Genomic DNA, 111,279 nt, shown 5'->3' with positions numbered 1-111,279 from the left:
TCACGCGCCCCACCGACGACGGCACGCCGTGGCCCTTCCGCCGGGTGCTCGACGCCAACGGGCGCCTTTCGCAGGCCTACTTCCGCGAAGCGCGGCTGGCGCCTACGTTTCCTAAGGCAATGGCCACCACCCGCCAAAACGGTAACATTGGGCTGGAACAGTCCTTCGTAACCGCCGACTGGCGCATGCGGGTGCAGGCCTACGCCCCGGCCGGGGCCCCGGCGCGCGTGCAGGAATTCACCATCGACGACATCAAAGCCCTGCCGCGCGTGGACATGACGACGGAGCTGAAGTGCATCGAGGGCTGGAGCATCAAGGTGAACTGGGTGGGGGCCCGGTTCTCCGATTTCCTCGAAAAATACCCGCTGGCCACCGCAGGCGGCCGGGCAGCCCGCTACGTCAGCGTCGTCACGCCCGACGAGAAATACTACGTGGGCCTGGATTTGTCCAACGCCGTGCACCCCCAAACGCTGCTTTGCTACGAGATGAACGGCCAGCCCCTGACGGGGGCCCACGGCGCGCCGCTGCGCCTGGTCACGCCGCTCAAGTACGGCATCAAGCACCTCAAACGCATCGGCACCATTGCGTTTGTGGACGAGCGGCCGGCCGATTTCTGGGCCGAGCAGGGCTACGACTGGGACTCGGGCCACTGATGCCGGCGCCCCTTGCCGCGCCGCCGGGCCCCCAGGGCCCCGGCCAGCCGCCCCACCCCGCCCCAGAGCCCCGGCAGTGGCTGGCCCGCTACGGCCACGAGCTGTACCGCTATGCCCTGGCCCGCGTAGCCGGGGCTGATGCCGCCGAAGAGCTGGTGCAAGCCACCCTGCTCCGGGCCCTGCAAGCGCTGGGCAATTTCCGGGGCGAGGCGTCGGAGCGGACCTGGCTGTTTGCCATTTTGAAGCGGCAAATACTTGATTATTACCGCCGGCAAGCCCGCCGCCCCGAAGTGTCGCTTGCCGAGCTGGCGCCCGAGGGCCCTACGGAAGCCGATTTTTTTGAGGAAGCCAACGGCCACTGGCGCGCCGCCCAGGCCCCCACCAGCTGGCAAACCGCCGACGGGGCCCTGGAGCAGGCGGAGCTGCAAGCCGCCCTGCACCGCTGCCAGGCGCGCCTGCCTGCCCGGCACGGCGCCGTGTTCGCCCTGCGGTTTGTGGAAGAATTACCGGCCGAAGAAATCTGCCGCGCGCTGTCGCTGTCGGCGGCCAACTACTGGGTCATCATCCACCGGGCCAAGCTCCAGTTGCGCCGCTGCCTTGAGCAGCACGGCCTGGGCCGCCGCGCCTAACCCTATTGCTACCACCTGCCATGCTGCGCCTGCTCTCCTGCCGCCACGCCACCCTGCTCATCGAGCAGCGCGCCGACGCGCCCCTGGCCCCGCGCGACCGGCGCAGCCTGTGGCTGCACCTGCGCTACTGCCCCTATTGCCACCGCTACGCCCACCAAACCGTGCTGCTGGTGCTACTGGCCCAGGCCCGGGCCGCCGGCGCCCCGGCCCAGCTGCCCGGCCTGCCCGACGCCGCCCGGCAGCGCATCCGGCAGCAACTGGCGGGCGCCGGCCTCGATGCCCTGTGAGGGAAACCGCCGGTGGGGCCCCAATGGCAATTTACGCTGGTTCAATTATATAAATACTATATTATATAAATACTATATTATATAAATACTATATTCGCCGGCCCGCTATTTTCTACCCCTGGGGGCCCCGGCGGATGCGGCTCATTACGCTAAGTAACTCAACAACCCAGCGCAACTGTTTCGGCACCACTCGTTTCAGCCGTATCATTACCCAGCGGAACGCCTGCCGTAACCCCATCATTTCCTTTCCTTCTCTTCCCCGCCGCATGGACCAGCGCATCATCAACCTGTTCGACGAGTACACGCACGCCCCGCTTACCCGCAAGGACTTTCTGGACCGGCTGGCCAAGCTGGCCGGCGGCACTGCCCTGGCCCTGGCCGCCCTGGCCGTGCTGGAACCCGGCTACGCCCAGGCCGCCACCGTCAGCACATCGGCCGATGACCTCGTGCTGGAGGACGTGACCTGGCCCGGCGACGGGGGCCCCGTGAAGGGCTACCTGGCGCGCCCCAAAGGCAAGAAAAAGCTGGGGGCCGTGGTGGTCATCCACGAAAACCGGGGCCTCACGCCCCACATCAAAGACGTGACGCGCCGCGTGGCCCAGGCCGGCTACCTGGCCCTGGGCGTCGATGCGCTGTCGCCCCTGGGCGGCACGCCCACCGACGAGGACCAAGGCCGCACGCTCATCGGCCAACTCGACGCCGCCAAAAACCTGAACAACTACCTGGCCGCCCTCGCCTACCTCCGCGCCCGGCCCGAGAGCAACGGGCGCACCGGCTGCGTGGGCTTCTGCTGGGGCGGGGGCCTGAGCAACCAGCTGGCCGTGCACGACCCGAAGCTAAACGCCGCCGTGGCCTACTACGGCCAGCAGCCCAAAGCCGAAGACGTGCCCCAAATCAAGGCTGCCCTGATGCTGCACTACGCCGGCCTCGACGAGCGCATCGACGCCGGCATCCCCGCCTACGAAGCCGCGCTCAAGGCCAACCACACGCCTTACGAGCTGTTCGTGTACCCCAACGTGAACCACGCGTTCAACAACGACACGTCCCCCGCCCGCTACAACGCCGAGGCCGCCAAGCTGGCCTGGGAACGCACCCTGAAGCTGTTCAAGGACAAGCTGGCGTAAGCAATTCTACCTGTTTTTTCTGCACAAGGGGCCCCGCTGTTGCCAGCAGCGGGGCCCCTTGTGCTGAAACTGATTTGGCAGAAACTACACCAGCAAGCTTAGAAAATCCTGCTTGCCGTTGAGGTACTCAAAGCCGAAGCCTTCGTCGGCCATGCGCGCCTTGATGCCCTCTACGTCGCGCGGGTTGCTGACCTCGACGCCGATGAAAACGGGGCCTTTTTCTTTGTTGTTCTTCTTGATGTACTGAAACTGGATGATGTCGGTGCCTTCGGCTAGCACGTTGTTCACGAAGCGGCGCAGGGCCCCGGGGACCTGGTTGAAGGTCACCATGAAGTAGTGCTTGAGGCCTTGGTGGCGCTGGGCGCGCTCCTTGATGTCCTCCATCCGGGTGATGTCGTTGTTGGAGCCGCTGACAATGCAGACCACCGTTTTGCCCCGAATCTGGTCGGCGTAGGCGTGCAGGGCCGAGATGGCGAGCGTACCGGCGGGCTCCAGCACCATGCCTTCCTCGTTGTACATCTTCAGCAGGTCTTCGCACACCTGGCCCTCGGGCACGAGGTGCACCTCGTCGAGCAGGGCCTGGCAAATTCCAAACGTCAGCTCGCCGGGGCACTTCACGGCCGCGCCGTCCACGAAGGTGTCGAGGCTGGCCAGCGCCTGCCGCCGTCCGGCCCGAATGGCGTCGTGCATGCTGGGGGCCCCCAGCGGCTGCACCCCGATGAGCCGGGTGTGCGGGCTAAGCTGCCGGAATACGCTCGATAAGCCCGAGGCCAGCCCGCCGCCGCCGATGGGCATGAAACAAAAGTCAATTAGCTTGTGATGAGTCGATTTCAGAATTTCTAGGCCCACCGTGGCTTGGCCCTCCACAACGGCCAAGTCATCAAAGGGATGCACAAACGTGCTGCCGCGCGCGTCGCAAAACACCTGCGCCGCGTGGTAGCAATCATCGAACGTGCGGCCAGTAAGGTGCACCGTCACCATGTCCTTGCCGAAGAGACGCACCTTGTCTACCTTCTGGGCGGGCGTTTGGGCCGGCATGAAAATATCACACGCCAGGTTCAGCAACTGGCAAGCGTAGGCTACGCCCTGGGCGTGGTTGCCGGCGCTGGCGCACACAATCTCACGCCCCGGCACGGTGGTGGGCAGTGTCGCAATCTTATTGTAAGCCCCCCGGATTTTATAGGAGCGCACCACCTGCAAATCCTCCCGCTTCAGCAAAATAGTGGCGTCGTAGGTACGCGAGAGGCCAAGGTTCAGCATCAGGGGCGTCTTGGTAATCACACCTTTGAGGCGGCGCGCGGCAGCCTCCACGTTTTCCAGGGTGACGGCAGTGGCCGCCGGAGCCAGCAGGTCGGGCATCGGGGCAGGAACAATTAATAGCTTAAAAAGGCCGTCACGCTGAACGAAGTAATAAAAAGCGGTTACGCTTCCACGTTCTCAGAGGTGCGCGAGCGCAGCTCGCGCACGGTCGCGCCGGTCTGCCACAATTCCGATTCGCGTACTTCTTTCAATTCGGCTTCCAGCTCGGCGCGGTAGTTAGGCGTCGAGCCGCGCTCGATGGTGCGGCGGGCTTCTTCGCCGCTGGCCACGCTGTCGTACAGGTCGTTGAGCACGGGCAGGGTGGCGTCGCGGAACTTGCCTTTCCAGTCGAGGGCCCCACGCTGAGCCGTTACCGAGCAGTTGCCAAACATCCAGTCCATGCCGTTTTCGCCCACCAGCGGCACAAGGCTCTGGGTCAGCTCCTCCACGGTTTCGTTGAAGGCTTCGGAGGGCGAATGGCCGCGCTGGCGCAGCACCTGGTACTGGGCCTCGATGATACCGGCCAGGGCCCCCATCAGTACGCCGCGCTCACCGGTGAGGTCAGAGTACACTTCCTTCTTAAAGTCGGTTTCGAACAAGTAGCCCGAGCCCACGCCGATGCCCATCGCAATGGCTTTTTCCCAGGCCTTGCCGGTGGCATCCTGGAACACGGCAAACGACGAGTTCAGCCCGCCGCCGGCCACAAACAAGCGGCGCAGGCTGGTGCCGCTGCCCTTAGGAGCCACCAGAATCACGTCGATGTCCTTGGCCGGGATGATGTTGGTCTGCTCATTAAACGTGATGCCAAAGCCATGCGAGAAATACAGCGTTTTGCCCGGCGCAAGGTATTTCTGGAGGGTAGGCCACAGCGCAATCTGGCCCGCATCGGAAAGCAGGTTGCAGATGATGGTGCCCTTGTCGGCGGCCTCCTCAATCGAAAACAACGACTCGCCTGGCACCCAGCCGTCCTTGATGGCGCGGTCCCACGACGGCGTGCCTTCGCGCTGGCCCACGATGACGCGAAAGCCGTTGTCGCGCATGTTCAGCGCTTGGCCGGGGCCCTGCACGCCGTAGCCGATGATGGCGATGGTGTCGTCTTTCAGGAAATCGAGGGCCTTGGCGAGCGGAAATTCGTCGCGGGTGATTACGGTTTCGGGTACGCCGCCGAAATTGATGGTAGCCATTAGGTTGGGGGTTGTTGTAGCGTGGACGCTGCGAGTCCACGCGTGGGTTTAAAAAATGGGTTTCGTTCAAACGCGCGGGCTCGCAAAGCCCGCGCTACATCTCTACATCGTGAAGACCTGTTCGCGGTCGTTCAAAAACTCGTTCTCCGCCACTTCCTCGCTCGGCTCGCGGCGCTCAAACTCCCGGAGCTTGTGGTGGAAACCGTCACTGGCCTTGATGATGGCGATGCGCGCCGAGCGCACAAACTCAATCAGCCCATACGGCTGCAAAGCCTTAATGAGGTTGTCGGTTTCCTCGCGGTGGCCAGTGGTTTCAAACACCGTGTAGTCCTTGCGGATAACCACGGCGCGGGCCCCATTCTCGCGGAGCAAGCGCTCCACGAGCACTTTTTCAGCAATCACGTCGGTGGGCACTTTGTACAGGGCCATTTCCTGCCAAATCACGTCGGCGTTGGTGTTGAAGTACACCTTCAGCACCTCCACTTGCTTCTCAATCTGCTTGGCCAGCTTCTCCACCACTTCCTCCGTTTCCACAATTACGATGTTGAAGCGGTGGATGCCCTCAATCTCAGAGGGCGACACGTTGAGGCTCTCGATGTTGATTTTGCGGCGCGAAAAAATAATGGCAATGCGGTTGAGCAGGCCTACCTGGTTTTCGGTGTACGCCGTGATGTTGTATTCCTGACGGTCGGCGGGCTCGGGACTCATAAGTGTTGGGTTTTAATCAGTAGGGGCCATCATGCTGAGCGTAGCCGAAGCATCTCTACTGCTCAGCTAATTATGTTACTGCCGCGGTAGAGATGCTTCACTGCGTGGACGCCAGATGAGCATGACGTTCTTTTTATATTTAATTCCCTTACCGCAGCCGGATTTCTGCCACGCTGCACCCTTGCGGCACCATCGGGAAGATGTTGTTTTCCTTGGTCACCATCACCTCGAGCAAGAAAGAGCCCGAATGCGCCAGCATCTTTTCCAGCGCCGGGCGCAGGTCGGCGCGGGCGGCCACGCGCTGGCCGGCAATGCGGTAGCCAGCCGCTACGGCCACAAAATCAGGGCTCTGGATGTCCACAAACGAGTAGCGGCGCTGGTGGAACAGCTCCTGCCACTGCCGCACCATGCCCAGAAACTGGTTGTTGAGGATGATGATTTTCACGTCCACGCCCGTCTGCATGATGGTGCCCAGCTCCTGAATAGTCATCTGGAAACCGCCGTCGCCAATCACGGCCACCACCGGCCGGTCGGGCGCGCCAAACTTGGCGCCGATGGCCGCCGGCAGCGCGAAGCCCATCGTACCCAGGCCGCCGCTCGTCACGTTGCTGCGCGCGTGGTTGAACTGCGCGTAGCGGCAGGCCACCATCTGGTGTTGCCCCACGTCGGACACGATAATGGCCTCGCCCCGAGTGATTTCGTTGAGCTGCTGCATCACCTCGCCCATCGTCAGCTCCTCCGAAGTCGGGAATAATTCTTCCCGAATCACGGCCTCCACTTCCTGCGCCATGTGGTCGTTGAAGCGGGCCAGCCACTCGGGGTGGGCCCGGCGCTCAACCAGCGCCGTGAGCAGCGGCAGGGTTTCCTTGCAGTCGCCCCACACCGGCATGGTAGTTTTCACGTTCTTGTCAATCTCGGTGGGGTCAATGTCGAGGTGAATCACCTGCGCCTGCTTGGCGTACTTGTCGAGCCGGCCCGTCACCCGGTCGTCGAAGCGCATCCCGATGGCAATCAGCACGTCGCACTCGTTGGTGAGCACGTTGGGGCCGTAGTTGCCGTGCATGCCCAGCATCCCCACGTTCAGCGGGTGGCCGGTGGCCAGGGCCCCCACGCCCAGGATGGTCCAGGCCGCCGGAATGCCGCTTTTCTCCACAAAGGCCTTGAACTCGGCCTCGGCCCCACCCAGTACTACGCCCTGGCCCCAAAGGATGAAGGGCCGCTTGGCGCTGTTGATCAGTGCGGCCGCCTGCTCCACGTACTTCCGGCGCACTACTGGCGCAGGCCGGTAGCTGCGGATGTGCTGGCACGGCTGGTACTCGGGCGCGTCAAAAGTCTGCATTTGCGCGTTCTTGGTAATGTCCACCAATACGGGGCCTGGCCGGCCGCTGCGCGCAATGTAAAAGGCCTTGGCCAGCGCCTCCGGAATTTCTTCAGCCCTGGTTACCTGGTAGTTCCACTTCGTAACCGGCGTCGTGATGTTGATGATATCCGTTTCCTGAAACGCATCGGTGCCCAGCAAATGTGCAAATACCTGCCCCGTAATGCACACCACTGGCGTACTGTCAATCAGGGCGTCGGCCAGGCCGGTTACGAGGTTGGTAGCGCCCGGCCCGCTCGTGGCCAGCGCCACGCCCACCCGGCCCGAGCTGCGCGCGTAGCCCTGCGCCGCGTGGATGCCGCCCTGCTCGTGGCGCACCAGTACGTGGTTTAGTTGCTCCTTAAAGTCGTAGAGCGCGTCGTAAATTGGGATAATGGCCCCGCCGGGGTAGCCAAAAATTGTGTCCACGCCCTCGGCTACCAGCGCTTGCAGCGTGGCTACCGCGCCCGTCGTAGGAGCAAGGGCCGGGGCGGCCGAGCTAGCGGTGGGCTGGGCTGAGGGCTGGTTCTGGAACATAATCTTCTTCGAGTAAATCAGTGATGCAGCCGAGGCTGGCGTCGCTCACGGTGCGGATGTACTTGAGCAGCACGCCCTGGCGCACGGGCAGCGGCGGGCGCTGCCAGGCGGCGCGGCGGGCCGCGAGCTCATAGTCAGCTAGTTGCACGTCGATGGTGTTGGCACTGGCATCAAGGATAATCCAGTCGCCGTCCTGCACCAAGGCTAGGCCACCGCCGTCGTAAGCCTCGGGGCAAATGTGGCCGATAACGAAGCCGTGCGTGCCACCCGAAAAGCGGCCGTCGGTTATCAGCGCCACCTTGTCGCCCAGCCCCGCGCCCATAATGGCCGAGGTCGGCTTGAGCATTTCGGGCATGCCCGGCCCGCCCTTGGGCCCCACGTACCGAATCACAACCACCTGCCCGGCCTTGATTTTGTGGTCGATAATGCCCTGGTTCAACTCCTCTTCCGAGTTGAATACGATGGCCGGGCCCTCAAACCGCAGGCCTTCCTTGCCGGTAATTTTCGCTACCCCCCCTTTTGTGGCCAAGTTGCCGTACAGCATCTGGATGTGCCCGTCGGCCTTAATCGGGTTGCTGAGCGGGCGCAGCAAATCCTGCTCAGGGCCCAGGGGTTGCACGTCGGCCAGGTTCTCGGCCAGCGTGCGGCAGGTTACGGTCATCAGGTCGCCGTTGAGCATCCCGTAGTCGAGCAGGGTGCGTTGAACGGCGGGCACGCCACCGATTTTCGACAAATCCTCCATCAAATACTTACCGCTGGGCTTGAGGTCGGCCAGCACCGGCACGCGGTTGCTCACGGCCTGGAAGTCCTCCATCGTCAGCTTCACGCCGGCTGCGTGGGCAATGGCGATGAGGTGCAGCACGGCATTGGTCGAGCCGCCGAGCACGGTTATCATCACCATCGCATTCTCAAACGCCGCACGGGTAAGAATATCGCGCGGCTTGAGGTCCAGCTCCAGCAGGCGGCGCAGGTAGGCGCCGGCATCGAGGCACTCCTGCACCTTGGCGGCGCTCTCGGCGGGTAGCGACGACGACGCGGGCACGCTCATGCCCAGCGTTTCGATGGCCGCCGCCATGGTATTGGCCGTGTACATGCCGCCGCACGCGCCGGGCCCGGGGCAGGCATTATGGATAATGCCTTGGTAGTCTTCCTCCGAAATGTTGCCGTTAACTTTCTTACCGTAAGCCTCAAAACACGACACAATGTTGAGCTGCTGCCCCTTAAACTCGCCGCCCTTAATGGTACCACCATATACCATCAGCGAGGGCCGGTTGAGCCGCGCCATGGCGATTAGGGCCCCCGGCATGTTCTTGTCGCAGCCCACCACGGTAGCCAGCGCGTCGTAGTAGTGCGCGCCCGCCATTGCCTCAATCGAATCGGCAATTATCTCCCTGGATACTAATGAGTAACGCATGCCCGCGTTGCCATTGGTAATGCCGTCACTTACCCCTATGGTGTTGAAGCGCAGCCCCACCAGGCCCTGAGCCACCACGCCGCGCTTCACCTCATCGGCTAAGCCGTTGAGGTGCATATTACAGGTGTTGCCCTCGAAGCCCGTGGAGCAGATGCCCACGAACGGCTTGCGCAAATCCGCATCCGACAAGCCTGCCCCGATGAGCATGGCCTGCGAGGCCGGCAGGCTGTCGTCCTGGGTGTAGATGCGGCTGAATTTATTGGTAATCATGTGGTTAATTCGGCAAGAAAAAACGAATCGGCTGTAAAAAAACCTTCCTGAGCAGCGAGCCAGGAAGGTTTTCTTTGGGGTAAGAAGTACCTACCAGCCCGCGAGGGCAGGAATAATAACGACGACGGGTAGCAGGAAGCAGCGCATGCGAAGGGGTGGTAGCGTGGACTCTGCGAGTCCGCGCTACATTCAAATAATCGTGCTTACGCCCACCGCAATGTTGTGCGCGTTCCACTGCTGCTCGTTCGAGTCGGCAATCCAAAACGCCACGTAGCTGCCCACCTGCTCGGTGGTATAGGGCGCGGTGGGGTTTAACTCTGGTGTCAAAATGTTATTGGTCAACGCTTCATCTACCGCTTCGCGCACGAGTTCGGCTTCGGCTGTGAGGCCCAAGTGGTCGAGCAGCATGGCCGCCGACAGGATAGCCGCCAGCGGGTTGGCAATGCCTTTGCCCTTGGCCTGGGGGTAGGAGCCATGAATGGGCTCAAATACCGCTACTTCGGCACCCACCGAGGCGGAGGGTAGCAGGCCCATTGAGCCGGCAATAACCGAGGCCTCGTCCGAGATAATATCGCCGAACATGTTCTCCGTTAGCAGTACATCGAACTGCTTAGGGTTCGTGATAATCTGCATGGCGGCGTTGTCCACAAACAGATAATCGACCGTCACATCCGGGTATTGCGGCGCGATGCCGCGCACTACTTCGCGCCACAAGCGCGAGGTTTCCAGCACGTTGGCCTTATCGACTAGCGTGAGATGCTGGCGGCGGCCGGTGGCCGACTGAAACGCTAGGTGCGCGATGCGCTCAATCTCGGGGCGCGAGTACGTGCAGTTATCGTAGGCCGTGCCGTCGGCCGTGCGGCCCTTCTCGCCGAAGTAGATGCCGCCCGTCAACTCCCGAAAAATCACCAAATCGGTGCCTTCAATGCGGTCGGCTTTCAGCGGCGAGTGCTTCAGCAGCGCCTGGTAGGCCGTGACGGGGCGGATATTGGCAAATAAGCCCAATTCCTTGCGCATCCGCAGCAGCCCCTGCTCTGGGCGCACTTTAGCGGTAGGGTCGTTGTCGTATTTCGGGTCGCCGATGGCGCCGAACAGCACCGCATCGGCAGCGCGGCAGGCGGCCAGCGTTTCGGGGGGTAGGGGGTCGCCGGTGGCGTCGATGGCGCAGGCGCCCACCAGGTGCGAGGTGAACTCGAAGCGGTGGCCGAAGCGCTCGGCTACGGCGTCGAGCACCTTCACGGCCTGCCGGCACACTTCCGGCCCGATGCCGTCGCCCGGCAGTAAAGCTATTTTCTTGGTTACCATGTCCAGGCGCGTTGTTTTTCAAAGGCCTCAATGGCCGGTTTTTGATTCACTAAAAAGTCGATGTCGTCGTAGCCGTTAATCAGGCACTCTTTTTTGTAGGCGTCGATGGCGAAGCTGAACGTCTCGCCCCATGCCGGCACCGCCAACGTTTGGGAGGGCAAATCGACTATGAGCTCTAGCTGCGGGTCGGTTTCAATGGCGGCCAGCAGGCGGGCCAGCACCTCGTCGCTCACTTGCAGGGGTAGGAGGCCAGTATTCAGCGCATTGCCCCGGAAAATATCGGCGAAGCAGCTCGAAATAACGGCCCTAAAACCGGCATCATACAGCGCCCAGGCGGCGTGCTCGCGGCTCGAGCCGCAGCCGAAATTCTTGCCCGCCACCAGAATTTCGCCGGCGTAGCGCGGGTTATTCAGCACGAAGTCCGCCTTGGGCGAGCCGTCGGCGTTGGTGCGCCAGTCGCGGAACAGGTTTTCGCCGAACCCTTCGCGGGTGGTCGCTTTCAGGAACCGGGCCGGAATAATCTGGTCGGTGTCAACGTTTTCCAGCGGCAGCGGAACGCCGGTGGTGCGCAGGGTCTGGAATTTCTCCATCAGTTCAAATACTTCGTAATGTCCACGATGCGGCCCTGCACGGCGGTGATGGCCGCCACCAGCGGGCTCGCCAGCAGCGTGCGCGAGCCGGGGCCCTGGCGGCCTTCGAAGTTGCGATTGGAAGTAGCCACGCAGTAGGCGCCGGCCGGAATCTTGTCCTCGTTCATCGCTAGGCAGGCGCTGCAACCGGGCTCACGCAATTCAAAGCCGGCGGCGGCAAAAATCTTGTCGATGCCTTCGGCAATGGCCTGCTGCTCCACTTGCTTGGAGCCGGGCACGATGATGGCCTCCACGTGGTCAGCCTTCTGCTTGCCCTGCACGTAGGCCGCCACGGTGCGCAGGTCTTCGATGCGCGCGTTGGTGCAGCTGCCGATGAACACGTAGTCAATCTGTTTGCCGAGCAGCGATTCGCCCCGTTCGAAGCCCATGTACTTGAGCGACTTATCGAAGCTTTCGGCTTCGCTGGCAGGCACTTCGCTCGGCACGTGGCCGGTGAGCGGGATGCCCATGCCGGGGTTGGTGCCGTAGGTAATCATCGGCATGATGTCGGCCGCCTGGTAGGTGTACTCAGCTTCGAATGTCGCGTCGTCGTCCGAATGCAGTGTCTGCCAGTAGGCTACGGCGTCGTTCCAGGCTTCGCCTTTCGGGGCAAAAGGCCGGCCCTCGACGTAGGCCAAGGTGGTGGCATCGGGGGCGATGAGGCCGCCGCGGGCCCCCATCTCGATGCTCATGTTGCAGACGGTCATGCGGCCCTCCATGCTCAGGGCCCGCACGGCGCTGCCGGCGTATTCCACGAAGTAGCCGGTGGCCCCGCCCGTGCCGAGCTGCGAAATGACGTAGAGAATCAAGTCCTTGGCCGTGACGCCGGGGCGCAAATCGCCTTCCACCGAGATGCGCATCCGCTGGGGCCTGTTCAGCAGCAGGCACTGCGAAGCCATCACCTGGGCCACTTGGCTGGTGCCGATGCCAAACGCCACCGCGCCAAACGCGCCGTGGGTCGAGGTGTGGCTGTCGCCGCACACGATGGTTATGCCCGGCTGCGTGAGGCCCAACTCGGGCCCGATGATGTGCACGATGCCCTGGCGCGGGTGGCCCAGGCCGTACAATTCAATGCCGTACTTCTGGCAGTTTTCCGTCAGCTTCTCCACCTGCAAGCGCGAGAGTGGCTCCTGAATGGGCCGGTCCTGGTGCAGGGTGGGTACGTTGTGGTCGGCCGTGGCCAGAATCTGACTCGGGCGGAACAGCGGCAGGTTGCGGGCCGCGATTTCATCGAAAGCCTGGGGGCTGGTGACTTCGTGAATCAGGTGGCGGTCAATGTAGACGACATCCAACCCCTCAATGGAGCGGACAATGTGGGCATCCCAGATTTTATCGAATAAGGTATTAGGCATTATGATGTTAGCTTAATTAGCAGCCACGAGTTTTTCCTGCTCCACGAGGGCGTGCAGGTCGTCGTCGCCCACCTCACGCTTGCGGTCGGCGAGGGTGAGGAAGCTGGCGTAGGCGGTGTTGAGGGCCGGGCGCTCGAAATCGTAGCCAAGTTTTTGGAGGCGGTAGGCCAGAGCGGCACGGCCGGAGCGAGCCGTAAGCACGATGCTCGAATCGACGACGCCCACTTCTTTGGGGTCGATAATTTCGTAGGTTTCGCGGCACTTAATTACGCCGTCCTGATGAATACCGCTGCTGTGCGAGAAGGCGTTGGCCCCCACAATGGCCTTGTTGGCCTGCACCGGCATGCTCATCAGGTGCGAAACCAGGGCCGAGGTTTCGGCCAGGCGGCGGGTGTGCACGTTGGTGCTCAAGTTCAGGTCGGGGTGCTGGCGCAGAATCATTACCACTTCTTCCAGGGCCGTGTTGCCGGCCCGCTCCCCTACCCCATTGATGGTGCACTCAATCTGCCGGGCCCCGTTCATCACGCCGGCGATGGAGTTAGCCGTGGCCAGGCCCAAGTCGTTGTGGCAGTGGGTGGAAAGCACGGCGCGGTCGATACCTTTTACGTTCTCGTACAGGTACTTAATCTTGGCGCCGTACTCGTGGGGCAGGCAGTAGCCGGTGGTGTCGGGAATGTTGAGCACGGTAGCGCCGGCGGCAATGACGGCCTCGCACACGCGGGCCAGGAATTCGTTGTCGGTACGGCCGGCGTCTTCGGCGTAAAACTCGACGTCCTCCACGAAGCTCTTGGAGAGCTTGACGGCCGCCACGGCGCGGGCCAGCACGTCTTCGCGGGTGGTGCGCAGCTTCTGGAAAATGTGCAGGTCGGAGGTGCCGATGCCGGTGTGGATGCGCGGGCGGCGGGCCCCGCGCAGGGCCTCGGCGGCCACGCGGATGTCGTTTTCGACGGCGCGGGTGAGGCCGCACACGGTGGCTTCCTTGGTTTGGGCCGCAATGGCGGCCACGGCGGCAAAGTCGCCAGGGCTCGATACGGGAAAGCCGGCCTCAATCACGTCGACACCCAGGGTCTCAAGCTGGTGGGCAATGACGAGCTTCTCGGCTTGGTTTAGCTTGCAGCCCGGCACCTGTTCGCCGTCGCGGAGCGTGGTATCGAAAATTTGAATTTTTTGGACCGACATGTGGAGGCTGCTCCTGCAGGAGCACTATACAAAGTGGATATTGCACTGCAAGTAGCGTTGTTAGGCAAGCCGCCGAAAATTGTTTTCTGGGCATTGTACTATTTCCAATAGTTCGTTTTTTTATCTTAACTACTTGTCAGTAAACCGGTTGATTCAACTGTTCTTACAATGCCCAATAAGCCCACCGACCCGGTTTTTCAGCTCATCAAGTCGCTCACGCGCTCCGAAAAGCGGCATTTTCGGCTATTTACCGACCGGCCGGGGGCCGGTGAGGGCCTGAAATTCCTCCAGCTCTTCGACGCCCTCGATGCATTGGATGGCTACGACGAAGACCGCATTGTGGCGCAGGTGCCAGCCCTAAAGCGGGCCCAGTTGGCCAACCTCAAGGCTAACCTGTACAAGCAGCTGCTCAGCAGCCTGCGCGTGTACCACGCCGGCCAGAACCCCGACATTCAGCTGCACGAGCAGCTCGACTACGCCCGGGTGCTCTACAACAAGGGCTTTTACCAGCAAAGCCTGCGGATGCTGGAGAAAACCAAGCTGGCTGCCCAGCAGGCCGAGCTACCCCACGTGGCCCTGCTGGCCATTGATTTTGAGAAGCTTATCGAGTCGCAGTACATCACGCGCAGCCTTAAAGACCGGGCCGAAACGCTGGCCACCGAAGCCCTGGACACCGTGACGCACCTGGCCCGGATGCACGAGCTGTCCAACACCTCGCTGCGGCTGTACGGCTTTTACCTCAAGGCCGGGCACGCCCGCAACCAGGCCGACCACGAGCGAATTACCGCGTTTTTTCAGGCCAACATGCCCGCGACGGTGGGCCCCGACAGCACGTTCTTCGAGAAGCTGTACTTCTACCAGGCCCACGTGTGGTACCACACGCTAAACCAGGACTTTAGGGCCTGCTACCGCTACGCCCAGAAGTGGGTGGACCTGTTTGAGGGGAGCCCGCACCTGAAGGATACGCAGGCCATGCTCTACATCAAGGGCCTGCACAACCTACTGGCAACGCTTTTCAACTTGATGTACTACAGCAAGTTCATGGAAATATTGCAGCAGCTGGAGGACTTCGCAGCCAACCAGACGCGCCGCGCCAGCCCCAATACCGAGGCCCTGCTGTTCCAGTACATCTACACCAACCGCATCAACGCCTACTTCTTGGAGGCACGCTTCACCGAGGGCCTGGCCATTGTGCCGGAGCTGCTGGAAAACCTGGTGTTGTACCGCTCGCAGCTCGATTTGCACCGCACGCTGGTGTTTTACTACAAAATCGCCAGCCTGTACTTCGGCAGCGGGCAGTTCCGCAAGGCCATCGAGTACCTGAACCTCATCATCGACCAGAAGGACCTGAGCCTGCGCGAGGACTTGCAGTGCTTTGCGCGCATTCTCAACCTGGTGGCGCACTATGAGGCCGGCGACGACGCCAGCCTGGAGTACCAGGTGCGGTCGGTGTACCACTTCCTGGGCAAGATGGACGACCAGCAGCCGATGCAGGTCGAGATATTTCGTTTCCTGCGGCGGGTGGGCAATTTTGCGCCCAGCCAGCTCAAAGATGAGTTTATCAACCTGAAAGACAAGCTAGTGGCCATCTATGCCAACCCCTATGACCGGCGGCCTTTCCTGTACTTCGACCTGATTTCGTGGCTGGAAAGCAAGATTACGGGCGTGCCGGTGCAGGACGTGATGCGGCGCAAGTTCCTGAAGCTTCGGTAGGGCCCCGGACTGATTTGGCGGGGTTGGGCGGGGTTTCGCGAGGGCCCGTCGAGGGGATGGCGGCGTTGGTCTAGCCCGCGGAAAAAGTGGGCGATATGGATTCAGGTTTGCAAAGGGCAGGGTACGAACGGCTTGCTCCGGTCTTCGCCAATCGAGCGGATAGCAAGCCCCACCAACCCTCCTTCTTTCAACTTTCTCCCTCACCTTTCCGATGAAAATCTCCTTTTTCTCCGCCTTTGGCGCCATCGCCCTGCTCGCCAGCACCAGCGCTTTCGCCGCCCCCGCTCCCGCCGCCAACCACGACCGCGACGACCACCGCCCGGCCCAGGGCCCCGGCAACCGCTACGACGACCGCAATAGCAAAGACTTCAACTATGGCTACGACCGCAAGCACCGCGTGACGCCCCAGGAAGAGCCCGCTGGGAGGGCACCCACCGCGACGACCGCCGCGATGACCACCGGGGCCCCGCCGTGGCGGTGGTATCGCCCCAGCAGCAGGCCCGCTGGGAAGCCGAGCGCCGCAACAACTACGGCTACGCCAAGAACCACCGCGTGACCGACCTGGAGCGCACCCGCTGGGACGCTGCCCACCGCTACGACCACCGTTAAGCTTTGGGGCCCCCGGCTGGTCTAACCCACCGGGGCCCTAATTTTTTCCTTATCCCCTCTTTTCTTTATTTCAACGCAACATGAAAAAGTACCTGTTCCCGCTGCTGGCCGCTTTCGCACTTACGGCTGGCGCCGCCAACGCCCAAACCACCCCGCAGGACGGCGGCGGCCGCCCCTCGCCCGAGCAAATGGCGGCTCGCCAGTCCGAGCGCCTGACCAAAGAGCTGGGCCTGAGCGCCGACCAAACCACGAAGGTGCAGCAAATCATGACCGCCCGCGACCAGGAAATGCAGGCCATGCGCGGCCAAATGCAGGGCGGCACCGCCACCCGCGAGCAAATGCGCGACCAGATGATGGCCGGCCGCACCAAGTACGATGCCCAATTCAAGGCCGTGCTGACGCCTGACCAGTACACCAAGTACACTGCCATGCAGGCCGAGCGGATGCAGCGCGGCGGCCGGGGCATGGCCCAGGGCCAAGCAATGGCCCAGGACAGCACCGCCAAAAAAGGCAAGGTGAAAGTCAAAAAAGACAAGATGAAGATGAAATCTGAATAGCCGCTGGCTCGCCAGCGTACATAAAAAGCGCCTTTGCTACTCAGCAGGGGCGCTTTTTATGCATTTTTAGCAAAGTTTTAAGCCGCAGCGGGTTGCCTGGGGCCCGGGGTTTGGTCACGGGTCTCGGGCATCATCACCCAGAAGAAGGCTAGGCCCACGGCCGCAATGGCGGCCAGGGTCAAGAAGGTAAAGTCGTTGCCCCGGCTCTTGGCCAGGTAGCCGGCCACCGAGTTGCTGAGGAAGGCGCCCAGGCCCTGGGCGGTGGCGATGGCGCCCTGCGCGGCGTTGAAGCGGCCGGTGCCCTTGGTGAGGTCGGCGATGATGAGCACGCCCACTACCCCAAAAATGCCCGCCCCCAGGCCGTCCATGCACTGCACGGCGATGAGCGCAGCCGGCGCGTGGCTTACCGTATAGAGCACGCCACGCGCCGCCAGGGCCCCAAAAGCAAAGAGAAACAGCGGCTTGCGCCCCAGCTTGCCGGCCAGCCGGCCACTCGCGGCGGCCACCACCATGAACACCAGCTGCGAGGCCACCATGTAGCCCGAGGTGTAGAGTACCGCCTGCTTGGCCCCCACGCCCCGGGCCAGCAGCTGCGTCACGAGGGGCACCATGGCAGCGTTGGCGAAGTGGAAAATGACCGCCGATACCAAAAAAACCAGCACGGGCTTCTGCGTCAGCAAGTCGCGGAAGCCAGCTAGCAGCTCCTTGATGCCGTCCCAAACGCCGCCGCTGGGAGCCCCGGTGGCACCTTTGGACTCGTCTTTTTTAACGTCCTCACCGGCGTCGTCCTGGTCGGCCCCGCGGGCCAGGTCGAAGTCAATGTCGTCGTTTTTGATGCGCGCTACGCACAGCACGGCGCCCACGCACAGGGCCCCCACGAGGTAGAACATCCAGCGCAGGTTGAAGTAGTAGCCCACGGCGCCCAGCGCCAGGGCCGCAAACATGTTGCCGGCGGCATTAAAGGCTTGGTTGGTGCCCTGCGTCTGGTCGAAGCGCTGGCGACCGACGAGGCCCAGCGCAATGGCCGCCAGGCACGGCGGAAACACCGCGCCCGCCACACCAATCAGCGCCTGGCCGCCCATTACCACGGGCCGGGTGGTGAAAAACGCAGTGGCCAATACGGCCGTGGCAATCAGCGCAATGCCGAACAGCAGCAGGCTACGCTTCTGGCGGAGCCGGTCGATGAGGGCCCCGGCGGGCGTTTGGGCCAGCACCTGGGCGATGTTGCCCGCTGCCAGCGCTGAGCCGATTTGGGCGGGGCCCCACCCCACGCTCGATTGCAGAAACAGCGCCATGTAGGGCCCCATACCGTTCTGCACATCGGCAATGAAAAAGTTGAGCGCCCGCAGCGCCCGAATGCTGCCGCCTTTAGAGTCGTCGGCGAGGCTGGGCGCGGCATTTTCAGCAGCGGCATTTTCAGCAGCGGCTTGGGCCGCAGGTTTGAAAGCGGAAGGCATACCAATAGGCCAATGAATGGAGTGGGAAGGGTATTGAGCCGGAATTGTCGCGCTGCCAGTGAATACGGCCACGCTCTGGCCACGGCTAGCCGTACGCCGAAAAGGCCATTCCGCAGCCGAAAGGGAAGCAGAATGGCCTAAACCTAGTTGTCAGTTGCTCGTTGCTCGTTGTCAGGAATCTCGTGAGCAGCTGACAACTCAAAAAGCGCCGCTGGCAGCTACCGCACTAAGAACGACTCGCCGGCCACGGTCAACAGCTCGAGTTGCAAGGGCGCGGGGGCCCCGGGGGCCCGCACTTCGCCCGGACGGTCGGCGCGGCGCACGGCGCTGGCTTGCACGGCCGCGCCTACTTCCAGGTAATCAGCCAATTGCTGGCCCAGGTGCGGCGGAAAGCGCAGCTCGGCGGCTTCGCCTTCGAGGCGCACGGCGCGCAGGTGGCCCTTGGGGTCGCGCAGCAGCTCGGCCACCGGGCCGTGCAGGGCAACGGTTTCGGTGAGGGCCCCGGCAGGCTGGGGGCGCAGGGTGTGGCCCCCGGCTTCGAGGCTGGCCAGGTGCAGGTGCTTATCGCCCTTGGGCGTGGTGTGCGGAAAGGCCAGCACCTGCACCGCTTGGCCGGGCTGCGCGGCGTCGTGCAGCGCCTGGCCGAAGTGCGGCGGGAATTTCACGGTGCGGGGCCCTGCGGCGGTGGCCAGCTCGAAGCGGTCGTACACGCCGTCGGGGTTAGCCCCGTAGGTGCCCACCGTGCCGGCGTAGGCGTGCAGCGGGTGCAGCTTAGGCTTGGGGTTTTCGGCCTTGGGGTCAGGCTTTTTGGGCTTGTCGTGGCCGGTTTTTTTGGGTTTGGGCTTGCCGGGGCCCTCGGTTTTAGCAGTGAGATTTGGGGATTTTATGGCGGGGGCTTGGGTTTCAGTAGACATAAAAAAGGGAGGTTTGCAACGCAGTAAAAACTTACTGTGCTGCAAACCTCCCAACCAGTCATGAACCTGGCCTTAAGCTCGGATTAATTTATGCTTAGAAAAATGTGCGCCGGCTGAAGACGCCATTCCGCACTACTGGGCCCGGGGCGGCGTGGGAGCCGGCAGGGGCTTGCGGGGCAGCTTCTGGTCGCGCATGGCGGCGTTGTACACGAACGAGGCCACCACCACCGAGGCCTGCTTGAGGTCGTCGGCCACGAGGCGGTCGTAGGTATCCTGGTTGGAGTGGTGGGTGCGGGCGAAGTAATCGAGGCCATCCTGGATGAACTGGAAGCCGGGCAGGCCTACGGCGTCGAAGGCCACGTGGTCGGTGCTGCCGGTGTTGCGCAGCGTTACGGTGGTGGCGCCCATGTCGGCGAAGGGCGCGAGCCAGGCGGTAAAAATCGGCTTCACGGCCTCGTTGCCCTGGGCGTAGATGCCGCGGATTTTACCGGCCCCGTTATCAAGGTTGAAGTAGCCGGCCAGCTTTTCGTGGTCGGGCTTGAGCTGCATGGTGGCGGGGTCGGCGAAGTGGTTCTTCACGTAGTTGCGCGAGCCGTGCAGGCCCTCCTCCTCCTCGCCCCACAGCGCGATGCGGATGGTGCGGCGCGGCTTCAGGCCCGAGGCTTTGAGGATGCGGACGGCCTCCATCATCACGGCGCAGCCGGCGGCGTTGTCGGTGGCGCCGGTGGCGGCGTGCCACGAGTCGAGGTGGCCGCCGAGCATCACTACCTCGCTTTTCAGCTTGCGGTCGGTACCGGGGATTTCGGCCACCACGTTGTAGCCCTTCAAATCCTGGGTTTGGAAACGGGTTTTGGTTTCCAGCTCCACTTCCACCGGAATGCCGGCCTCGGCGAGGCGGATGAGGCGGAGTTGGTCTTCGCTCGACATTTCCAGCTCGGGCAGCACGGGCTTCGCGTCGGCGGCGTAGGGGGCCCCGTTGGTGGTGAACACGGTGCCGTCGGTGCCGCGGCCGGGGCTGAGCACAGCGGCTGCGCCCTCGGCAATCAGCATGTCGGCCAGCTTGGCACGCAGCTCGCGGGCCGTTTTCATCGCGGCCAGGCGCTCGGCCGTGGCGGGCTCCACGGGGCGGTTGGCGGCCGTCATGGGGGCCGTGGCGGGGGCGTCGGCCAGCTTTTGCAAATCGTCGGCGCTGAGGCGCTTGGCGTCGGGCTCGAAGTTGGGCTGCGGCGGGGTGGCCACCGGGAGCAGCACGATTTTATCGCGCAGCTGGCCCTGGTACTTGGCCAGGTCGGCCTCGGTGGTGGCGCGCACCACCACCACTTGCTTGCGCAGGGCCCCGCCGGGGGTGCTGGGCGTCCAGGCCTTGGGCACGCCAATCAGGGCGTGGTAGTAGGGCTTGGTCATGGCCACGTAGGACTTATCAATGTCCCAGCCGCGGCCGAAGTCGCCCCAGGGTTCTACGGCGGCGTTGGCCAGGCCGTATTCGGCCAGCTTCTTCTGGGTCCAGGCGTTGGCGCGGGCCAGGCCTTCGGAGCCGGCCAGGCGCGGGCCGCACACGTCGGTGAGGTAGAAAGCCGTTTCCATCACCTGGGAGTGGTTCATCCCCTCGTCCTTGATTTTGGCCAGGGCGGCGGCATCGGTTTTTTCGGGGGCCTGGGCCCAGGCGGGCGTAGCCAGAGCTAAGCTGCCGGCCAGCAGCAGTTGGGCAAGCGGAGAAGTGCGCAATGGAAAAGGCTTTGGGTGAGTCAAATGTGAACCAGAATTCAAAAGGACAGCCTGGGCGGTGGGAGGTTGCACAAAGCGCGTAGCTGGGCGTAAGGGGCCCACAGTCTGGAAAAAGTGCACAAAGCTCGGCTATAACCACAATTCGGAGCTGCCCGTTAGTGAACACCTACCTTTTTCCCTAACGCTTCCTCCTATGGCAACCCAACCCCAATATGCCCTCATCACGGGCGCTACCAGTGGCATTGGCCGTGAGCTGGCCAAGCTTTTTGCCCAGGATAAATACAACCTCGTCATTGTGGCCCGCAGCCAAGACGAGTTGGCCAGCACGGCCGCCGAACTTGAGCAGGCGTACGGCATTCGCGTGACCACCATCGCCAAAGACCTGTTCCAGCGGCAGGCGCCGCAGGAGGTGTACGACGAAATAAAAGCCCAAGGCCTCCAGATTGACGCGCTGGTGAACGACGCTGGCCAGGGCCAGTACGGCGAGTTTGTGGACACTGACCTGGGCCGCGAGCTAGACATTGTGCAGCTCAACATCGCGGCTTACGTGACGTTCACGAAGCTGTACTTGAAAGAAATGGTGGCCCGCGGCAGCGGCAAAATCCTACAGGTGTCGAGCCTGGGCGCCGAAATTCCCGGCCCGCTCCAGGCGGTGTACCACGGCACCAAAGCGTTCATTACGTCCTTCAGCGAAGCCGTGCGGGAGGAAACCAAGGACAGGGGCGTGACCATCACCATCCTGGAGCCCGGCGTGACGGACACCGACTTCTTCCACAAGGCCGACATGGAACAGGCCAAGATTGTGGCCGAGGGCAGCAAAGCCGACCCCGCCAAGGTGGCCAAAGACGGCTACGAAGCCCTGCTGGCCGGCAAAGACAAAGTAGTATCGGGCTTTATGAACAAGGTGCAGGCCGTAATTGGCAACGTGCTGCCCGACAGTGTGGTAGCTGCTAATATGCATAAGCAAGCTGAGCCCGTGGATGAGCGCAAATAGCGAGTGGCCACTTTTCAACGCCATCTTTCATATGGTACAATGAAAAAGCTCGGCCTCAGGGCCGAGCTTTTTCATTGTACTGATTGTGTGGCGGTTTGTTATGCCATGCACCCCGGTGTTAACGATTGATTACGCGTAGCAACCTCGGACGCAGAATAACGTCATGCAAATAAGCTGGATAACCTTTTGTTGCCCGAACGGGTTGTACCCCCTTATGAGCATTGTAACCAACGCAGTGCGCGTGCAAGGCCGTAGGTTGGCCCTGTTCGCGTGCTTTTTATGGCCGGGGCTGGCCGGGGCCCAAACGGCTGCTACGCCGCCACCCGCGCCTACGGCGCCCCTCACCCTGCCCGAGTGCCTGCACTACGCCCTGGTGAACCAGCCCCTGGTGCAACAGGCCCGCCTTGATGAGGCAAGCAACGAGGCCGATATTCGGATTGCCCGCGCGGCTTGGCTACCCCAAATTGGGGTTATTGGCACGACGCAGCACTACTTCGGGCTGCCCTTCACCGTGTTTCCGGATGCCGTGACGGGCATCAGTACCCCGCGCCAGTTGGGGGTGAAAAACGTGACGACGCTGGGCCTATCCGGCACCCAGGTCATTTACAACAACGACGTGAACTTCGCCGCCCGGGGGGCCCGCTACACGCGGCTCGCCGCCGGCCAGAACACCTTAAACACGACCATCACCACAGTGTCGGACGTGAGCAAGGCGTTCTATACGGTGTTGCTTTCGCAGCGGCAGTTCGACGTGTACCAGGAGGACATTACGCGCTTGCAGCGCAACCTGCGCGACGCCAAAGCGCGCTACGACGCCGGCATTGTGGACAAGACGGATTACTTGCAAGCCGAGATTTCGCTGAACAACTCGCTGGCCGGCCGCAAGCAGGCGCAGGAGGCCATCAAGGCCAACACGGCCAACTTGCAGCAGCTGATGGGGATTTCGGCCGAGCGGCCCTTGCAGGTGCAGTACGACACGCTCAGCCTGGAGCAGGACGCCGTGGTGGACACGCTGGAGCCATTGAACCCAGCCAGCCGCATCGAGTACCAGCAGGTACTGACGCAGAAGTCGCTGCAGGGCCTCACCATCGATTACTACCGGCTCGGTTTTTTGCCGTCGCTCTCGGCATTTGGCAACTACAACTCGGTGTACCAGGCCAACAACTTCAGCGACCAATACAGCCAGCGGTTCCCAAACTCCTACGCGGGCCTGCAACTGGGGCTGCCCATTTTCACAGGCTTCCGGCGCACTCAAAACCTGCGCAAGGCCCGCATCCAGGACCAGCGCATCGACCAGGACGTGCTGTACGCCCGCAACCAGATCGGGGCAGAGTACGCCGCCGCCCTGGCCAACTACAAGGGCTACTTCAACGACTACCTGGTGGGCAAGCGCAACCTGGAGCTGTCGAAGGAAGTGTACAAAGTAGTTGACTTGCAGTACCGCGAAGGCATCAAGGCGTACCTCGACCTGCTGGTGGCCCAGACCACGCTGCGCACCTCGCAGCTGAATTACTACAGCGCCCTGTTTCAGGTGCTGAGCTACAAGGTGGAGCTGCAGCGCACGCTGGGGGCCCTGCCCACCAATTATTAATCCCTCCGCTTTCGCTCGATGAACACTAAATATTTGGCCTTGTGCTGCACCCTGGGCCTCGTGGCCGGCGCTGCGTGCGGCAAAAAAGACGACGCCCCAAAGAACGCCGCTCCGCCCGCCACCCCGGTGAGCGTGGTGGCCGCCCGCACCACCGACGCCATTTACTACGACGAGTACCCCGCCACGGCCGTGGCCCTGAACAGCGTGGAGCTGCGTGCCCAGGTCACGGGCTTCGTGACGGCCCTACTCTTCAAAGAAGGCGACTTGGTGCCCAAAGGCAAGGCCTTGTACGACATTGACAAGCGCCAGTACGAGGCGGCGTACCAGCAGGCGCTGGCCAACCTGAGCAGCGCCCGGGCCGCGGTGCAAAACGCCAACGTGAACCAGACCCGCTACCAGCGCCTGTTGCAGCAAGACGCCGTGGCGCGCCAGCTGGCCGAAAACGCCACCACCACCGCGGCCACCGCCGGCAGCCAGGTGGCCGGGGCCCAGGCCGCCGTCAGCATTGCCCGCACCAACCTGAGCTTTGCCACCATCCGGGCCCCGTTTGCGGGGCGCATCGGCATTTCGCAGGTGCGGCTGGGCACGCAGGTGAGCGCGGGCACCACGCTGCTGAACACGATTTCGAGCGAAACCCCGATTGGAGTAGACTTCGTGGTGACCGAAACGGACATCCCGCGCTTCACGGCGTTGCAAAACCGAACCGGCGGCGTGGGCGACTCCACCATCCGCTTCGTACTGCCTAACGGCCAGCCCTACGGCGAGCCGGGTAAAATCCGGGCCATCGACCGCGGCGTGAACGCCCAAACCGGCACCATTACGGTGCGGGTGGAGTTTGCCAACCCCCAGCGCCGGCTAAAAGACGGGCTGAGCGGCGTCATCAAAGTACTGAACACGCAGTCGGGCAACCGACTGGTGGTTCCTTACAAAGCCATTGTGGAGCAGATGGGCGAAAACTTTGTGTACGTGGCCGCCGGCGACAGCGCCAAGCAGCGCAAAGTGCAGCTGGGGCCCCGCCTGGTCGACCAAGTGGTGATCCTCAAGGGCATCGCGGCGGGCGACAAAATTGTGACCGAGGGCGTGCAGAAGCTGCGCGACGGCGGCAAAATTCAGGTGAGTGCCCCGGGCGCGGCAGTGGCCGCCCCGGCTGGGGGCCCCGGCGGGGCCCCCGCGGCCAAGTAAAGCTGTTTTACCGTACCAACAATTGTTAAAGGCCGTCATGCTGAGCGTAGCCGAAGCATGACGGCCTTTCCCTGGTCTTGCTAGCGGCTTATCCAAGAATTTATGATTGCAGAAACCTTTATTCGCCGGCCCGTCCTGGCCATCGTCGCCTCGCTGGTGATTGTGCTCGTGGGCTTGCTGGCAATGCGCAGCCTGCCCATTGGGCAGTACCCCGAAATCACGCCGCCCACGGTATCGGTCACCGGCAGCTACATCGGGGCCGACGCCCAGACCGTGGAGCAAACCGTAGCCACGCCCGTGGAGGTGCAGGTGAACGGCACGCCCGGCATGACCTACCTGCAGAGCAACAGCACCAGCAACGGGCAGATGAGCATGACGGTGAACTTCGACGTGGGCACCGACATCAACATTGCCGCCCTCGACGTGCAGAACCGCGTGGGCATTGCCCTGCCCACCCTGCCGCAAGACGTGCAGCGCCTGGGCCTGACGGTGCGCAAGCGCAACCCGAGCATCCTGATGCTGGTGGCCATGTACGCCCCCAAGGGCACGCACAACACCACCTTCCTCGACAACTACGCCAACGTGTTCATCAAGGACGCGCTGCTGCGCACCAAGGGCGTGGGCGACATCGTGTCGCGGGCCGACGACTTTTCAATGCGCATCTGGCTGAAGCCCGACAAGCTGGCCCAGCTGGGCATCACGGCCGGCGACATTTCAGCTGCCCTTAACGAGCAAAACGCCCAGATTGCCGCCGGCTCCATTGGGGCCCCACCGGCCGAAAAGGGCCAGCCGTTCGAGTACATCGTGACGGTGCAGGGCCGCCTCGTCACGCTGGAGCAGTTCGGCAACGTCATCGTCAAAACCAACCCGCAGAGCGGGCAGTTGGTGTACCTCAAAGACGTGGCCCGGCTGGAGTTGGGCAAGTTCAACTACGCCAACAACTCGTACGTGGACGGCAAGCGCGCCGCCTACCTGCTCGTGTACCAGGCCCCCGGCGCCAACGCCCTTGCCACTTACGACAACGTGCTGGCCACCATGGACCAGCTCAAAAAGCAGTTCCCCGCCGACCTCAGCTACATCGTGCCCTTCGAGGCCGCAAGCGTGGTGAAGGTGTCCATCAAAGAAGTGGTGGAGACGCTGGTGGAGGCGCTGCTGCTGGTGGTGGTGGTGGTGTTCCTGTTCCTCCAGAACTGGCGCTCTACGCTCATCCCGGTCATTGCCATCCCGGTGTCCATCATCGGCACGTTCACGTTTTTTATTCCGCTGGGATTTACCATTAACACGCTGACGCTCTTTGGCTTCGTGCTGGCCATCGGTATTGTGGTCGACGACGCCATTGTGGTGGTGGAAGCCGTGGAGCACAACATGAACGAGCGCAACATGAACGTGCTCGACGCCACGCTCGAAGCCATGCGCGAGATTTCGGCGCCGGTTATTGCCATTGCCCTGATTCTGGCGGCGGTCTTCGTGCCGGTGGGCTTCATCCCCGGCATCACGGGGCGTTTGTACCAGCAGTTTGCCATTACCATCGCCATCTCGGTACTGATTTCGGCCTTCGTGGCCCTCTCGCTCACGCCGGCCCTGTGCGTGCTGCTGCTGAAGCCCACCAAACGCGACGAAAGCTCGACGGGCCTCAACAAGCTGTTTTTCAAGTTTAATAACTGGTTTGGGCGCGTTACTGAAAAGTACGGCAACGGCGTAGCAAGCGGCATCAAGCACTCGCGCTTCGTGGTCATCATCCTGGTGTGCATCGTGGTGGGAGCCGGCCTGCTGTTTCGCAGCAAACCCAGCGGCTTCCTGCCCACCGAGGATGAGGGCCGCATCATCATCACTTTCAACCTACCGGAGGGCGCCTCTACGGGCCGTACCGTGGCCACGCTCACCGAGATGATGAAGGAGTTGAGCAAGACCAAGGGCATTGCCCACTACGCCGCCCTGGGGGGCCTGAACGCGGTGAACTTCTCCTCAAAATCTAACTCGGGCACCATTTTCTGCCAGCTCCAGCCTTGGGAAGACCGCAAGGACAAGGCCCTGCAACTGACCGGCCTGATGGCCAGCATCCAGCAGCGCATGGCCCGCTTCAAGGAAGCCACCACGGTGGTGATTTCGCCGCCCGCCATTCCGGGCCTGGGCAATACGGGTGGCTTCTCGTTCATTTTCCAGGAGCGCGAGGCCGGCGGCGACATTCAAACCTTCGACGCCAACCTGCAAAAATTCCTGGGAGCCATCCGCAAGCGGCCCGAAATTGCCTCGGGCTTCTCCTTCTTCACGGCCAGCACCCCGGGCTATAAGCTCGACATTGACCGCGAAAAAGCCAAGAAGCTGGGCGTGTCGATTGCCGACATTGGCGGGGCCCTGCGCACGTACTTGGGCAGTGCCTACATCAACGACTTCACGCTCTACGGCCGCACGTTCCGGGTAGTGGCGCAGGCCGACTCTACCTACCGCGGCGACATTGCCAACCTGGGCCAGTACTACGTGCGCAACTCCGCCGGCGGCATGGTGCCCCTGAGCACGCTCACCACCTACAAGCGCCAGGAGAGCGCGCCGCTCATCTCGCACTACAACCTGTTCCGCGCGGCCGAAATCAACGGTAACCCAGCCCCCGGCTACAGCTCCGGCGACGCCATCAAGGCCCTGCAGGAAGTGGCGGACCAGAACCTGTCCCAGGGCTATGGCTACGAGTTCTCGGGCCTGAGCCGCGAGGAGCTGCTGGCCGGTGGCCAAACGATTTACATTTTTGCGCTGTCCATCATCTTCGTGTTCCTGTTCCTGGCCGCCCTGTACGAGAGCTGGTCGGTGCCGTTCTCGGTGCTGCTGGCCGTGCCGGTGGGCATTTTCGGAGCCATCCTGGCGCTGTTTTTCCTGCCCAAGCTCACCAACAACGTGTACGCCCAAATCGGCATGATTACGCTGATTGGCCTCTCGGCGAAAAATGCCATTTTGATTATTGAGTTTGCCAAGGAGCGCGTGGACCGCGGCATGCCGCTGGTGCAGGCCACCCTGGAGGCCGTGCGCCTGCGCCTGCGCCCCATCATCATGACGTCGCTGGCCTTCATCCTGGGCATTCTGCCGCTGGTGTTTGCCTCGGGTGCGGGGGCCCAAAGCCGCCAAACCCTGGGCTGGACGGTGCTCGGCGGCATGATGGCAGCCACGGGCTTGGCCATTTTCATCGTGCCGGTGCTCTACGTCATCATCACCCGCTTCGCCTACGGCAAAGAGAAGCTGGCTGAGATGGAGAAAAACTACAAACCCGACGAAGAGCACGGGGGCCCCAAAAAGGACGACCAAGCGCCCCAGGACACCGCCGCCAAAGACGGCGGGGCCCCGGCCGAAGGCACCGTCGCCCCGGCTTAATCTCACCCCCACCGCTGGACAGCCAGTCGAACGTCGTGCAGCGGTTCTCCGGGCACGACGTTCTTTTTTATGGCCTTACCCATTCATTCGCCATGCGCCTGTTCGTTTATTCGCCCCTCAGCCCCGCCGCCCGCGCCTACCTGCACCAGCACCTGCCGGCGGGCCACGACGTTACCTTCGGCGCCAACGTGCCGGCCGAGCAGCAGGCCGCGGCCTTCGAGCAGGCCGAGGCTGTACTGGGCAATGTGCCGCCCGCGTGGCTGGCCGCCGGGGCCCCAGCGGGCTTGAAGTTCTGGCAAATTGATTCGGCCGGGTTTGAGCGCTACCGCGGCGTGCTGGTGGGCGTGCCCGTGGCCAACATGGGCGACTTCTTCGCCTGGCCCTGCGCCGAAACCATGGTGGCCGGGCTGCTGGCCCTGTATCGCCACCTGCCCGAGCTAGCCGTGTTTCAGGCCGAGAGGCGCTGGGTGGGTGGGGCCTTCGTGCGCAACCGCGCCGGCCTGCTGCGCGGTAAGCGGGTAGTCATTCTCGGGGCCGGGGCTATTTCGCTGGCCCTCCGCCAGCAGCTCAGCGGCTTCGAGTGCCCGGTGCAGCTGCTGGCCCGTACCAGCCCCGCCGCCGAATTGCACTCCGTGGACGAATTGAAGGCGGTGCTGCCCGAAACCGATGTCGTCATCAACACCCTGCCCGGCAGCGCCGACGGGTTCTTCTCGGCCGACCTTGTGGGGGCCCTGCGCCCGGGCAGCGTATACGCCAGCGTGGGCCGGGGCAACACCACCGACGAGCCCGCCCTTGTGGGGGCCCTGCAAGCCGGCCGCCTCGGCGGCGCCGTGCTCGACGTGACGGCCACCGAGCCGCTGCCCGCCGCCAGCCCCCTCTGGGCCCTGCCCAACGTGCTGCTCACCCAGCACACCGCTGGCGGCCAGCCCCTTGAAGACGAAGGCAAAGTGGACGTTTTCCTCACCAACCTTGCCCATTTTCAGGCGGGCGAACCGTTGGAGAATCTCGTGGATTTAGCGCGCGGCTACTAAGGTCTTCAAAGGCTGCTCCTAGACAATCAAACCCCGACAATGTTTGCTCATATATTTTTTTGATTATTTGTTAAACATTAATGTACATTAGATTATTGAGGAGGCATACTTTCACCTAAACACCCACCCGCCATGCAAACCATGCTGCTTGATGTCATGAAGATTCCGGTTGACGACCCAGTTGCGTTCACCTTTTTCACGGGGTACATGGCCATGGCGGCCGCGTCGGTGTTTTTCCTCTTCGAGCGCGGCACCGTGGCCGACAAGTGGAAAACCTCGCTTCTGATTTCGGGGATGATTACCGGCATTGCCGCCGTGCACTACTACTACATGCGCGACTACTACATCAGCACTCACTCGACGCCCGTGGCCCTGCGCTACATCGACTGGACGCTGACCGTGCCGCTGATGGTAATTGAGTTTTACCTACTGGTACGGGGCGCCGGGGCCAAAATCGGCCTACTTTGGAAGCTCGTCGCTGCGGCTGTATTTATGCTCGTGTGCGGCTACATCGGTGAGGCCTTCACCGACGGCTCCAAATTCCATTCTAACCTATGGGGGGCGCTGTCTACGCTGGGCTACGTCTACATTCTGTATTCGGCCTGGTACGGTGAAATTGCGCAGCTGGCAGCCAAGTCCGATTCCGCGGCTGTGCAGAAAGGGGTGCGCTACTTGTCGTGGTTCATCTTCGCCGGCTGGGCCATTTACCCCATCGGCTACATGGCCATGCCTGGTGGCCTGCTCGGGCCCGACGGCCTCAACCTGCTGAAGTCGTCCAGCCTCGACCTGATCTACAACCTGGGCGACGCCGTTAACAAAATCGGTTTTGGCCTGGTCGTGTACGGCATTGCCCGCAGTGAGTCAGCGGTGAAGGCCCACCCCGAAGGCACCGGAGCCGTAGCCGGCGCCGTGGGCCAGCCGGGCGTCCGGGTCGGCGCCGTGGCCTAGCAAACCAAGCCAGCCCATAACTTTAGTTGCCCACGGGCCGTTGCCCCGCTCCGCGGCGCAGCGGCCCGTGTTGGTTATTACCTTTTGCCCCACGCACCATGGTCCTCGATTCTGCATCTGATTGGTCCCGGCGGCGCTATTCTTACGCGATTGTGCTGGCGCTAGCCGGCGTGGGCGCGGCGTTTCCGGGCGCTGCCTGGGCACTACTGGGGCCGCCGCTGGCCGTGGGCATGGTGGTGCTGGGCGTGGCGCACGGGGCCTGCGACCAGCTGGTGCTGCCCGCGGGCCAACCCCGGGGCCCCGGGGCCGGCGGGTGGCGGTATTGGCTGGGCTTCCTACTCGGCTACTTGGGCTTGGCAAGCTTGGTGGGGGCGCTGTGGTGGGCCTGGCCGGCGGCCACGGTCGGCGGTTTCTTCTTACTGACGGTGTGGCACTGGGGCTCGGCCGACGCCCCGGCCGGGCCCCGGCCACCGGCGTGGCTGTGGTTGGCGCACAGCTGCCTGCGAGGCCTGCTGCTGTTTGCCATGCCCCTGTGGGGGTGGCCTGCGCAAACCGCGGGCGTCGTGAACGGGCTGTTGGCCTTCACCGGGGCCCCCACGGTACCCGCGGCCGCGTTGGCCACCGCGGCTGCGGCCCTCGGCGCGGTGGTAGTAGCCGGGCACTTGGCCCTGTGGGGCCGCTGGGCTTACCATCGCCAATGGGCCCGGCTCCGCACCGAGCTGGGCGAGGTGCTGGTCCTGGCGCTGCTGCTACTGGCCCTGCCTCCCCAACTCTCGGTGGCCGTGTATTTTATATTTTGGCACAGCTTGCAGCACGTGCTGCGCCTCACGGGCTGGCTCGGCTACGCCCCGGCGCCCGGCCGCCCGCGCCCCGCGGCTGATTTGGTGCCCCGGCTGGCCTTCTTCCTGCGCCAGGCGGCCCCGCTCCTGCTGCTAAGCTGCGCGGCGCTGCTGCTGCTGGGCCGCCTACTGGCCCCCCACCTCCCCAACGGCGGCGCCTGGTTCAGCCTGGCGCTGGTGGTGGCCTCCATCGTTACGCTGCCCCACGCCCTGCTCGTCACGCTGGTGATGGACGCGCCCCGGTGGCGAGCCGCGCCCAGGGCCCGGTAGGCCCCGCCACCCGGGCCATAAAAGCTAAAAGCCTGCCCCCACAGTGCTTGTCCTTCCCCAAATCCAACTCTTTTCCGGCTTTTCGGAGACAACGCTAAGGCCCTTTTTGCTAATCAACACTGCTTGAAAAGCGGCAAACCAGACAGGCAAACGTTCAAAAAGCCCTTCCGGCCACATGGCTGGAAGGGCTTTTGAGTTTTGGGTTAGGACAAGCTGGTTACGGCCGGGCTTTTTCGTGGGGCCCCAGCGGGCGGTTAGGCGCTGGCCTTTTCCATCAAATCGGCCATTTCCTGCGAGATGCCGGTGGTGCTGAAGCCGCCGTCGTGCATCAGGTTCTGCATGGTCACGTAGCGGGTGAGGTCCGAAAACAGCGAGATGCAGTAGTCGGCGCAGGCCTCGGCGGGGGCGTTGCCCAGCGGCGACATCTTGTCGGCAAACTCGTAAAAGGCGTCGAAGCCGCTGATGCCGGCGCCGGCCGTGGTTTTGGTGGGCGACTGCGACACGGTGTTGACGCGCACCTTCTTGAGCTTGCCCAGGCGCTGGCCGTAGCTGCGGGCAATGCTTTCGAGCATGGCCTTGGCCTGCGTCATGTCGGTGTAGTCGAGGAAAGCGCGCTGGGCGGCGATGTAGCTCAGGGCCACCACGCTGCCCCACTCGTTGAAGGCGTCCTGCTTCTCGGCCACGGCCAGCATTTTGTGGAACGAGAGGGCCGAAATGTCGATGGTTTGCTGGAACCACTGGTAGTTCAGCTCGCCGTAGTGCTTGCCCTTGCGGATGTTGGGGCTCATGCCGATGGAGTGGAGCATGAAGTCGAGCTTGCCGCCCAGCTGCTCCTGGGCCCCGGCAAACAGCTTTTCCAAATCCTCCACCGACGTGGCGTCGGCCGGAATGATGGGGGCGTTGCACTCCTCGCTCAGCTTATTGATTTCGCCCATGCGCATGGCCAGCGGGGCGTTGGTGAGCACGAAGCGGGCGCCTTCGGCGTGGGCGCGCTGGGCCACTTTCCAGGCAATGGATTTCTCGTTGAGGGCGCCGGAAATAATGCCGACTTTGCCGGCGAGCAGGTTGTTGGACATTGCGTGAATGAGAGAATGGATGAATGAGCGAATGAGAAATGCAATTCGGCTGCTTCGCCTGCCACCCAAATTAGGGCGGCAAGTTAACCACGGCAACATTCATTCACCCATGCATTCATTCGTCCATTCACTCCTTGCCCCCTACCCGGCCATGGCCTCGCCGCGCAGCGCCAGCAGCTCGCGGGCGCTTTGCAGGGCGTTGGCGCTGGGCTTGGCGCCGGCAATCATGTGGGCAATTTCCTTGATGCGGTCCTCCTCGCCGAGCTGGCGGATGCGGCTCACGGTGCGGTCGGCGCGGTCTTCCTTGTACACGAAGTAGTGCGCGTCGCCGGCCGCCGCCATCTGCGGCAGGTGCGAAATGGCCACCAGCTGGTGCTTGCGCGCCATTTGTTGCATCATGCGACCCACCTTCACAGCAATTTCCCCACTGATGCCGGTATCGATTTCGTCGAACACTATCGTGGGCAGCGCCGTCTTGTCGGCCAGTAGGTACTTCACGCACAGCATCAAGCGCGAGAACTCGCCCCCCGAGGCGGCCTTGCTCAGCGTCTGGGGCTGGGCCCCCTTGTTGGCCGTGAAGAGGATGTTCACCACGTCGGTGCCGCTGGCGCTGGGGGCCCCGGCGCGGTGGTCCACCACGATGCGGGCGTTGGGCATGCCCAGGTCAGCCACCAGGTCGCGCAGCTCCTGCTCGAAGCGCGGGAACGACTTGCGCCGGCTCTCCGAGAGCTTGGCCGCCTGCTTGGTCACCGCGGTCAGGGCCGCTTCTACGTCCTTGCGCACCCGGGCAATTTGCTTGTCGAGGTTCAGCACGTTGCCCACCTTCTGGCGCAGCTCGTCGCGCACGGCCAACAGGGCCCCCAGTTCGCGCACCGCGTGCTTGCGCTGCAAGGTGTAGAGCACGTTCAGGCGCTCCTGCAATTCTTCGGTGCGGGCGGGGTCGCCCTCGGTGCGGCGCTCGGCGGTTTCCACCTCGTCGGCAATGTCGTGCAGCTCAATCAGGCAGCTTTCCAGGCGCTGGCGCAGCTCGCGGAAGTTCTCGGCGTAGGCCGCCACCTGGCCCAGCAGCGTCGAGGCGTCCTTCATGGTGCCGGTGGCGCAGCTCTCGCTGTCGCGCAGCCCGTGCAACGCTTGGCTCAGCTTATACTTGATTTCCTCGGCGTGCTCCAGCTGCTTTACCTCCTGCTCCAAGGCGTCCTGATCCTCGTTGTCGAGGCTGGCTTCCTCCAGCTCATTCAGCAAAAAGCTATTGTAATCGAGCTGCGCGTTGGCCTGGTTCGACTGGTCCTCCAGCGTTTTCAACTCGGCCTCCAGCTTGCGGTACTGCCGGAAGGCGTTGCTGTAGTGCGTGCGCTGCGGCACCAGCCCGGCATAAAGGTCGAGCAGGTTAAGCTGAAACACCGTATCACCGAGCAGCAGCGTGTCGTGCTGCGAGTGGATGTCCATCAGGTTGGCCCCGATTTTCCGCAGTGCTTCCAGCGTCACCGGCGTGTCGTTCACAAAGGCCCGCGACTTGCCCGTGGGGCTGATTTCACGCCGCAGAATGCACTGCGCGTCGTAGTCCAGGTCCTCGGCCTCAAAAATATCTTGCAGCTGATAGCTGGCAATGTCAAACTGCCCCTCAATTACGCACTTGCGCGCCGTGTCGAACAGCAGCTTACCATCGGCCCGGTTGCCCAGCAACAGCCCAATGGCTCCCAGCATGATGGATTTGCCGGCCCCCGTTTCGCCGGTGATAATGTTGAGCAGCGGCGACGGCCGCAACTCCAGCGACTCAATCAGGGCGTAGTTCTGGATGCGTAAATCGACTAACATAATTGGGTAGATGGGGCCAGTATGCGCACAAAGCGCCGCGGCCAAAAGCAGCCGCCGTATCGGAATAAATAATTATTTCGGCGCTTCGCAGGGCCCCGATGGATTATTTATTAAAGTTAACCCCGAAGTTTTGGCAAATGCTAATTCACGCCTAGCCATGTAATAACCAATATATTACCATCCCGCAGCGCTAGCGAGCCGTGAGAATGGCCTGGTATTTCGCCGCGTTGGTCGCGTCGATGTTGACCAGCATCGTCACCAGTTGCTGCTTCTGGTTCGGGTCGGAGCTGGTGCGGAAAATATTAGCAATCTCGTCGGCCTTGGCGTCGAAGAAATACCGAAAAATTGGCTCGCTCACCCGCAGCGACGCTGCCGCGTTGATACCCGTGAGGGCCCCCAGCACGGCCGTGCGCGCCTCGTCGGGCTTCTCGATGAACAGGTCCATGCCCTGCCGGTAGTAGGCGTACGAGCCGGTGCGGAAGGCTTCGAGTTGCGGGTCGGTTAGGTTGGTGAGCAGCTGGTAGCGGCTGCGCAGGCCCCCGCCGTTGGTCCAGCTCGGATCTTGGCCCTCGCTGCTGCTCTGCGAGGCCGAGTAGGTCATGATGAGCCGGGCGTTTTCAAAATACTGCGTGCCCCCGAGCCGGCTGAACGTGTCGCGGTCGAGCCCCACGATGATATTAGCGTAGAAGCCCAGCAACGACGAAAGGTTAGAAACGAAGCTGTTGGGCGAAAAATCGAGCGAGTTGGGCGGTGGATAGTTGAAATTGAAGCTCTTGTCGACGATGCTGATGACGTTGGTTTCGTAGCCCGTGCCGTAGATCGGCCGGGTCGAAAGCAGCCGCATAGTGGCCTGGTACGACGGTGCCGCGCCGCCCGTAATCACCACGAACATGCGGCACTTAATGCGCTCTTTTTCCTGGTACGTAGTGCTGGTCCAGGTGCGGGTATTGAGAAAGGCCGAAATGTCGCGCTGCATGTTGGCCACGATGCTCTGGTCGGTAATCACCACGCTCGGCCCTATGGATACTTCCACGGTGCAGTTCAGCTCCTGGGCCCGGGCGGGGGCCCCCAGCAACAATAGCAGCAGCGGCAACAGGGCCCAGATTTTACGCATCACAAGTTAAATCAAGTAGTTATAATGGCTGCGCGGCGGGCCAAAATCAAGCGCACCAACTCGCTGGCCAAGTCGGTTTTGGCCATCAGTTCAAAGGTAACCACCTGGTCGGCACGGTCCAGTACGCTCACTTTGTTGGTGTCGTGGCCGAACCCGGCTCCAGCGTCGCGCAGTGAATTCAGCACCACGAGGTCGAAGTTTTTGCGGTGCAGCTTGTCCTGGGCGTGGGCCAGCTCGTTCGTCGTCTCCAACGCAAAACCGACGGCAAATTGTTCAGCCCGCTTGGTTTGGCCGAGCGTGGCGGCAATGTCCACGTTCTTCACCAGCTCCAGCGTCAGCGTGTCGCCGGCTTTTTTAATCTTCTCGGCGGCCACGTGGGCGGGCCGGTAGTCGGCCACGGCAGCGGCAAACACCCACACGTCGGCCGCGGGGGCCCCGGCAGCCGCGGCGGCGTACATCTCGGCAGCAGTTTCCACGCGCGTGAGCTGCACGGCCGGGTGGGCCGGCGCGGGCAGGGCGCTGGGCCCGCTGATGAGGTCCACCCGGGCCCCCGCCGCCGCAAATGCCTCAGCCAACGCGTAGCCCATCTTGCCCGTCGACCGGTTGCCGATGAACCGCACCGGGTCCAGCGGCTCGTAGGTAGGGCCCGCAGTAATCAGGACGCGCATTGTAGTAGCTAGGATTGAAAGTGCTTTTCCAGCGCCTGCACTAGGGCTTCGGGCTCCAGCATGCGGCCGGGGCCCACGAGGCCGCTGGCCAACTCGCCGCTGGGCGAGTCGAACACGTGGTTGCCGAAGCTGCGCAGGCGCGCCAGGTTCTGCGTCACGGCGGGGTGGGCGTACATGTCCAGGTCCATGGCCGGGGCCAGAAACACTGGGCAGCGTGCCGACAAGTACACGGCGCTCAGCAAGTTGGGGCACAGGCCATTGGCCAACTGGCCGAGCGTGTTGGCGCTAGCTGGCGCGATGAGCAACGCGTCGGCCCACAGCCCCAGCTCGACGTGGTTGTGCCACTGCCCAGAGGCTGCATCACGCAAAAAGCCCGTCAGGACGGGCTTTTTGGAGAGGGTGCCCAGCGTGAGGGGCGTGACGAAGGCGGCGGCGGCTTCGGTGAGGATAACCTGTACCTCAGCCCCGGCCTGCACCAGCAGCCGCGTGAGGGCGGCGGCTTTGTAGGCGGCGATGCTGCCGCTCACGCCCAGCAGCAGGCGGCGGCCCGCCAGCGGTGACAAGGGCAACGAAGCGAGCGGCAGCACCGGCGATAATTAGAACAACTCGCGGGCCAGGGGCACTTCCACCGGATCGGGGGTGGTGTAGCGCAGCTTGCCTTCCAGGAACTCCTCGATGGCGAGGCTGGTGGGCTTGGGCATGCGCTCGTAGTGCTTCGACACCTCGATTTGCTCGCGGTTTTCGAACACTTCTTCCAGGTTGTCAACGGTCGAGGCGAACTCGGCCAGGCGGTCGTTCAGCTCTTCCTTCAGCTTGATGGAGAGTTGGTTGGCGCGCTTCGAGATGACGGAAATGGCTTCGTACACGTTGCCGCTTTCGATGCTAAAATCGGCCATGTTGCGCGTCACGATGGAACTGGATACGGCGTTGGGGGCGGGTTTCATGGGCACTGATGGGTTACTTAATTGAAAATGAATGGGAGCCGGTGGCGAGTAACGCCGGGGCCCCGGGCCGTGGCGGGCCCGAAATTATTTGGCCGCCGCGGCCTCGGCCCCGGGGATGGCTTTCAGCCGTTCCAGCTCGGCGCGGCTGTCGTCGTACATGGACTGGGCCAGCTTCAGGTTTTTGCTCTGCGGGAAAGTGTCGATGTAGTGCTGGTAGAACGCCACGGCGTCGAGAAACCGTTCGCGCTGCTTCGATTCAATGCTCTCCTTGGCCCAGGCGTACTGGGCGCTCAGGCGCAGAAAATCGGCCTGGTCGATGAACGGCGAGGCGGGGTAGTTCTGCTCGAACACGCCCATGGCCGTCACGGCTGCCTGGTTGTAGCGCAGCTTGTAGTAAAGTTCAGCGGCACCGAAGGCCTTGCTTTCCAGCTTCTTCTGCAATTCCTGCGACATGCTTTCCGTTTCCGGTCGGAATTTGCTTTCGGGGTAGCGGTTGATGAAGTCTTGGATGACTTCCAGCGCCGACGTGGTGTTGGTCTGGTCCAGCTCGAAGCCCGGCGAATCGCGGAACAGCGACTTGGCGTGCATAAACGAAGCCTCCTCGGTGTACACCGAGTTGGGGTACGTGTCGGTGAACTGCTTGAAGTAGTAGGCCCCCAGCACGTAGTTGCGCTGCTTGAAGTTGGTGTTGGCGAAGTAGAACTGCGCCTTCTCGGCCTCGGGGCGGCCCTTGAGCAGCGGAATCAGGTCTTCGAGCAGCGTACCGGCGCGGAAATAGTCGCCCGCGTCGTAGTAGCGGACGGCGGCTTCGTACTTTTTGTTCACGTCGCCGCTTTTGAGCAGCTTCTGGTAGCCGGGGTTGCAGGCCCCCAGCAGCAGCGCGGCCAGGCAGAAGAAAACGAGCGTTAAGCGGGAAAATGGCATAAGTAACAACAAAGGTACGATGGCAATTACAAACCGGAAACGGCTTCCGGAGCCGCGGACCAGTGGCGGCCGGGCGTTGGCTTTCGACTGGACCGCAGCCGGGGCCCCAAGGGTTGCATTCAGGGCCGGGCAACGGGCTTGGTGGGGATAGGTTTGGGTGTGGCGGGCGGTTTGCGTGGGCCAGTGCTGGGGGCCCCTCGAGTGGCTTTCTTGGCCGGGCGCTTGGCCCGCACGGACGTTTTCTTGCGGGCGGGTTTGCGGGGCGGGCGGTCGTCGAACTGCTTACCCAGCACCTGGCGGCGAGTGGGGCGCTCGGTATCGCGCCAGCGGAAGCCCTTGAGGCGCGTGTCCGGCTCCTTTATTTCGTGCAGCGGGATGAAGTTGGCATCGGGGTTGGCCAACATCGTGATTTTTTGCAGCTTGTTATCGGCAAAGCGCAGCGTCATCGTAGCCGACACGCCCTTGTTCAGGCCCGTTACCACGGTGTCGCCGTCGAGGGCGTAGGCGATGCTTTCGGCGTTGCCCAGCACATCGATGCGCCCAATCTGGCCCCCGCGGAAGTAGGCCATAATGTTGCGGCCCTTCATCTGGTTGAAGTTCAGCAGCGTGTCCTGGTTGATAACGAACGAGTTGGCGTACAGCCGCATCTGGTCCACCTTGCCACGCTTCTGCCGGATTTCCATCGAGTCGGCCACCATTTGGGTGTGGGCCTGCCACAGCACCGGGTCGCGGTTCAGGTAGATGATGCTGTCCTGGCGGTCGTAGGTCAGCGAATCGCAGCGCCCCTGTAGGTTGGCTTTGAAAATCCGGGCCTTGGGGAAGGCGTACAGCACCTGGCGCACGTTGGGCGTGCCGGGGCGGCTTTCCACGCTCAGCAGCGTGTCGGCGGCCATGTACAGGGTGTCCTTGCCCGAAATGTTGCGCACCACCGGCCGCCCGCCGTAGAGCTTGGTGCGCCCCAGCCCGCGCCAGTGCCGGCCAAAGTCGCCGCGCAGCGTGATGTTGTCCTTCTTGGAAATAAGCGTGACGTGCCCCGCCGCCTCGCCGTAGAGCCGGCCCTCGTCGTACACCAGCCGGTCGCCGCCGAGCAGGTAGTTGGGCGTGTCTATTTTGGCGCTCTTCTGGAAGTTCGACACCCGCGTGGCGGTGTTGTAGTTGCCCTTCTCGGCGTACAGGTTGCCCTGCTGCCCCCGGATGCGCGTGGGCCCGTCGAAATAGGCTATCTTACTGATGGTGTTGTAGGTCAGCGTGTCGTTGTTGAGGTCGGTGCGCTGGTTTTGGGCGTCGATGGACACGAGGTGCACGTCGCGCTTGAAGACGAATACCTTGCTATTGGTGTCGTAGAAACCCTGCTGGCTGTCGAGCGTGTTTTGCGGGTCGGTGAGGTGGCCGGTTTCGAGGTAGGTGGCCGTTTTGCGGTTCAGGTCGTAGTTGAGCGTGGGCGTGGTCAGGGTCATGCGTGGGTCGCGCATCACCACGTTGCCCACCATGCGGGCCGTGCGCAGGTTGCCGTTGTAGTAGCCCTTGTCGCCGGTAATGGTCACGGTGTCGTTCTGGATGACGCGCACGTTGCTGAACGCCTCAATCTCGTTGCGGTCGAGGTATTGGTAGGCCGAGTCGCAGTACAGAAACGTGTCGCCCTGCTTGAAGCCCACGTTGCCAATCACCTTGCGGATTTTCACGCCCTCGGGCGTCGTCACGCCCACCAGCAAGCCGGCGCCTTTCAGCAGTTCCACGGGCGTGCCTTTGGCGGCGGGCTTGGCGGGCTGGGGCACCGGGCGGGGCGGGGCACCGGGCCGCTGGGCCCAGGCCAGGGCCGGCAGCAGCAGCAAGAGCAGAATAAAAAAGCGGAAGCGGGGCATTTAGCGGGCAAAGGTACGGCGGCCGGCGGGGCCTAACGCGCATCTTTGCGGCTTAGTGCCTTGGGGCCCCGGGCCAAGCCAGCCGTTTCCTTCTGCCATGAAAATCCATCTCTTCGGGGCCGCCGGGGCGGGCGCCACCACGCTGAGCACGGCGCTGGGCGCGGCCCTGGGCGTGCTATACTTCGACAGCGACGACTACTTCTGGGGCCCTTCGGAGGTGCCATTTACGGTGCGGTGCCCCGCGGCCGAGCGCAATGCGCTACTGGCCCGCGACCTGGCCCGGAGCCCCCGCTGGGTGCTGAGCGGCTCGTTGGTGGGCTGGTGCCCCTAGGGCGAGCAGCAGATGGCGGCGTTCGACTTAGTGGTATTTCTGTGGCTGCCGCCGGCCCTGCGCCTGCGCCGCCTGCGGCAGCGCGAACACGCCCGCTACAGCGACGTTATTACTACCAACCCCGCCCGCACGGCCCAAACCGAAGCCTTACTGGCCCGGGCGGCCGGCTACGACGACGGCTCCTGCGGCGGCAGCCGCACCCTGGCCAACCACCTGGCCTGGCTCGGCCACTTTGACTGCCCGGTGCTGGCGCGGCGACCTCACCGTGACCTAACGGCTGGATGCCATGCTAGCCGAAATAACCCGCCTGAAATAAGTTAAAAGTTGAAATAATTGCCCGTCAACCCTTTTTCCATCACAAAAGCTGTTTAGGATGTCTGAAACCTCAAAATTGAACGTCATGCTGAGCTTGTCGAAGCATCTCTACTGCGGCAGTAGTCCTGATTAGTTGAGCGGGAGAGATGCTTCGACAAGCTCAGCATGACGTTCTGACGACTTCCTAAACAGCTTCATAACTAGCGCTCAAATTTTAACTCGTAATTTTTAACTTCTCCCCTATGCTCGACCAAGTTCGCCAGTTCATCGAAACCCACCAGCTGTTTTCCCTAGAGAATGACCCTGTACTGGTGACCGTCAGCGGGGGCCTCGACTCGGTGGTGCTGCTGGACGTGCTGCACCGGCTGGGGGCCCAGGTAGCGGTGGCGCACTGCCACTTCGGCCTGCGCGGCGAGGACGCCGACGCCGACGAGCAGTTCGTGCGCAAGCTAGCCAAGCAGTACGACGCGCCCTACTTCGCCGAGTTTTTCCAAACCAAGGCCTTTGCCGAGCGCGAGGGCATCTCGACCCAAATGGCCGCCCGACTGCTGCGCTACCAGTGGTTCGAGCAGGTGCGGGCGCGCGAGGGGCTTGCGGCCATTGCCACGGCCCACCACCAGCGCGACCAGGCCGAAACGATGCTGCTGAACCTGACGCACGGCACGGGCCTGGCCGGCCTGCACGGCATCCAGGCCAAAAACGGCGCCGTGGTGCGGCCGCTGCTGGGCCTGGGCCGCGACGATTTGCACGATTACCTGGTGGCCAACGGCCTGCGCTGGCGCGAAGACGAGTCCAACGACAGCCCCGTGTACCAGCGCAACCTGCTGCGCCACGAGGTGCTGCCGGTGCTGCGCGAAATCAACCCCGGCCTCGACCACACCATGGCCGCCACCGCCGAGCGGGTGGGCGGGGCCGAGGAAATCGTGCGCCGCTACGTGGCCGACACCAATGCCCAGGCCCGGCGCGACGCGCCCGAAGCCACCTATTTCAGCATCGCGCTGCTCCAAAACACGGCCGCCACGGCCCTGGTGCTGCACGAGCTGCTGCGGCCCTTCGGCTTCTCGTGGGTGGTGACGAAGGAAGTGGTGGCGGCCTTCGGGGGCCTGTCGGGCAAGCAGTTTGACTCGCCTACCCACCGCCTGGTGAAAGACCGCGACCAGCTCGTCATCACCCCGCGGCGGCTGGCGCAGTACGGCACCTTCCAGCTCGCCGAGGGCCAGGACGACCTGCTGGCCGACGGCCTGCGCCTGCGCGCCTCGGCCCACGACGGCGCCGGCTACGCCATTCCCCGCTCGCGCAGCACCGCCGCGCTCGATGCCGACAAGCTGAAATTCCCGCTCACGCTGCGCCGCTGGCAAGAGGGCGACTGGTTCATGCCGCTCGGGATGCAAGGCAAAAAGCACCTCAGCAACTTCCTCATCGACCAGAAAGTGCCGCTGAACCTGAAGGACGACGTGCGCGTGCTGGCCTCGGCCGACGGCAAAATCTGCTGGGTGGTGGGCCTGCGCGTGGACGACCGCTTTAAGGTGACGGAGGAAACGGCGCGGGTGCTGGCCGTGCAGCGCCTTTGAGTGTAGGCGCTTATGAACCAGTCGTTTTATTGCCTTCCCTGCCAAAGCGGCCACCAGCACTAGCGAGGCTGCACTCCGCGCCGCCGATTTCAACCGCCACTTTCTGGAGCGGATGGCCCCCACCAACAACGGCGGGGCTGGCATCGCTACCTAAAACTCCGGGGAAGCCCAGCAACGGATACGAGAACGCGCCAAAAAACAGAACAACCCGCTCAAATTGAAGTGAATGACACTGCTTTAAATTTATAGATGAACTTATCGAAAGCAGAGCAATAAACAAATAACTCTATTTACCTTCAAGCACTTACATAATTTAGTACGTATATTATGTAATTAATCTAGGAAGTTCTTTTTTTTTATCAACTTTTACCACCGGTCACGCTCCATTCATCCTTCTATCTACCAAGAAGGTACTGACTAAAAGCGGGCACCGGCAAGCTGCTCCCGGGTTAGCAACCCCATTCCATGCGACGGCCCGAACAGGTACTGCACCTGGGTTTTATCGAAAGGGCGGCCCCAATTTTCCGGGGGTGTGCGGAATTTGATACTAGAAATTCATTTTACCTATGAAAAAGATTCTTCTTTTGGCTGCTCTGATTGGCAGTACTTCGTTTGCTGGTATGGCGACAGGAACACCAGTAGCTAATAAAATAATGGCAAATAAGTCTGGAAATAAAGCCAGGATTGCACCTATTAAAACAACTGAATTAGTATGTGCATACATGAACACACCATGTAATAAAGTTGGATCGGCATGCGGTGAGACGATAGAGGAGTTCTTAGATTGCTATAGCGAACTGTGTGACGTTCTCTGTGGTTAATAAGAATAGGCTCTGCCGCGCGATAGAAGCTACAATCAAAAGCTTCTATCGCGCGGCATTTTTTATAAATTTATTCAAAGAAATGCACAATTTGTTTCATTAAACAATTGTGCATTATTTAATAATAGATCATCTGTTTATGCGGCAACTCTTTGTTTTAATTTTGAGCATACTAAGCTTGCCAAGCTATTGTCAAGTGTCTAGTCTTGTATCGGAAAATGGAAAAATTGAATGCATTTACCGCTTAGTATATCGACTTGACTCAGCAGATCAGACCAGTCGTTCTGAACTTATGAGTTTACTAATTGGAAATAATATCTCGCGTTTCCGAAGTAAAATTATGCTCTCCAATGATTCATTGTTAACAGAATCAGAAGGCAAGCCTTTTAATCAAGCGAATGTGCAAATATTTGCAGGCAAATTAAATAAATTGCCGAATACATTATTTAGATATTATATATATAAGAAATTAAGCAATAAAACAATTGATTTTTATAGTAAAATAGGTGGCAAACTATATTCGTATTCTGAACCCCAAAACATATTCGTTTGGAAAATAACTTCTGCTACTGCTACTATAGCAGGTTATAAATGCCAAAAAGCAACTACTTCATTCGCAGGACGAATTTTTGAGGCATGGTTTACCCGAGATATACCAATTTCAGATGGGCCATATAAATTTTGCGGGCTACCTGGACTAATTATTAGCGTAAGTGACACAAAGCACTATTACTCTTTTGATCTAATAAAATTAACCGAATTAAAAACAGTTGTTCCTATCGTAGTTCCTATTAAGAATGTGGTAAATACTAACAAAAAAGATTTTCGTCAAGGTGAATTAGTAAATGAAGCTGGTATGCTTGATCGGGTTGCAGCAATGGGAAATAATATAACAGATGCTGACAGACAGGCATTTAAAGAAAGAATTAAAAAACGCAATAATCCGATAGAACTGAAATAAACATTTTTTGATATTTAATTTTGCAGAATATAGCTGGATATATTCGGTTTATTGTTGGCATACTAACACTGGTTACCTCATCAATCCATGCCCAAACTACCCTCACCGGCACCGTGCGCAACCCCGCCGGCCAGCCGCTGGAAGGCATAATTGTAGAAGCCGAAACCAAAACCCAGCCGCCGGCCTCCGCCTTCGTCATTTCGGGGCCCGACGGGCGCTTCACCCTCACCCTGCCCACCGCGCCGGCCAGCGACTCGCTGCTGCTCGCGGCCCGGGCCCTGGGCTACGCCGTGCAACTGCGGCGGCTGGCGAATCGCAGCCAGCCGGTGGAGCTGAAAATGCGCGAGGAGGCCACTAAGCTCAAGGAAGTGGTGGTGCAGGGGGCCCCCATCACCCGGCAGGGCGACACGCTGAGCTACCAGGTGGGCGCGTTTGCCAACAAGCGCGACCGGGTCATTTCGGACGTGCTGAAGAAGATGCCGGGCATTGAGGTGGCCAGCGACGGGCAGATAAGCTACGAGGGGCGGCCCATCAGCAAGTTCTACATCAACGGGCAGGACCTGCTGGAAAGCCGCTACACCCTGGCCAGCGACAACCTGCCCGCCGACGCCGTGCAGCAGGTGCAGGTGCTGGAAAACCACCAGCCCGTGCGCGCCCTCGATAAACTGGTGCACCCCGACAACGCGGCGCTCAACATCAAGCTCAAAAACAAGGTGACCGCCACCGGGCAGGCCCGGCTCGGCGCGGGCCTCGTGCCGTCGCCGCCGGGGGCCCTGTGGAACGCCAACGTGTCGCCGATGCTGTTCACCAAAAAGCAGCAGCTCATCGACACCTACCAGGGCAACAACACCGGCCAGGACGTGGCCGCCGAGCTGAAGCCCCTAACCCTGGCCGACTTGCAGCAGCAGGCCGAAAGCAGCAACCAAAAGCCCGACCTGACGCACATCCGCGGCCTGGGCCAGCCGCCGGTGGCCGCCAGCCGCTACCTCTTCAACCGGGTGCACCTGCTGAGCGCCAACCACCTGGTGACGCTCAGCAAGGACAACCAGCTGCGGGTGAACGCCTCGTACCTGCACGATACGCAAACGCAGCGCGGCACCGCGCAAACCTTCTACTACCTGCCCGGCCAGCCGCCGGTGACGCTAACCGAGGAAACGCGCAACCAACTGTCCTTCAATACCCTGCAAACCGACTTGGCATTCGTCAAAAACGTCAAGGACTACTACCTGAAGAATACGCTGAGCCTGGACGGCCGCTGGGACGCGCAAACCGGCGACGTGTACCGCGCCGAGAGCCAGACGCGCATTGCGCAGACGGCGCGCAACCCGTTTTTTGCAGCCACCAACCGGCTCGGGCTGGTGCGGCCCATCAGCCGCGGGCGCATCGTGCAGGCCACCTCGCTGGTGTTTTACACCAACAGCCCGCAGCGGCTGGCGGTGCGCCCGGGGCCGTTTGCCGGGGCCCTCACCGGCGGCGCGGCCTACGACTCGGCCCGGCAGCAGGTGCGGCTGGGCTCGTTTTTCACCAGCAACTCGCTGGGCCTCACCGCTAGCCGGGGGCCCTGGGCCTACAGCGGCACGGTAGGCTTTTCGCAGGAAATCCAGCGGCTGGCCTCGGCGCTGGATACCGCGCCGGAGCCGGCCGCGCCCGGGGCCCCGCTGCGCAACGACCTGCGCTGGAACCGCGGCCGCTACTACGCCCAGCCCGCCCTGAGCTACAAAACCGACAGCTGGAACGCCAGCCTGGAGGTGCCGGTGAGCTACTACGCCTTCACGGCCGCCGACGCGCCCCTCGGGGCCGGGCAGCGCCTGCGCGTGGCCGTGGCCGAGCCCCGCCTCAGCGGCCGCCACGACCTGGGGGCCCTTTGGTACGCGGCGGCCGGGGCCGGCCTGAGCAATCGCTTCGGCGACATCTCGCAGCTCAACTACGCTTACCTTTTGCGCGACTACCGCACCTTGCAGCGCAACGACGCGCCTCTGCCGCGCAGCGTGGCCCAGAGCTACAACGCGGGGCTGTACTTCAAAAACCCGCTCAAGTCGCTGTTTTTCAACGCTAGCTACTCGCTCACCAGCACGCTCAGCAACCGCCTCTACAGCAGCCAGGTGGACGCCAGCGGGGCCCTCACCACGGTGGCTCTCGACCAGGACGCCCGCCGCCTAAGCCATACCGTGGGCAGCAGCGTGAGCAAGTTCGTCAGCCCTTGGAAAACTAACTTCAGCCTGAACGTATCGGCCAGCCTCAGCCGCCAGCCGCAAGTGCTCAATGGCACCTTGGCCCAAACCACCAACCACTCGGGCACCGCTACGTTCAAGACCAGTGTGTCGGCCTTCGACTGGGGCAGCCTGGAATACAACGCCACGCTCACGGCCCTGCGCAGCACCGTGGATGGCGGCGCCGCCCAGCCGCTGGCCGTGCTGCAAGACCACCACGCGGCGGTGAGCGTGTTTCCGGTGGGCCGCCACCAGGCGTCGCTGGCCGCCGACTACTACGCCAGCCAGGGCCCCGGGCCGGCGGTGCGCGCCATATTTGCCGACCTCACCTACCGCTACACCCTGCCCACGGCCCGCAAAATTGACCTGGAAGCGCGCTGGAGCAACATTTTCGATACCCGGCAGTACCAGTACAGCTACGTGAGCCAGTTCCTGCTGGCGCAAACCACCTACCAGCTGCGGCCGGCGCAGGTGCTGGTGTCGGCGCGGCTCTCGCTGTAGGGTCCCGGGCCGGGCCGGCGATGTCGGATTCGTCCCGGAAAAAGCCCGGATTTTCTGGCCGTGCAATCCCCCGGGGGCCCTACTTTTACGGCCTAACCCCGTTTTCTCACCCAACCCATTCCTTATGAAAGTTACCGTTGTCGGCGCCGGCAACGTCGGCGCTACTTGCGCCGACGTGCTCGCCACCCGTGAAATTGCCAACGAAGTTGTTTTGGTGGACATCAAAGAAGGCATTGCCGAAGGCAAAGCCCTGGACATCTGGCAGAAAGCGCCGATCATCGGCTACGACTCACGCACCGTGGGCGTCACCAACGACTACGCTCGCACCGCCGGCTCGGAGGTGGTGGTCATCACCTCGGGCCTGCCCCGCAAGCCCGGCATGAGCCGCGACGACCTGATTGCCACCAACGCTGGCATCGTGAAATCGGTGACCGAGCAGGTGGTGGCACACTCGCCCAACGCCATCATCATCGTCGTCAGCAACCCGCTCGACGTGATGACCTACCAGGCCCACCTCACCGCCAAGCTGCCCCGCGAAAAGGTGTTCGGCATGGCCGGCATTCTGGACACGGCCCGCTACCGCGCCTTCCTGGCCGCGGAATTGAACGTGAGCCCGAAAGACATCCAGGCCGTACTCATGGGCGGCCACGGCGACACCATGGTGCCCCTGCCCCGCTACACCACCGTGGGCGGCATCCCGGTTACGGAGCTGATATCCAAGGAGAAGCTCGACGCCATCGTGCAGCGCACCGCTGTGGGCGGCGGCGAGCTGGTGAAGCTCATGGGCACTTCGGCCTGGTACGCGCCCGGCGCGGCCGCCGCCCAAATGGTGGAGGCCATCGTGCGCGACCAGCGCCGCGTGTTCCCGGTGTGCCTGGAGCTGCAAGGCGAGTACGGCATTAACGGCGTGTACCTGGGGGCCCCGGTCATCCTGGGCAAGAACGGCGTGGAGCGCGTGATTGAGCTCCAGCTCAACGACGAGGAAAAAGCCCTGCTCGAAACCTCGCGCGGCCACGTGAAGGAAGTAATGGACGCGCTGGACAAGATGGGCCAGCCGGCGGCGTAGCTGCAGTATTGACTCATATAAAGAAGCCCTGCTAGCCAAATGCTAGCGGGGCTTCTTTGTTTTGTGGAAAACAAGCAAATCTGTCCTACTGCTGGCTGGCGCGGAAGAGCTTCTGCTTCTCGTCTTTGGATAAGCTTTCGTAGCCGGAGCGGGAGATTTTTTCCAGGATAGAATCTACCTCGTCGGGGTGAGGCTGGCCGGGGGCGGCGGCGGGGCGGGCCCCGCGGGCGGCGGTCGTTACGGGCTCGGGGCGGCGGGTAGTAACGCTCATGGTGGGCCGGCGGCTGAACAAGTTGCCCACCCAGTCGCCGATGGCCTGGATGGGGCGGCCCAGGTCGCGGCCGGCCTTGAGCTGCTTGACGAACACGAAGCCCAGCAGGGCCCCGCCGAGGTGAGTGATTTCGCCACCGGGGTTACCGCCGTTGATGCCGGCCAGCGAGATGAGCACCACGGCCACCGCTATCCACTTGATTTTGACCGGCCCCAGCAGAATCAGCATGAACGTGAAGTCGGGCAGCAGCGTGGCCGCCGCCACGATGATGGCCGTGACCGAAGCCGAGGCGCCCACCACCGAAGCGCCCAGCCCCGGCTGGAACGCGGGCAAAAAATTGTAGCTCAGCAGGAACACCAGCCCCCCCGCCAGGGCCCCCAGCACGTAGAGGCTCACCAGCCGGCGGTTGCCCAGGTATTCGCGGATGAGCTGCCCGAACCAGTAGAGGTTCAGCAGGTTGAACAAGATGTGGAAGAAGCCCTCGTGGGTGAAGGCGTAGGTGAGCACCGTCCAGGGGTGGCGGGCCAGCACGGGCAGCGACGAGGACAGCGCAAACTGCCGCAGCACGGGCTCGTAGTAGTTGCCCACGCCGCCGATGGTGAGGCCGGCGTGCAGGACGATGAGGGCCGCGAACACCAGCACGTTCAGCAGTAGCAGCTGGTTCAGGGCATTGTCGCGCCGGTCGAAGGCGGTGCGGATATCTTGAAAAACGCTCATAAAATCGCAGATTTTATCAATTAGGCAACGTGCCCGGTCCGGGAAGGCCCGGCGCCGGGCAGGTGGTTAAAGTTAGTAAAACCGCTCGCGGCTGCGTTCCCAGTAATGTACCACCAAAAAGCCGATGAGCAGGCCCCCAAGGTGGGCGTAGTGAGCTACGTTGTCGCCGGGGGTGCGGTGCACGCCGTTGTAGAGCTCGTACACCGCGTAGAGGAACACGAAGTACTTAGCTTTGATGGGAAACGGAAAAAAGAGCAACATCAGTTCGGTGTTCGGGAACAAGTAGGCAAACGCGAACAGCACCCCGAACAGGGCCCCCGAGGCCCCGAGCATGGGCGAGGCCAGCACGGTTTGGTAGAGCTTCTGGGTTTCCTGCGCCACGGTCGCGCGTAGCGTGGGGTCGTTGGGGCTGCGCACCAAAGCGTCGGCCAGGGCCATTTCGTCGGCCGCGTAGGGGCCGCTGCCGCGGGCGGTGCGCACGAGTTCAGCAAAGTCGCCGCCGGTGGGGTTTTGGATGAGGTCGCGCCGCAGTTCCGTCAGGGGCCGCAACTCGTAGGCGCGCACGCCCTCGTAGAGCAAGCCGGAGCCAAAGCCGCAAATCAGCCAGAAAAACAGGAACCGCGGCCCGCCCCAGCGCTGCTCCAGCAGGGGCCCGAAGGAGATGAGGCCGAACATGTTGCCAATCAAGTGGCCCCAGCCGGCGTGCAAAAACATGTACGTGAGGAACTGCCAGGGCTGGAAGAAGAACGAGCCCACCGGAAACAGGGCCCCGTACTGAATAATTTGCGGCAGCAGGTTGGTGCTAATAACGAGCAACAAGACATTCGCAATGAGCAGGTTGCGAACGGTGGGCGTGAGGTTGAACATGAACGTAAAAATAGCGCTTGGGCGGGGCCGGGCGCGGGCGGGGTTTTTAGGAGCGAAAAAAAGCGGCCAACTGGGCGGCGTCGAGCAGCACCAGGGTTTTGCGGCCGTCGGGGGTGTAGCCGGGCACCTGGCAGGCAAACAGGCGGTCGGCCAGGGCGTTAAGCTCGGCGTCGGGCAGGCGGGCGGCGGCGGTGCTGCTGGCCACGCGCCGGGCCAGGGCCCGCGCCAGGGCCTCGTGGCGGTCGAGGCGCAGGGGCCCAGCGGCGGTGCGAAACTGCTCGATCAGGCTTTCGAGCAGTTCCTTTTCGCCCTGGGCGGGCATGCCGGCGGGCACGGCCTCCACGGCAATGGTGTGGGGCCCAAACTCGACGAAGCGGAAGCCCAGCGTGTGCAGCGGCTCGGTGAGCTCCAGCAGTACCGCAAAATCGGCCGGCGAAAAGCTCACCGTGCGCGGAAACAGCAGCGTCTGCGACGCGCCATCGGCGCGCTCCAGGCCCTGCGCGTACTGCTCGTACAGAATCCGCTCGCGGGCCGCTTCCTGGTCAATCAGCAGCACGCCCGACTTCACCGGCACCAGCACGTAGCGCTGCTGCACCTGCACGGCGCGGTGGCCGGGGCCCCCACCCTCGCGCGCCGGCAGCGGCCGGGCGCCGGGCGCCGGGGCCCCCAAGCCCGCGTCTTCCTCAGGAAAAGCTAACGGCAGGGCCCCCGGGGCCCCTTCGGGCGCCGCCGGCACCGCAGCCGCGGCATGCTCCTCCGCGGGCAAGTCGTCGGCCGTGCGCACGGGCTGGCCCAGCTCGCGGTAGAAGGCTTCAAGGTCGCGACGGGCCTGCTCCGTGGGGCGCGACGGAGCTTGGCGGGCAAAGCCGTCGGTGCGGGTGTCGGGGGCGAAATTGGCGAAACCAGCCGCCGTGGGCCGGGCGGTGGGGGCCCCGGCCAGCCGGGGCCCCACCTCAAAGTCGTCGCGGTTAGAGGGCGTCGCGGCGGGCAGGTTGTCCTCGGGGCGTAGCCAGCGCGAAGCGCCGGCGGCCGGCTTACCAGCCCGCAGCGGCCGGATGGGCGCAAAGTTCACGTCGCCGTCGAAGTCTAGCGAGGGCGCGATGTTGTGCAGGCCCAGGCTCTGCTTCACGGCCGAGCGCACCACGGCGTACACCGTTTTCTCGTCCTCGAACTTGATTTCCGTCTTGGTCGGGTGCACGTTGATGTCGATGGCCTTGGGGTCCAGCTCCAGAAACAGCACGTAGAACGGGTGCGCGTCGCGCGGGAGCAGGCCCTCGTAGGCCGCCAGCACGGCGTGGTTGAGGTAGGCCGAGCGGATGAAGCGGTTGTTGACGAAGAAAAACTGGTCGCCCCGGCTCTTCTTGGCCGACTCGGGCTTGCCCACGTAGCCGCGCACGGCGATGAAGGGCGTCACCTCCTCGCAGTTGGCCAGCTGCTCCTTATAGCCGTTGCCCAGCAGCTGCACAATGCGCTGGCTGAGCTTGCCGGCCGGCAACCCAAACACCTCCAAGTCGTTCTGAAACAGCGAGAAGCCCACCTGCGGGTTGGCCAGGGCCACGTGTTGGAACTCGTCGAGCACGTGACGCATCTCCACGGCGTTGCTCTTGAGGAAGTTGCGGCGGGCGGGCACGTTGAAAAACAGGTTTTTCACGGCGATGCTCGTGCCGTCGGGGCAGGCCGTGGGCTGCTGGCTGGTCACCTGCGAGCCCTCCACGAGCAGCAGCGAGCCGGTTTCCTGCGCGGGCTGCTTGGTGCGGATTTCGACCTGGGCCACGGCCGCGATGCTGGCCAAGGCCTCGCCCCGGAAGCCCAGCGTGCGGATGCGGAACAGGTCTTCGGTGCTGCGGATTTTGCTGGTGGCGTGGCGCTCCAGGCTCATGCGGGCGTCGGTGGGGCTCATGCCCGTGCCGTTGTCCACCACTTGCACCAGCTGCTTGCCGGCCTCTTTCACAATGAGTTGCACCTGGGTAGCGCCGGCATCCACGGCGTTTTCCAGCAGCTCCTTCACCACCGAGGCGGGGCGCTGCACCACTTCGCCGGCCGCAATCTGGTTGGCGAGGTACTCGGGAAGCAAGCGAATGATGTCGGGCATGAGACAGGGCCAGCCAAGGCCAGCGGGTAAACAAAGAAGCGGGCAAATTAGCCGGTGGACCGCGGTAAAAAGCCGGTGGGTGGCGCAAAGCAACGCGGCGGTGGGTTAGACTGAATCCGCCCCCCCCATAGTTTCTGCGTACCTTCGCGATTAAACGGCGGCGCGCTAATGGTCCAGTGCGGAGCGATTTTTGCCCCGTTTGGGCTGGGCGGGCGGTGGGTTTGGAACGGCCAAACCCCATCCGTCGGTTCCGTAGCTTTCCACGACAAAAGTACGGCCCCCGGGGCCCGGTTCATCCTTTGAAGCTTTCCCTCCGCCCTCCTGGCTCGCTGCGCACCACGGTTTGGCCGGCCCTCGCGGCGCTGCTGCTGGCGGCGGGCACGCTGCTTTCGTTCGCCAGCCTGCGGAAGCTGCCCGCCGACCCGCTGCCCAGCTCCCCGCTCGAAATGGCGTGGGTCGACAGTGTGTTCAACTCCCTTACGCCCGACCAGCGCCTGGGCCAGTTCTTCATGGTGGCCGCCTACTCGAACCGTGAGAAGGCCCACGCCGACCGCATCGAGCGGCTGGTGCGCAACCAGGGCGTGGGCGGGGTGATGTTCCTGCAAGGGGGCCCCAAGCGCCAGGCCTTGCTCACCAACCGCCTGCAGGCCGCCGCCAAGGTGCCGCTGCTCATCGCCACCGACGCCGAGTGGGGCCTCGACATGCGCCTCGATTCGTCGGCTCACTTTGCGAAGGAAATGACGCTGGGAGCCCTCGACGACCCGCAGTACGTGTACCAGATGGGCCAGGCCATTGCCCGCAAGCTGCGCGCGCTGGGCGTGCACATCAGCTTCGCACCGGTGCTCGACGTGAACTCGAACCCCAACAACCCCGTGATTGGCAACCGCGCCTTTGGTGAGAACCAGGACCGGGTAGCGGCGCTGGGCCTCCAGTACATCAAGGGGTTGCAGGACAACCGGGTGATGGCCGTGGCCAAGCACTTCCCCGGGCACGGCGACACCGACACCGACTCGCACGTGGCCCTGCCGGTCGTCAACACCGACATGGCCCGCCTCGCGAAGGTTGATCTGGTGCCCTTCCAGCAGGCGTTCGACGCCGGGGTGATGGGCACGATGGTGGCCCACCTCTACATCCCGCTCTTCGATACGACCAACGCCAAAACCACTACCCTCTCGCACGCCCTCGTCACGGACTTGCTCAAGGACAAGATGGGCTTTAAGGGCCTGGTGTTCACCGATGCGCTGAACATGCGCAGCGTGAGCAAGCTCTACAAAGACGGCGAGCTGGATGCCATGGCCCTGGCCGCGGGCAACGACGTGCTGCTGTTTTCAGAAGACGTGCCGGTGGCCCTTATTCGCATCAAGGAGGCCGTGGCGGCAGGCAAACTGCAGCAGGTCGACCTGGACCTGCGGGTGAAGAAAATTCTGCGTGCTAAGTATTGGGCCGGACTGAACAAGTACCGCCCCGTGAACCTGGCTGTGCTACGCGACAGCCTCAACCAGCCCAGCACGCGGGTGTTGGCCCAGCGTATTTTTGAGCACGCCACCACAGTGGTGAAGAATGACGACCAGCTCCTGCCCTTCCAGCGGCTCGACACGCTACGGGTTGCGGCCATCACCATCGGCACGCCGGCCGAGGGGCCCTACGCCACCATCTTTAACAAGTACCAGCCCGGCCCGGTATACGCCGTGGCCGACCGCTACGCGCCCGACTCCACGTTTGCCCGCCTGCTGGCCCGCCTCCAGCCCTACAACGTGGTGGTGGTGAGCCTGCACCAGATGAACAACACGCCCAGCCACAGCTACGGCCTGGGCGACGGGGCCCTAAAGTTTCTCAAGCAGCTAGAGGCCACCAAGGGCATCAAAACGGTGGTGGTGGCCATGGGCAACGCCTACGGCCTCAAGTACTTGGAGGGGGCCCGCACGCTCGTCTGCGCTTATGAGGACCACTACGCGGCCCAGCTGGTGGTGCCGCAGGTGCTGTTCGGAGCCCTGCCAGCGCGGGGCAAGCTGCCGGTCACCGTGTCGCCCACCCTGCCGGTAGGCACCGGCCTGGCCACGCCCGACTTGCACCGCTTGCGCTACGCCGCCCCCGAAAGCGAGGGCCTCGACTCGCGTGTGCTGGCCAGCATCGACAACATCGCCCTCGAAAGCCAGACCTACGCCGCCTCCCCCGGCTGCCAGGTGCTGGTGGCCAAAAACGGCACGGTGGTGTTTGACCAAAGCTACGGCTACTGCACCTACGACCAGTCGCAGCCCGTAACCAGCAGCACGTTGTACGACCTAGCTTCCGTTACGAAGGTGGCCGGCACGTTGCAGGCCATCATGTACCTTAAAGACCAGGGCCGCCTGAACCTGGACGAGAAAGTGGCCACCTACCTGCCCGAAATGCAGCGCACTAACAAGCGCGAGATGACCGTGCGCGACGTGCTGCTGCACCAAGCCGGTCTCAAGCCGGGCATCCCCACCTGGGAGCGCACCGTGCGCGACGGCAAGCTGAAGCCTACCTTTTACTCTGGCCAGAAATCGGGCGATTTTCCCAACGAAGTGGCCCCTGGCGAGTACAGCGTGAAGGCCGCCGACGACTCGGTGTGGACCTGGACGCTGCGCTCATCGCTGCTGCCCAAGGTGCACGGCAAGTACCCGGTGGAGTATTCTGACCTCAGCTTTCTTATCATGAAGCGGCTGAGCGAGAAGCTGCTGAAACAACCCATTGAGGAGTTTTTGCAGATCAATTTCTACCGGCCCCTGGGCCTGGGCAGCTTAACCTACAACCCGCTCGCGCACTTCCCCAAAAGCTGCATTGCGCCCACCGAAAACGACACGTACTACCGCCACGAGCAGCTGCAAGGCACCGTACACGACCAGATGGCGGCCCTGGTGGGCGGTGTGGGGGGGCACGCTGGCCTTTTCGCCACCGCCAACGACCTGGCCGTGCTGATGCAGATGGACTTGCAAAACGGCAACTACGGCGGCACCCGCTACTTCCAGTCGCCGGTGGTGTCGGAATTTGCCCGGCCCCAGGTGGCGGGCAACAAGCGCGGCCTGGGCTGGGACCACGGCGACCCCAGCAAGCCCCAGGGCCCCACCAGCAGCCTGGCCCCGGCCAGCACCTTCGGCCACACCGGCTTCACTGGCACCTGCGTGTGGATGGACCCCGACAACCAAATCCTCTACATCTTCCTCTCGAACCGCGTGTACCCCGACGCGGGTAATAACAAGCTGCGCCAGTACAACATCCGCACCCGCATCCACGAGGTGATTTACAAGGCCCTGGCGGCGGGCCAGCTAGCCGCGAAGCCCAGCAAGGGGCTCGGCTCATCCAGTAGCGCCGCCGGCAGCCAGTAAGCTTCGATCAACTTGGTTTGCAGCGTTTAAGCTGAATTGCCAGCAAGTAATTTAGGGCCCCGTAGCACAGGCTTCGCAAGGAACGGTTGTCCGGCAGGCCACGGCCACCACACGTCGTCATGCGCGCCTTATTATTCGTTCTGACGTTATTGGCGGGGCCGGCAGCGGCCCAGGTAACCATTCGCGGCATCGTACGCGACTCCTTGACGGGCAAGCCGTTGCCTTTTGCCAGCGTTTTCCTGCTGAACACCACTTACGGCGCCACGGCGGACCAGCAAGGGGCCTACGTGCTGCCAGGTATCCGGCGCGGGCGCTACGATGTGTCAGCCAGCTACTTGGGCTACCGGCTGCGGCAACGGCCGGTATTGGTGGCCGCCGAAACCAATCTGACCTTGAATTTTGGGCTACTGCCCGCCCCGGCGCCGTTGGGCGAAGTGGTGGTGCGCCCTGCCAACCGGCTGGCCGACTACCAGTTGTTTTTGAAGTTATTCCTGGGCACTTCTTCATTCGCGCGGCTGTGCCAAGTGCGCGACCCGGCCGACATCAGCGTCGTTTTCGACCCGGGCCGGCGGCGCCTGACGGCCCGCGCCACCCGCGCCGTGCAGGTCGACAATGGGGCCCTGGGGTACCGACTCACTTGCTACGACCTGGATTTTCGGGCCGACATCACCGACGAAACAGTGACGATTCTCACCGTCAGCCGGGTTGCTTTTCAGCCCTTGCCGCCCCTCAACGCCGGTGAGCAGCGCCGCTGGGAAGCCAATCGGCAAAAGGCGTACCGGGGCTCTTACCTGCATTTTTTACGCAGTGCCTACGCCGGCCGGCTCGCCGAGGAAGGCTTCCTGCTGCAACGGCTGAGCCGCCGTCCCAACCGCCGCCGCGCGGCCGCCGACAGCCTGGTGCGGCGGTGGCAAGCCGCCGGCCGGAACCACGGCAGCCTGCCCGATTCGGTGTGGCGCCTCTTGACGCAACCCAAAGAATTCACGCTCGTGTATGAGGATCGGCTGCCGCTGGACAGCGTGCGCACCGCCGCCGCGGGGCGGGTGTGGCTGCGCTTCCGCGACCTGCTGGCCGTGACGTACGAAAATGCCCGGCCCGATCCTGGCTTCCACGCCCCTGGCGCCATCACCGGCCACCCGCTGCCGGGCCGCCAGGAATCAATCCTGCAACTGCGCCCCCCGCCCGCCGCCGAACTGGCCCCCAACGCCGTGCCCGTGGCCCCCTTGTCGTTAGTGACCGAAGGCTACTGGAGCTTTGAAAAGATGGCGGAGCTCTTACCCCTGGATTATTTCCCACCGGAATCGCCCGGCCATTAATTGCGCAAGCTTGGCGGCCGCCACCGGGGGCCCTCTTGCATTGTAATACGCAGTACTTGCCCAGCCTTGATGCGCTTACTGTTTGACTTATCCGGGCTTTTAGGGCAACCTAACTTCCTCCGGGAGCGCCTGAAGCTTTTTGCTGCTCAGTTCTAGCAGTCTGTCGACCAGCACGGCCAGCAGTGCGCCGGCCACCGGGGCTACTACGTAGAGCCAGGCATCGGCCAGGTGGCCGCTCACGAAGGCAGGGGCCAGCGAGCGGGCCGGGTTCATGCTGGCGCCGCACAGGGGCCCCGCCACCAAAGCTTCGAGCCCCACCGTAGCGCTGATGGTGAGCCCCGCCAGCAGCCCCTGCTCGTAGAAGCTGGACGACACCCGCAGAATCACCAGCATCAGCCAGAAGGTGAGCATTACTTCCAGCCCGAAAGCCTGGCCAGGGCCGTGCGCTGGCAGCGTGGCGCCCAGCGTGGAGCCGCTGGTGGCCACCAGCTTAACCAAGCCGCTCCCCACGAACGCGCCCACCAATTGGGCCCCCACGTAGGGCAGCACGCGCTGGCCCGGAAAGCGCCCCGCCGCCCAAAAGGCGATGGTCACGGCCGGGTTCACGTGGGCGCCGCTCACGTGGCCCAGGCCCTGGATGAGCACCAGCACCACCAGCCCGAAGGCCGCCGCCACGCCGCCGTGGCCCAGCGCGTGCGTCTGCTCGTCAACCACGGCCGCGCCGGTGCCGAAAATCAGCAAAATGGCCGTGCCCAGCGCCTCAGCAAATAGGCAATGGCGCAGCATCGTTCGCACTACCATGCGCTTACGCTACCGTGCCGCCGCAGCTGGAGCCCGCGCCGGCTGTACAACCGTAGCAGTGCTGGTTGAGCACGATGGGGCGCTGGGCCAAGGCCGCGGCGTCGAAGTCGCGGATGTGCTGGCTGGTGCTGGCCACGTGCAGGTCGAGCATCTGGTTGAAATCGCAGTCGTAGAGGCCGCCGTCCCAGCCCACCGAAATGGTGTCGCGGCACATCACGCCGGCCGCCGCCGTGGGGTTAAAGGCCGTCACCAGCTTCTCCATGTAGCCTGCGTAGTTGCCCGACTCCACGAGGTAGTCCAGGAAGCGGCTCACCGGCAGGTTGGTGATGGCAAACAGGTCGTTGAACACGATGCCGTGGTCCTTCGCCAGCGCCTGCTTGAACTGCCGCTGCAAGGCCGCCTGGGGCCCCGGCATGAACGCGCCGGCTGGGTTGTACACCAAGTTCAGCACCAAGCCGCTGCCCGGCTGGCCGTAGCCCACGGCGTTCAGCATTTTGAGGGCTTTGATGGAGTCGTCGAAGACACCGTCGCCGCGCTGGCGGTCGGTTTTGTCGGCCGAATAGAAGGGTAGCGAGCTGACCACCTCCACACCGTGCTGCTTGAAAAACTCGGGCAGGTCGTGGTACTTCTTATTGGCCACGATGATGGTCAGGTTGCAGCGCACCAGCACTTTACGGCCCAACTTGCTGATTTCTTCCACAAACCACCGGAAGTCGGGATTCATCTCCGGGGCCCCACCGGTGAGGTCCACAGTCGGAATAGCGGTTTGGGCCAGCGCGTCGAGGCAGAGCTGCATCGTGGTGCGGGTCATAATTTCCTTGCGGTCGGGGCCGGCATCCACGTGGCAGTGCTTGCAAACCTGGTTGCACATCTTGCCCACGTTGATTTGCAGCACCGCCGGGGCCACCGGCGTAAGCGGAAACAGGCCCGCCTCCCGCATCTTCTGGTGGAAGGGCGGCAGGTGCAGCACGTCCACCACTTCCTGGCGCAGCACGGTGAGCTGAAAAGCCGAATCGGCCAACTGGTTGCCGGTGGCTTTGAGGGATTTTATCATGGAAAAGAAGTAGCGTGGACTCTACGAGTCCGCGCGTAAGAGCGTTGGGTAACAGCGCAACGCGCAGACTCGCAGAGTCCGCGCTAGGATTTACATGGATAACTCTTTGACTTTGTTCATCATCTGCACGCCGTGCACCAGGGTAGCGCCGCCGCGGATGGCGGCGGCCACGTGCACGGCCTCCATCATTTCGGGCTCGGTGCAGCCCTTTTCGAGGGTGTCGGCCGAGTAAGCGTCGATGCAGTAGGGGCACTGCACGGCGTGGGCCACGGCCAGGGCGATGAGCGATTTTTCGCGGGCCGTGAGGGCCCCTTCGGCGAACACGGCGCCGTAGTAGGCGAAGAATTTATCGGCAAATTCTTTCTGAAACTCGCCAATGTTGCCAAATTTCTTGAGGTCGGCGGGGTTGTAGTAGGTTTCCATGCGGGGGTTGTAAGAAAATACGAGAAAGGGAGAGGTAGCAGATTGCGCCAAGCAAGGCGGGGTTATTCGTAGAAGTTCCGCAGGCGACGCTGGCTGGTGCGCACCACCCAGTCGCCGAGGCGCGGCAGCAGCGTGTGCACCACCAAAATGAGCCGGCCCAGCGCCGAAATAACCGTGCGCCGCCGCCGCCGCCGCACGTGCCGCAAGATAATGGCCGCCACCTCGGCCTGCGTTTTTTGCCAGCGCGGCGGGCGGTGCGCAATGGGCACGGGCTGGCCCGCCGCGTCGAGCACGCGCTTGTCGGCGTCGTTCTGGGTGAAGCCGATGTGCACCACCCCGAAGTGCACGCCGGTATCGGCCAGCTCCAGGCGCAGGGTGTGGGCGAGGTTGGCCAGGGCCGCCTTGCCGGCGCAGTAGGCCGAGCCGCTGGGCATCCCGTTCAGCGCCGAAATGGAAGAGATGAACGTAACGCTACCCTGGGCCCGAATGAGGTGGGGCAGGGCTGCCTTGAGCGGATACACTGAGCCGTACACGTTGCTGTCGAGCACCTGCCGAAATACCTCGGGCGTGAGGTCGCGGAAGTAGGCGCGCATCGAAATACTGGCGTTGGTGACCAGAATGTCGAGCCGGCCGAACGCATCTATCGCTGTGGCAATGAGGCGCTCGGCAGCGGCGTAGTCGGTTACGTCGGCCACGCAGGCGGCCACCTGGTAGCCCTCGGCGGCGAGGGCCTGGCGGGTGGCTTCGAGGCGCGCGGCCTGGCGGCCGTTGAGCACCACGGCCGCGCCCTGCTGGCAAAAGGCGCGGGCCGTTTCGCGCCCGATGCCCGACTCAGAGCCGGTGATAAGGGCCACCTGGCCCGCCAGTGGGCTAGCCTTTTTATCGGACATAGCCGTGGGTTTTAAACCAGGCAAAGGCATCGGCCACGGCTTGGGAAACGGGGGTTTGGGGCAGGGCCAATTCAGCGCGGGCTTTTTGCGGGGTAAAGTAATGGCCGTCGTTGGCCACGGCCGTCATACCCGAATTTACCTGACTGGGGCGGCCGGTGAGGCGGGCTTTAAGGTCGCATACTACGCCGTAGAAATTGGCCAGCGGCGGCGGCACTGGCCAGCGCGGGGGCCCTACCCCCATGGTTCTGGCCATCAAAGCGAAGGCTTCGCGGTAGCTTAGGTTCTCATGGCCCAGAATGTAGGACTCACCCACGCGGCCCAGGGTCAGGGCGTTGACGGTGGCCACGGCCACGTCGTGCACGTGCACGTAGTTTTTGCCGCCCAGCGGGTAGCCGGGCAGGCGGCCGCCCAGCAGCTCCAGCAGCAGTGCGCCCGAGGTGGGCCGGGCATCGCCGGTGCCCAGCATAAAGGTGGGGTGCACCAGCACGGCGGGTAGCTGCTCGCGGGCCACGGCGCGCAGCACCAGGTCGGCGGCGGCGCGCTTGCTGTCCATGTAATCAAGCCCGTAGCGGCGGCCGGCGTAGGGCCGGGTTTCGTCGCCGGGGCGCTGTTTCGGGCCGAAGCCAAAGACGTTGGCAGTCCCCACGTACACCAGGCGCTCCACCCCCGCTTTTCGCGCCAGGCGCAGCACTTGCTCGGTACCATCCAAGTTAGCGGCCCACACCGCCCGGCTGCGGGCGGGGTTCACCTGGGCCAGCGCGGCGGCGTGGATTAGGGCCCCGCAGCCGCCGATGGTGTCAGCCATTTCGGCTTTGCGGGCGGCTTGCGTGAGGTCAACCTCGCACACTTCAATGGGCAATGATTGCAAGGGCGGTAGGGCCCCCGCCGCCGCGCCGCCCGGCCGCACCAGGGCCCGAACGGGGTAGCCCCGATGCAGCAGCTCGGCTACGAGGTGGCGGCCCAAAAAGCCGTTGGCGCCGGTTACGAGCACGCGGGGAAGCGGAAGCAGCGGCATCAGCGGTAGTTGAGCAGGGCCTTGTAGGTGCGGGCAATGCGCGGCGGCGGGACCTTGAGGAAGAACAGCGAAAAGGCCGTCAAATTGGCCAGCTGCACGCGCAGCCAGCCGTTGGTTTCGTACTTGCGGGCCGAAACCACGACGTCCTGTGGCACGATGAAAAACGAGGCAGCTTTGCGAATGCGCTGGATTATTTCAAAATCCTCCATTATCACAAACCGCTCGTTGAAGCCACCCAACTGCTCAAACAGCGCCCGCGTGACAAACAGCGTTTGGTCGCCCCCGCGGCTCATAATTCCCTCGAAGCGAGTGCCGTAGCTATTAATGCGCAGCAGCGGGTGCGGCGAGTCGAACCGGAAGCGGTAGCAGCCCGCCGCGTGCCCCTGCGCCACGGCCGCCGCAATAGTGGCCGCAAAGTCGGGGTGAATGCCTACGTCGGCGTGCACGAAATAGAAGATATCGCCGTGGGCATGGCGGGCGCCGTGGTTCATTTGGGCGGCGCGGCCGGGCCGGGCCGATTGCAGCACCGTAGCTCCGGCCTGGCGGGCAGCGGCGGCGGTACCGTCGGGACTGGCAGCGTCCACCACCAAGATTTCGACCGCGTCGGCGGGAGCGTGGCGGCGCAGTTCGGCCACCAGGCGGCCGATGTTGGCGGCTTCGTTGTAGGTGGGGATGATGATGCTGAGCATAAAGGGAGAAGCTACCAGACTGTACGGACCCGCGGGGGCGGCTAGATTTCCAGCGGCAATCTTTAGGGGCCGGGTTTGCCGTATATCACGCTCGATGAACAAACTTATGAAGACCTCGACCATTGCGGCGCTGGCGCTGGCCGCCAGCACGCTCACTGCCGTGGCCGTGGTAGTGCCCGGTTTCAACCCCGTGCCTACCCCCACCTACGCCACGCCCGCCGCCGGGCCCCTGGTGGACCACAGCGCCTACGACCGGCTGCTCAAGAAGCACGTCAACGCCCAGGGGCTGGTCAACTACCTGGGATTCAAGGCCGACGAGGCTGCTTTCAACCAGTATTTGGCGCTACTGAGCAAGAACCCGCCCGCCGCCAACTGGTCCAAAAACGACCAGATGGCCTACTGGATAAACGCGTACAACGCCTATACCATCCGCCTCATCCTCGACCACTACCCGCTGACGAGCATCAAGGACATTGGGTCGAAAATTAAAATTCCGTTCGTGACTACGCCCTGGGCGGCCAAGTTTTTCAGCATCGGGGGCGAAAAAATGAGCCTCGACAACATCGAGCACGGCATCCTGCGCAAAAAATTTGACGACCCGCGCATCCACTTTACGCTGGTGTGCGCCTCCATCTCGTGCCCGCGCCTGCGCAACGAAGCCTACACGGCCGCCGCCCTCGAAAAACAGCTCGACGACCAGGGCCGCGACTTCCTAAATAACCCGGCCAAGAACAAAATCAGCAAATCAGACGCCCAGCTCTCTAAATATTTCGACTGGTACAAAGGCGATTGGGAGAAAAACGGCCAGTCGGTGGTGAAATGGGTGAACCGCTACTCATCTGCCAAAATTGATGGCAGCACCAAGATTTCTTACCTGGACTACAACTGGAATCTAAACAAGCAGTAGGCTTGTTCAAACGCCTTTTGCGCGGGGCCCCACCCCCGCCGTAATATTGCCCTGATTATCCCCCCAAAATCTTGAGATGAGCTACTTAGATACCACTGCCGACGTGTACCGCCAGGCGGCCCAGGAGCCCCAGGTGGGCCTTTGCTGCACCACCAACCCCGTGTGGCAGCTGCCTGGCCTCAGCATTCCGCAGCGGATGCTGAGCATGAACTACGGCTGCGGCAGCACCGTGAACCCGCGCGACCTCACCAACTCGCCCACCGTGCTCTACGTGGGCGTGGGCGGCGGCATGGAGCTGCTTCAGTTCGCGTACTTCAGCCGCCGGCCGGGCGCCGTAATCGGCGTGGACGTGGTGAACGAGATGCTCGACGCTTCGCGCGACAACATGCAAACGGCTGAGGAGCAGAATGCTTGGTTTAAAAGCGATTTTATTGACCTGCGCGCCGGCGACGCCCTGCACCTGCCCGTGGACGACAAGAGCGTGGACGTGGCCGCCCAAAACTGCCTGTTTAACATCTTCAAGCTCGACGACCTCAAGCGCGCCCTCCAGGAAACCTACCGCGTGCTCAAGCCCCACGGCCGCCTCGTGATGTCGGACCCCACCTGCGAGCAGCCCATGAGCGACGAGCTGCGCGCCGACGAGCGCCTGCGGGCCCTGTGCCTCACCGGCTCGCTGCCCTTGCAACAGTACCTGGATATGATTGCCGAGGTCGGCTTCGGCACCATCGAGGTGCGGGCCAAGCGCGCCTACCGCGTGCTCTCGCCCCAACACTACGCCACCGATGAGGTTATTTTCATTGAGAGCGTCGAAGTCTGCGCCATCAAGGACCCGATGCCGGCCGATGGGCCCTGCATTTTCACGGGCCGTACCGCCATCTTCTACGGCGGCGACGAGTACTTCGACGACCACAAAGGCCACGTGCTCATGCAGAACCAGCCGCTGGCCGTGTGCGATAAAACCGCTGGCAACCTAGCCGCCTTGGGCCGCGACGATATATTCATTTCGCCCTCCACCTACCACTACGACGGCGGCGGTTGCTGCTAATGCGTGGGTAGTAATTAGCTCAAAAAGAACGTCATGCTGAGCGTAGCCGAAGCATCTCTACCGCAGCAGTAGTAATTACTTGCGCGATAGAGACGTTTCGGCTACGCTCAGCATGACGTTCTTTTAGGTAACATCTTGTCAATGATGAGGTTGCCCACCCTGTTTTTCCTTAGCTCCTTACCCCTGCTGGCGGCGGCCCAGGGCCCCAAAGCCGCGGTGGCTGAGGTGCGGCGCTACGGCATTGAGGTGGCGGGCCTGCGGGTGGGCACGATGACGGCCACGCGCCAGGCCCCGGTGGGCGCCGACGTGACCTACGCGCTGGTGAGCGACGTGAAGGTGAATTTCCTCTTCTACCACCTCAAGATTTACTACCAGGTAACCAATCACTTCCGCAGCGGCCAACTACTGCTCTCGACGGTGGAGGCGCACACCAACCAGGGCGATTTTTCGTCGCGGGCCGAGTGGAAGGGTGACCACTACGACATCGTGGCCGACCAGTACAAGCACCACTACCGGGCCACCGAAACCCAGCCCATCCGCTACGCCGTCACCAACATGTTTTTTGGCGAGCCGCCAGCGGGGCAGGCGCGGGCTTTTGCCGAGTATTTCGGCGACTACTTTGCCCTGAGCCGAGGCCAGAACGGCGCTTGGCACGCCCTGCGCGATGGGCGCGAAGACGAGTACCAGTATGCTAACAGCCAGTTGATTACAATTATCAAAAAGAACCCGCTCAAGAATTTTATTATTCGGCTGGAGAAGTAGCTAGTAGCGCAGTAGCGCGAAATTTGTAGTTCGCGCTACTGCGCTACTGGTACACCTTTTGGCCGCGCTGAAGCCAAATGCCCCAGGTGGGCGAGTAGGCGTGGACGCGGGTGGTGGGCTGGTCGTGACCCGTGACGATGGGCTGGCCTTCGTTGACCCACTCGAAGAGGCCGCCGTAGAGGTTGCGCACGTGCGTGTAGCCAGCTTGCTGGAGCCGGGCCCCTATGTTTTCACTGCGCACGCCCACCGAGCAGTACACCACGATGGGCGTATTCTTGGGCAAGTCCTGCACCTTGGCCAGGGAAAAATCGTCGTAGCCAACCTCCCGCGCCCCACGCAAGTGGCTGACGGCGAACTCCGCGGGCGGGCGCGTGTCGAGCAGCACCGGAGCCGGCTGGCTTCTGAGCTGCGCCACGCTCACGTAAGGCACCGACTGCTTCAGCAGGCCGTTGAGCATGGCCGAATAGAGCTTATTGGTGGTGGGTGGGGCGTCGGTTTGGCGGCTGTAGTAGGCGGCCGCTAGGCCCGCCAGCAGCCCGCCGCTCAGCCACCGTACCCAGGAGGAAGTAGTCATGCCCACAAGTACGCAGGCGCGGCCCCCGGCGGTTGCCCTACCCTCGCCGCTCGCGCCAGGCGTAGCCCGTGAGGGCCCCAAAACCCACCACCAGCAACCCGTGAAACGACAGCAGGCCGTAGCTGCGGTAATAAAAATCGGCCGCCAGCCCGCCCAGAAAATACACCGTCAGCAGCCCTTCGCCGGTTGGCAGCGGGCCAGCGGGGGGCCGGCGGGGATGAGGGACCGGGGCCCCAGCGGTGGGGCCCATGCCCAGCTTGGGCGTGCGCACGAAGGGCGAGGCGCGCCGCAGCAGGCCCTGCCCTACGGCCCGCGCGTTGTGCAGCGCCAGGCCCATCGACAACGAAATGAACAGCCCAAACGTGGGCGCAAACCAGCGCCCGGCCGCCGGCCCGGCCCGCCGCCAGGCCACGTAGTAGTAATAGACCAGCGGCAGCAGCGTAAACACAAAAATCGACGCCAGCCGAAAAACCGGCTCCAGCTCGGGCCGGTGCGCCCGCACCAGCACCAGCGGCACGCTTAGCAGCGCCATCAGCAAAATGACGGCAAATACGGAGCTGTTCAGCAAGTGAAACGTGGCGTGCAGCTTGGTGGCCAGCGGCAGGGCCGGCGCGCGCCACACCCGGCCGAGGTGCTTGCGGGCGGTTTCGGCGGCGCCCTTGTTCCAGCGGTGCTGCTGCGACTTGAGGGCCCCCAGGTGGGCGGGTAGCTCGGCGGGCGCCACCACCCCGGGCAGGTACCGGAAGCGCCAGCCGCGCAGCTGGGCGCGGTAGCTCAGGTCGAGGTCTTCGGTGAGGGTATCGGCCTGCCAACCACCGGCGTCTTCGATGCAGGTGCGCCGCCACACGCCGCCCGTGCCGTTGAAGTTGAGGAAGTGCCCGCCCACCTGCCGGCCCACCTGCTCCACCAGAAAGTGCGCGTTCAGCCCAAAGGCTTGCAGGCGCGTGAGCAGCGAGTCGTTTTCGTTGAGGTGGCCCCAGCGGGTTTGTACCATGCCGATTTCGGGGCCGGTGAAATGCGGGATAACCCGGCGCAGAAAATCGGGCTCCGGAATGAAATCGGCGTCGAAAATGGCGATGAACTCGCCGTCGGTTTCGGCCAGGCCGTGGGCCAGGGCCCCGGCTTTGTAGCCCTGGCGGGTGGGCCGCCGCACGTGGCTGATACGCGTGCCGCGCGCCCGGTGGTGGGCCACGCGGGCGGCGGCTACGGCCACGCTTGCATCGGTCGAGTCGTCGAGCACCTGGATGTGAAGGCAGCCGGCGGGGTAGTCGAGCGCCGCCGCCGCGTCGATGATGCGGGCCACCACGGGCAACTCATTGTACACCGGCAGCTGCACCGTGACGCGCGGCCACGCCAGCGGCGTGGGCGGCGCGGGCAGTGCGGGGGCCCGGCGCGCCAGCCGCGTAAGCCGCCACTGCGTGAGGCTGAAACCCAGCATAAATACCAGGCAGCCGCCGTAGAGGACGACCAGCCCGGTTTCAAGAAACAGCATAGAAGGGAGGCTGAGGAGGCTTGCCGCCGGGCGTGCGTCCTATAAAGGGGGTTACTAAATAAATGGGGGAAACCTCCGAGTCGAGCTTAGCGCAGTTTTAATTTGTGTCTTAATATCTTGTTAAACAGCAAATTAATAATACAACTGATTAGCACACTTCTGTAGGCATTCGTTAATTTTTAACGGTATTAAAATAGTGGTTTCCTCCTTCGTCTTCAAATTCCTCCAGCAGCGACAATCCTGCGGTAGCCAAGACCTCTTTGTACTTGGCTGTTCCAAGTGATAGGGACTGTTGTCCGGTCATAACGTCTTTCCACTCGGCGTTTTGAGAAGGGGCCGTGAACAGTAATTTTCCGCCGGTCCGCAAAGCGGTAGCTGCCTTTTGGATGACGAGTACTTGTGATTCCTTCGACAGCAAAAACAGTAGCCCCCACGCAACAATTGCGTCAAATCCGAGATTGAAAAAGGAGGAATCCTCCACTGATTCGCAGGCGATGGGACTACTGGGAAAGTTTTTCTGGAAAGCGTTGACCAAAGTAGGCGAGGCGTCAATTCCGTAAACCGTCATGCCTTCCTCAATCAACGTCTTGGAAATCGGGACACCCGTTCCGCAGCCAATGTCTAGCACCGTGGACCCGGACGAAAGGGTGCGCACCCAATCCCGGACGGAAGATGTACCGGCGCCATTGACCGCGCAACCGCGGCCTTTGATAAAAACGGTCGCTACGCTTTCATAACCGGCTGATTTGTTCATTGCTATTGCTTTACAAGCTGTTAACCCAAATGATAGCTTGCCTGTGTGCCCGCGCCGGAGGTTTTGCCCTATTTGTTCAACAACACCCTACAAAATTCGCAACGAATCGGCGTGGATGAACGTGGAAGCCGCCAGTCGGCCCTCGCGCGGGCCGTTCTCCAGGTTGAGCACGCCGCGGGGGCAGGCGGTGGCGCAGAGGCCGCAGCCCACGCAGGCGGCCCGCACGATGGGCTCACCGCGCTGAGCGTACTGCTTCACGTCGATGCCCATTTCGCAGGCGTTGGAGCAGTTGCCGCACGAGATGCACTGCCCGCCGTTGGTGCTGATGCGGAAACGGGAAAAGTGTTTTTGCAGCAGGCCCAGGTAGGCGGCCATGGGGCAGCCAAAGCGGCACCACACCCTGCTGCCCATGAGCGGATAAAAGCCCACGCCCACAATGCCCGAAAACACGCTGCCAATGACGAAGCCGTAGAACTGCCCCAGGGGCCCCGTGACCACGCCCAGCGCCGGCACCGCCCCCGAGGCCCCCACCCACAGCAGCCCCGTGAGTAGGATTATCAGCCCCAGAATGGGGTAGATGAGGCGCACTTCCCAGCGCCAGGCCTGGCGGCTTTTGTCGGAGAGGTGGCGGTAAGCATCGCCGGCGGTTTCGGCCAGGCCACCGCAGCCGCACACCCAGGCGCAGTACCAGCGCTTGCCTAAGAAATACGTGAGCACCGGCGTGGCCAGAAACGACATTACTACCCCCCAGAAAACCATAAACGCGCCCAGCCCGCCGCCGTGCAGCAGCTGCGCTACTGTGCCGGGAAACAGGTAGTCGTACTTCAGCGGCCAGAAATACGAGAAGTAATACTCGGGCTTTTGCAGAGCCAGCAGCAGCCCCGGCAGCAAAAATCCAAAGCCCAGCTGGAAGAACATCACCGACGCGGTGCGCGCCAGGTGGTAGCGCGAAAACCGATATTTCCACAGGCCCCGGCCGCCCAGCACCAGCACCGCCAGCGTGTAAAACGTGCCGTAGAGAAACCACTGGTCGGCCGGCCGGTGGCGCAGCCACTGGCTGAAGGGGTCGAGGGCCCTAATGAGGTTTTCGAGCAGCCACGGAAACCAGTACAGCACCACGTAAAAGCCCGTGAGGGCCACGCCCGTGGCCCAAGCCACAGCCCCCCGGCTAGTGCTGGCCCGCCGCCATAAGTCGTGCGGGTGCCAGCCGGGGGGCCGCTGCCCAAACGCCAGCCAGGCCCAGCCCAGGGCCCCACCGCTCACCAGCGCCAGGGCCAGGCACAGGCTGAGCCGGGCGCGGCCGGGGTCGGCATCGGCGGCAGCGGCCAGCAGCGCCAGCAGGCCCAGGGCCACCGCCGCCAGGGGCAGCTTTTCGCCGGCCGGCACGGCAGCCGGCGGCGGTTGGGCCAGGGCCAGCGAGGGCGCGGTAAGGTCTTGCATATTTTTTTTACAAATACTTATTAGTGAACATTATACTAACGACAGAAAGCATCCTTACTGCTTCGTTTACTAGCGCTGACGAAGCGGCAGAGAGGCTTCCAGCCGTCGGCATGACGTTCTTTTGAAGATTTTTCTTGGCGGTCAGCCTGGCGTTCTGCTTGGTTATATTCGCTACTTCAACAGCCCGAACAGCCCCTTACGGCGCGGCTTCGCCACCGCAATGCTCGGAAACTGCCGCGCAAACGCGCGCCGGATGGCTGCTTCGTGTTGCCGGGCAAACTCGGGGTCAAAATTGGCCGCTGCCAGTTGCGCCAGCACAGTGCCGATGGGCGTTTTTTCGCGCAACCAGTGCTCCCACACGTCCTGGCGCTGGCGTAGGCCGAGGGCATTTACGCCCGTCACAGCCTGGTCTTTTTCCTGAAAGTTGAGGCGCAGCAGGTGCCGGCCATTTGGGTGCTGCCAGCAGAAGCTGGCGATGCCGGCCGTGGGCCGAGCAGGCACCCGCCCGTAAGTCTGGTATTCGAGGTTGAAAAACTTGGCCGAGTTGAACCACTCGCCGCGCCGGTAGGGCGTGGGCTGGCCGCAGAGGGTGTGGGCCACGGTTTCGCCCTGCATCCGGCCGGTGTACCAGAGCTGCTCCACGGCTACCTCGCCAGGGGCAGGCTGGCGGTGCTGGGCGCAGTCGCCGGCCGCGTACACGCCCGGCGCACTGGTTTCGAGCAGCTCGTTGACCAGGATGCCGCGGTCGGTGTCAAGGCCGGCGGCTTTAGCCAAAGCCAGGTTGGGCTGCACGCCGGTGGCTAGCCCTACCCACTCGGCGGGCAGCTCCTGGCCAGTAGTCGTGACCACGGCCCGCACTTGGCCCTGGACGTTACCCAGCAACTCGCGCACCTCACTATTAAGCTGTAAATCAATGTTGTATTTTCTGAAGTACGCCTCTAGCAGGGCCGATTCTTCGGGGGGTAGCACCGACTGCCAGTAGCGCCCTTCACGCACCAGCCAGGTGACGTGGATGCCGCGCGAGTGCAGCATTTCGGCCAATTCTACGCCGATGAGGCCGCCGCCCACCACCACAGCGCGGCGGATGCCCTGGGTGTTGCGGCTCATGGTTTCCAAATCGGGCAGGCCGTAAAATCCTTGCACGCCGGCTAGCTGCTGGCCGGGCCAGTCGGGGATGCGCGGTACCGAGCCGGTGGCCAGCAGCAGCCGGTCGTATGCTAGGTGCGGGCCGGTGGCCAGCTGCACGGTGCGGGCAGCGACATCGACGCCAGTAGCTTCGGTCTGCACCAGCTCCAGGTGGTTTTCGGCCCAAAACCAATCGGCATAGGGCTTCACGTCAGCGTAGCGCAAGTGGCCTAAGTACAAGTACATGAGCGCGGGGCGTGAATAATGGTGCGCACTCTCGGCCCCCATCAGCGTGATGCGGGCCGCTGGCGCCAGCCGCCGCGCCGTAATGGCCGCCGTGACGCCCGCAATGCCGTTGCCAATGATAACGAGGTGCATAGAAAGCAAATAACGCCCAAACCGCCGGGTTAAGCACCTACGCACCTGCCCTGCCAGTGGGTTTAGGGCCCTCAAATAGTATCGTTTCCAACATAACGTAAAATTACGACATATTATGACGTATATTTGCGTCATAGTTACAGGGATGATTACCAGCCGTCGCTTTTCTACGCCATGACCTACGCCAAAACCACCGCCTTCACCGCCCAGCAACAGCAGCTGGCGCGCGTGGCCAAAGCCCTGGCCCACCCGGCGCGAGTGGCCATCATCCAGTTACTGGCCAGCAAGCAAACCTGCATTTCGGGCGATATCGCGGCTGAGTTGCCGCTCTCGCGCACCACCGTTTCGCAGCACTTGCAGGAGCTTAAGGCGCTGGATTTGATACGCGGCGAAATCGACGGGCTCACCGTCTGCTACTGCCTTAATATGGAGCTGTTGCGGCAGGTGCGGCAGCAGTTCATGACTTTTTTTGACGAGGCCACGGCGGGCAACGTGTGCGGCTACGGCGCGGACTGCGCCTGCTAAGCGTTTGTTTTTTCAATTCTTATCATTTTACTCATGAAACTATCCGAAATGCAGCAGGCCCTGGCGGGCCTTGCCGCCGTCAGCTTCCGCCTGCCCGATGGCACGGCGCTCCCGGCGCACTTCCACGTGACGGAGGTGGGCCTGGTAACCAAGCACTTCATCGACTGCGGCGGCGTGGAGCGCCGCGAAACCGTGGCCAACTTCCAGCTCTGGGAAGCCGGCGACTACGACCACCGGCTGGCCCCGCAGAAATTTCTACACATCCTCCAGCTCTCGGCGCGCATTTTGGGGCCCCAGGACCTGGACATTGAGGTGGAGTACCAGCAAGCCACCATCGGCAAATTTGGCCTGGCCTTCGACGGGCGCGACTTCTGGCTTACACCTAAGCAAACGGCTTGCCTGGCCCAAGATGCCTGCGGCATTCCCAACGCAGCCTTTGCACTGCCGCAGCTGTCGGTAGCCGGCTGCATGCCGGGCGGGGGCTGCTGCTAAGCAGTTGGCAATAAATGCATTAACAGTCTTTTCTATGCAGATAGGTGCTTTCACCGCTGCCCACTGGCCGGCCGCCCGCGCCATTTACGAAGCCGGTATTGCCACTGGGCAGGCCACGTTCACGACCGAGGCCCCGCCCTGGACTGACTGGGACGCCAGCCACCTGCCGCACAGCCGCTTGGTAGCCCTGGGCGCAGCGGACCTAGTGCTGGGCTGGGCGGCGCTGTCGCCCGTGTCGAGCCGCTGCGTGTACGAGGGCGTGGCGGAAGTAAGCATCTACGTGGCGGCCGAGGCGCGGGGCCAGGGCGTGGGCCGGCAGCTACTAGGCGCGCTGGTGCGCAGCGCCGAAACCCAGGGCCTGTGGACGCTGCAAGCCGGCATTTTTCCGGAGAACGCGGCCAGCCTGGCGCTGCACACGGCCCACGGCTTTCGGCTGGTGGGCCGGCGCGAGCGTATTGCCCAGCTGGCCGGCGTGTGGCGCGACACCCTGCTGCTGGAGCGCCGCAGCCCCACGGTAGGTATCCCTAGACCCATGAAGACCAACATCCTGGTGCTGTGCACCGGCAACTCGTGCCGCAGCCAGCTGCTGCACGGCTACCTCCAGCAATTGCTGGGCGACCGCGCCACCATGTACTCGGCCGGCATCGAAACCCACGGCCTCAACCCCCGCGCCGTGCGCGTGATGGCTGAAGACGGCGTGGACATCAGCCACCATACCAGCAACCACGTGGACGAGTACGCCGCCGTGCCGTTCGATTATGTGCTCACGGTGTGCGACCACGCCCACGAGGCCTGCCCAGTGTTTCCCTCGTCGGCCCAAAAGCTGCACCACAACTTCCCCGACCCTGCCAAAGCCACCGGCACCGGCGACGAAATTATGCAGCAGTTTCGGGCCGTGCGCGACGAGGTGAAGGCCTACGCCCACAGCTTTGTGCAGGCCCACTTTGGAGCCAACTAGCCGCTTAATGGTTTCGCAAACGGTTGATGTATTGGTGATTGGCACGGGGCAAAACGGGCTGGCCGTGGGCTACTGCGCCGGGCGGGCTACTCATTTGCCCTGCTCGACGACCAGCCGCAGCCCGGTGGTGCGTAGCCCCACGGCTGGGATGCACCGCACCTGTTTTCGCCGGCCGAGGCCAACTCGCTGCCCGGCTGGCCCATGCCTCGCCCGGCCCCCGGCGGTCCCGAGTTTCCGCCCCGCGACGCGGTAGTAGCATATCTCACTGACTACGAGCGCCGCTACGCCCTGCCCGTGCACCGGCCGATGCGCGTGGCGGCGGTGGCTCGCGCCGGGGCCAGCTTCGTGGTGGCCACCAATCAGGGCCCCTGGCGGGCGCGGGCCGTGGTGGCGGCCACTGGCTCGTGGGGCCAGCCTTTTCTGCCCGAATACGCGGGCCGGGAGCTGTTTGGCGGCAAGCAACTGCACTCGGCGCAGTACCGCCAGGCAGGGGCCTTTGCCGGGCAGCGCGTGCTGGTGGTAGGTGGCGGCAACTCGGGGGCCCAAATTCTGGCCGATGTGTCGCGGGTGGCCCGCACTACTTGGGCCACCGAGCGCCCCACGTGCTGCCCGACGACGTGGATGGCCGCGTGCTTTTTGACCAGGCTACCCAGCGCTACCGGGCCGGCACTATCACCACCCCGCCCCCCAGCCTCGGCGACGTGGTGATGGTGCCCGAGGTGCGGGCGGCCCGCGCGCGCTGCGTGCTGCACAGCGTGCGCCCACCGGCGCGCTTCACCGCCACCGGTGTGGTCTGGCCCGATGGCCGGGCCGAAGCGTTCGACGCCGTTATCTGGTGCACGGGCTTCCGGCCGGTGCTGGGCTTTTTGGGTGGGCTCGGGCTGGTGGGGCCCGACGGGCGCGTGGCCACGGCCGGCACCCGCGCCCTGGCGCTGCCGGGGCTTTGGCTGGTGGGCTATGGCAGCTGGACGGGCTTTGCCTCGGCTACGCTCATTGGGGTGGGCCGCTCGGCCCGCGCCACGGTGGAGGAAATCAACGTCTTTCTGGGATAAGCAATTGTCAGACAGGTTTTTTTGAGAAGCAACTGCTGCGTCCCAACCAGGGCCCCGGCGCGCTACCCGCTTTCTTTGCGGCTCTCCTTGTGCCCTACTTACTCTTGACTGCCTCCTTGCCCCGCATTGCCGTGCTCATTCCGGCCCACAACGAGGAGAAATCCATTGCCTTGGTATTGAGCGAAATACCCGCTGGGCTGGTGCAGGAAGTAGTGGTGGTAGACAATGCCTCAACCGATGCCACCGCCGCCGCCGCCCGCGCCGCCGGGGCCACCGTGGTGGCCGAGCCACGCCCCGGCTACGGCCAGGCCTGCCTAGCCGGGCTGGCCTACTACGCTGCCCAGCCCGCCGGCCGAATCCCGGAAATCATTGTGTTTCTGGACGGCGACCACTCCGATTTTCCCGAGGAAATGCCTGCCCTGCTGGCCCCCATCCTCAGCGGTTCGGCCGAGCTCGTGATTGGCTCACGGGCGCTGGGCCAGCGCGAGCGCGGCGCGCTGCTGCCCCAGCAGCGTTTCGGTAACTGGCTAGCTGCCCGTTTGTTGCGCCTGCGCTACGGCGGTGCCCACACCGACCTGGGGCCCTTCCGCGCCGTGCGGGCCGACGCACTGGCTCGCATCGGCATGGTGGACACCAACTACGGCTGGACGGTGGAAATGCAGGTGAAAGCTGCTCGCCTGGGCCTGCGCGTGGCCGAGGTACCGGTGCGCTACCGCCGCCGCATTGGCGTAAGCAAGGTGTCGGGCACGGTGCGCGGCACCATCGGGGCGGGCTACAAAATATTATGGACGATTTTTAAGTACTGGTAGCCTAACGCATCATGGGGTTGCTACTGAAATCACGTCATGCTTCGCGGCGTTCAGCGTGGCCGTTTTTTTCGCTCACCTACTTTACTCCACTGCTCTTAATTGACCACCCCGGCTCATCCTCATTTGCTCCGCGCCACCCAATTTCTCGCGCTGCTGCTGAGCGGCGCGGCTTACTGGGGCCTGGCCTACGCTACGCCGCGGGCACAGTTTGGGCAACTGGTGGGATTGTTTGCGGGGGCGGGCGTGGCCTATGCGTGGCTGCTGCACACGCGGCTGCCGCTGCGCTGGGGGCTGGGTGCGGCGCTGGTGTTTAGGCTGCTGTGGCTGCCGGCCACCCCGGCGCTGAGCGACGACTTTTACCGCTTCCGCTGGGACGGCCTGCTGGCCAGCCACAGCTACAACCCCTTCGCCGAAACGCCCCGGCAACTGCTGCGGCACCCACCCGCCGACTCAGCTGCCCTGCCCCTGGCCGAGCTGCGCCGCTTGCTGCCGCGCCTCAACTCTCCCGATTACTTCTCGGTGTATCCGCCCGTGGCCCAGGGCCTGTACCGGGCCGCCGCCGCGGCCTGTCCCACGTCCGAAACCGGCTTCCTGGTAGTGGTGCGCCTGGCACTGCTGCTGGCCGACGCGGTGGCGGCGGCGCTATTGCTGTGGTTGCTGCCCCTGGCGGGCTGGCCTGCGCGCCGCGCCCTGGCCTACCTACTGCACCCGCTGGCTGTAGTGGAGGTGGCCGGCAACGTGCATATGGAGGGGGTAGTAGTGTGCTTTTTGCTGCTGACCGGGGCGCTGCTGGTGCGCCGCCGCACCCGGCTGGCCGCCGGGGCCCTGGCCCTGGCCGTGGCCACCAAGCTGCTGCCGCTGCTGGCGCTGCCGCTGCTGGCCCGGCAACTGGGGCGGCGGCGCTTCCGGTGGTTTTTGGCGGTGCTGGCGGGCAGCTTAGGGCTGCTGTTCCTGCCTTATTTATCGTGGAACTTGCTGCTGCACATTGGCCTCAGCCTCGACTTGTATTTTCAGAGCTTCGAGTTCAACGCCAGCGTGTTCTACCTCTTGTTGGGCCTGGGCAAGTGGCTGACGGGCTTCGACCTGGTAGGCGGCCTGGGGCCCCTGTTGGGGCTGGCTGCGGCGTACCTGGCCTTTTGGCTGGCACGGCGGGCGGGGCGGCCCCGGCTGGCAGCAGTGCCGCAGCTGCTGCTGCTCACGCTCAGCGGCTATTTTGCGCTGGCCACCATTGTGCACCCTTGGTACTTGGTGCCGCTGGTGGCGCTCAGCTGCTTTTCGCCGCTGCGCTACGCCCGGGTATGGGCCGGGCTGGCGGTACTTTCCTACGCGGCCTACCGCACAAATACCTACACCGAAAGTGGCCTGCTACTCACCCTCGAATACGGCGGCGTGCTGGCCTGGGCTGCCTGGGAGGTGGTAATTGGTGAGTTGATGAGCGAGTGAACCGGTGAGTGAGTTCGAAAGAGCACCATGGTGACCGCACGGAAGCAACTCGCTCACCAATTTGCTCATTCGCTCATTCGCCAAATGGCCAGGTCCTCGGCCGAGTCAACGTCGTGCAGGGTGGGTAGCTGGGCCACGCGCAGGCCCAGGCGGGCAGCATCGGCCAGGGTGTCGGGCAGCACGGTGGCAGTGCTCCAGTCCTTGTTAGCAAATAAATCAGGCTCCAGCTTATTCATTCCCAGCAGGTAATAGCCGCCATCGGCGGCGGGGCCCAACACCACATCGTGCGTCAGCAGCAGCTCGAAGGCCTGCCGCAGCAGTTCGGCGCTTAGGCTAGGGCAGTCGGTGCCGATGATAGCGGCCCGGCCTGCACCCGCCTCAAACGCTGCACCGAATGCGTGGGCCATGCGCGCGCCCAGCAATTCGGCGGGCGGCTGCACGCGCCAGGGCAGGCCGGGCCACTCGGGCCGGGGCTGGGTGGAGTCGAAAGGCAGGGCGGGGGCCTCGGCCAGCCACACGGTAGCGGGCACTTGCGCGGCGGCCACGGCCTGGGCTGTGAGGGCCAGCAGTTGGCGGTAAGTTGCCAGCGCTGCCTCGGCCCCGATGCCGGCGGCGAGGCGGGTTTTTACGCGGCCCAGCACTGGCTCGCGGGCAAAAATGAGCAGGTGCGCGGGCAGAGCGGCGGCAGAATTCATGCAAAAAACGGGCTTTGTGGCAAACAGCCGGCAAGCTACGGCCCGCCACCCGCTAGTAGGTCAAATCTAGCCGGTTGTCGGGTACAACCGTTTGAGTTTGATGCGGGCCTTCTCGGTTGTAAACTGCCAGTTGGTGGGTGCCCCCAGTTGGTTGCGCGCTAGTTGCCAAGCGTAGCAGTGCGCTTCCAGCGTCGGCCGGTCGGGCACGCGCTGCGGCAGGCCGTGGGTGAGCAGGGCGGCAAACTCGATTTCAGCCATGTTGAGCCACGAGCCATGCTTGGGGGTGAACACAAATTCCACGCGCTGCAACAGGGCGTGCGCCCGTACCGGGTCAAAAATCTCGTAAAAAGCGGCGGGCTGGTGCGCCGACAAATTGTCGAGCACCAGCGTCACGCGCGTCGCTTGGGCGTAGTCCTCCTCCAGCAGGCGGGCTACCGCCCGGGCAAACGTGAGTCGGTCATGGCGGTCTTCGACCTGCACCCGGCGGCGACCGGCCAGCGGCTCGTGCAGCATATACACCTGGGCCACGCCCTGGCGGTGGTACTCGCAGTCGTAGCGGGTGCTGCCATCGGGCAGCGGGAGTGGCACGCGGCTTTCGCGTAGTAATTGCTTGGGCGACTCATCCAGGCACACGACTGGCTGGGCTGGGTCGTACGGGCGTTGGTAGACGTCAAGCACCCGTTCCATGGCGCAGACGAAGGCCGCGTTCTGAGCGGGTGGAATCACCCACATCTGTCGCTTCCAGGGCTGTAACGCATTTTTTTTAGTACCCGCCCCACCATCGCCGGGCTGGCCTCGGGCAGCACCTGCAGCGTGACCAGGTGAGCGGCCAACAAGCGCAATGTCCAGTGGGCGTACCCTTCGGGCGGGGTGGAGCAGGCCGCCGCGGCCAGGTGCGCCTCCACCTCCCCGGTGTACTTACTGGCCGGCCACTGCTGGCGGGGCTGCCCCAGCAGGGCGGCCTCCACGCCCGCCTCGCAGGCGCGTTGGCGCAGGCGCTCCAGGGTGCGCGTACTCACGCCGTAGGCTTGGCTAGTCTGGGTGTCGCTCCAGTTCAAGCCGTTTGTAGCTACGGCCAACAGGCACTGAGCCCGCACAAGCCGGGCGCTGGCCACGCGCCGCTGCTGCACGAGTTCCGTTAGCGAGGCCTGTTCTTCGGCCCTCAGCGCTAAGACATAATACTTCGCCATTTGTCAGGTCATTTTACCCGACAAGATACTAGATTTATCCTACTAGAGCTTGCCCTGCCGGATAAGCCGCCGGTACAGCCGTACCAAGTGGCGCTGGGGCACGCCCAGGTAGTAAAGCCCCACGAGCAGGGCAAAAATTGCCTGCAAGCGCAACACCCCATTAGCTAGGTACTTACGCGCCGAAGTAGTCACCGCCCGGGGCAATACCTTGAAAGCCCCTAGGGCCCGCAGCCGCGCCACAATTTCCTGGTCTTCCATGAGGAGCAAGTCTTCGCGGTAGCCACCGACTTGCGCAAACAGCTCCCGGCGCACGAACAGGCTTTGGTCACCAAACCGCACGGCCGTGAACGGCAGGCGCGTGCACCACGCGCTGAATCGCAAGAACCAGTGCCCATTGTCAAACGCCAGCCGGTAGCAGCCCGCCGCGTAGCCCGCCTCCACGGCCCGCCGCAGCTCACCCAAAAAACCGGGCGGCGGGTACGAGTCGGCGTGCAAAAAATATAACAGCTCGCCCCGCGCCCGCTGCGCCCCGTAGTTGAGCTGGGCGGCACGCCCCCGGTGCGGGCTGTGCAGCACGGTAGCCCCGGCCTGCCGGGCCACGGCCACCGTGCCGTCGGTACTGCCGCCGTCTACTACCAGAATTTCGAGCGTGGGCTCGCCTGGCGCGGGTTGGCGCAGGTAGGGCAGCAGGGCCCCCAGGGTATCGGCCTCGTTATGGGCTGGAATTATGATACTAACTACCAAGCAAAGCCAGGTTATTGCGTAATGACTAAGAAAGTGCCGCGCCGGCTTTTCCTACGCAGCGCAGCCTAGCCGGTACCGGCCGCCGGCGCGCTGCTGCCAACTCTTCAGCAACCGTCCGCGCCCGGCGGTGGTTATAGGGGCGCGGGTTTCTCACTTATTTCGTTGTTTGCCGTGGCTATTTTGCCTCTTGCCCATCCCCTACTCAAGCGCTTCGACCGCTGGGCCGCTCCGGTACTAGCGGTGGTGGGCGTGGCCGTGCTGCTGCTCGAAACCCGCTACCCGTTGCGCCGCCGCACCCGCCCGCGCTCCGAGCGCTGGCTGCGCAACGTGCTGCTGGCCGCGCCCTCGCTGCCCGCCATGCGCCTCACGTTGCTGCCCGCCGTGGTGGGCCTGGCGCAGCTGGCAGCTCCGCACCGCTCAGCCCAACTGCTGGCCAACTTGCCCGCGCCCCTGCGCACCACCGCCGAGCTGCTGCTGCTTGATTACCTGGCCTATACCTGGCACCGGCTGTTGCACTCGCCGCTGCTGTGGCGCCTGCACCGCGTGCACCACTCCGACCTCGACATGGACCTGACCACGGCCTGGCGCTTTCACTTTGGCGAGATGCTGGCCAGCGTCCCATACCGGGCCGGGCTGCCGGCGCTGCTGGGCGTGCGCCCCGCCACGGCCCTGGGCTATGAGGTGGTATTCGAAGCTTGTACCGCCGTGCAGCACAGCAACTGGCGGCTGCCGCTGGCTGCCGAGCGCCGCTTGGTGCCGCTGCTCGTAACGCCACGCGCCCACGGCATCCACCACTCGGTGGTGCGCGCCGAAACGCAGAGCAATTTCGGCGTAGTGCTCAGCATTTGGGACCGCCTGCACCGTACCCTGCGCCTCAACGTGCCGCAGCGCGCCCTTACCATTGGCGTACCCGCCTACCCCGACCCAGCCACCCAAACCGTAGCCCACCTACTGGCCCTACCCTTAGCTCCGCTAGAGCCCTGGGCCCGCCCCGATGGCATAGTGCCCGCGCGCGCGCGCGACCATTTTGCCCCTTACACTGGCCCCTGACGGCCACGCCTGCTAGCGGCCGGGCACCGGCCCGAGCAGGGCCCCATTAGGTGAAAAAAGCCTTGCCGGAGTGGGTAACAAATGTCCATTATATCCCTCAGCATCCTCAACAGCGCTGCCGCCCGAAGCCAGCTTGCACGAGGCTTGTTTTCCTTGCTGGCTAGCCTTGGGCGAGGGCTAATCTACGAACGCACTTTCCCCAGGCTTATCTCTGCTTGATCGTAAGGTTGGCGTCTCCTCCATGCCCCTAGCGACCAACTCCGTTCTTAATAACCCGATACTGGACCCGGCCTTGCGCACCGACAACCTCCAAATGATAAATACCGGGGCTCAAGCTGTTCAAGCTAAGGGTGTTGAGACTAGCAACGGCCGTTCCTGTTAGGACTGGCCGTCCCAGCACATTGAGCACTCGGTAAGTATCGCCGGCCATGGCGTAAAAGTTGAGCTGGTCGTAAGCAGGGTTGGGAAACACACCGGCCGCTACCGGGCCCGCTTGCACCGCCACCACTGGCGAATACGTGCTGGTATTATCAATATTGACTTGGCGCAATCGATAGTACAGCAAGCTGTTATTATGCATCGCCTCGTGCAACCAAGCATACTCCTGAACCGAAGTGCTGTGGCCCTGGCCCGAGAGCTTCTTTAGAACAGTAAATGCTTGCCCGTCAAGGCTGTGCTGAATCTCAAAATGACTGTTATTGCGCTCGGTGGCCGTGGCCCAGCGCAGCCGCACCCCAGCCGCCTCCCGCCGGGCCGTGAAACTGGTGAGGCTGACGGGCAGTGGGTTGTTGCCGGGGCCCGCAGTGGCCTCCGTGCTGGCCAGCACAAAATCGCTAAACGAAGTAAACGCCACCGCGGACGCGATGCTGCCGATTGGGGCCCCCGAGCCCGTACCGCCCAAGTCGAGCCAGTTACCGGCGTTGTCGCTTTTGGCAATGCGCAGCTTGGCGGGCGCATCCACTTTGTCATCAGCATCATAGTTGAGCGTGATGGTGCCTTGCTTAAAATTAGCTGCCCCGCTATTGGTCACGTTCACGTATCGCACGGCCGATACCCGTTGTAGGCTGCCCGCCGCCGTGGGCATGGCCCGCACCGCGGGGGCCTGGTTGAACTGTTGGGCCGTGTAGGTAGTGGCGGTGGCATCCGTTTGCTCGGCCCGAAGCACGAGCGGGCGGTAGGCCGCGCCGCTGCCAATCGGGAAGGATAAGTCGGTAGCCGTGTTGGCCGTGGCCAGCACCCAGCTCAGCGGGCCGTTCACGAAGCTAGTGGCGCTGCCACCGGACGTGGTGGCCTGGGGCCCCAAGGTCAGGCTGTTAGCCGCGGTGGTGGTCAGCAGGCCCTGGGTCAAAGCCAGGTTGGCATTGATTTGTAGCGGGCGTTGCAGTGTGAGGCCGGCGGCGTTGTTCAGCGTCACACTGACGAGGGAGCCCATGGTTATAGTGCCCGTGCCGGCAATCCTTTGGGCAGCGCTGCCGATGATATTAAGCGTACTTGCTTGGGGGGCATTGGCGTTGTTGGTATCAACGGCGGGCAGCGTCATATTGCCGCCGTTCAGCACAATGTTGCCCAGCAACTCTATGTTTTGGACGTTGAAAGGGTGCGTGCCAGCCGTAATGGTCAAGTCATTTACTATTCTCAACGTGCCCGCTGCGAACGTAGCTACCGGCGAGGTCCGGTTGGCAGTGATCAATACGTGGCCAAAGGCGCGGTTGCTCACGCCAAGCGTGCCCGATGTTGCCGAAAACACGAACGTACTACCCGGATCAAACGAAGCCATGGACCACGTTTTGCCCCCAAACGCAGTGCCGCCGCTCAACTGCTCGAAGGTGGCACCGCTGCGAAATATTGCCGAGCCCGCCCCCGCCGACAGCTCGCCAAAAGGGAAACCAATAAATTTTGAGCCGCCCAGCAAATAGCTGCCGCTCAGAAACTCGATAGCCCCGGGCGTACTGGAAAGCAGTTGGTGCCCGCTGCCACTAGTGCCCAAGCCCGACAGTTCAATGCGACCGGCAATGCTGGCTTTCACGTTTGGGGCCAGTTGCACCTTTAGCGCGGCGCTGCTCAAGGTGCCCACAATTTGCACCTTTGCCCCCGCCCCTACCTGGAACCCAATGGCGGGCAGCACGGCCCCAATGTCCAGCGTCCGCGGGCCATCGTTGTTCAGCGTTACCTGTGCCCCGTTAGTAAAACTCAGCTGACCAACCGTTTGGGCAGTAGCAAAATCGAGGGTGACGCTGGTAGTAGGCGTCTGGGCCCCGTCAAATACTAAAACGTCGTTGGCGGCTGGGGTAGTGCGGGCCGGGTTCCAATTGCTGCCGTCGGCCCAACTGCTGCTGCCGTTATTGGGCTGCCAAGTGTATCGCGCTTGCCCGAAGCCATTGAAACAAACCAAGAGCAGCCATAAAGCTGCAAAGACTTTCTTAAGCGCAAGCGGGAGTGACTGCTGCGTAAACGTAAAAATCATATAAATCCATAATTTGAGGGCTAAAGATACTTCCAAATTAATTGCATGAATTATTCATCAAGAGTTAATTATTGCAACTGTTAAGCTGAAAATAAAACCTCAATCAGGAGATAAGTCAATCTTAGATTAATACCCTATCCAGCTGCTTCCCACACGTTGTCTTTGGGAAAGCTATCCGGCACGTAAAGGCTGCCGAGCACGATTTTTTTGATTGTCTTTTTGCTGGATACGGGCACGGCTACGGTCCGGGCCCCGGCTTGCCACACGGCAATGGTGCGGTGGATTTTCTGGGTGGTACCGTCGGCGAAGGTCATGAGCAGGTCGATGGGCACGGGCTTGGTGCCCTTGGCTTCGATGGTTATTTCGGTGCCGCTGGGGCCCTGGGCCACGCGGGCAATGGCTAGGTCGGGGTAGCCGTCGTCGAAAAACCAGCGCTGCCAGAACCAGTTCAGGTTTTGGCCCGCGCCGGCGTTCATCGAGTTGAAGAAATCGTGGGGCATGGGGTGCTTGCCGTGCCAGTTGCGGATGTAGGTGTGCAGGGCCCGGGTGAATAGCTCGTCGCCGAGCAAGTCCTTCACAAACAGGTAGCCCAGTCCGGGCTTGGGGTACGAGTTCAGGAAAAATGCTTGATCGGTTTGCTGGCTGCTGAGCGTGACGATGGGCGGGTCGGCCTCGGTACCGGCGGCGGCGTTGTAAGGCTGCATCCCGTAGGAATCAACCAAATTTGGGTCAATTATGCTGGAAATCAGCCACTCGCCAATGGTGGCCCAGCCCTCGTCCATCCAGCCGTACTTGGTTTCGTTGATGCCCAGGTAGAACGGGAACATCGTGTGGAAAATCTCGTGGTCGGTGAGGGTAATGGCCTCGGCGCGGGTGGCGCTGGGGTTGTCGTTCACCATCATGGGGTACTCCATCTGGTCGCGGCCGTCGAACACCGTTTCGTGGGCGTAGGGGAAGGGCCACTTCGGGAAGGTGTAGCTCATGGCCAGCACCGTGCGGCGGGCAATGTCCATCACGCCCTTGTAGTCGCGGTGCTGGGGCGAGTACACGGCGTCGACGCGGGTGCGGCGCTGGGTTTTGGGGTCCACCACGGGGCTGCTGGCCTGCCATACGTAGTGGTCGGCGGTGGCAAACACAAAGTCCGGCACGTCGCGGGCCTCGAAGCGCCAGGCGTTTTGGGCGTCGGGGTTGGTGACATCGCGGCGGCGCACGTCGGTGCTGTCGATGATGGTCGTCACGCCCTCGCTTTGCTCGGCGCGGTGCAGGCGGTCGATGTACTTCTTGGCCAGCACCTCGCCGGGGTTCACAAGGTTGCCGGTGGCCCAGACAACGTAGTTGCGCGGCACGGTGATGGAGGCCTTGAAGGTGCAGAAATCGTTGTAGAACTCGGCCACGCCGGTGTAGGGCCAGCGGTTCCAGCCGTCGAGGTCGTCGTACACGGCGATGCGGGGGAAGAAATAGGCCACGAAGGCCGCCCCCGGCTCCACTTCGCCAGTGCGGTTGTGCGAGCCCTGGTTGAGCGTGTAGGCGTAGGTAATGGCCACCGTCAGGCTTTGCCGCGGCAGCAGCGGGGCCCCCAGCGGCACCACCATATTGGTGGCGTCAATGGCTAGCTGGCGCACGTCGAGGCGCTGGCCGTTGAGGACCAGTTGCTGGATTTGCACGCCGTCGCCGACGTCTTCCGGCGCGATGCGATTCACGCGCGGGGCCCCTTTTTGGTACAGGTTGGGGTAGAGCTTGAACCAGATTTGGTGCAGCGTGTCGGGGCTATTGTTTTGGTACACGATATCTACCGTACCCGAAAGCCAGCGCGACGATGGGTTGTATTCCACGTCGATGTCGTAGGCGGCTGTATTCTGCCAATACTTGGGGCCCGGGGCCCCGGTTTCGGCGCGGGTACCGCGGGCGTAAGCGGCTTGCAGGTTGCGCGCAATGGGCAACGCGGGCTGGGCCTGGCCGGCCAGCGCCAGCGAAACCAACAGCCCGGCCAGCAAGGCTCTACGAAAAAGAAACAGGGTCTTCAAGCGGCAAAAAAACGCGAGGTAACGAAAGCAAAACATACGCAAAGCAAGGCGGTGGAACCCGAAAAATGGTTTTTTATCCCGTTCCCGTGCAACACCCGGCCCATTTTCCCGACCAACTACGTAGAACCGTCTGCCAAATCCCACCCGTGGGCCCCCCGGCAACATCTGCCGCGCTCAGCGGTTACCCCCGCGCTTCTTTTTTCCTTTTATGAACATCGGCATCGTCTGCTACCCCACCTACGGGGGCTCCGGCGTAGTGGCCACTGAGCTGGGCAAGGCCCTGGCCCAGCGCGGCCACCGCGTCCACTTCATCACCTACAGCCAGCCGGTGCGGCTCGACTTCTTCAACGAGAACCTGTTTTACCACGAGGTGTACGTACCCGCGTACCCGCTCTTCCAGTTTCCGCCCTACGAGTCGGCCCTGGCCAGCAAGATGGTCGACATCGTGCAGAACGAGAAACTCGACGTGCTGCACGTGCATTACGCCATTCCGCACGCCTCGGCAGCCTACCTGGCCAAGCAGATTCTACGCTCGCGCGGCATCGCCGCGCCCGTCGTCACCACGCTGCACGGCACCGACATTACGCTGGTGGGCAAAGACGCCAGCTACGAGCCGGTGGTCACGTTCAGCATCAACCAGAGCGACGGCGTGACGGCCGTATCGGCCGATTTGCGGCGCGAAACCTACGAGTCGTTTCCCATTGATAAAGAGGTGGAAGTGATTCCCAACTTTATCGACCTTATTCGCTTCCGCAAGCAGGACAAAAGCCATTTCCGGGCCGCCATTGCGCCCGAAGGCGAGAAGCTGCTCATCCACACCAGCAACTTCCGGGCGGTGAAGCGCGTGGAAGACGTGCTGCGCATCTTCGCCGGCGTGCGGGCCGAGATTCCAGCCAAGCTGCTGCTGGTGGGCGACGGCCCCGACCGCAGCCGCATGGAGAAGCTGGCCCGCGACCTCGATTGCCAGCGCGACATCCGCTTCCTGGGCAAGCTCGAAGCCGTGGAGGAAGTGCTCAGCGTGGGAGATTTATTCTTAATGCCGTCCGAGAATGAGAGTTTTGGCTTGGCCGCCCTAGAGGCCATGGCCTGCGAAATGCCCGTGGTGAGCACCAACGCCGGCGGCATTCCCGAGCTGAACGTCCACGGCGTAACCGGCATGGTAAGCAACATCGGCGACGTGGCCGACATGGTCAAAAACTCCCTCTACGTGCTCGACGACGCCAACCTGCCACGCTTCAAAGCCGCCGCCCGCGCCCGCGCCGAGGAGTTTGCCGTTGGCAACATCGTGCCCCTGTACGAGGATTGCTACCGCCGCGCCATCGCCGCCACCCTGGCTACAGTGTAGCGTAGACGCTGTGAGTCCGTGCGTTGAACGGCTAACATAAACCATTCAACGCGCGGACTACAACCGAAGGTCAGCGTAGCTAAAGTCCACGCTACAGGAATATACCCGCTATTTCCTGCCAGCTGTGCACGCGGCGGTAGCCCGTCTTGTGCACATTGTGCGGGGCGTTGAACAAGATGCCTTCGCCCCGAAAATGGTCGAAGTTGTAGGCGTTGTCGTCGATGAGGAAGTCGGCGTTGATAATGCTTTTATCGCCGCAAAACACGTAATGCGACCACGGAATAAAAGGAAAGTGCTGCTGCAACCAGTTGTACTTGTCCAGAAATGAGTTAGAAAATTCCATTGCCGCCGTGGCAATGAATAACTCGTAGCGCTCTGACATCTGGCGCAGCACTTGCTGACTGTCGGCCATCACCGGCAGGTCTTTGAAGAAACCGGGCGCGTTGGGGTAGGCGCGCAGGGCGGCTTGGTGCTCGGGGGCCACGGCGTCGGCCGCGTTGCGGCCGTGCAGCGACTCCAGGGTCAGTTCGCGTTGGAAATCACGGCCGTACCACTCCTGGAATCGGGCAATAGAATCGGCCATCACCTCGTCCATGTCGACGGCAATGCGGGTCTTTTTTTCCATAAGTAGCGGAGCCTGGGGCCCCAAGGCTAGGCAATTAAAACAGGCCGAACGCCTCGTGCTTCACGGCGGCCAGGGCCTGGGCAGTGGGCTCGGCGGCGTCGGTCATCAGGCCTTCGAGGATGCGCTTGGCCAGCTCGGTGCCGCGGGCCTGGCCGGGGTTGGGCAGGCCGTGGAAGGCGCGGTTCACCATCGTAAGCACGTTTTCCTTGGCCTCCTTCACCAGCACCCAGGCATCGGCCGACACGTAGAGCTGCTGCGAGAGGTTGTGGTCGTACTCGGCCCGAATTTCTTGTTGCAACAGGCGGTGGTAGTCGGGGGCCGATTGGCCGGCGCTGCTCAGGCGCACGAGTACGTTATTGGGCGAAATGCGCTCCAACATCAGCACCACCCGCTCGTAGGCTTGCAGGCGCAGGGGCAGCGTTTCCTTGCTGCTGGCCAGCCGCAGCTCGATGAGGCGGCGCTGCTGGTCTTTGTCCAGGTACTGCTTGAAAAGCAAGTAGATGGCCCCGGCCACAACGAGCGCCGGCAGAATAATTTTGAGCAATTCGAAGAGGTACGCGGGAGAATCCATGGGGCAGCACCCGGCTCCAGCCGGGCAGAAAGTGGGCACGGCACCGGCGGGGCCCCGCCGGCGGGCCGCGCTGGAGCCCGGCCGCTGGCAAAACTACGCCGTGAACCGCGGCCCGCCCAGCGCTGTTTACCTTGGCGCGGGGCCCCAGCCCGGGCCGGTGTATATTTGTTATTGTTCTAATTAATCTAACCTCGTCTTTCCTATGGCCAGCGTTGCCACCCTCGCCCCCATCAGCCTCACCGACCGCGCCGTGGTCGAGGTTAAAAATATCATCATGGAGAAAAACGTGCCCGACGACTACGGCTTGCGCATCGGCGTGCAGGGCGGCGGCTGCTCGGGCATGAGCTACTTGCTGGGCTTCGATAAGGCCAAGGAGCAGGATGAAACCTACGACCTCGACGGCCTCAAGCTCATCATGGACAAGAAGCACGCGATGTACGTGCTCGGCATGGAGGTCGATTTTCAGGACGGCCTCAACGCCCGTGGCTTCGTGTTCAACAACCCCCAGGCCAAAAGCACCTGCGGCTGCGGCTCGTCGTTCTCTGCCTAAACAATTACTGATTTTGACTGATTAACCGTGATTTCGCTGGTTTTTTCCGAATTGTTATGGACGTAAAATATTTGTCGGACGACAAGGGGAAAATAACCGGCGTTTTCATTGCCATCGAAGATTGGGAGCAGTTGCAAAAGCAGTACAACATCTCGCTCGCAGCCGCCGGGGCCCCCAATGCCCAGCTGCAAAACAGTCTCAGCGCCGCCCTCGCCAAAGCCAAGCCTGACGCGACGGACAACGCTTGATTCAAATACGATTGCCGCTCAACCGCCCACAAAAAAGCCCGGCTCGGCCGGGCTTTTTTGTGTCCATTTCCCAACGGCTTAAAATTGCAGTCGCTGGCCCTGCACCGGGTACAACATTCTCATCCCCAGCGCGTTGGCCACTGCCAGTTGCTGGGCAATGGTGGCCTCGTTGCTGGCCGGCGGTTTGCGGTGTGTGATGACGATGGGCACGGCGCGCAGGGCCCCGGGGCCCGCCGCCTGGCCCAACGCAGCCAGCTCCTGCATCAGCCGGGCGGGCGTGAGGTGGCCGAATAATAGCTTTTCGGGCTGCTCGTTGGCGTAGGAGGTTTCGATGAACAGGGCCTTGAGCTGGCCGGCCCGCACCAGGGGCCCCACGGCCTGCCACAGGGCTTGCAGCTGGTGGCTTTGCTCCAGCTCGTCGGCCCCAGTGTCGCCCACGTACAGCAAGTAACTATTCTGGCTGCGCAGCAGGAAGGCGGCGCTTTCGTAGGGCCGGGCGTGGCTGAGTGGGAAGGTGCGCACGCGCAGCGTGGTTTCGAGCAGCGCCACTTCAGGGCCCGGCGTTAGGGGCTGGAGGCGGTACTTGCCCAGGGCGGGTGGGGCCCCGGCGTTGCCAAAGTTGGGCCAGGCGCGCCAGTTGAAGTAATCGTTTTGCAGGGTAGCCAGGCAGCTGGGCAGGCCGTAAATCGTTTTGGCGTTGTCGTCGGGCGCGTTCAGCAGCAGGCCGGCTACGTGGTCGAGGTGGGCGTGCGAGATGAGGTAGGCCTTGATGTAGGTTTTCAGCACCACGCCGGCATCCACGGCAAACACCTTGTCAGCCACGGCTTTGTCGAGGCCAGTGCGTAGGCTGCCCGCGTCGAGGCATACGTAAGCCGTGCTACCGGCTGGCGCCACCAGGTAGGCCGAGAGGTTGCTTTCATCAAGCCCACCGCGCACGCCCAGCGGCACTACATCGAAGGCCGGCCGGCTGGGAACCTGCGCCGGGGCCCCCAGCGGCAGCAGCCCCAGCCACAGCCCCGCGAAGGCTCGCCGGAGGCGGTAACTTACCAAAGCCGGCGTTCTAGCTAAACTCATACGCATACCCGATTTCCTGCAAGTCGGCGGCGAGCATCGTCCAGTCTTCCAACTCTTCGTTGAGAGCCAGCGCCATTTTCTTGGTCAGCACTTCGTGCTGGTACACGGGAGCTACGGCGGCAGGCGCAATGGGCCGGCGGTCGGTTTCGTCGAGGTAGTACTCGGTGGCCCACTCGGCGTAGGTGGCGGGTTGGTTGTCAAAGATGGCGAGCAGTTCTTCCGAGCCATCGTCTTCGTTCGCCACGGGACCGGTTTGCCAGCCATCGGCGGGCGTGTACCAGAGGCAGAAGGTGGTGCCGATGGAAGCCACCGGCTCGCCCGCCATGAAATCGGCAAAAGCGACGGGCAGGCCGCGCGTCACCTGGGCTTTGGCGGGCTGGTCGTACTCGTGCAAGTAGCCGTTTATCACGCAGCCTTCGGGGCGGAACAAGACCAGCATTTGGTCTCCTTCGCCGTCGCGCATTTCGAGCAGCTCCTCGTTTTCGCCCCAGTTGGGGTTGTAGGAATAGTAGCGGTATTCCCAGTCGGGCGAGTTGATGGCGTCGAGCACGGCCAGCGCCTGGCACAGGCGCCGGAGGACGGGCGCCGCGGGCAGGGCCGCGTAGTTGGTCGTCGAAATCATGCGGGAAAAGGCAAGCGTTTAGTACGTCTTGTTCATGTCCTCCGGCACCACCACCACGTAGTCGGCCAAGTTTATGTTTTCCTTGGCCAGCCGGTCCAGCTGGGCTTGGGTGGCGACGCTGATGGTACGCACTTTCAGCGTGGGGGCCCCTTGGCGCAGGTAGGCCACGATGCCGTCGTGGTGGTCGGAGTGGTAACTACCGTTGAGGTGCAGCAGGGTTTGGCCGGGCTGGCGGCTGGTGCGGATGAAGTAGGCCATCGTGGCGTCCTTCAAGGCCTGGGCCTGGATGATGGTTTGGGCCCCGCCGCCGTGCGGGCTGTTGCCGCCACCGAACATGGCGGCCATGTTTTTGTAGCCGGGCAGGTCATAGTCCACTTTCAGCGGCAGCGGGGCTAGTAAGGCACGGTCGGCGGCGGGCAGCTTGTCGAGGGCAGTTAGGCTACCGCGGGCCACCTGCTGGGCAAACGGCCGCGGAGCGTTGGTGCCGATGACCGGGATGCCGTGGGCCTGCGCGAATTGCAGCAGCGGGCGGTAGTCGGTGCCGTAGTTGGGCCAGGGGCGCGCTTGGCGCTCGAAGGCCGAGTCGGGCAGGGTGCCGGCGGCGTACTGGGCCACCAGCGGCTGCACGTCGCGCTCAAACATTTCCAGGCCCAGCACCAGCTTGCCGGGGCCCTTGAGGCGCTGCAAGTCCTTGGCTACCTGCAGCTCCAGCCAGTGCGCCAGGGGGTCGTTGTGCTGCTCGCCGAAAAGCACTACGTCGGCCTGGGCCAGGTCGGCGAGCATCTGGTCGTAATCGGCATTTTTGCCATCGGCGGCGAAGAGGCGGTAGGCGGGCCGGTCGCCCAGCGTGAAGCTGCACAGGGCCAGCAGGCAGACGATTTTTAGCGCAAGGTTTCGCAAGGTTCGGGGTAGGTTTCGCGGAGGATTTGGGGCAAAGCGCCCGTTGCGGTTACGAACAGTTGGGCCCCGAAGTCGGTTGCGAAAACCGGAATAACTGCTCCCAGAGATAGTCGTGGCAGACGCAATCGAGCAATCGAAGCAATACAGGCCGTCATGCCCATTCAGCGTTCGTGCAGCCGGGACCAATAGCCAAGGCCGTCATGCTGAGCACAGCCGAAGCATCTCTACCGCTGAGTAAATATTACTGCTGCGGTAGAGATGCTTCGGCTGCGCTCAGCATGACGGCCTTGGTTGGCTTGAGGGCCCTACGTCCTACTCCCTACCCTTTGTAGAACATCCACTTGCCCAGCTCCTTATAGGTCACTTTTTTGCCGTACATGAGGATGCCCACGCGGTAGATGCGGGCGGCCACCCACGTCACGGCCACGAAGCCGACGATGAGCAGGCCCCCCGAGAGCAGCACCTGCCACAGCGGCACGCCGAAGGGCAGGCGCATCACCATGGCGATGGGCGAGGTGAAGGGAATCATCGAGAGCCAGAACGCCAAGGGCCCGTTGGGGTCGCCGTTGATGATGACGTTGATGCTCACGATGTAGCTCAGGATGAGCGGGATGGTGACCGGAAACATGAACTGCTGGGCGTCGGTCTGGTCGTCCACGGCCGAGCCGATGGCCGCGAACATGGCCGAGTACAACAGGTAGCCGCCCAGGAAAAAGAACAGGAAGCCGCCGATGATGCTGCCAATCGGCAGCCCCTCCAGCACCTTCCAGATGCTGAACGGGGCCCCGGCGCGTGGCGCGGTAATGGGCAGCTCGTCGGCATTGGCGGCCGCGGCGGCGCTGCTAGGGCGCGCATCGATGGCGCCCGGGGCCGCGGCGGCCCCACCGGCTGGCGCCGTTGCGGCGGTAGCGGCGGGGGCCCCGGGGCGGCTGGCGGCGGCCACCACGGGCGCTTTATCCTTCAGCAGCAGCGGCACGAGCACCGTGGTGAGGCCCCACGAGAGCGCCAGCCACAGCCCAAACTGCGTGAGCACCACACCCGCAATGCCCAGAATTTTGCCCATCATGAGTTGGAACGGCTTCACCGACGAAATCATGACTTCCATGATGCGGCTCGACTTTTCCTCGCTCACGCCGCGCATCACCTGCACGCCGTACATGAAAATAAAAAAGTACACCAGAATGGACAGCACGTAGGCCATGGCAGTGGTCACGCCCACGTCGTTACGGCGGCCGCCTTGCTGGGTGAGGTCGATGGCGGTGAGTTCAATTTTGGCTTGCAAAGCGTCAATGGTGGCCTGCTTCAGGCCCGAGCGCTCCATCTTCAGGGCCCCCAGGGCTTTGCTAACGGCGGCGCGCACGTCGCGCTGGCGTTTGAGCGGCACGTTGCCGTTGCCCAGCAACTGGATGCCGCGGGTGCTGTCGATGCTGGTGGCGGCGGGCACGTACAACAGGGCGTCCTCTTTGGTTTTGGACTTCTTAAACGCCGCTTCCGAGGCGGCCAGCGACGTGCCCAGGGCGGGCACGAACTGCACGTCGTCGTTGCTCACGAGCTGTGCGAGCAGGTGCAGCTGGCTCTCGTCGTACACGGCCACGATGTCGGGGCCCCCGCCCGTACTCAGCTTGCCGATGGCCAGCGACGAGGCCGCCAGCAATACCGGGGCGAGCAGGGAGATGACCAGAAAACTCTTTTTGCGCACCCGCGTGAGGTATTCGCGCTGGATGATGAGCCAGATTTTGTCCATGACGGCGGGAGGGTATTAGTTGGCGTAAGTGGCGGCGGTTTCGGGCATGGTTTCGCCCACGCGCTGGATAAAAATCTCGTTGATGCTCGGAATCCGCTCGCGGAAGGCGTGCACCTCCACCTGCCCGATGAGGAAGCGCAGCAGCTCGTTGGGCGTGGTGCCGGTGTGCAGCCGCACCCGGGCGTAGAAGTGGTCGTTTTCGCGCGCCTTTTGCTCCACCACCTCAAAATCGGGGTGCGCGAGGATGGGGCGGCCCTTGCCCTCCACCTCGTAGGTGTTGGTTTTGAACTGGTTTTTGATGGCCGACACCGGCCCGTCGAGCACCTTCCGCGACTTGTTAATCAGCGCAATGCTGTCGCACAGCTCCTCCACCGACTCCATGCGGTGGGTCGAGAAAATGATGGTCGCGCCCTGCTGGCGCAGCGCCAAAATCTCGTCTTTGATCAGGTTGGCGTTGATGGGGTCGAAGCCCGAAAACGGCTCGTCGAGGATAATTAGCTCGGGCTGGTGCAGCACCGTGGCGATAAACTGCACCTTCTGCTGCATGCCCTTGCTGAGGTCTTCCACGTTTTTTTGGGCCCAGGGTATTAGGTCGAGGCGCGCCAGCCACTGCTTGATGCGGGCCGTGGCGTCGGCCCGCTTCAGGCCGCGCAGCTGGGCCAGGTACAGCAGCTGCTCGCCCACTTTCATCTTTTTGTAGAGGCCGCGCTCTTCGGGCAGGTAGCCGATGCGGCCGATGTGCTCGGGCCCCAGGCGCTGCCCGCGGAAGCGAATTTCGCCGCCGTCGGCCCCCGTAATCTGGGTGATGATGCGGATGAGGGACGTTTTGCCCGCGCCGTTGGGCCCCAGCAGGCCGAAAATGCTTTGCTCGGGAATGGCGAGGCTCACGCCGTCGAGGGCGGTGTGGGCGGCGTAGGTTTTGCGCACGTCCAGGGCTTCAAGGATTGGCGTCATGGCAGAAAGAAGAGAAGAATAGGAATTTGCAAGAATACGCATGAATGGCTAGAGCACCGCCTCAGGCGCCGAGGCCCGGCTCGTCCAGCTCGCGCAGGTTAGCGTCGAGCCGGTCGAGGTGGCGGCCGTAGAGCTGGTGCAGGTAGCGGCGCGTGAGGTGGGCCACGGCCAGCTGCAGCAGGGCCCCCAGCGCCAGCAGCACGCCGCCCACCACCAGCACCCGCCCCGAGCGAAACCCACCGGGCCGGGCCAGCTCGCGGCCCACGGCGTACCCAAGCAGCGAGAACAACGCCAGGGGCCCCATGGCAAGCGTGAGGCGAAAGTTGAAGCGCAGCAGCTGGCGCAAGCCGGCGCTCAGCCGCTGCAAGTGGCCCCGCAGGTGGCCATCGGCGGCGGCCATCTGCCCCAGCACGGCCAGCACGCGGTAGTAATAATAAAACATACCTAGCCCTAGCCCCAGCAGCACCACGGCGTAGAACCGGTAAATCAGCTGCGTGCTGCTGGCCCACAGCACGGCCGCCCCCACCATTACCAGCGCGGTGAAGGCCTGCTCCCAGTGGGTGTTGCGGCGCATGCGGGCCACCAGGCCGCCCGAACCGCGGGCCAGCCAGCTGCTAAGCTGGCCAGCGTCGAGGGCCGGGCCGGGCGGGGCGGGCTGCTGCCACTGCCGGCGCAAATCGTCGAGTTCCATAATGAATAGGGCTTAGCGGCGAACCAATAATTGACGGAGCTTTTCTTGCACGCGGTGCATTTTCACGCGCACGTTGTTTTGGGTAATACCCAATATATCAGCCATTTCCTCGTAGGGCCGGTCTTCCAGGTACAGCAGCACGAAGGCTTTGTCAACCTCCGAGAGCCGGGCAATGGCGCGGTAGAGGGCGGCGGTTTCTTCGGGCTCGAAGGCGGCGGCTTCGGGGGCCTGGGCCACTTGCAGCGCGTCGGCGCCGAGGGCCCCGGGCGCCGGGTGGCGGGTGCGGTGGCGCAGGTTGCTCACGGCCACGTTCAGGGCCACGCGGTAGAGCCAGGTGCTGAGCTTGGCGCCCGGCTGGGGCACGTAGCGCGGCCAGGCCCGCCAGAGCTGCAGCACCATTTCCTGGAACAAATCCTGGCGGTCGTCGGCGTCCTGGCAGTAGAGGCGGGCCACCCGCCGCAGCAGCGGCTGGTACTCGTTCAGGGCCCCCACAAAGTCGGGAGCAGTAGCAACGGCGGTCATGCGGAGCAGTAATTTCGGGAAGTTAATCGCCGCCCGCCGCCACGCATTACATGTCTGAACCACGGATTTGGCGGATTTTTCGAATGAATCGGATTTTGGGGACGATTGCCTCCTTAAAATGGCTTATAAAATAAATTTTGGCCCAAAAAAAGGCCACCCAACTGGGCGGCCTTTCTGCATCTACAAAATCCGATTCATCCGAAAAATCCGCCGAATCCGTGGTTCAGACAAATTTTACTGGAAGTACTCTTTCACTTTTTCGAAGAAGCCCTTTTCATTCTTGCCGGGGTGAGGCACGAAATTTTGCGACTCACGTAACTTTTCGAGCAGGTCGCGCTCCTCGCTGCTCACGCTTTTCGGCGTCCACACGTTCAGGTGGATGAGCTGGTCGCCGCGGCCGTAGCCGTTCAGGTCCTTGATGCCCTTGCCGCGCAGGCGCAGGATTTTGCCCGGCTGGGTGCCGGGGTCGACCTTAATTTTCACCTTGCCCTCGATGGTGGGCACCTCCAGGTTGGCCCCTAAAGCAGCGTCCACGAACGAGATGTACTGCTCAAACATGATGTTGTTGCCGTCGCGCTTCAGGAACTCGTGCGGCTCCTCCTCAATCTGAATCAGCAGGTCGCCAGGCACGCCACCGCGCTCGGGGTAGTTACCTTTACCGTTCATGCTCAGTTGCATGTCGTTGGCCACGCCGGCGGGGATGTTGATGGGAATCACTTCCTCGTGCAGCTGGCGGCCTTCGCCCTTGCACACGTCGCAGGTGGCCGTGATGGTTTTGCCCTCGCCGTGGCAGGTGGGGCAGGTGCTGCTGCTCATCATCTGGCCCAGCATGGTGTTCACCACTTTCTTTACCTGGCCCTGGCCCTGGCAGGTGGCGCAGGTTTTCAGCTCGGTGCCGTTTTTGGCGCCGCTGCCACCGCAGGGCTGGCAGGCCACATAGCGCTTCACCTTAATTTTTTTCTCGACGCCATTGGCGACTTCCTCCAGGTCGAGCTTCAGCTTGATGCGCAGGTTCGAGCCCTTTCTCACGCGCTTGCCGCCGCCCTGGCGCCCGCCAAAAAAGCCCTCAAACCCCCCACCGCCGCCACCGAAGATATCGCCGAACTGCGAGAAGATATCGTCCATGTTGGGGGCCCCGCCGCCGCCGCCCTGCTGGTGGCCAAACCGGTCGTAGCGCGCCCGCTTGTCGGGGTTGCTCAGCACCTCGTACGCCTCGGCCGCCTCCTTAAACTTGTCCTCGGCCGAGGGGTCGTCGGGGTTTTTATCCGGGTGGTACTTGATGGCCATCTTGCGGTACGCCGACTTAATCTCGTCACCGGCCGCGGTGCGGGTCACGCCCAATACTTCGTAATAATCTGCCTTAGTTGCCATCGACGTTATTTATTTTTTTATCATGCTAATTTTTATTCCCGCTCGGCACTGCGAAAGGCCGCGCCCGGCGGGGATAAAAGATAATTCAAGCTATTGTCCCAACACTACTTTGGCGTGGCGAATCACTTTATCGCCTAAGTAATAGCCTCTTTCTACTTCGTCAACAATCTTACCGCGCAAATCGTCGCTCGGGGCCGGAATTTGGGTAATGGCCTCGTGCAGCTCGGCATCGAAGTCGCCGCCTTTTACTTCCATCGGCACCAAACCCTTTTGCTGCAAGGTTTTGCCGAGCTTGTTGTAGATGATGGCGATGCTCTCGCGCACGGCGTCGGCATCGGGCGTGGTGAGGGTGGCGGCGCGGGCCCGCTCGAAGTCGTCGAGCACCGGCAGCAAGGCCGTCATCAGCTCCTGGTTAGCGGTTTTGAACAGCTCGATGCGCTCCTTGGTGGTGCGACGCTTGTAGTTCTCAAACTCGGCGGCCTGGCGCAGGTATTTGTCTTTAAGGTCGGCCAGCTCGGCGTCGGGGCGGGCCCCGGCGGCGCTGGCGTCGGGGGTTTCGCCATCGGCCATTTCGCCAGCGGCGTGGGTGGGGTCAGCGGTCAGGTTGTCGTCCTGGGGCAGGTTGTTATCGTTGGCCATTGTCGGAAATATGCGTCGGAATGGGTTTTTCACGGGGTTGGGCCTTGCGGCAAGGGCCCCGGCGCAAGGAGTTTGCCAAAGGGCCCGCGGCTGCCAGTTTGGCACGGCCCGCACGGGGGCCTTTGCCCACACCGGGGACCAGGCACGTACATTAGGCCAGCGAAAAACTCCTTTCTATGTCCGTCGCCCCATCCCTCACCTGCATTGTCGTCGACGATAATGAAATGAACCGGCTTACGCTGGAGCACTTAATTGAGCTCACGGAAGGGCTCGTGCTGGTGGCATCGCTGGGCGACGCGATGGAGGCCCTAGATTTTTTGCGCCACCACCCGCCGGTCGATTTGCTGCTGCTCGACATCGAAATGCCCCACCTCTCGGGCTTGGAGCTGGCGCGCATCCTGCCCCCGCCGCCGCCCGAAATCATTCTCGTTACCTCGCACCGCGACTTCGCCGTGGAGGCCTTTGCCCTGCACGCGGCCGACTACTTGGTGAAGCCCGTAGAGCCTGCCCGCTTCCAGCAAGCGGTGCGCCGCGCCGCCGCTCGCCGCGCCGCGCCCACGCTCCCCGCGGCCACGGCCGAGCTGCCGGCCCCCGACGACCACGACCAGCACTTGTTCGTGAAGGTGAACAATAAGCTCGTGCGCCTCGACTTTGGCGACGTGCTGTTCATCGAAGCCCTGTCTACCTACTCAGTGCTGGTGACGGCTACGCAGCGGCACATCGTGTACGCCACCCTCAAGGCGGTGGGCGAGCGGCTGCCCTTCGAGCATTTCCAGCGCGTGCACCGTTCCTACATCGTCAACACCCAGCGCATCGATTCCGTCGAAGACCACCTGCTGCGCCTGGGGCCCTACGAAGTACCCATAGGCAAGTCGTACCAGGACGCCTTTTACCGCAGCTTGCGCAACTTATAGCCAAACTTTGCCAGTCGCGTTTCCGCGCCAACCGCATCGCATCGGCAATTCCAGCCTGGCGTGTAGCGCCACGAATTACAAGATTCGCGCTGCCAACCAGTCCCGTATACACTGGCCGCAGCACCGTTCAGGGGCCCCGGGTTGCGCCGAAGCCGAGGCAGCATTTCGCCGGCCGCGATGCGGCCGGGCACGCGCTACGTTAGCGCCGCTTCAAACAACATAACGCGGCTGCGCAGCGGCGGGATGAGGATAGCGGACTTGCCCACCACCGCCCGGCAGCAGGTTATCGCGCGCAGCCCGCCCTTGGCATCCAAACCAAAAGCGGGGATATTGGTCACCAGCGCCAGTAAATCGGCGTAGGGCCCTCAACGCAGGCGCCCCGGCCTGAAGGCCACGGGCAGGGCCACGCGTGCGGCGGCGCCGCCGGGGGCCAGTAGGCGCTGCCACAACCATACTAGCCGCACGTAGCTGCGCGACGTGGGCTGGCGGCCTTCCAGCAGCGGCCCGGCCAGCACCTATGGGCCACCGGCCGAGTGCCACGCAAACCGCAACAAGACCGCCGGGAGCCGCACCTCAGCCCGCACCCACTGTCCTTTGGGCCACGCCGGGGCCCTCGGCCCGCTGGGGGCCCAGCGGGCCGGCTACACCCAGCCTCAGCCCCACGCCCAGCCGCATCAGCGCAGCTTCGGTAGCGCCCAAAAACAGCTACGGAAAGGCTTCTTCATGGCGAATGAGCAAAGCAGAGGCAGCGGCAATACGCAGCAGCCGGCCCGCCCCGCGCCCCACAACCGGCCCCGTGGGCCCCGCCCTGGAAGGGCGAACTGCCAAAAAAAGTCGTGCATCCGGCGCGGGCTACCGGCCCTGGGCCGCCATGAGCTAAGTCAGCACATTTTCTGCAAAGTCGGCACTTGCCACTATTTTCCAAGGCTGCCTCAAATAGGTAGCTCGGCGGGCAGCTCGCACAGGGCTTGCTCCACGGCAGCCAACAGGGCAGCCAGTGCCGGGGCGCGGTCGTCGAAGGGCCCCTCGGTGGGGCGGGACGTGAGCAAGGCCACGGCCGCCACGGGCCGCATGATGCCCAGGGCCAGCAGGTTGGGCTTGATGTGGTGCACCACGCGGGCCACCTGCGCCCAGTCGTGGGCGGCGGCGGCGGCGCGCAGCTGCGCTAGGCTGGTGGGGGCGTTGGCTAGAAACGAGCGGATGATTTTCAGCACGAACGGGGTGCGGCCCTGGGCCAGGCGGCGCAGGTGGGCCAGGTCGTAGGCCGGGGCTGGCGGCGGCAGCAGGGCCACCATTTTGTGGTGCAGCTCGGTTTCGTCGTAGGGCTTGGCCAGGTAGTCGTTGAAGCCGGCGGCGAGGTAGCGTTCCCCGTCGGCTCGAAATGCGTTGGCGGTGAGCGCAACAACTGGCGTGGCGGCCCGGCGCGGATCGGGCAGTTGGCGCAGGAGCACCGTGGTGTCGACGCCGCTCAGGCCCGGCAGCTGGATGTCCATCAGCACCACGTCGTAGGGCGGGGCAGTGGCCAGCCGGGCCAGGGCAGCGGGACCATCCGGCACTTCGTCGAGCAGCGCGCCCCACGGTTCCAGCAGCATCCGCACCACAGTGCGGCTGATTTCGTTGTCTTCCACCAGCAGCACCCGCGCGCCGGCCAGGCGGCCAGTATCGTAGGGCGCGGGGCCCCCAGCGGGCGCTTCGGCAGGCACTTCGGCCTTGGGCAGCACCAGGGCGAAAGCGAAGGTGCTGCCCGCGCCCAGCGCGCTGGTGAGGGTGAGGGCGCCGCCCATCTGCTCTACCAGGGCCCGCGAAATACTCAGGCCCAGGCCCGTGCCACCGTGGCGGCGGGCAGTGTCGGCCTGGGCCTGGGCGAAGCTCTCGAACACCAGGGCCTGCTTGTCGGGGGCAATGCCGGGACCCGTGTCGGCCACGCTGAAGCGCACGGTCACGGCAGTAGCCGTTTCGGCCACTTGCTCGCCCTTTACCGTCACACTGCCCTCCTCGGTAAACTTCACGGCGTTGCTCACCAGGTTGAGCAGAATTTGGATGAGCCGGTGTGGGTCGCCCACCACCCACGGCACGGGGCAGCTTGCGCGCAGGGGCCACGCCTCAAAGGACAGCCCCTTTTCCTGGGCCTGTGCAGCCAGGGGTTGCAGCGCCTCGCCCAGCGCGTCGCACAGGTTGAAGGCGGTTTGCTCCAGCTCGAGCTTGCCAGCCGTGATTTTGGCCATATCGAGCACGTCGTTGAGCACCGCCAGCAGGTGCTGGCCCGAAGCGCGTACCACGCGCACCAATTCCTGCTGGCGGGCGTCGAGGTGAGTTTTGGCCAGTTGGGCCGTCATGCCCAATACCCCGTTCATGGGCGTGCGGATTTCGTGGCTCATGTTGGCCAGGAAGTTCTCACGGGCGCGGGCTGTGGCCTCTGCCTCTGCCCGCGCCCGCTGGGTGGCCTTCTCGGCCAGCACCCGGTCTGTTATGTCGTGGGTGTGCGAGATAACGTAGGGCGCCTGGCCGGCCTCGCGCACCACCACGTTGCGGTACAGCAGGTGGCGCACCCCCGTGGGGCCCTGCACCCGCACCACACCTTCGGCCTCGCCGGCCACCGCGGCAGCAATGCGCTCCAGGTACCCTGCAAAGACGAGCCGGTCGCCGGCCACCAGGTAGGCGGCCACGGGCTGGCCAGGTAAGGCCGCGGCGGAAACCCCCAGCAGGGCGGCCAGCATGGGGTTGGCCGAGAGCAGGGTACCGTTCAGGTCGCAGGTAAAAATGAGGGCCTGGGCGTAGTGCATCAGGTCGCGGTAGCGCTTTTCGCTGCGTTCCAAGGTGTACTGGGCTTGTTTGAGCGCCGTTATGTCGGTGCTCACGCCCAGCACGTGCACTGCGCCGTCGGGGCGCAGTAGCGGGCGCTTCACGGTGTGGTACCAGCGCACCTCGCCTAAAGGCAGCGTAAGGCAGTCTTCGGTAACTATTTCCTGCCGGTTTTGCACCACGCGGGCATCGTCGGCGGCATAGGCGCGCCGCTCGCCGGCCGCCACGCTGCCCTGAGCCAAGGCTTGGAGTGGCAGCATTTCGGCCCGCAACAGCTGGCAGGCCTGGTTCTGAAATAGCACGTGCTGGTCCAGGTCGCGAACGTAGATAACGTTGGGCGTAGTGTCGAGCACTAGCGCGGTAAATCTCTGCTGCTCGCGCAGTTGCGCCTCGGCCTGCACCCGGCCGGTAATGTCAGTGTTGTAGGCAATGATGAATTCCAGGGCCCCCGACGTGCCAAACACGGGCTGGTAGTAGCGCAGGAAATGGCTTACGCGCCCGTCGGGTTCGGGGTAGGACTCCTGCCATTCGAGGCCGCGGCGCTCGGCCACGGCCTGGGCCATCAGGTCGTGGCGGCGGGCCGCTACGTCGGGCGGGCGGCCCATGAAACCGGCCGTGTCCAGCATAGTTTTGCCCAGCCACTGCCGGCGCTCGGCCGCGTCGGGCACGCTGCGGGCGTTGAGGTAGCAGTAGCGCTGGTCAGGGCCAAATACGGCCACCTGGCTGGGCAGCTCATCCAGCACCCGTTCGTAAAACGCTTGCTGCTCACGCATTTGCCGCTCGGCCTGGTGGCGAGCCGTTACGTCAACTACGTACGCATTCACGTACCCCGTGGCAACCGATGGCACCAGCGACACTTGCAGCCCGTGGGATTCGTAGTGCAACTCCGTCTGGTGCGGACGGCCGTCGCGCAGGCTCTGGACGGCCAGCGCCCGCAGCTGCACCCGCAGCGCCGCCGCTGCCAGGGGCCCCAATTGGTGACGCAGGCGCACGGCGGCGGGATTGGCGTAGGTGCGCTCACCGGCTGCGTTGTAGCGCAGTACGGGGTTGGGGTTTTGTTGGGCCAAGCCCGAACCCAGGCTCAGCTGCTGGTTGGCGGCCCGGGCCTCCCGCAGCTCCGCTTCCAGCGCCTGGATGCGGGCCTGGGCCACGGCAAGGGGCGACGAAGTAACGGAAGCGGCGGGCATGGGGCGGCAGAGTTGAGTAGCGGAAACTAGCAATACGCTGCCCAAGGTTCGGGACCCAACGACGAAAGTCCGTCGGTCAGCAACAGCCAGCTTGCTAAGTATTGTTTTTCAATCGGTAACGATAATAATAACGCTTCGCATAGAAAGCAACTACGCCAATGAGCAGCGCCAGCAGGGCCCCGAGCAACAGTTGCCCCCAAGCAGTAAAACCACTCGGTTTGCCATGACCCAAATTAAGGAAATGAACCGGTTCGTCAAAAAGCCCCATGATGATGGCGGCGTGCACAAAGGTGGCGCTGACCGTCCACCAGCGCGTACCAGCCATGAGGGGCAGCTTGTTGTTTTTAACCAGTACCTGCACCACCGAGAACACGATCCACAACGACCAGCTGACCGCTACTAGCTGGCAGACGAAGCTGAGGACGACCGTTGCAAGTTCAAAGAACAAGCCGAAAACTAAACAGTAATAATTTAGGGCTTAGGAAGCAGAGCTAGACTTTAGGGGGTATTGACGAAGTTCTTTACGCAAGACCTTGTAGAGGTCTTGGTAGCGATGATTGAAGCGAAATACACACTCTTTCAAAGGCAGCAGAAAGGGATGCTTGGGCACGCCGGCAAACTGGTGCAGGCGACTTTTAGCAAAGCGCCAGAACGATTCGATGCCGTTGATATGGGCTGCCCCTTGCACGAACTCGTTGTGGCTGTGCAGCACCCGGTAGTGCCGGTCAAACCCCACGTCCACCCGGCCATCGTCGCCGCGCCAGCCATCGGCATTAACCAGCGCAGCGGGGTCGATTTTACCCCGAATAATGCCCTGCAAGGTCTTTTTCGAGCAGTCCGGCACCATTTCGGTGTACACCTGCCCCCCACGTTTGAACAGGCCGAAGACAATGGTTTTGCTGCCCGCTCCTCGGCCCCGTTTGCCCCGTACCCGGCGCGGGCCGAAGTACGATTCGTCCAGTTCGAGCGCCCCACCCAACTCGACTGGCACGGGGCAGCGCGGGTGCAGGCGGCGACGCAGCCGCAGGTATCCGTCGTTGACCGCGCGCACGCTCAAGCCCGTGAGCCGGGCGGTGTCCGAAGCCGTCAAATCCAAGGCAAACAGGCGCAGTAAGTAGCGAAATTTGACCTCCGAAAGTTTGCTGCATTTATAATAGCGGTTAACTGGCGGCATAGCAGTAAGTTATGCCCTAAATTCTGACTTTTGCTTCCTAAGCCCCTAATTTATAATCAGGGCAAAAAGCATCTGCCCCCCAAAATACTGTAATCACGAGGAGACAACTCAGTATTTTAAACCAAGCGGGCAGTAATGCCTTGTCGCTTTGAGGATTATCCAGGGGTAATGGCATATAGATTCTTACAGGAATTATCCCGCGTGCAGGGCCTGCCAAATCATGTCCTTTAACGGCTGAATATTTTGGTTGATTGGACTGGAAATGCACAGAAATTTAAACATGATTGGTCCATTTTAGCGATAAGTTTCGCTAATCGCCTAAATTACCCTCACATTTACTTCATTTTTAATTCGCCCAGACTAATAAGCACAATAATTTCTTAAGCAGCTATTGAATTTATTCTATCTAGTCAATACACAATCCAACACGATGAAAGCAGTAATCTTGGCTGGGGGCTATGGCACCCGCATCAGCGAAGAAAGTAGTATCCGGCCAAAGCCAATGGTAGAAATTGGGGGGCGTCCCATCTTGTGGCACATCATGAAGATATATGCTCACCATGGTATCAGTGAATTTATCATCTGTTGCGGCTTTAAAGGCCACATTATCAAACAGTATTTCGCTGATTACTTCCTGCACAACGCCGATGTGACATTTTGTATGGCTCGCAACGAAATGCGGGTCCACCGGGCCCACGCCGAGCCATGGACCGTCACGCTGGTCGACACCGGCCAAAATACCATGACTGGGGGCCGCCTGCGGCGGGTGCGGGAATATTTAGGCAGCGAAACCTTTTGCCTGACCTACGGCGATGGCGTAAGCAACGTCGATATCAACGCCTCCGTTGCCCACCACCGTGCCCACGGCAAGCTGGCTACCCTCACGGCCGTTCATCAGCCCGGCCGCTTCGGGGTCTTCAACCTCAACGAGAACTCGGCGCTGGTGAATGGGTTCACCGAGAAACCCATTGGCGAGGTGATGCCATGGGTCAACGGCGGCTTTTTTGTGCTCGATCCGGCAGTACTTGATTACATCGAGGGCGATGCCACCGTTTGGGAACACGAGCCGTTGGCGCAACTCGCGGCCGATGGCCAGCTTACCGCTTTTCGCCACGCGGGCTTTTGGCAGCCAATGGACAGCCTGCGCGACAAAAACTTGCTGGAAAACTTGTGGCAGCAGGGCGATGCTCCCTGGAAGGTGTGGACTACCGCCGCCAGCTCGCCCTCTTTTACTTCGATGGACCCACTGGCGGCAGTATAGCAGCGGCGCCATTTCTATCAAAAACGGGGTAGCCGAGTGGCTGTTTAACCAGTCTGCTTTGGTCTCAAAGGCACCTTAATCGTGCCCGTGCAGATTCAAGTGTTTTAGCAACTTATTTATCAAATCAATCATGGAACGTATTTTGATAACCGGCAACATGGGCTACGTTGGGCCGGGCGTAGTGCAGCGCTTGCGGCAGGAGTTCCCACAAGCTCAGCTTATAGGCTACGACGCCGGTTATTTTGCGCATTGCCTGACGGGGCCCACGCGCCTGCCCGAATCTCGCCTTGACCGCCAAATTTTCGGTGATGTTCGCCACCTCCCCGCCGAATTGCTGCGCGATGTAGACGGGGTGGTTCACTTGGCTGCCATCAGCAACGACCCCATGGGGCAAACTTACGAGGCCGCCACAATGGCCGTCAACCACGCGGCCGGTATCCGGCTGGCGCAGTTGGCCAAGCAGGCAGGGGTGCGGGCGTTCGTATTTGCTAGTTCGTGCAGCATTTACGGGGCCGGGGGCGACGCCGCCAAAACCGAAGCCGCGGCCCTGAATCCGCTGACGGCCTACGCCCGCTCCAAAGTGCAAAGCGAACAAGATTTGCAGGCCTTGGCGGGCGATGGCTTCACCGTGACCTGCCTGCGCTTTGCCACGGCCTGCGGCTGGAGCGACCGGCTGCGCCTAGACCTGGTAGTGAACGATTTTGTGGCGGGCGCGGTGGCTACGGGCCAAATTAGCATTCTCAGCGACGGCTCGCCCTGGCGGCCGCTCATCCACGTGCAGGACATGGCCCGGGCCATCGAGTGGGCCCTGGGCCGCCCAGCTGCCCATGGCGGCCAGTTCCTGGCCGTGAATGCGGGCACCGCCGCCTGGAACTACCAGGTTCGGGATTTGGCGGCCGCAGTGGCCGCAATCATCCCGGGCACCGAAGTGGTGCTGAACCCGGCAGCCCCGCCCGACAAACGCTCGTACCGGGTCGACTTTGACTTGTTTCGCCAGCTGGCTCCGCAACATCAGCCCCAACGCACCTTGCCGGATACAATTGCCGAACTGCGGGACGGCCTGCGGCGCATGAACTTCCACGATGCCAATTTTCGCTCCTCGGACCTGATCCGGTTGCGCGTCCTCGGCCACCTGCGCGAAACCGGCCAGCTTACCGAAACGCTGGCCTGGGCCCCCGAATTAGCGGCCCAGCCGGCCTTGGCTTAACGTTTGCTACCTGGGTTTATCCCCCCTTCTATCTACCGTAGCATTATTTGACTATGATTTTCACCGAAACCCCCCTCGCCGGCGCCTTTATCATCGACGTAGAGCGGCGCGTTGACGAACGCGGTTTTTTTGCCCGCAGCTGGTGCGAAGATGAATTTGCGGCCCACGGTATTATGCTACCGCCCCAGCAGGCCAACGTTTCTTCCAACCCTCGGCGCGGCACCCTGCGCGGCATGCACTACCAACTGCCGCCCCACGAGGAAACCAAACTGGTGCGCTGCACCCGCGGGGCCATCCACGACGTCATCGTGGACCTGCGGGAAGAGTCGCCTACTTACGGGCACTGGCTTGGCGTGGACCTAACCGCGGATTCTTTCCGCATGTTGTTTGTGCCGGGCCGCTTCGCCCACGGCTTTCTCACACTTGCCGATGATACCGACGTGGGCTACCAGGTATCCGCCAAGTACGCGCCGGGTGCCGAGCGTGGCCTGCGGTGGGATGATCCCGGCCTGGGCATCATCTGGCCGCTGGCACCCGTCCTCGTTTCCGAGAAAGACCGCCAGCACCCCGACTTTGTGCCGGCTTGGCCACTTGCGCCGACCAAATAATTCCTCCTGCCGGACACTTTTCATTTTACCGCATGATTTTGATTGACAGCGCCCTTCAACGGCGGCATCAAGCCGGCAACCCCATTCGCGTGGGCATGGTCGGGGCCGGGTTTATGGGCCGGGGCGTGGCCCGGCAGATTTGCCGGTACGTGCCCGGTATGGAGCTTGTGGCCATCGCCAACCGCACCCTGGCCAACGCCCGCCACGCCTACGCCGAGGCCGGCGTGGCCGAGGTGCGGGAAGCCAACACCCTGGCCGAGTTGGAAGCCTGCATCCAGGCGGGCCAGCCCGCCATCACCGACGATGCCCTGCTGCTGGGCCAAGCTGCTGGCATCGACGCCATCATCGAAGTAACCGGGGCCGTGGAGTATGGCGCACGCGTGGTGCTGAAGGCCATTGGCCACGGCAAGCACATCGTGCTCTTGAACGCCGAATTGGACGGCACCGTGGGGCCCATCCTGAAAGTGTACGCCGACCGTGCCGGCGTGGTATATACTGTGGCCGACGGCGACCAACCGGGCGTAACGCTCAACCTAGTCCGGTTTGTTAAAGGCATGGGCATTAAGCCCGTCATGTGCGGCAATATTAAGGGACTGCACGACCCCTACCGCAACCCCACCACTCAGGAAGGGTTTGCCCGGCAATGGGGCCAGAACCCAAGCATGGTCACCAGCTTCGCCGATGGCAGCAAAATCAGCTTCGAGCAGGCCGTTATTGCCAACGCTTTGGGGATGCGGGTGGCACGCCGGGGCATGCTGGGTCCCACCGTCGCGCCCGGCACCCCCGTAACCGAGGCTCCTGACTGGTACCCGCACGATTTGCTTTTAAATGGGGGCCCCGGCATAGTCGATTATGTGGTCGGGGCAGCCCCCGGGCCCGGGGTTTTCGTGCTAGGCACCATCAACGACCCTGTGCAGCAGCACTACCTCAAGCTCTACAAGCTTGGCCCGGGCCCGCTTTATTGCTTCCACACGCCCTACCACCTCTGCCACTTCGAAACGCCCAATTCTGTGGCACGGGCGGTTCTTTTTCACGACGCAACGCTGGCTCCCGCGGGCCCAATGAGCGTAGAAGTGGTCACGGCTGCTAAAATCCCGTTGCGGGCAGGCCAGCTGCTCGACGGCATTGGCCACTACCACACCTACGGCTTGGCCGAAAACGCCGATGTAGTGCGGCAGGAAAAATTGCTCCCCCTTGGCGTAGCCGAGGGTTGCACTTTGCGCCGCGACATTCCCCGCGACCAAGTGTTGTGCTACGACGACGTGATTTTGCCCGAAAACCGGCTAGTAGACCAGCTTCGCCGTGAACAAGAAACATATTTTAGCTCTACGGCCACCGCACTTTTAAGCAGTGGCTACCCGGTTACTGAGTAAAGCAGAACAGCAACCTTTTGTATTGCACGTGAATTATTTTCAAGGAGTATATACTCAACACCCAATTTTTGCCCAAATACGATGAGCTCCGGTTCAATGCAGATTCGCGCCGCCAAGGTTTATATAACTTCTGCTTACGAAGACTCCGAGCCACTCGGTGCATTCTTAAGAAATGCTGCCCTGGATAAATACAAAAAACATACAGTGGTGAACACGGCGGAAGAAGCCGACATTATTCTGTTCATCGAAAACTCTCGGTATCATTCAGACCCTTTTTTTAAAAAGCTAAAGAATAATCCACTTGCTAAAAAATATCCCCATAAAACATTCATGTACAACCCGCACGATTTGCCTTGGCTTATCCTGCCCGGGCTGTATACGTGTTTTCCTAAACAAACGTTTGATGACCGCAAGATGCGTGCGTCACCTTATCTAGAAACAATAAACACGTACATATCGTGTGATTTAACCGTAATACCGGATTTTCTTTTTTCATTTTATGGAAAACCGCAATCAAAGCCTCGAAAGGAAATTTTGAAGCTGCGGCACGAGCGTGGACTTATCATGACTTCAGAGCGAGACATGTACGCGCCCGAAAAACCAAAAGACTTGCAGCTGCGCTATGCAGCATTACTTACCAATAGCAAGTTTGTTTTGTGCCCCAAGGGGATAGGAACGTCATCTAGCCGCTTGTTCGAAACCATGCAAGCCGGTCGAATACCGGTAATCATCTCCGATAACTGGGTACGCCCCGCTGGGCCTAAATGGGATGAATTTGCAATCTTTATTCCTGAAAACCAAGTACATACCATTCCAGCCGTTCTCGCCCGTGAAGAGCTAAACTGGCTCTCAAAAGCTACCCTGGCCCGGGAAAATTGGGAGGCTTTTTTTGCTCCGGATGCACTCTTCACCTACTTTGTGGATAATCTACTCGAATTAAATAAAAAGCATGGAAAAGGAAAAAGCAAAATCAATTTTAAGCTTGGCAATTTAGTTTATTTCACGAGGTATTTTTTCAGGAAAACCGTTATCGAACCTATTAAATTGCTAATCCTTTCCTCAAGAATAATTTGACGTAAATCATACTTTGTGCAGGGCCTGCCAAATCATGTCCTTCAGCGGCTGGATGTTCTTGTTGATCAGGCTGGAAATGAACACCGTGGGCGGCAAATCGGCGGGTAGCGAGGCGCGCATCTCGGCCTCCAGCTCCTCGTCGAGCATGTCGGTTTTGGTGATGGCGAGCAGGCGCGTTTTATCGAGCAGCTCGGGGTTGAATTGGCGCAGCTCGCCCAGCAGCACTTGGTATTCGGCGGCAATGTCGGGGCTGTCGCAGGCTATCATAAAGAGCAGCATGGAGTTGCGCTCGATGTGGCGCAAAAAGCGTGTGCCCAACCCCCGGCCCTCAGCCGCGCCCTCGATGATGCCGGGAATGTCGGCCATCACGAACGACTTGAAGTCGCGGTAGGCCACCACGCCCAGGTTGGGCACGAGGGTGGTGAAGGCGTAGTCGGCAATTTTGGGCTTGGCCGCCGACACCACCGAAAGCAGCGTGCTCTTGCCCGCGTTGGGGAAGCCCACCAAGCCCACGTCGGCCAACAGCTTCAACTCTAGCACGACCAGGGCCTCCACGGCCGGCTCGCCGGGCTGGGCGTACTCCGGGGCTTGGTTGGTGGAAGTTTTGAAGTGGTCGTTGCCCAGGCCGCCGCGCCCGCCGGGCACCAGAATCAGGCGCTGGCCCTGCTCCGTGATTTCGAGCAGTTGCTCACCGGTTTCGGCGCTCCGGGCCACCGTGCCGAGGGGCACTTGCAGCACAATGTCGGCCCCCTGGGCCCCCGAGCGCAGGTTTTCGCCGCCGCCCTCGCCGTCTTTGGCAAACACGTGCTTTTGGTACTGCAAGTGCAGCAAGGTCCACAGCTGCGAGTTGCCCTCCAGAATGATGTGGCCGCCACGGCCGCCGTCGCCGCCGTCGGGGCCCCCGTTGGGCAAGCCCTTGGCGCGGAAGAAATGGTGCGAACCCGCCCCGCCTTTGCCCGAGCGGCAAACCAGTTTAACGTAGTCGATGAAGTTATTAGAAGCCACTGCTATGGGGATTTGAATTAAAAATTATGCGTTGCGAATCGCCGGACGGGCTAATAATAAATGAGTTATGAATTTCAGACGCATGGGCCGAAACTCATAACTCATCACTTCTAACTCGCAACATGGTTGCTACTGCTACGCCTGTACCTCTCTGATGGCCGCGACCGGGGTTTCGTTGGCAGCCGCTTGGTGCTGGTCGATAACGGCGCACACCTGGCCAAAAATGTCGTCGATAATCCCAATGCCATTGAGGGCGTGGAACTTGTGCTGGGCGGCGTAGTAGCCGGCCACCTGGGCAGTTTCGGTGTTGTACACCGTTACGCGGCGCCGGATCTTGGTTTCGTCCTGGTCGTCGGGGCGGTTGCTGGTTTTGCCGCGTTCCAGCAGGCGCGTCACCAGCTCCTCCTCCCCTACTTCCAGGGCCACCATGCAGCCGATGGTGGCCTGGTGCTGGGCCAGCAGCCGGTCGAGGCTTTCGGCCTGCGGCACGGTGCGCGGGAAGCCGTCGAAGATGAAGCCCGCAGCGGCTTTGTTGGCGTTCAGGGCGCTGTCAATCATGCCAATCACGACTTCGTCGGGCACCAGCAGGCCTTCGTCCATCAGCTTTTTGGCGCGCAGGCCTAGCTCCGTGCCCTGGGCAATCTGGGCTCGCAGCAAGTCGCCAGTACTTAGGTGCACCAGGTGGTAGTGAGCGATGAGCTTCTGGCTCTGGGTGCCTTTGCCCGCACCGGGCGGGCCGAACAGTACAATATTCAGCATGGAAACGGGGGCTGGGCGCAAACGCGCCGGGTGGGTTGGTGGGGGAAGTTAATCAATCCTTAACAAAGGCCAGCGGCCGGGGGCCCTACACGGCCACGTACACTTCGGGCAGGTTGCGGCCCAGCCCATCGTAGTCGAGACCATACCCTACCACGAAATCGTTGGGGATTTCTAAGGCAATGTAATTCAGCGTCAGGTCGTGGCGCAGGCTAGCGGGCTTAAAAAACAAGGCGGCGATTTCCACCGAAGCCGGGTTTTTGGCCAGCAGCGCGGGCAGCAGGTGGTGCAGGGTAGTGCCGGTGTCCACGATGTCTTCCACCAGAATCAGGTCGCGGCCCTGCACGTCTTCGCGCAGGCCCAGGATTTCCTGCACCTGGCCGGTGCTGTTCGTGCCCTCGTACGAGGCCACCCGGATGAAGACGATTTCGCATTCGCCGCTGAAGCACTTGAGTAAATCGGAGGCAAACATGAAGCCCCCCGTGAGCACGACCACGAACAAGGGCCGGCGGCCGGCGTAGTCGGCACTAAGGCGGGCGGCCAGCTCCTCGACGGCCGTGGCCAGCTCAGCGGCCGATAAATACGGGCGAAACGCTTTGTCGTGGAGGGTAATGTTGGGGGATGAGCCCATGCGGTGCGGGGAAAAATTGAACCGCAAAGCTACTGTCATAACCACGGATTTATCGGATTAGGCGGATGAATCGGATTTTGGGGACGATTGGCTAGGCCCCGTTGGGGCCCCCAGGCAGGGCCGCGCCGGGCGGGCGGCATTTTGCCGCCTGCCCGGTAATCGCTGGGCTGTCCTAGCCGATGCCCAGGGTCAATCAATGATGCTCATTCAAGGCCACGAGCGGCTAAAGAAGCACGAAATGCCTCCCTGGAATCAAGCATGAAGCACCTAACGATTACCGGGCCCCACCCTGGGGCCCCAGCCACCGCCGGCCAATTGTCCCCGAAATCCAACCCATCCGCCCACTCCGCTAAATCCGTGGTCATGACCTACTCCTGGTGCAGGGCCGTGCGCAGCAGGCGGGCCGCGGCGGGCACCAGCGTTTCGGAGTAGTGCATGCGGGGGCGGAAGGCTTGCTCGAAGTGCAGCGGCGCGGGCGCGGCGGCGGCCCCGGGGCCCCCAGCGTGCTCGGCGATGTGCGGGGCGATGACCAGCGACACGATGCTCATAAGCTTGATGAGGATGTTCATGCTGGGCCCCGACGTGTCCTTGAACGGGTCGCCCACGGTGTCGCCGGTCACGGAAGCCTTGTGGGCGTCGGAGCCTTTGTATTGCATCACGCCGTTCACCAGCACGCCTTTCTCGAACGACTTCTTGGCGTTGTCCCAGGCCCCGCCCGCGTTGCTCTGGAAGATGGCCATCAGCACGCCGCTCACCGTGACGCCGGCCAGCAGGCCGCCGAGCACCTTTGGGCCGAATAGGAAGCCCACGAGGATGGGCGAGAGCAGGGCAATGGCCCCCGGCAAAATCATTTCGCGGATGGCGGCAGCGGTCGAGATGGCCACGCACTTCTCGTACTCGGGCCGGGCCGTGCCTTCCATGATGCCCGGAATCTCGCGGAACTGGCGGCGCACCTCCTGCACCATCGCCATCGCAGCACGGCCCACGGCGGCGATGGCTAGGCCCGAAAAGATGAACGGAATCATGGCTCCCACAAACAAGCCCGCCAGCACGTCGGCGTTGCTGATGTCGATGGTGTCGATGTGCGCCGTGCCCATGAACGCTGCGAACAAGGCCAGCGACGTAAGGGCGGCCGAGGCGATGGCGAAGCCCTTGCCAGTGGCGGCCGTGGTGTTGCCCACCGCGTCCAGGATATCGGTGCGCTCACGCACTTCCTTGGGCAGCTCACTCATCTCGGCGATGCCGCCGGCGTTATCGGCAATGGGCCCAAAGGCGTCGATGGCCAGCTGCATGGCCGTAGTGGCCATCATGCCGGCCGCGGCAATGGCCACGCCGTACAGGCCCGCGGCTCGGAAGCTCAGTACAATGCCCGCCGCCAGCACCAGAATGGGCAGCACCGTGCTTTCCATGCCCACGGCCAGGCCCCCAATCACGGTGGTGGCGTGGCCCGTGCTGCTTTGCTGCACGATGCTATTTACCGGGCGCTTGCCCATGGCCGTGTAGTATTCAGTGATGATGCTCATCAGCGTGCCCACGCCCAAGCCTACCAACACGGCGTAGAACACGTGCAGCGCGTCGAAAGTCACGCCGCGAATGGTGAGGGCCCCAGTAGGCAAAATCCACGCGATGAGGCCATAAGAGGCCACGGCGGAAACAACGACCGAAATGTAGTTACCCAGGTTTAGGGCCCCCTGCACGTTGCCGCCCTCCTTCACCCGCACGCACAAAATGCCGACAAGCGAGGCCAGAATGCCCATGCCGGCAATGGCCATCGGCAGGAAAATGGGCGACAGGCCCCCAAAATGGTCGGCGCTGCCCAGCTGCACCTCGCGCCCCAGCACCATGGTGGCCAAGATGGTAGCCACGTACGAGCCGAACAAATCGGCCCCCATGCCGGCCACGTCGCCCACGTTGTCGCCCACGTTGTCGGCAATGGTGGCGGGGTTGCGCGGGTCGTCCTCCGGAATGCCGGCTTCGACCTTCCCCACGAGGTCGGCCCCCACGTCGGCCGCTTTGGTATAGATGCCGCCGCCCACGCGGGCAAACAGGGCAATGCTCTCGGCCCCGAGCGAGAAGCCGGTGAGGACTTCCAGGGCCTTTTCCATCTCCTGCCCATTAGCCAGGCCGCTGGGCACAAACATTTTATAAAACACAATAAAAAGGGACCCCAGCCCTAACACGGCAAGGCCCGCCACGCCCATGCCCATCACCGAACCGCCCGAAAAAGACACGTTCAAGGCCGTGGCCAGGCTAGTGCGGGCCGCTTGGGCGGTGCGCACGTTGGCCTTGGTGGCAATCTTCATCCCAATAAAGCCCGCCAGCGCCGAAAATACGCCTCCGATAACGAAGGCAATGACGATGACCGGGCTGGAATTGCCGCTGGTGCTCCCCAGGTAAAACAGGAAGGCCCCAGCAATCAGCCCAAACAGGCCCAGCACTTTGTATTCGGCCCGTAAAAAGGCAATGGCTCCGTCGGCAATGTAGCCGGCAATGGTGGTCATGCGCTCATTGCCAGCATCTTGCCGGGCCACCCAGCCGGCCCGCACCCAGGTATAAAACAAAGCAAACACGCCCAGCGCGGGCACCGCGTAGAGGTAAGGGGTCATACCGGCAGGATATTAGGTGGGAATGAAGAGGAGTGCCGGTAAATGTAGGCAAGTATTAGAGCTCGCGCAACAGCACTTGGTAGAGGGCCAACATGCTGGCAATGTCGCGCTTATCCACCAGCTCGTC

Annotated in this window: 104 protein-coding genes (2 of these 104 only partly in view); 43 read left to right on the top strand and 61 right to left on the bottom strand. The window is 62.7% G+C overall.

All coding sequences use genetic code 11. The annotated features are described in order from the left end of the window. The 4 genes from AXW84_RS05030 to AXW84_RS05015 form a co-directional block, all read left to right on the top strand. Positions 1-653: the 3' portion of a molybdopterin-dependent oxidoreductase gene (locus AXW84_RS05030; RefSeq protein WP_071891012.1), read on the top strand. Its footprint begins 160 nt before the window's first position; the window shows 653 of its 813 coding nt (coding positions 161-813); its start codon lies beyond the left edge, outside the window; the stop codon is at positions 651-653. Beyond that, positions 653-1,282, top strand: coding sequence for a sigma-70 family RNA polymerase sigma factor (locus tag AXW84_RS05025; protein WP_068229552.1), 630 nt, complete (start codon positions 653-655; stop codon positions 1,280-1,282). Before AXW84_RS05030 ends, AXW84_RS05025 begins: the two co-directional genes overlap by 1 nt. A 20-nt stretch (positions 1,283-1,302) precedes the next feature. Then, positions 1,303-1,569, top strand: a complete 267-nt coding sequence (locus tag AXW84_RS25450) for a hypothetical protein (RefSeq protein WP_068229548.1) — start codon at positions 1,303-1,305, stop codon at positions 1,567-1,569. 266 nt (positions 1,570-1,835) lie between these two features. Then, entirely contained in the window at positions 1,836-2,693 is an 858-nt protein-coding gene (locus AXW84_RS05015; protein ID WP_068229544.1) for a dienelactone hydrolase family protein, read from the top strand. Positions 2,694-2,777: 84 nt separating this feature from the next. Here AXW84_RS05015 and ilvA read toward each other — a convergent pair whose 3' ends face one another. From ilvA to AXW84_RS04970, 9 genes are all read right to left on the bottom strand, one after another. Beyond that, positions 2,778-4,052 carry a threonine ammonia-lyase IlvA gene (gene ilvA / locus AXW84_RS05010; RefSeq protein WP_068229541.1) on the bottom strand — a complete coding sequence of 425 codons (1,275 nt, stop codon included), beginning with the start codon at positions 4,050-4,052 and terminating at the stop codon, positions 2,778-2,780. A 62-nt stretch (positions 4,053-4,114) separates the two neighbouring features. After that, positions 4,115-5,176 (bottom strand): ketol-acid reductoisomerase, encoded by a 1,062-nt coding sequence (gene ilvC, locus AXW84_RS05005; protein ID WP_068229538.1) that lies wholly within the window; start codon positions 5,174-5,176, stop codon positions 4,115-4,117. A gap of 102 nt (positions 5,177-5,278) precedes the next feature. Then, entirely contained in the window at positions 5,279-5,884 is a 606-nt protein-coding gene (gene ilvN / locus AXW84_RS05000) for an acetolactate synthase small subunit (protein ID WP_068229536.1), read from the bottom strand. 148 nt (positions 5,885-6,032) lie between these two features. After that, entirely contained in the window at positions 6,033-7,778 is a 1,746-nt protein-coding gene (ilvB, locus tag AXW84_RS04995; RefSeq protein WP_068229533.1) for a biosynthetic-type acetolactate synthase large subunit, read from the bottom strand. Further along, positions 7,741-9,462, bottom strand: a complete 1,722-nt coding sequence (gene ilvD / locus AXW84_RS04990; protein ID WP_068229530.1) for a dihydroxy-acid dehydratase — start codon at positions 9,460-9,462, stop codon at positions 7,741-7,743. Before ilvD ends, ilvB begins: the two co-directional genes overlap by 38 nt. A gap of 189 nt (positions 9,463-9,651) precedes the next feature. Beyond that, positions 9,652-10,767, bottom strand: coding sequence for a 3-isopropylmalate dehydrogenase (leuB, locus tag AXW84_RS04985; RefSeq protein WP_068229528.1), 1,116 nt, complete (start codon positions 10,765-10,767; stop codon positions 9,652-9,654). After that, positions 10,761-11,357, bottom strand: coding sequence for a 3-isopropylmalate dehydratase small subunit (gene leuD, locus AXW84_RS04980; RefSeq protein ID WP_068229526.1), 597 nt, complete (start codon positions 11,355-11,357; stop codon positions 10,761-10,763). The genes leuB and leuD overlap by 7 nt, the downstream gene beginning before the upstream one ends. Beyond that, positions 11,357-12,748, bottom strand: coding sequence for a 3-isopropylmalate dehydratase large subunit (leuC, locus tag AXW84_RS04975; protein ID WP_068229524.1), 1,392 nt, complete (start codon positions 12,746-12,748; stop codon positions 11,357-11,359). Before leuC ends, leuD begins: the two co-directional genes overlap by 1 nt. A gap of 12 nt (positions 12,749-12,760) precedes the next feature. Next, complete coding sequence (locus AXW84_RS04970) at positions 12,761-13,927, bottom strand: 2-isopropylmalate synthase (protein ID WP_068229522.1); 1,167 nt, start codon at positions 13,925-13,927, stop codon at positions 12,761-12,763. Positions 13,928-14,095: 168 nt separating this feature from the next. Between AXW84_RS04970 and AXW84_RS04965 the strand changes: the two genes are divergently transcribed. The 3 genes from AXW84_RS04965 to AXW84_RS04955 all read left to right on the top strand — a co-directional run bounded on the left by AXW84_RS04965 (position 14,096) and on the right by AXW84_RS04955 (position 16,806). After that, positions 14,096-15,640, top strand: a complete 1,545-nt coding sequence (locus AXW84_RS04965; protein WP_068229515.1) for a hypothetical protein — start codon at positions 14,096-14,098, stop codon at positions 15,638-15,640. 211 nt (positions 15,641-15,851) lie between these two features. Further along, positions 15,852-16,196, top strand: a complete 345-nt coding sequence (locus AXW84_RS04960) for a hypothetical protein (protein ID WP_068229512.1) — start codon at positions 15,852-15,854, stop codon at positions 16,194-16,196. A gap of 133 nt (positions 16,197-16,329) precedes the next feature. Next, positions 16,330-16,806 (top strand): hypothetical protein, encoded by a 477-nt coding sequence (locus AXW84_RS04955; RefSeq protein WP_068229510.1) that lies wholly within the window; start codon positions 16,330-16,332, stop codon positions 16,804-16,806. Between the two features lie 77 nt (positions 16,807-16,883). Here AXW84_RS04955 and AXW84_RS04950 read toward each other — a convergent pair whose 3' ends face one another. The 3 genes from AXW84_RS04950 to AXW84_RS04940 form a co-directional block, all read right to left on the bottom strand. Continuing rightward, the gene (locus tag AXW84_RS04950) at positions 16,884-18,263 is read right to left on the bottom strand and encodes an MFS transporter (RefSeq protein WP_068229507.1); all 1,380 of its coding nucleotides are present in this window, start codon (positions 18,261-18,263) and stop codon (positions 16,884-16,886) included. A gap of 218 nt (positions 18,264-18,481) precedes the next feature. Further along, entirely contained in the window at positions 18,482-19,177 is a 696-nt protein-coding gene (locus AXW84_RS04945; RefSeq protein WP_068229505.1) for a hypothetical protein, read from the bottom strand. Between the two features lie 132 nt (positions 19,178-19,309). Beyond that, the gene (locus AXW84_RS04940) at positions 19,310-20,902 is read right to left on the bottom strand and encodes a M28 family metallopeptidase (RefSeq protein ID WP_068229501.1); all 1,593 of its coding nucleotides are present in this window, start codon (positions 20,900-20,902) and stop codon (positions 19,310-19,312) included. Positions 20,903-21,095: 193 nt separating this feature from the next. On the opposite strand from AXW84_RS04940, the gene AXW84_RS04935 reads away from it, so the two are divergent. The 7 genes from AXW84_RS04935 (at position 21,096) to AXW84_RS04905 (ending at position 31,114) form a co-directional block, all read left to right on the top strand. Beyond that, entirely contained in the window at positions 21,096-21,896 is an 801-nt protein-coding gene (locus tag AXW84_RS04935) for an SDR family NAD(P)-dependent oxidoreductase (protein ID WP_068229494.1), read from the top strand. Positions 21,897-22,110: 214 nt separating this feature from the next. Further along, positions 22,111-23,487 (top strand): TolC family protein, encoded by a 1,377-nt coding sequence (locus tag AXW84_RS04930; RefSeq protein ID WP_068229491.1) that lies wholly within the window; start codon positions 22,111-22,113, stop codon positions 23,485-23,487. An 18-nt stretch (positions 23,488-23,505) separates the two neighbouring features. Beyond that, the gene (locus AXW84_RS04925) at positions 23,506-24,669 is read left to right on the top strand and encodes an efflux RND transporter periplasmic adaptor subunit (RefSeq protein WP_068229487.1); all 1,164 of its coding nucleotides are present in this window, start codon (positions 23,506-23,508) and stop codon (positions 24,667-24,669) included. Positions 24,670-24,771: 102 nt separating this feature from the next. Beyond that, positions 24,772-28,026 (top strand): efflux RND transporter permease subunit, encoded by a 3,255-nt coding sequence (locus AXW84_RS04920; RefSeq protein ID WP_082773706.1) that lies wholly within the window; start codon positions 24,772-24,774, stop codon positions 28,024-28,026. 92 nt (positions 28,027-28,118) lie between these two features. Beyond that, a complete protein-coding gene (locus tag AXW84_RS04915; protein WP_068229484.1) occupies positions 28,119-29,057 on the top strand; it encodes a D-2-hydroxyacid dehydrogenase in 939 nt (312 codons plus the stop codon). A gap of 132 nt (positions 29,058-29,189) precedes the next feature. Continuing rightward, positions 29,190-30,005 (top strand): bacteriorhodopsin, encoded by an 816-nt coding sequence (locus tag AXW84_RS04910; RefSeq protein ID WP_068229480.1) that lies wholly within the window; start codon positions 29,190-29,192, stop codon positions 30,003-30,005. Positions 30,006-30,103: 98 nt separating this feature from the next. Next, on the top strand, positions 30,104-31,114 hold the full coding sequence (locus AXW84_RS04905; RefSeq protein ID WP_082773705.1) for a Brp/Blh family beta-carotene 15,15'-dioxygenase: 1,011 nt from the start codon (positions 30,104-30,106) through the stop codon (positions 31,112-31,114). A gap of 254 nt (positions 31,115-31,368) precedes the next feature. Here the strand turns inward: AXW84_RS04905 and AXW84_RS04900 are convergent, their stop codons facing one another. The 8 genes from AXW84_RS04900 to AXW84_RS04865 form a co-directional block, all read right to left on the bottom strand. Then, positions 31,369-32,190, bottom strand: a complete 822-nt coding sequence (locus AXW84_RS04900; RefSeq protein WP_068229475.1) for an enoyl-ACP reductase FabI — start codon at positions 32,188-32,190, stop codon at positions 31,369-31,371. Positions 32,191-32,331: 141 nt separating this feature from the next. After that, positions 32,332-34,005 carry a DNA repair protein RecN gene (recN, locus tag AXW84_RS04895; RefSeq protein WP_068229474.1) on the bottom strand — a complete coding sequence of 558 codons (1,674 nt, stop codon included), beginning with the start codon at positions 34,003-34,005 and terminating at the stop codon, positions 32,332-32,334. Between the two features lie 190 nt (positions 34,006-34,195). Next, entirely contained in the window at positions 34,196-35,119 is a 924-nt protein-coding gene (locus AXW84_RS04890; protein ID WP_068229473.1) for a type IX secretion system protein PorD, read from the bottom strand. A gap of 11 nt (positions 35,120-35,130) precedes the next feature. After that, on the bottom strand, positions 35,131-35,787 hold the full coding sequence (locus AXW84_RS26370; RefSeq protein ID WP_068229470.1) for a phosphopantothenoylcysteine decarboxylase domain-containing protein: 657 nt from the start codon (positions 35,785-35,787) through the stop codon (positions 35,131-35,133). An 8-nt stretch (positions 35,788-35,795) separates the two neighbouring features. Then, a complete protein-coding gene (locus AXW84_RS26365) occupies positions 35,796-36,374 on the bottom strand; it encodes a flavoprotein (protein ID WP_068229468.1) in 579 nt (192 codons plus the stop codon). A gap of 9 nt (positions 36,375-36,383) precedes the next feature. Further along, positions 36,384-36,731, bottom strand: coding sequence for a DNA-directed RNA polymerase subunit omega (locus AXW84_RS04875; protein ID WP_068229464.1), 348 nt, complete (start codon positions 36,729-36,731; stop codon positions 36,384-36,386). Between the two features lie 84 nt (positions 36,732-36,815). Then, complete coding sequence (locus tag AXW84_RS04870) at positions 36,816-37,655, bottom strand: outer membrane protein assembly factor BamD (RefSeq protein WP_068229461.1); 840 nt, start codon at positions 37,653-37,655, stop codon at positions 36,816-36,818. Positions 37,656-37,774: 119 nt separating this feature from the next. Beyond that, complete coding sequence (locus AXW84_RS04865; RefSeq protein ID WP_068229457.1) at positions 37,775-39,517, bottom strand: OstA-like protein; 1,743 nt, start codon at positions 39,515-39,517, stop codon at positions 37,775-37,777. A gap of 97 nt (positions 39,518-39,614) precedes the next feature. On the opposite strand from AXW84_RS04865, the gene AXW84_RS23875 reads away from it, so the two are divergent. The 3 genes from AXW84_RS23875 (at position 39,615) to tilS (ending at position 41,734) form a co-directional block, all read left to right on the top strand. Beyond that, positions 39,615-39,848, top strand: coding sequence for a hypothetical protein (locus tag AXW84_RS23875; RefSeq protein WP_082773704.1), 234 nt, complete (start codon positions 39,615-39,617; stop codon positions 39,846-39,848). A gap of 12 nt (positions 39,849-39,860) precedes the next feature. Continuing rightward, the gene (locus tag AXW84_RS23870; protein WP_082773703.1) at positions 39,861-40,169 is read left to right on the top strand and encodes a hypothetical protein; all 309 of its coding nucleotides are present in this window, start codon (positions 39,861-39,863) and stop codon (positions 40,167-40,169) included. Positions 40,170-40,405: 236 nt separating this feature from the next. Then, positions 40,406-41,734, top strand: coding sequence for a tRNA lysidine(34) synthetase TilS (gene tilS, locus AXW84_RS04855; RefSeq protein WP_068229454.1), 1,329 nt, complete (start codon positions 40,406-40,408; stop codon positions 41,732-41,734). Positions 41,735-41,744: 10 nt separating this feature from the next. On the opposite strand, the gene AXW84_RS24515 is transcribed toward tilS, so the two are convergent. Further along, on the bottom strand, positions 41,745-42,014 hold the full coding sequence (locus AXW84_RS24515; protein WP_157886819.1) for a hypothetical protein: 270 nt from the start codon (positions 42,012-42,014) through the stop codon (positions 41,745-41,747). Between the two features lie 286 nt (positions 42,015-42,300). On the opposite strand from AXW84_RS24515, the gene AXW84_RS24510 reads away from it, so the two are divergent. From AXW84_RS24510 to mdh, 4 genes are all read left to right on the top strand, one after another. Beyond that, a complete protein-coding gene (locus AXW84_RS24510) occupies positions 42,301-42,555 on the top strand; it encodes a hypothetical protein (RefSeq protein WP_157886818.1) in 255 nt (84 codons plus the stop codon). Positions 42,556-42,694: 139 nt separating this feature from the next. Then, a complete protein-coding gene (locus tag AXW84_RS23040) occupies positions 42,695-43,516 on the top strand; it encodes a GLPGLI family protein (protein ID WP_071891009.1) in 822 nt (273 codons plus the stop codon). A gap of 113 nt (positions 43,517-43,629) precedes the next feature. Then, the gene (locus AXW84_RS04850; RefSeq protein ID WP_068229452.1) at positions 43,630-46,227 is read left to right on the top strand and encodes a hypothetical protein; all 2,598 of its coding nucleotides are present in this window, start codon (positions 43,630-43,632) and stop codon (positions 46,225-46,227) included. A gap of 124 nt (positions 46,228-46,351) precedes the next feature. Next, positions 46,352-47,293, top strand: coding sequence for a malate dehydrogenase (mdh, locus tag AXW84_RS04845; protein WP_068229451.1), 942 nt, complete (start codon positions 46,352-46,354; stop codon positions 47,291-47,293). 85 nt (positions 47,294-47,378) lie between these two features. On the opposite strand, the gene AXW84_RS04840 is transcribed toward mdh, so the two are convergent. The 3 genes from AXW84_RS04840 to mutL form a co-directional block, all read right to left on the bottom strand. Further along, entirely contained in the window at positions 47,379-48,281 is a 903-nt protein-coding gene (locus tag AXW84_RS04840; protein WP_068229448.1) for a rhomboid family intramembrane serine protease, read from the bottom strand. 72 nt (positions 48,282-48,353) lie between these two features. Continuing rightward, positions 48,354-49,148, bottom strand: coding sequence for a rhomboid family intramembrane serine protease (locus tag AXW84_RS04835; RefSeq protein ID WP_068229444.1), 795 nt, complete (start codon positions 49,146-49,148; stop codon positions 48,354-48,356). Between the two features lie 46 nt (positions 49,149-49,194). Then, positions 49,195-51,240, bottom strand: a complete 2,046-nt coding sequence (gene mutL / locus AXW84_RS04830; RefSeq protein WP_068229441.1) for a DNA mismatch repair endonuclease MutL — start codon at positions 51,238-51,240, stop codon at positions 49,195-49,197. 299 nt (positions 51,241-51,539) lie between these two features. Between mutL and AXW84_RS04825 the strand changes: the two genes are divergently transcribed. Then, positions 51,540-54,587, top strand: coding sequence for a glycoside hydrolase family 3 N-terminal domain-containing protein (locus AXW84_RS04825; RefSeq protein WP_071891006.1), 3,048 nt, complete (start codon positions 51,540-51,542; stop codon positions 54,585-54,587). Between the two features lie 119 nt (positions 54,588-54,706). After that, a complete protein-coding gene (locus tag AXW84_RS04820; RefSeq protein WP_082773702.1) occupies positions 54,707-55,903 on the top strand; it encodes a carboxypeptidase-like regulatory domain-containing protein in 1,197 nt (398 codons plus the stop codon). Between the two features lie 99 nt (positions 55,904-56,002). On the opposite strand, the gene AXW84_RS04815 is transcribed toward AXW84_RS04820, so the two are convergent. From AXW84_RS04815 to AXW84_RS04790, 6 genes are all read right to left on the bottom strand, one after another. Then, the gene (locus AXW84_RS04815; protein WP_071891003.1) at positions 56,003-56,704 is read right to left on the bottom strand and encodes an MIP/aquaporin family protein; all 702 of its coding nucleotides are present in this window, start codon (positions 56,702-56,704) and stop codon (positions 56,003-56,005) included. Positions 56,705-56,708: 4 nt separating this feature from the next. Further along, positions 56,709-57,755: an arsenosugar biosynthesis radical SAM (seleno)protein ArsS gene (arsS, locus tag AXW84_RS04810; protein ID WP_068238926.1), complete on the bottom strand. Its 1,047-nt coding sequence runs from the start codon at positions 57,753-57,755 to the stop codon at positions 56,709-56,711. A 93-nt stretch (positions 57,756-57,848) separates the two neighbouring features. Then, positions 57,849-58,181, bottom strand: coding sequence for an arsenosugar biosynthesis-associated peroxidase-like protein (locus AXW84_RS04805; RefSeq protein WP_068229436.1), 333 nt, complete (start codon positions 58,179-58,181; stop codon positions 57,849-57,851). A 62-nt stretch (positions 58,182-58,243) separates the two neighbouring features. Further along, positions 58,244-59,071: an SDR family oxidoreductase gene (locus AXW84_RS04800; protein WP_236943247.1), complete on the bottom strand. Its 828-nt coding sequence runs from the start codon at positions 59,069-59,071 to the stop codon at positions 58,244-58,246. After that, positions 59,061-60,086: an NAD-dependent epimerase/dehydratase family protein gene (locus tag AXW84_RS04795; RefSeq protein ID WP_068229429.1), complete on the bottom strand. Its 1,026-nt coding sequence runs from the start codon at positions 60,084-60,086 to the stop codon at positions 59,061-59,063. The genes AXW84_RS04800 and AXW84_RS04795 overlap by 11 nt, the downstream gene beginning before the upstream one ends. Next, positions 60,086-60,775 (bottom strand): TIGR04283 family arsenosugar biosynthesis glycosyltransferase, encoded by a 690-nt coding sequence (locus AXW84_RS04790; RefSeq protein ID WP_068229427.1) that lies wholly within the window; start codon positions 60,773-60,775, stop codon positions 60,086-60,088. Before AXW84_RS04790 ends, AXW84_RS04795 begins: the two co-directional genes overlap by 1 nt. A gap of 106 nt (positions 60,776-60,881) precedes the next feature. Between AXW84_RS04790 and AXW84_RS04785 the strand changes: the two genes are divergently transcribed. The 3 genes from AXW84_RS04785 (at position 60,882) to AXW84_RS04775 (ending at position 63,489) form a co-directional block, all read left to right on the top strand. Further along, the gene (locus tag AXW84_RS04785; RefSeq protein WP_068238925.1) at positions 60,882-61,682 is read left to right on the top strand and encodes a DUF547 domain-containing protein; all 801 of its coding nucleotides are present in this window, start codon (positions 60,882-60,884) and stop codon (positions 61,680-61,682) included. Between the two features lie 76 nt (positions 61,683-61,758). Further along, entirely contained in the window at positions 61,759-62,727 is a 969-nt protein-coding gene (arsM, locus tag AXW84_RS04780) for an arsenosugar biosynthesis arsenite methyltransferase ArsM (RefSeq protein WP_068229424.1), read from the top strand. 141 nt (positions 62,728-62,868) lie between these two features. Further along, the gene (locus AXW84_RS04775; protein WP_236943246.1) at positions 62,869-63,489 is read left to right on the top strand and encodes a DUF6134 family protein; all 621 of its coding nucleotides are present in this window, start codon (positions 62,869-62,871) and stop codon (positions 63,487-63,489) included. Between the two features lie 43 nt (positions 63,490-63,532). Here AXW84_RS04775 and AXW84_RS04770 read toward each other — a convergent pair whose 3' ends face one another. From AXW84_RS04770 to AXW84_RS04750, 5 genes are all read right to left on the bottom strand, one after another. Beyond that, positions 63,533-64,063 (bottom strand): rhodanese-like domain-containing protein, encoded by a 531-nt coding sequence (locus AXW84_RS04770; protein ID WP_068229421.1) that lies wholly within the window; start codon positions 64,061-64,063, stop codon positions 63,533-63,535. Positions 64,064-64,100: 37 nt separating this feature from the next. Then, on the bottom strand, positions 64,101-65,555 hold the full coding sequence (locus AXW84_RS04765; protein WP_068229418.1) for a cellulose synthase family protein: 1,455 nt from the start codon (positions 65,553-65,555) through the stop codon (positions 64,101-64,103). A 172-nt stretch (positions 65,556-65,727) separates the two neighbouring features. Continuing rightward, positions 65,728-66,309, bottom strand: a complete 582-nt coding sequence (locus AXW84_RS04760) for a class I SAM-dependent methyltransferase (protein ID WP_068229415.1) — start codon at positions 66,307-66,309, stop codon at positions 65,728-65,730. An 87-nt stretch (positions 66,310-66,396) separates the two neighbouring features. Beyond that, a complete protein-coding gene (locus AXW84_RS04755) occupies positions 66,397-67,749 on the bottom strand; it encodes a 4Fe-4S binding protein (RefSeq protein ID WP_082773701.1) in 1,353 nt (450 codons plus the stop codon). Between the two features lie 171 nt (positions 67,750-67,920). After that, positions 67,921-69,252, bottom strand: coding sequence for an NAD(P)/FAD-dependent oxidoreductase (locus tag AXW84_RS04750; RefSeq protein ID WP_068229412.1), 1,332 nt, complete (start codon positions 69,250-69,252; stop codon positions 67,921-67,923). 174 nt (positions 69,253-69,426) lie between these two features. On the opposite strand from AXW84_RS04750, the gene AXW84_RS04745 reads away from it, so the two are divergent. From AXW84_RS04745 to AXW84_RS04715, 7 genes are all read left to right on the top strand, one after another. Then, on the top strand, positions 69,427-69,777 hold the full coding sequence (locus AXW84_RS04745; RefSeq protein WP_068229409.1) for an ArsR/SmtB family transcription factor: 351 nt from the start codon (positions 69,427-69,429) through the stop codon (positions 69,775-69,777). Between the two features lie 33 nt (positions 69,778-69,810). Further along, a complete protein-coding gene (locus AXW84_RS04740; RefSeq protein WP_068229406.1) occupies positions 69,811-70,269 on the top strand; it encodes a DUF6428 family protein in 459 nt (152 codons plus the stop codon). Positions 70,270-70,303: 34 nt separating this feature from the next. Next, positions 70,304-71,227, top strand: coding sequence for a GNAT family N-acetyltransferase (locus AXW84_RS26360; RefSeq protein WP_335339483.1), 924 nt, complete (start codon positions 70,304-70,306; stop codon positions 71,225-71,227). Between the two features lie 201 nt (positions 71,228-71,428). Next, entirely contained in the window at positions 71,429-71,935 is a 507-nt protein-coding gene (locus AXW84_RS26355; RefSeq protein WP_335339482.1) for an NAD(P)-binding domain-containing protein, read from the top strand. After that, positions 71,857-72,279, top strand: a complete 423-nt coding sequence (locus AXW84_RS26350; protein ID WP_335339481.1) for a monooxygenase — start codon at positions 71,857-71,859, stop codon at positions 72,277-72,279. The genes AXW84_RS26355 and AXW84_RS26350 overlap by 79 nt, the downstream gene beginning before the upstream one ends. 116 nt (positions 72,280-72,395) lie before the next feature. Continuing rightward, complete coding sequence (locus tag AXW84_RS04720; protein ID WP_068238917.1) at positions 72,396-73,088, top strand: glycosyltransferase family 2 protein; 693 nt, start codon at positions 72,396-72,398, stop codon at positions 73,086-73,088. A 123-nt stretch (positions 73,089-73,211) separates the two neighbouring features. Continuing rightward, complete coding sequence (locus AXW84_RS04715) at positions 73,212-74,531, top strand: hypothetical protein (protein WP_068229404.1); 1,320 nt, start codon at positions 73,212-73,214, stop codon at positions 74,529-74,531. A 65-nt stretch (positions 74,532-74,596) separates the two neighbouring features. Here AXW84_RS04715 and AXW84_RS04710 read toward each other — a convergent pair whose 3' ends face one another. From AXW84_RS04710 to AXW84_RS04695, 4 genes are all read right to left on the bottom strand, one after another. Then, entirely contained in the window at positions 74,597-75,226 is a 630-nt protein-coding gene (locus AXW84_RS04710; protein WP_068229402.1) for a TIGR04282 family arsenosugar biosynthesis glycosyltransferase, read from the bottom strand. Positions 75,227-75,292: 66 nt separating this feature from the next. Continuing rightward, entirely contained in the window at positions 75,293-75,958 is a 666-nt protein-coding gene (locus AXW84_RS04705) for an IS630 family transposase (RefSeq protein WP_082773621.1), read from the bottom strand. Beyond that, positions 75,949-76,416, bottom strand: a complete 468-nt coding sequence (locus AXW84_RS04700; RefSeq protein WP_068227630.1) for a helix-turn-helix domain-containing protein — start codon at positions 76,414-76,416, stop codon at positions 75,949-75,951. The genes AXW84_RS04705 and AXW84_RS04700 overlap by 10 nt, the downstream gene beginning before the upstream one ends. A 42-nt stretch (positions 76,417-76,458) precedes the next feature. After that, positions 76,459-77,160 carry a TIGR04283 family arsenosugar biosynthesis glycosyltransferase gene (locus AXW84_RS04695; protein ID WP_068229398.1) on the bottom strand — a complete coding sequence of 234 codons (702 nt, stop codon included), beginning with the start codon at positions 77,158-77,160 and terminating at the stop codon, positions 76,459-76,461. Positions 77,161-77,331: 171 nt separating this feature from the next. Between AXW84_RS04695 and AXW84_RS04690 the strand changes: the two genes are divergently transcribed. Beyond that, positions 77,332-78,210, top strand: a complete 879-nt coding sequence (locus AXW84_RS04690; RefSeq protein WP_157886817.1) for a sterol desaturase family protein — start codon at positions 77,332-77,334, stop codon at positions 78,208-78,210. Positions 78,211-78,457: 247 nt separating this feature from the next. On the opposite strand, the gene AXW84_RS25710 is transcribed toward AXW84_RS04690, so the two are convergent. Together AXW84_RS25710 and AXW84_RS04680 are read right to left on the bottom strand one after the other, a co-directional pair. Then, positions 78,458-80,602, bottom strand: a complete 2,145-nt coding sequence (locus AXW84_RS25710) for a T9SS type A sorting domain-containing protein (protein ID WP_236943245.1) — start codon at positions 80,600-80,602, stop codon at positions 78,458-78,460. A gap of 206 nt (positions 80,603-80,808) precedes the next feature. Continuing rightward, entirely contained in the window at positions 80,809-82,698 is a 1,890-nt protein-coding gene (locus tag AXW84_RS04680; protein WP_068238914.1) for a M1 family metallopeptidase, read from the bottom strand. 208 nt (positions 82,699-82,906) lie between these two features. On the opposite strand from AXW84_RS04680, the gene bshA reads away from it, so the two are divergent. Further along, positions 82,907-84,043, top strand: a complete 1,137-nt coding sequence (bshA, locus tag AXW84_RS04675) for an N-acetyl-alpha-D-glucosaminyl L-malate synthase BshA (protein WP_068229389.1) — start codon at positions 82,907-82,909, stop codon at positions 84,041-84,043. A gap of 91 nt (positions 84,044-84,134) precedes the next feature. Here the strand turns inward: bshA and AXW84_RS04670 are convergent, their stop codons facing one another. Further along, positions 84,135-84,668 carry a 5' nucleotidase, NT5C type gene (locus AXW84_RS04670; RefSeq protein WP_068229386.1) on the bottom strand — a complete coding sequence of 178 codons (534 nt, stop codon included), beginning with the start codon at positions 84,666-84,668 and terminating at the stop codon, positions 84,135-84,137. Positions 84,669-84,702: 34 nt separating this feature from the next. Continuing rightward, on the bottom strand, positions 84,703-85,239 hold the full coding sequence (locus AXW84_RS04665; protein ID WP_068229384.1) for a DUF7935 family protein: 537 nt from the start codon (positions 85,237-85,239) through the stop codon (positions 84,703-84,705). 202 nt (positions 85,240-85,441) lie between these two features. Between AXW84_RS04665 and AXW84_RS04655 the strand changes: the two genes are divergently transcribed. Continuing rightward, the gene (locus AXW84_RS04655) at positions 85,442-85,789 is read left to right on the top strand and encodes a HesB/IscA family protein (RefSeq protein ID WP_068229377.1); all 348 of its coding nucleotides are present in this window, start codon (positions 85,442-85,444) and stop codon (positions 85,787-85,789) included. 56 nt (positions 85,790-85,845) lie between these two features. Further along, entirely contained in the window at positions 85,846-86,037 is a 192-nt protein-coding gene (locus AXW84_RS04650; protein ID WP_068229374.1) for a hypothetical protein, read from the top strand. Between the two features lie 78 nt (positions 86,038-86,115). Here the strand turns inward: AXW84_RS04650 and AXW84_RS04645 are convergent, their stop codons facing one another. The 9 genes from AXW84_RS04645 to AXW84_RS04605 form a co-directional block, all read right to left on the bottom strand. Beyond that, complete coding sequence (locus AXW84_RS04645; RefSeq protein WP_082773699.1) at positions 86,116-87,111, bottom strand: MBL fold metallo-hydrolase; 996 nt, start codon at positions 87,109-87,111, stop codon at positions 86,116-86,118. After that, a complete protein-coding gene (locus AXW84_RS04640) occupies positions 87,098-87,733 on the bottom strand; it encodes a hypothetical protein (RefSeq protein WP_068229372.1) in 636 nt (211 codons plus the stop codon). The genes AXW84_RS04645 and AXW84_RS04640 overlap by 14 nt, the downstream gene beginning before the upstream one ends. Before the next feature lie 18 nt (positions 87,734-87,751). After that, positions 87,752-88,633, bottom strand: a complete 882-nt coding sequence (locus AXW84_RS04635) for a ChaN family lipoprotein (RefSeq protein ID WP_068229369.1) — start codon at positions 88,631-88,633, stop codon at positions 87,752-87,754. 319 nt (positions 88,634-88,952) lie between these two features. Next, positions 88,953-90,377, bottom strand: coding sequence for an ABC transporter permease (locus AXW84_RS04630; RefSeq protein ID WP_068229366.1), 1,425 nt, complete (start codon positions 90,375-90,377; stop codon positions 88,953-88,955). 15 nt (positions 90,378-90,392) lie between these two features. Continuing rightward, complete coding sequence (locus tag AXW84_RS04625) at positions 90,393-91,331, bottom strand: ABC transporter ATP-binding protein (protein ID WP_068229363.1); 939 nt, start codon at positions 91,329-91,331, stop codon at positions 90,393-90,395. A gap of 61 nt (positions 91,332-91,392) precedes the next feature. After that, positions 91,393-92,022, bottom strand: a complete 630-nt coding sequence (locus AXW84_RS04620) for a hypothetical protein (protein WP_068229361.1) — start codon at positions 92,020-92,022, stop codon at positions 91,393-91,395. Positions 92,023-92,034: 12 nt separating this feature from the next. Then, positions 92,035-92,544, bottom strand: a complete 510-nt coding sequence (locus AXW84_RS04615; protein ID WP_068229359.1) for an RNA polymerase sigma factor — start codon at positions 92,542-92,544, stop codon at positions 92,035-92,037. A gap of 234 nt (positions 92,545-92,778) precedes the next feature. Beyond that, positions 92,779-93,915, bottom strand: coding sequence for a molecular chaperone DnaJ (dnaJ, locus tag AXW84_RS04610; protein ID WP_068229357.1), 1,137 nt, complete (start codon positions 93,913-93,915; stop codon positions 92,779-92,781). A gap of 90 nt (positions 93,916-94,005) precedes the next feature. Further along, on the bottom strand, positions 94,006-94,554 hold the full coding sequence (locus tag AXW84_RS04605; protein WP_068229355.1) for a nucleotide exchange factor GrpE: 549 nt from the start codon (positions 94,552-94,554) through the stop codon (positions 94,006-94,008). Positions 94,555-94,730: 176 nt separating this feature from the next. Here AXW84_RS04605 and AXW84_RS04600 point away from each other — a divergent pair, with 176 nt between their 5' ends. After that, positions 94,731-95,468 carry a LytR/AlgR family response regulator transcription factor gene (locus tag AXW84_RS04600; RefSeq protein WP_071891000.1) on the top strand — a complete coding sequence of 246 codons (738 nt, stop codon included), beginning with the start codon at positions 94,731-94,733 and terminating at the stop codon, positions 95,466-95,468. A 194-nt stretch (positions 95,469-95,662) separates the two neighbouring features. Here the strand turns inward: AXW84_RS04600 and AXW84_RS24495 are convergent, their stop codons facing one another. The 4 genes from AXW84_RS24495 to AXW84_RS04585 all read right to left on the bottom strand — a co-directional run bounded on the left by AXW84_RS24495 (position 95,663) and on the right by AXW84_RS04585 (position 100,631). Further along, a complete protein-coding gene (locus tag AXW84_RS24495) occupies positions 95,663-95,806 on the bottom strand; it encodes a hypothetical protein (protein WP_157886813.1) in 144 nt (47 codons plus the stop codon). A 594-nt stretch (positions 95,807-96,400) separates the two neighbouring features. Continuing rightward, on the bottom strand, positions 96,401-99,457 hold the full coding sequence (locus AXW84_RS04595; protein ID WP_068229347.1) for a PAS domain-containing protein: 3,057 nt from the start codon (positions 99,455-99,457) through the stop codon (positions 96,401-96,403). A gap of 94 nt (positions 99,458-99,551) precedes the next feature. Beyond that, positions 99,552-99,905, bottom strand: coding sequence for a hypothetical protein (locus AXW84_RS04590; RefSeq protein ID WP_068229345.1), 354 nt, complete (start codon positions 99,903-99,905; stop codon positions 99,552-99,554). A 30-nt stretch (positions 99,906-99,935) separates the two neighbouring features. Beyond that, positions 99,936-100,631, bottom strand: a complete 696-nt coding sequence (locus AXW84_RS04585; protein ID WP_068229343.1) for an IS1595 family transposase — start codon at positions 100,629-100,631, stop codon at positions 99,936-99,938. A gap of 430 nt (positions 100,632-101,061) precedes the next feature. Between AXW84_RS04585 and rfbF the strand changes: the two genes are divergently transcribed. From rfbF to AXW84_RS23035, 5 genes are all read left to right on the top strand, one after another. Continuing rightward, a complete protein-coding gene (rfbF, locus tag AXW84_RS04580) occupies positions 101,062-101,892 on the top strand; it encodes a glucose-1-phosphate cytidylyltransferase (protein ID WP_068229340.1) in 831 nt (276 codons plus the stop codon). Between the two features lie 130 nt (positions 101,893-102,022). After that, positions 102,023-103,099, top strand: coding sequence for an NAD-dependent epimerase/dehydratase family protein (locus AXW84_RS04575; RefSeq protein ID WP_068229337.1), 1,077 nt, complete (start codon positions 102,023-102,025; stop codon positions 103,097-103,099). 53 nt (positions 103,100-103,152) lie between these two features. Continuing rightward, positions 103,153-103,707, top strand: coding sequence for a dTDP-4-dehydrorhamnose 3,5-epimerase (gene rfbC, locus AXW84_RS04570; RefSeq protein WP_068229335.1), 555 nt, complete (start codon positions 103,153-103,155; stop codon positions 103,705-103,707). A 32-nt stretch (positions 103,708-103,739) separates the two neighbouring features. Continuing rightward, positions 103,740-105,080 (top strand): NAD(P)H-dependent oxidoreductase, encoded by a 1,341-nt coding sequence (locus AXW84_RS04565; protein ID WP_068229329.1) that lies wholly within the window; start codon positions 103,740-103,742, stop codon positions 105,078-105,080. 81 nt (positions 105,081-105,161) lie between these two features. After that, the gene (locus AXW84_RS23035) at positions 105,162-106,154 is read left to right on the top strand and encodes an exostosin domain-containing protein (protein ID WP_082773698.1); all 993 of its coding nucleotides are present in this window, start codon (positions 105,162-105,164) and stop codon (positions 106,152-106,154) included. Positions 106,155-106,160: 6 nt separating this feature from the next. Here the strand turns inward: AXW84_RS23035 and obgE are convergent, their stop codons facing one another. The 5 genes from obgE to AXW84_RS04540 form a co-directional block, all read right to left on the bottom strand. Further along, the gene (obgE, locus tag AXW84_RS04560; RefSeq protein WP_068229327.1) at positions 106,161-107,159 is read right to left on the bottom strand and encodes a GTPase ObgE; all 999 of its coding nucleotides are present in this window, start codon (positions 107,157-107,159) and stop codon (positions 106,161-106,163) included. 135 nt (positions 107,160-107,294) lie between these two features. Next, positions 107,295-107,918 (bottom strand): adenylate kinase, encoded by a 624-nt coding sequence (locus tag AXW84_RS04555; protein WP_068229324.1) that lies wholly within the window; start codon positions 107,916-107,918, stop codon positions 107,295-107,297. Positions 107,919-108,003: 85 nt separating this feature from the next. Continuing rightward, positions 108,004-108,546: a hypoxanthine phosphoribosyltransferase gene (gene hpt / locus AXW84_RS04550; protein ID WP_068229321.1), complete on the bottom strand. Its 543-nt coding sequence runs from the start codon at positions 108,544-108,546 to the stop codon at positions 108,004-108,006. A 368-nt stretch (positions 108,547-108,914) separates the two neighbouring features. Next, complete coding sequence (locus tag AXW84_RS04545) at positions 108,915-111,152, bottom strand: sodium-translocating pyrophosphatase (protein WP_082773697.1); 2,238 nt, start codon at positions 111,150-111,152, stop codon at positions 108,915-108,917. 55 nt (positions 111,153-111,207) lie between these two features. Continuing rightward, a protein-coding gene (locus AXW84_RS04540) for a M20/M25/M40 family metallo-hydrolase (RefSeq protein ID WP_068229318.1) crosses the window boundary here: on the bottom strand, positions 111,208-111,279 show its 3' end. It continues 843 nt past the right edge of the window; the window shows 72 of its 915 coding nt (coding positions 844-915); the start codon falls outside the window, past its right edge; the stop codon is at positions 111,208-111,210.

The organism is Hymenobacter sp. PAMC 26628, from assembly GCF_001562275.1.
Taxonomy (GTDB): domain Bacteria; phylum Bacteroidota; class Bacteroidia; order Cytophagales; family Hymenobacteraceae; genus Hymenobacter.
This window is presented reverse-complemented; position numbering and strand designations above follow the sequence as displayed.

What these genes read in the sequence shown, in the direction of transcription:
- AXW84_RS05025 (WP_068229552.1), top strand. Translation starts at nt 653, where the DNA reads ATGCCGGCGCCCCTTGCCGCGCCGCCGGGCCCCCAGGGCCCCGGCCAG.
- AXW84_RS25450 (WP_068229548.1), top strand. Translation starts at nt 1,303, where the DNA reads ATGCTGCGCCTGCTCTCCTGCCGCCACGCCACCCTGCTCATCGAGCAG.
- AXW84_RS05015 (WP_068229544.1), top strand. Translation starts at nt 1,836, where the DNA reads ATGGACCAGCGCATCATCAACCTGTTCGACGAGTACACGCACGCCCCG.
- ilvA (WP_068229541.1), bottom strand. Translation starts at nt 4,052, where the DNA reads ATGCCCGACCTGCTGGCTCCGGCGGCCACTGCCGTCACCCTGGAAAAC.
- ilvC (WP_068229538.1), bottom strand. Translation starts at nt 5,176, where the DNA reads ATGGCTACCATCAATTTCGGCGGCGTACCCGAAACCGTAATCACCCGC.
- ilvN (WP_068229536.1), bottom strand. Translation starts at nt 5,884, where the DNA reads ATGAGTCCCGAGCCCGCCGACCGTCAGGAATACAACATCACGGCGTAC.
- ilvB (WP_068229533.1), bottom strand. Translation starts at nt 7,778, where the DNA reads ATGTTCCAGAACCAGCCCTCAGCCCAGCCCACCGCTAGCTCGGCCGCC.
- ilvD (WP_068229530.1), bottom strand. Translation starts at nt 9,462, where the DNA reads ATGATTACCAATAAATTCAGCCGCATCTACACCCAGGACGACAGCCTG.
- leuB (WP_068229528.1), bottom strand. Translation starts at nt 10,767, where the DNA reads ATGGTAACCAAGAAAATAGCTTTACTGCCGGGCGACGGCATCGGGCCG.
- leuD (WP_068229526.1), bottom strand. Translation starts at nt 11,357, where the DNA reads ATGGAGAAATTCCAGACCCTGCGCACCACCGGCGTTCCGCTGCCGCTG.
- leuC (WP_068229524.1), bottom strand. Translation starts at nt 12,748, where the DNA reads ATGCCTAATACCTTATTCGATAAAATCTGGGATGCCCACATTGTCCGC.
- AXW84_RS04970 (WP_068229522.1), bottom strand. Translation starts at nt 13,927, where the DNA reads ATGTCGGTCCAAAAAATTCAAATTTTCGATACCACGCTCCGCGACGGC.
- AXW84_RS04965 (WP_068229515.1), top strand. Translation starts at nt 14,096, where the DNA reads ATGCCCAATAAGCCCACCGACCCGGTTTTTCAGCTCATCAAGTCGCTC.
- AXW84_RS04960 (WP_068229512.1), top strand. Translation starts at nt 15,852, where the DNA reads ATGAAAATCTCCTTTTTCTCCGCCTTTGGCGCCATCGCCCTGCTCGCC.
- AXW84_RS04955 (WP_068229510.1), top strand. Translation starts at nt 16,330, where the DNA reads ATGAAAAAGTACCTGTTCCCGCTGCTGGCCGCTTTCGCACTTACGGCT.
- AXW84_RS04950 (WP_068229507.1), bottom strand. Translation starts at nt 18,263, where the DNA reads ATGCCTTCCGCTTTCAAACCTGCGGCCCAAGCCGCTGCTGAAAATGCC.
- AXW84_RS04945 (WP_068229505.1), bottom strand. Translation starts at nt 19,177, where the DNA reads ATGTCTACTGAAACCCAAGCCCCCGCCATAAAATCCCCAAATCTCACT.
- AXW84_RS04935 (WP_068229494.1), top strand. Translation starts at nt 21,096, where the DNA reads ATGGCAACCCAACCCCAATATGCCCTCATCACGGGCGCTACCAGTGGC.
- AXW84_RS04930 (WP_068229491.1), top strand. Translation starts at nt 22,111, where the DNA reads ATGAGCATTGTAACCAACGCAGTGCGCGTGCAAGGCCGTAGGTTGGCC.
- AXW84_RS04925 (WP_068229487.1), top strand. Translation starts at nt 23,506, where the DNA reads ATGAACACTAAATATTTGGCCTTGTGCTGCACCCTGGGCCTCGTGGCC.
- AXW84_RS04920 (WP_082773706.1), top strand. Translation starts at nt 24,772, where the DNA reads ATGATTGCAGAAACCTTTATTCGCCGGCCCGTCCTGGCCATCGTCGCC.
- AXW84_RS04915 (WP_068229484.1), top strand. Translation starts at nt 28,119, where the DNA reads ATGCGCCTGTTCGTTTATTCGCCCCTCAGCCCCGCCGCCCGCGCCTAC.
- AXW84_RS04910 (WP_068229480.1), top strand. Translation starts at nt 29,190, where the DNA reads ATGCAAACCATGCTGCTTGATGTCATGAAGATTCCGGTTGACGACCCA.
- AXW84_RS04905 (WP_082773705.1), top strand. Translation starts at nt 30,104, where the DNA reads ATGGTCCTCGATTCTGCATCTGATTGGTCCCGGCGGCGCTATTCTTAC.
- AXW84_RS04900 (WP_068229475.1), bottom strand. Translation starts at nt 32,190, where the DNA reads ATGTCCAACAACCTGCTCGCCGGCAAAGTCGGCATTATTTCCGGCGCC.
- recN (WP_068229474.1), bottom strand. Translation starts at nt 34,005, where the DNA reads ATGTTAGTCGATTTACGCATCCAGAACTACGCCCTGATTGAGTCGCTG.
- AXW84_RS04890 (WP_068229473.1), bottom strand. Translation starts at nt 35,119, where the DNA reads ATGCGTAAAATCTGGGCCCTGTTGCCGCTGCTGCTATTGTTGCTGGGG.
- AXW84_RS26370 (WP_068229470.1), bottom strand. Translation starts at nt 35,787, where the DNA reads ATGCGCGTCCTGATTACTGCGGGCCCTACCTACGAGCCGCTGGACCCG.
- AXW84_RS04875 (WP_068229464.1), bottom strand. Translation starts at nt 36,731, where the DNA reads ATGAAACCCGCCCCCAACGCCGTATCCAGTTCCATCGTGACGCGCAAC.
- AXW84_RS04870 (WP_068229461.1), bottom strand. Translation starts at nt 37,655, where the DNA reads ATGCCATTTTCCCGCTTAACGCTCGTTTTCTTCTGCCTGGCCGCGCTG.
- AXW84_RS04865 (WP_068229457.1), bottom strand. Translation starts at nt 39,517, where the DNA reads ATGCCCCGCTTCCGCTTTTTTATTCTGCTCTTGCTGCTGCTGCCGGCC.
- AXW84_RS23875 (WP_082773704.1), top strand. Translation starts at nt 39,615, where the DNA reads ATGAAAATCCATCTCTTCGGGGCCGCCGGGGCGGGCGCCACCACGCTG.
- AXW84_RS23870 (WP_082773703.1), top strand. Translation starts at nt 39,861, where the DNA reads ATGGCGGCGTTCGACTTAGTGGTATTTCTGTGGCTGCCGCCGGCCCTG.
- tilS (WP_068229454.1), top strand. Translation starts at nt 40,406, where the DNA reads ATGCTCGACCAAGTTCGCCAGTTCATCGAAACCCACCAGCTGTTTTCC.
- AXW84_RS24510 (WP_157886818.1), top strand. Translation starts at nt 42,301, where the DNA reads ATGAAAAAGATTCTTCTTTTGGCTGCTCTGATTGGCAGTACTTCGTTT.
- AXW84_RS23040 (WP_071891009.1), top strand. Translation starts at nt 42,695, where the DNA reads ATGCGGCAACTCTTTGTTTTAATTTTGAGCATACTAAGCTTGCCAAGC.
- mdh (WP_068229451.1), top strand. Translation starts at nt 46,352, where the DNA reads ATGAAAGTTACCGTTGTCGGCGCCGGCAACGTCGGCGCTACTTGCGCC.
- AXW84_RS04840 (WP_068229448.1), bottom strand. Translation starts at nt 48,281, where the DNA reads ATGAGCGTTTTTCAAGATATCCGCACCGCCTTCGACCGGCGCGACAAT.
- AXW84_RS04835 (WP_068229444.1), bottom strand. Translation starts at nt 49,148, where the DNA reads ATGTTCAACCTCACGCCCACCGTTCGCAACCTGCTCATTGCGAATGTC.
- mutL (WP_068229441.1), bottom strand. Translation starts at nt 51,240, where the DNA reads ATGCCCGACATCATTCGCTTGCTTCCCGAGTACCTCGCCAACCAGATT.
- AXW84_RS04820 (WP_082773702.1), top strand. Translation starts at nt 54,707, where the DNA reads ATGCGCGCCTTATTATTCGTTCTGACGTTATTGGCGGGGCCGGCAGCG.
- AXW84_RS04815 (WP_071891003.1), bottom strand. Translation starts at nt 56,704, where the DNA reads ATGGTAGTGCGAACGATGCTGCGCCATTGCCTATTTGCTGAGGCGCTG.
- AXW84_RS04805 (WP_068229436.1), bottom strand. Translation starts at nt 58,181, where the DNA reads ATGGAAACCTACTACAACCCCGCCGACCTCAAGAAATTTGGCAACATT.
- AXW84_RS04800 (WP_236943247.1), bottom strand. Translation starts at nt 59,071, where the DNA reads ATGTCCGATAAAAAGGCTAGCCCACTGGCGGGCCAGGTGGCCCTTATC.
- AXW84_RS04795 (WP_068229429.1), bottom strand. Translation starts at nt 60,086, where the DNA reads ATGCCGCTGCTTCCGCTTCCCCGCGTGCTCGTAACCGGCGCCAACGGC.
- AXW84_RS04790 (WP_068229427.1), bottom strand. Translation starts at nt 60,775, where the DNA reads ATGCTCAGCATCATCATCCCCACCTACAACGAAGCCGCCAACATCGGC.
- AXW84_RS04785 (WP_068238925.1), top strand. Translation starts at nt 60,882, where the DNA reads ATGAAGACCTCGACCATTGCGGCGCTGGCGCTGGCCGCCAGCACGCTC.
- arsM (WP_068229424.1), top strand. Translation starts at nt 61,759, where the DNA reads ATGAGCTACTTAGATACCACTGCCGACGTGTACCGCCAGGCGGCCCAG.
- AXW84_RS04775 (WP_236943246.1), top strand. Translation starts at nt 62,869, where the DNA reads ATGATGAGGTTGCCCACCCTGTTTTTCCTTAGCTCCTTACCCCTGCTG.
- AXW84_RS04770 (WP_068229421.1), bottom strand. Translation starts at nt 64,063, where the DNA reads ATGACTACTTCCTCCTGGGTACGGTGGCTGAGCGGCGGGCTGCTGGCG.
- AXW84_RS04765 (WP_068229418.1), bottom strand. Translation starts at nt 65,555, where the DNA reads ATGCTGTTTCTTGAAACCGGGCTGGTCGTCCTCTACGGCGGCTGCCTG.
- AXW84_RS04760 (WP_068229415.1), bottom strand. Translation starts at nt 66,309, where the DNA reads ATGAACAAATCAGCCGGTTATGAAAGCGTAGCGACCGTTTTTATCAAA.
- AXW84_RS04755 (WP_082773701.1), bottom strand. Translation starts at nt 67,749, where the DNA reads ATGCAAGACCTTACCGCGCCCTCGCTGGCCCTGGCCCAACCGCCGCCG.
- AXW84_RS04750 (WP_068229412.1), bottom strand. Translation starts at nt 69,252, where the DNA reads ATGCACCTCGTTATCATTGGCAACGGCATTGCGGGCGTCACGGCGGCC.
- AXW84_RS04745 (WP_068229409.1), top strand. Translation starts at nt 69,427, where the DNA reads ATGACCTACGCCAAAACCACCGCCTTCACCGCCCAGCAACAGCAGCTG.
- AXW84_RS04740 (WP_068229406.1), top strand. Translation starts at nt 69,811, where the DNA reads ATGAAACTATCCGAAATGCAGCAGGCCCTGGCGGGCCTTGCCGCCGTC.
- AXW84_RS26360 (WP_335339483.1), top strand. Translation starts at nt 70,304, where the DNA reads ATGCAGATAGGTGCTTTCACCGCTGCCCACTGGCCGGCCGCCCGCGCC.
- AXW84_RS26355 (WP_335339482.1), top strand. Translation starts at nt 71,429, where the DNA reads ATGCCTCGCCCGGCCCCCGGCGGTCCCGAGTTTCCGCCCCGCGACGCG.
- AXW84_RS04710 (WP_068229402.1), bottom strand. Translation starts at nt 75,226, where the DNA reads ATGAATTCTGCCGCCGCTCTGCCCGCGCACCTGCTCATTTTTGCCCGC.
- AXW84_RS04705 (WP_082773621.1), bottom strand. Translation starts at nt 75,958, where the DNA reads ATGTGGGTGATTCCACCCGCTCAGAACGCGGCCTTCGTCTGCGCCATG.
- AXW84_RS04700 (WP_068227630.1), bottom strand. Translation starts at nt 76,416, where the DNA reads ATGGCGAAGTATTATGTCTTAGCGCTGAGGGCCGAAGAACAGGCCTCG.
- bshA (WP_068229389.1), top strand. Translation starts at nt 82,907, where the DNA reads ATGAACATCGGCATCGTCTGCTACCCCACCTACGGGGGCTCCGGCGTA.
- AXW84_RS04670 (WP_068229386.1), bottom strand. Translation starts at nt 84,668, where the DNA reads ATGGAAAAAAAGACCCGCATTGCCGTCGACATGGACGAGGTGATGGCC.
- AXW84_RS04665 (WP_068229384.1), bottom strand. Translation starts at nt 85,239, where the DNA reads ATGGATTCTCCCGCGTACCTCTTCGAATTGCTCAAAATTATTCTGCCG.
- AXW84_RS04655 (WP_068229377.1), top strand. Translation starts at nt 85,442, where the DNA reads ATGGCCAGCGTTGCCACCCTCGCCCCCATCAGCCTCACCGACCGCGCC.
- AXW84_RS04650 (WP_068229374.1), top strand. Translation starts at nt 85,846, where the DNA reads ATGGACGTAAAATATTTGTCGGACGACAAGGGGAAAATAACCGGCGTT.
- AXW84_RS04645 (WP_082773699.1), bottom strand. Translation starts at nt 87,111, where the DNA reads ATGAGTTTAGCTAGAACGCCGGCTTTGGTAAGTTACCGCCTCCGGCGA.
- AXW84_RS04640 (WP_068229372.1), bottom strand. Translation starts at nt 87,733, where the DNA reads ATGATTTCGACGACCAACTACGCGGCCCTGCCCGCGGCGCCCGTCCTC.
- AXW84_RS04630 (WP_068229366.1), bottom strand. Translation starts at nt 90,377, where the DNA reads ATGGACAAAATCTGGCTCATCATCCAGCGCGAATACCTCACGCGGGTG.
- AXW84_RS04625 (WP_068229363.1), bottom strand. Translation starts at nt 91,331, where the DNA reads ATGACGCCAATCCTTGAAGCCCTGGACGTGCGCAAAACCTACGCCGCC.
- AXW84_RS04620 (WP_068229361.1), bottom strand. Translation starts at nt 92,022, where the DNA reads ATGGAACTCGACGATTTGCGCCGGCAGTGGCAGCAGCCCGCCCCGCCC.
- AXW84_RS04615 (WP_068229359.1), bottom strand. Translation starts at nt 92,544, where the DNA reads ATGACCGCCGTTGCTACTGCTCCCGACTTTGTGGGGGCCCTGAACGAG.
- dnaJ (WP_068229357.1), bottom strand. Translation starts at nt 93,915, where the DNA reads ATGGCAACTAAGGCAGATTATTACGAAGTATTGGGCGTGACCCGCACC.
- AXW84_RS04605 (WP_068229355.1), bottom strand. Translation starts at nt 94,554, where the DNA reads ATGGCCAACGATAACAACCTGCCCCAGGACGACAACCTGACCGCTGAC.
- AXW84_RS04600 (WP_071891000.1), top strand. Translation starts at nt 94,731, where the DNA reads ATGTCCGTCGCCCCATCCCTCACCTGCATTGTCGTCGACGATAATGAA.
- AXW84_RS04595 (WP_068229347.1), bottom strand. Translation starts at nt 99,457, where the DNA reads ATGCCCGCCGCTTCCGTTACTTCGTCGCCCCTTGCCGTGGCCCAGGCC.
- AXW84_RS04585 (WP_068229343.1), bottom strand. Translation starts at nt 100,631, where the DNA reads ATGCCGCCAGTTAACCGCTATTATAAATGCAGCAAACTTTCGGAGGTC.
- rfbF (WP_068229340.1), top strand. Translation starts at nt 101,062, where the DNA reads ATGAAAGCAGTAATCTTGGCTGGGGGCTATGGCACCCGCATCAGCGAA.
- AXW84_RS04575 (WP_068229337.1), top strand. Translation starts at nt 102,023, where the DNA reads ATGGAACGTATTTTGATAACCGGCAACATGGGCTACGTTGGGCCGGGC.
- rfbC (WP_068229335.1), top strand. Translation starts at nt 103,153, where the DNA reads ATGATTTTCACCGAAACCCCCCTCGCCGGCGCCTTTATCATCGACGTA.
- AXW84_RS04565 (WP_068229329.1), top strand. Translation starts at nt 103,740, where the DNA reads ATGATTTTGATTGACAGCGCCCTTCAACGGCGGCATCAAGCCGGCAAC.
- AXW84_RS23035 (WP_082773698.1), top strand. Translation starts at nt 105,162, where the DNA reads ATGAGCTCCGGTTCAATGCAGATTCGCGCCGCCAAGGTTTATATAACT.
- AXW84_RS04555 (WP_068229324.1), bottom strand. Translation starts at nt 107,918, where the DNA reads ATGCTGAATATTGTACTGTTCGGCCCGCCCGGTGCGGGCAAAGGCACC.
- hpt (WP_068229321.1), bottom strand. Translation starts at nt 108,546, where the DNA reads ATGGGCTCATCCCCCAACATTACCCTCCACGACAAAGCGTTTCGCCCG.
- AXW84_RS04545 (WP_082773697.1), bottom strand. Translation starts at nt 111,152, where the DNA reads ATGACCCCTTACCTCTACGCGGTGCCCGCGCTGGGCGTGTTTGCTTTG.